Consider the following 113203-nt stretch of genomic DNA (forward strand, 5'->3'; position numbering starts at 1 on the left):
CAGACATGGAATAGATCGCGATGCTGCGCTGTTCTGGGTGCATGGGCGACGCGTCTGCAACGCGGCAAGTCGAGTGCAGGCTCGTGAGACGCATCGCCGGATTCACGAAACCCTACGGATACCAGAGGAAATCAGCGCATGGCAACGAGACAGAGCAGTCAGAAATTCATCGCGCGCAATCGCGCGCCACGCGTACAGATCGAGTACGACGTGGAGCTGTACGGCGCGCAGAAAAAAGTGCAGATCCCGTTCGTGATGGGTGTGATGTCGGATCTGTCAGGCGCCAATGCCGGCGATCTTCCGCCGCTCGAAGCGCGCAAGGCGGTGGAAGTGGACGTCGATAACTTCGACAGCCGCATGCAGTCGATGAGGCCGCGGGTGAACTTCAGCGTGCCCAACACGCTGACGGGCGAAGGCAATCTGGCGGTCGATATCACCTTCGAAGGCATGGACGATTTTTCGCCCGCCGAAGTGGCGCGCAAGGTCGACTCGCTCGCGAAGCTGCTCGAGGCGCGCACGCAGCTCGCCAACCTCGGCACTTATCTCGATGGCAAGTCGGGCGCGGAGAAGCTGATCGCGCAAGCGATCAAGGATCCCGCCTTGCTGCAATCGCTGGGCGCGGCGCCGAAAGCCGCCGACACCGAACCCGCACAGGAGTGAGCGCGATCATGGAAAGCCAGAATCAGATCGAGCAAGGCGTCGAGGACTCATTGAGCGGCGCCGATGATTTCGCCGCGCTGCTCAACAGGGAGTTCAAGCCGAAGAACGAGCGCGCGAAGCAGGAAGTCGAATCGGCCGTGCGTACGCTCGCTGCGCAGGTGCTGCAGGATTCGCACATCGTTTCGGATGACGTGACGCAAACCATCAACGCGTATGTCGCCGAGATCGACCGCAAGCTCAGCGAGCAGTTGAACCAGATCATGCACCACGCGGACTTTCAGAAGCTGGAAGGCGCGTGGCGAGGGCTGCACCATCTCGTTACCAACACCGAAACGGATCCGATGCTGAAGATCCGGGTGCTGAACATATCGAAGAAGGAACTCGCAAAAAATCTCAAGCGCTTCAAGGGCGTTGCATGGGACCAGAGCCCTGTGTTCAAGCGCATCTATGAAGAAGAATATGGTCAACTGGGCGGCGAACCGTATGGCTGCCTCATCGGCGATTACTACTTCGATCACGGTCCGCAGGATGTCGAACTGCTACGCGGCATTTCGCAGGTCGCCGCCGCCGCGCATGCGCCGTTCATCTCGGCGGCGGATTCGACGTTGCTCGGCATGGAAGGCTGGAACGAGCTGGCCAATCCGCGCGATCTGTCGATGATCTTCACGACGCCGGACTACGCGGGCTGGCGTTCGCTTCGCGAAATGGACGACGCGCGCTATCTCGCGCTGACGATGCCGCGCACGCTTGCACGCCTGCCGTACGGCGCGAAGACCGACCCAGTCGACGGGTTCGACTTCGAAGAAGACACCGAAGGCGCGGATTCATCGAAGTACACATGGCAGAACGCTGCGTATGCGATGGCGGTGAACATCAACCGTTCGTTCAAGTACTACGGATGGTGCACGCGGATTCGCGGCGTCGAGTCGGGAGGAGCAGTCGACAGTCTGCCGGTGCATACCTTCCCGAGCGACGACGGTGGCGTCGACATGAAGTGCCCGACCGAGATCGCGATCACCGATCGGCGCTCGGCCGAACTCGACAAGATGGGGTTGATGCCGCTCGTGCATCGCAAGAATTCGGACATCGCGGCATTCATCGGCGCGCAATCGGTCGCGAAGCCGGAAGAGTACGACGATCCGGCCGCCACGGCGAATTCGAATCTGTCGGCACGTTTGCCATACATGTTCGCGTGCTGCCGTTTCGCGCACTACCTCAAATGCATCGTGCGCGACAAGATCGGCTCATTCAGCACGCGCGAGCAGATGGAGAGCTGGCTGTCGAACTGGGTCATGAATTATGTCGATGGCGATCCGGTGAATTCCAGCGAGGAAACCAAGGCCCGCAAGCCGCTCGCTGCCGCGCAAGTCGTCGTCGAGGACGTCGAAGGCAATCCCGGCTACTACACGTCGAAGTTCTTCCTGAAGCCGCACTACCAGCTCGAAGGACTCACCGTATCGCTGCGGCTCGTATCGCGACTGCCTTCCGCGCAGGCGGCCTGAGGCTTCCGCTGCATCTCACCTTGCAGGTAATCGTCCGGAGCGGCAGCGTTCCGGTCCTGATCGTTCGTCGCTACGGCGAGCGCACTCTTTGGCTCACAAATAGAGGTCACTATGGCATTCGACATGCACCTGAAATTCGGCTCCGGAGCGGTCACGATCCAGGGCGCTTCCAATCACTCGAAGCACAAGAACCAGGTTCCGATCATCGCGTGGTCGTGGGGCGCCAGCAATACCGGCAATCTGCACACGGGTGCGGGCTATGCATCGGGCGGCAAGGCCAACATTCAGGACATCACCGTCACGAAGTACATCGACAGTTGCTCGAACGCGTTGCTAAACGCTTGCTGCACGGGCGCGCGCGTCGACAACGCCTATCTGTACGTCACCAACGCAACGGGTCAGCAGACCGACTTCCTGACCATCGAGCTGAGCGAAGGGGTGCTGGTCACGTCGGTATCCACGGGCGGCAGCGGTGGCGACGAACGACTCACCGAGAACATCACGTTGCATTTCGGGAAGTTCAAGTACTCGTTCCAGCCGCAGGACGATGAAGGCAAGGCAAACGGCGGCACCAAGGATTTCACATTCGATATCCAGCAGGTCACCAAGCAGTAAGCAGGCGGCGATACCGGTCTTTTCGCCCGCTTTCTTTGATTGAATGGAGCACATCCAGTGACACTTTCTTCAGTCGATGTCAAACCTGAAAAGCTGCTCGCGGACGGTCACTTGAACGACGCGTTGCAAGCGTTGGCCGCGAAAGTGAAAAACTCGCCGGCGGACGCGACGCTGCGCGTGTTTCTGTTTCAGTTGCTTGCGTTGCGGGGTGACTGGGAGCGTGCCGGAACCCAGTTGACCGTGGCGGGCGAACTGGAGCGACAAAACGCGTTGATGGTCGCCGCCTACCGCGCGGCACTGGTCGGCGAACGCGAACGCGAAGCCGTGCTGGCCGCCCTGCGTAACCCGGCAACGGTCGGCGAGCGGTCGGAATGGGAGCGCTTGCTGTTGCAGTCGCTGCAACAACTGTGCGGCGGACGGATCGCCGAAGCGCTCGCATTGCGCGCGCGAGCCTTCGACGAAGCGGAAACCGTGCGCGGCAGCATCGACGGCGTGCCGTTCAAATGGATCGCCGACGCAGACCCGCGTTTCGGGCCGTGCCTCGAAGTGATCCTGAAGGACAGCTATGCGTGGGTGCCGTTCTCGCGCGTCGCTGCGCTGTCTTTCGATGCGCCCACTGATCTGCGCGACAAGATCTGGGCGACAAGATCTGGGCGCCGGTGCGAATCACCTGGAAGAGCGGTGATGAGACGATCGGCTTCGTGCCTTGCCGCTATTGCGGCAGCGAGCGAGGTGAAGACGTCGCGCTCGCGCTGGCAAAGCGTACGGCGTGGACCGATCTCGGCGACGGCTGTTTCATCGGCGTTGGTCAGCGCATGCTGATCACCGACGTCGACGAATATCCTCTGCTCGACGTGCGCTCGATCACGTTCGAAACAGCTTGAGGGGCGCACGTCATGGCAGAACTGATGCCCCAGGAGCGTTTGCAGCCATCGCTGCTCGATCGTCTCACCGATTTCGATCCTGCGCAGCGCGAGGAGAGCCGGGAGCAGCGCGTCATTACGGCCGCGCGTTTGCGCGAATACGTGACACGCGATATCGCGTGGCTGCTCAACTGCACGCGGCACTGGAGCAGCGACGAGCTGACCGGATTCGCGCAGGTGGGTAATTCCGTATTGAATTTCGGTATCCCCGATCTTGCGGGTGCGGCGTTGTCGGGTATCGATGCCGAGCTGTTGCAGGACCGGATCCGTTCGGCGCTGCTCGACTTCGAACCACGTCTGATCGCCAGCACTGTTCAGGTGCGCGTCGAGGTCGACGAAGCGCGCATGGGCAGTCGTTCGCTGCGTTTCCTGATCGAAGCCGACATGTGGGCGAACCCGATGCCGCTTTCTCTCTATCTTCGCACCGACGTCGATCTCGAGACCGGCGAGTTTCACGTGTCGCAACGCTTCGGCTGATCGTCATGGACCCACGACACTTGCGCTACTACAACCGTGAGCTGCAACACGTCCGCGAGATGGGAGCGGAGTTTGCGAGCGAGTATCCGAAGATTGCCGGCCGTCTCGGGATGGAAGGTCTCGATTGCGCCGACCCGTACGTCGAACGGTTGCTCGAAGGCTTCGCGTTTCTGGCGGCGCGCGTGCAGATGAAGCTTGATGCGCAGTATCCGGTGTTCACGCAGCATCTTCTGGAGATGATCTACCCGCATTACCTGACGCCGATTCCGTCGATGGCGGTCGTGCAGTTGTATCCGGATCAAGCCGAAGACCTTCCTGCCACCGGACACGCGGTCGCGCGGCACACGGTGTTGCGCAGTCTCACCGGCTTCGGCGAGCGCACGGCGTGCGAATACCGCACCGCGCACGACGTGACGCTGTGGCCGCTCGCGATCACCGAGGCGAGATACCTGGACACACCCGCGGCGCTTGCCGCCGCTGACCTCGTGCCGCCGCCGTCGAAAGCCGGGCAGGTCCGCGCGGGTTTGCGCCTGAAGTTCGCAACGCTTTCCGGCGTGGCGGCGAACACGCTCGCGCTCGACAGCCTGCCGGTTTATCTCGCCGGCGCCGACGATCTGCCGCGATGGCTCTACGAGCAGCTGATGGCCAACCGCATCGGCTATACGGTGCGCGCAACCGCGCCGGATGGGCAAACCATCGAGACACAGCATGACGCGTCGGCGCTGCGCGCCAAAGGCTTCGACGAAGAGGACGCGATACTGCCCTACGGTGGCCGTTCGTTCAGCGGTTACCGGCTGTTGCAGGAGTATTTCGCGTGTCCGGAGCGTTTCCTGTTTGCCGAGTTCACGGAGCTGCGCTCGCTGCTCGCACGTTCGCGGGGCAACGAGTTCGAGATCGTGGTGTGGCTCGAGCGCAGCGTGACGCGCCTGCACAACGCGATCGATGCAGGCAACTTCCGCCTGTTCTGCACGCCGGCAATCAATCTGTTCGAGCGCCGCGCGGACCGTATTCATCTGCAGCAGGGCGACACCGAGTATCACGTGCTCGGCGACCACACCCGGCCGATGGATTTCGAAGTGCACAGCGTGCTGGAAGTGCAGGGCTACGGCGATCGCCAGGAGCCGGAGCAAAGCTTCCTGCCGTTCTATGACAGCACCGCTCGCACATGGCACGGCGGGCAGGCGGCCTTCTACACGCTGCGCCGCGAGCCGCGGCTGATCTCGAGCCGCCAGAAGCAACGTGGCGCACGCTCGAGCTACGTCGGCAGCGAAACGTTTATCGCACTCGTGGATGCCAACGACGCGCCCTATGCGACCACGCTGCGCCAGTTAGGACTGCGGCTGCTGTGCACGAATCGCGATTTGCCGCTGCATATGCCGGTGGGCAAGTCGTACACCGATTTCACGCTCGATACCGACGCGCCCGTGGCGTCGATCCGCTGCGTGGCTGGACCGACCCGGCCACGCGCGCCGACCGCGACCGGCGAATCCGCGTGGCGGCTCATCAGCCACCTGCAGTTGAACTATCTGTCACTGCTCGACGAGGAAGGCGAAACGGGCGCGGCGGCGCTGCGCGAAATGCTCGGCCTGTATCACGACGAGTTCGACGCCGCGACGCGACGGCAGATCGAAGGCATCAAGCATGTCGCGGCGAAGCCCATCACGCGTCGCGTGCCGGTGCCCGGGCCGATCACGTATGGCCGCGGGCTCGAGATCACGCTGAGCTGCGACGATGCCGCTTTTGAAGGCAGCGGCGCATTTCTGCTCGCGTCGGTATTGCAACATTTCTTTGCGCGCTATGTCTCGCTGAATTCGTTCGCCGAGACGGTGTTGCGCACGCTCGAACGAAACGAGGTGGCCCGATGGCCCGCGAATCCCGGCAAGCGCCCGATCCTGTAGTGCTCGAAGCCGCGTTGCGCGCGAGCCCGGAAGATTTCGAGTTCTTCGAGGCAATGCGCCGTCTCGAATGCGCGTATCCGGAACGGCCGCGGTTCGGTCATTCGACCAGGCCGGCCGAAGATCCTGTGCGTCTCGCCCATGCCGCGGCACTGGAATTTCCGTCGCGCAGCATCGCGCGCTTCGAGGCGGGAAAGGCCGGCCGGCCGGCGCGGCTGGTTGGGCTGTTTCTCGGTTTGTTCGGACCGAACGGGCCGCTGCCGTTGCACCTCACCGAATACGCCGTCGATCGGGAGCGGAACGCGAAAGACCCGACGTTCGTCGCGTTTGCCGACGTGTTTCATCACCGGATGCTGAGCCTCTTCTATCGCGCGTGGGCCGATGCGCAGCCCACCGTGCAGCTGGACCGTCCGGAACAGGATCGGTTTCGCACCTATGTCGGCGCGCTGATCGGCATCGCCACGCCGCACCTCGACGGACGCGACGCACTGCCCGATCAGTACAAGCGCTTTTTCGCCGGGCGTCTGGTGCCGCAAGCGCGCAATGCCGAAGGACTCAGGCGTTTTCTCGAGCACTTCTTCGGTGTGCCGGTGCGTGTGCTCGAGTTCGTCGCCGGGTGGATGCAATTGCCTCGGGACGCGCGTTTGCATATCGGCAAGAGCATGGCCTCGATGGGCCGCGACGCATTGCTCGGCACGCATGTGCGCGGCGCGCAGCAGCGCTTCCGGCTGCGTGTCGGGCCGCTGACCCGCAACGAGTTCAACCGTTTTTTGCCGGGCGGCGACACGCTCCTGCAACTGGTGGCGGCGGTCAAGTTGTATGTGGGCGAAGAGAAGGGCTGGGACGTGCAGCTCGTGCTGAAGAAAGAAGAAGTGCCGCTGACGCATCTGGGTCAGGCGGCCCGCATGGGCTTCAACACGTGGATGGGTCGCTATCCGCAGCACAACGATGCCGACCAGGTCGTGTTGAGCCCGGCCGAGTGAAGTCCGGCGTACGCATGTCCGGGCATCTTTCAACTGAACTGGCGACTGCTTCGCGGCCGCCTCTGGTCATACAGGATTGGAATCATGGCTGAAATAAGTCGTGGCGCCTTGTTCGGCAAGCTCAACGCGCTGGCCTATCGGGGTATCGAAAGCGCTACCGTGTTCTGCAGGCTGCGCGGCAACCCGTACGTCGAACTGGCGCACTGGATTCATCAGATCCTGCAGCTGCAGGATTCGGATCTGCATCGCATCGTCAGGCATTTCGGCCTGGATCCGTCGCACCTTGCACGCGACGTCACGGTCGCACTCGAACGTTTGCCGCGCGGCAGTACGAGCATCTCCGATCTGTCGGCCGAGGTGGAAGAAGCGGTCGAGCGCGGCTGGGTATTCGCTACGCTGCTGTTCGGCGAAGCCCAGGTGCGCACCGGCTATCTGATCGTCGGCCTGTTGCGTACGCGACACTTGCGTCACGCATTGCTCGATGTCTCAGGGGAATTCGACAAGCTACGCGCCGAGACGTTGGCCGACGACTTCGCCGGCATCGTCGAAGGCTCGCCGGAAGACGGCCAGCTTGCCACCGATGGATTTCGTGCCGGCGCGGTTGAGTCCGGCGAGAGCAGCGGTGCGATGGCGCCCGCGCAGATGGGCAGGCAACAGGCGTTGCAGCAGTTCACGGTCGATCTGACCGCGCAGGCGCGCGACGGCAAGATCGACCCGGTGGTGGGCCGCGACGCCGAGATTCGCCAATTGGTCGACGTACTGATGCGCCGGCGCCAGAACAACCCCATGCTGGTCGGCGAAGCGGGTGTCGGCAAGACGGCTGTGGTGGAGGGGTTCGCACTGCGCATTGCGCGTGCCGACGTGCCGCCGCCATTGCGCAACGTGCAGGTACGTGCGCTCGATATCGGCCTGTTGCAGGCCGGCGCGAGCATGAAGGGCGAGTTCGAAAACCGCCTGCGTCAGGTGATCGACGAAGTGCAGTCTTCGCGCAAGCCGATCGTCCTGTTCATCGACGAAGCGCATACGCTGGTGGGCGCGGGCGGTACGGCGGGCACCGGCGACGCGGCGAACCTGCTCAAGCCCGCGCTCGCGCGCGGCAATCTGCGCACGATCGGCGCGACCACCTGGGCCGAATACCGCAAGCACATCGAGAAGGATCCGGCGCTGACGCGACGTTTTCAGCCCGTGCAGGTGGACGAACCGAGCGAAGAGAAGACCATCCTGATGATGCGCGGTACCGCGAGCGTGATGGAGCAGCATCATCGTGTGCAGATTCTCGACGAAGCGCTCGAAGCAGCCGTCAAGTTGTCGCATCGCTATATTCCCGCGCGTCAGTTGCCGGACAAGGCCGTGAGCCTGCTCGATACGGCGTGCGCACGTGTCGCGATCAGCCAGCACGCGGTGCCGGCGAAAATCGACGACACACTCAAGCGGATCGAGGCGCTGCAGACCGAGCAGACGATCATCGCGCGCGAGAAAAGCGTCGGCATGGAGGTGGAGGCTCGCGAGTCGCTGGCTTCAGCGACGCTCGAAGCGGAACGGCTGCGGTTGCAGCAGTTCGAAGCCGCGTGGGACAACGAGAAATCGCTGGTCCAGCAGATTCTGGCGTTGCGCGCGCGGCTAGGAGGCGAGGCCGCGCCGGGCGAGAGCGCCGGCAGTGCGCGGGAACCGACCGCGCACGGCGACGCGAAGTCCGACGCATCGACCAACTCGTTCGCGCTGCCGGCGCTCGACGATGACACGAGGGCAGAGGTGCTTGCCGAGTTGAAACAACTGCAGGCGCAGCTCGCCGAGCGGCAGGGCGAAAACCCGCTGATCCTGGCGAATGTCGACTACCAGGCGGTCGCGTCGGTCGTCGCTGACTGGACCGGCATTCCGGTCGGGCGCATGGTTCGTAGCGAACTGCGGACCGTGATGAATCTCGCCGACCTGATGTGCGAGCGCGTCGTCGGTCAGGACCACGCGATGGAGATGATCGCCAGGCGCATCCAGACATCGCGCGCCGGTCTCGACAACCCCAACCGTCCGATCGGCGTGTTCATGCTCGCCGGCACGTCGGGCGTTGGCAAGACCGAGACCGCGCTGGCGCTCGCCGAGGCGCTGTACGGCGGCGAGCACAACCTGATCACGATCAACATGAGCGAGTTTCAGGAAGCGCACACGGTTTCGACGCTGAAGGGCGCGCCGCCAGGCTATGTCGGTTATGGCGAAGGCGGAGTGCTGACCGAGGCCGTGCGGCGTAAGCCGTATTCGGTGGTGCTGCTCGACGAAGTGGAGAAAGCGCATCCCGATGTCCACGAAATCTTCTTTCAGGTGTTCGACAAGGGCGTGATGGATGACGGTGAAGGCCGCTCGATCAATTTCAGGAACACCTTGATCCTGCTGACCACGAACGTCGGCACGGATCTGATCGCCGGCCTGTGCCTGGACCCGGAGCTGATGCCGGATGCGCAGGGCCTCGCCAAAGCGCTGCGCGAACCGTTGCTCGAGGTGTTTCCCCCCGCGCTGCTAGGCCGGCTCGTGCCGATTCCTTACTTCCCGCTCAGTGGCGCGATGCTCGCGAAGATCGTGAGACTGCAACTGGATCGCATCAAGCGGCGTATCGAGGATCGCTATCGCGTGCCGCTCGACTATGACGACGCCGTGGCGCAACTGGTCGTGAGTCGCTGCACGGAGAGCGAATCGGGTGGCCGGATGATCGATGCGATTCTGACCAACACGATGTTGCCTGCGATCAGCCGCGAGTTTCTCGCACGCATGATCGACGGCGTCGCGATCGAGCGGGTTGGCGTGAGCGTCGAGGACGGCGATTTTGCGTATCGCTTCGACGAGTGTGCGCCGCTCATCGCCGCGATTCCCAGCATTCCTGATTAGTGTGACCGGGGCGCCACGCGCTGAGGCGGTCGAAAGAAATTGACCTTTACGAGGAGTTCAAAACGTGAAAGCTATTCCAAAGATAATTCATATTATCTGGATTGGCGGCGATATCCCGCAACGAAACCGCGATTGCATCATAACGTTTCCAAGGTTGAACCCCGATTGGGAGGTGAATCTCTGGATCGACGCCAATCAGTTACTGACAGGCGAACGTCGCCGCCAGATCAGCGTACAACACAATGCCAGCACTACGCCGAACCAATGGGATGAGGTGGCTCAACGTTTGGGTCAGGACGGGGGCGATTCGGCAACGATGAGATATCTGAATCAGTATCTGAACATGCGCGGCGAGGATTTGCGTGGAATGCGGGGCCGGCAGGTCAACTCGATCATAAACTTCTGCGAGCAGAACAGGCTCAAGCTGCGCGAGGTGCAGCATGATTTAAAGATGGGTAAGAACTCTACGATTTACCGACGCGAATTGGTCAATCGCGGAGCCAACTTCGGTTCGGCCAGCGATATTCTGCGAATCGAGATTCTTCTTCAGCATGGCGGTCTCTATGTCGATACCGACGTCAGCTGCGTCAGTCCCTTGGGGGAGATCATCTGCCACCAGTCTTACCCGCGATTCTCCGCCGTGCATCCCGCCTGGTATCAGGGAATAAGCGAGAGCGACTGGGTGAATCCAAACTGGTGGGAACAGCACGTCAGAGGCGACCAGACGCCATCGATCAGCAACTCGATCATTGCGAGTCACGCTGGCAGCGGTGGCTTGAAGTCCTACAAATCGCTCATACACAGCAACTTCAGATCGATCAAGACCAGCGATGATCTGCGAACAGAATATATGAATGACGTCCGGACGAGCACGATCAGAATGACGGGACCAACGGCAGCAGCGCAGAGTTCAGGCTTCAAAAAGGTCCGGGACAAAATGTTCGAGGAGCAAGTCCGCACTCAGACCTCGGATCAGAAACTGCAGAACAATCTTTTCATGCGAGATAACTGGTACTTCCCCATGCACAAGGTCACGGACAGTTACTTTCACGATTGGCTTGGCGTATGAGTTCTTCGAGCGAATCCGGGATCACGTCAATATCGGGTTGATCCATAACACGCAGGACGACCGTCCCGTGGTCGCGAACGACCCGGTGGACAATTCGCGGCAACTGGTCAATAAGGGTTCGGATCCGCTCACTCAGGAGACCTATAAGGAGACCTATATCAAATTCATTTGCGCCATGGCGAAGGAATAGATCGCGTGGGCCGGGTGTTCTGTTTGCCAAAGGGCGTACTAATCGCGCCGGGAGATGGAGCGATGCCAGCAGGCAAAAACCGTCAACCTGGAGGCGTCCGGTTCGCAACAGCGGCGCCGATACCGGTTCGATCACCGCGCTGCGGCTTTCCGTCCAGTACGACTTACCCGCAACGTAAAGAAGGTTCGCAGATCACGTCATGGCCCACGCAATCACACTCACTTCCAGTCTCGGCAGCAGTCTCCTGTTCGCAAACATGACCGCGACCGAGTCGCTCGGTCGGCTGTTTTCATATCGGCTCGAAGCGATCAGCAAGAACGCGGAAGTCGATCTGCGTTCGCTGCTAGGCACGCCGATGACGGTGAAGCTTGTCACGCCGCAAGGCTATACGCGCTACTTCAACGCGATTGTCCGCGAAGGCGAGCAAGGCGGCTTCGTCAACATCGACAACGTGCGCTATGCGGTCTACACGTTCACGCTCGTGCCGAAACCGTGGTTGGCGACGCGCAGACGCGACTGCCGCATCTATCGAAGCATGAGTGTGCCGCAGATCGTCCAGTCGGTACTTGGCGACATCGGCTATAGCGATCTGAAGGTGAGCCTCAGCGGTAGCTATCCGCCGCGCGACTATTGCGTGCAGTACCGCGAAAGCGACTTCGACTTCGTCAGCCGGCTGATGGAGCAGGAAGGCATCTACTACTTCTTCACGCATACGCAGAGCACGCACACGATGGTGCTCGCCGATGCGCTCGGCGCGCACTCGAGCGTGGCTGGCTTCGAGCAGATTCCCTATGCGCCGCCGATCGGGCGGGGCAAGCGCATGAAGGCGTCGATCAGCGACTGGGCGACCTCTCGCGCGGTCAACGCGACGAAGGTGCAGCTCGACGACTACGACTATCTGAAGCCGAAAGCATCGCTGCTTGCCACCGAAGAGCTGACCGACATGGAGGACGCGCACAACGTGAGCGGCCTCGACATCTACGACTATGCGTACGACTACGTTGGCTACGACGAGCGTCTGTCGGACGGCCAGCGCTACGCGCAGGTGCGCGCGGATGCGTTGAATGTGCCGCTCGCGATGAGCGCCGGCCACACCGACGCCTGTGGTCTCGCCACGGGTGCGCTGTTCAGGCTCAAGGACTTTCCGCTTGCCGACGCGAATCACGAATACCTCGTGATCGACGCGGTGACGCGCCTCGTCGAGCCGGACTACTCGGCGGGCGGCGGGGGAGACGATGGCGAGGCGCCGTTCAGGTGCGGCTTCAAGGCGATCCGCAGCCGCCAGCTGTTTCGCACGATGCCGACGACGCCGCGTCCGGTGATCGCTGGCCTGCAGACGGCGGTGGTGTACGGCGATACGCCCGAAGACATCGCCGTCGACAAATACGGCCGCGTGCAGGTCACGTTCTTCTGGAATCGTCAGGGCAAACCGAACGCGCGGAACTCGTGCCCGGTGCGGGTCGCGCAGATGTGGGCCGGCAAGCGCTGGGGCGCGCAGTTCATCCCGCGCGTCGGACAGGAAGTGGTGGTCAGCTTTCTCGACGGCAATCCGGACCGGCCGCTGATCATCGGCAGTGTCTACAACGCCGACAACATGCCGCCGTACAACCTGCCGGACAACAAGACCCAAAGCGGTGTGAAAAGCCGCAGCCACGAAGGTGGCGGTAGTGACGACTACAACGAGATCCGCTTCGAAGACCGGGTGGGCCGCGAGCAGGTGCTGATTCACGCGCAAAAGGATCTGCGCGAAGAGTCGGAGCACGACCACGATGTACAGGTCGCGCGCAACTACACGCTGACGGCGGGCAACCAGATCAGGCTGGTCACCGGACTTGCCAGCATTACGATGAACAGCACCGGCGAGATCGCGATTCAAGGCACCAGCATCTCGCTTAACGGAGAGATGAACGTGACGATGGCATCGGGTCTTGCGATGGAGATCAACTCGAAAGCGAATCTGAACATGAGTTCGATCGCGGCGATGGAAATCCTGTCCGAGGCCGATTGCCTCGTGCAGTCCACCAACCTGCAGTTGATCGGGACCGCGACGGCGGTACTGGGCGGCGCGGCTCCGATGATCTTATGAGCACGCCGTCGATTGTCGAAGCAGCGCGCCAGATGCGGCTTTCCACGCGCGCGCAAGCGTGCCTGCGGCCGTCGATGGCGGCGCGTTCGGCGGTGCAGACATTGCTTGACGCCGGACACTCAGCCGATGCGTTGAGCCTGCTTGGTCGTCTGCTGCCGCGCCGTTATGCGGTGGCGTGGGCGTGCCAGTGCTGCCGCCGTCAGACGCTCGACGACCACGACCGCGCAGGTCTCGAACTCGCGGAAGCGTGGGTGCGCGATCCCATGGAAGCGCAACGCGCCGCGGCGCTAGCGTTCGCGAAGACGCATCGCTACCAGACGATCGGGGCATGGACGGCTGCCGCCGCAGGTTGGTCGGGCGGCAACCTGAATCCGGAGCACGAGCGGCCGACGCCGCCGCCGGAGCATCTGACGGCGATCGCGGCGACGGCCGCGGTGAGCTACATGGCCGCGCTGGTGCCCGCGCGGTTCGATGCACGCCGTGCCGCGTTCGTGCGCGATGCGCTGGGCCTGCTGAGTGTTCCTGAAGGTATCGATGGAGGTATGCAATGAGCGCCGCGCAGAGGCTGATTCTCTCGATAGAAGGCGAGGGGACCGGCGGCTTCGACGCAAGCCGCGAGCAGGTGTTCGACTGCCGCGATGGCAGCATCGGCCGTTCCGACGAGTGCGACTGGGTGCTGGGCACGGAAGGCGTGTCGCGTCTGCACGCGCTGGTGCGCTACCTGAACGGCATGTATTTCATCGAGGACCGCAGCACGAACGGCATGTCGCTGAACGGCGCGCCACTGCGAAAAGGCGATCCGGCCGCCCTGAAGCAAGGCGACCGCTTGCAGATCGACACGTTCGATGTCAGCGTGCGCTTGAGCGGCAACGGTGCGACCGAACCGGACCCGCGGGCCGGCGCGGTCGATCCGGGGCGCACCGCGTCGTTCGTTGCTGCCGCGCCGGCCCCTGCCTGCGCACCGGCGCCTGCGCCTGCGCAAAACAGGGGTCCGCTGGACCTGAGCCTGCTGCTCGCGCCACGGCGCGCCACCCCGGCGGTGGAGCATGCGGGCGAGGCCGAAGGCCTGATTCCGGGCGTCGCCGACGGATCGGCGCCGGGTGCGAGTCTCGATCCACTCGCGTTGTTCGATGTGCCATCGTCCTACGCCGACGAACCGCTGCCTCGCGTATCGTCCGCGCCCGGTTGGAACCACACGCCTGCGGCGGCCGACCGCTTCCGGCCGCCGCAGGCCGAGGCGGCACGGCTTGGCGGGCCCGTGCTCCCGGAAGACTGGGACGCGAGCGCGAGCCTGGTCGCCGCGCGTTCCGGGCAGGGGCGGCTCGAACCTTCTGAAGATGTGTCCATGACGACTGGCGGGATCCTGGCGCTTGTGCCCGCACCGTCGCCGACGCAGGTGCCGCCGCAAAATCAAACGCAGTCGGAAACGCCGATGCATTCGCACGCGTCGCCGGACACAACACCCGTCGTGATCGCTGCGGCAGTTGCAGCGCCGGCAGTGCCTGCGGTTCCGACCGCTCCGCTCGCCTCTGCCGCCCCGTCGCCCGCCGGCGAAGACGCTCCCGAATTGATGGAAATGTTCCACATCGCCGTCGACGCGATGATGGACGTGCTACGCGCGCGCGCCGAACTGAAGAACAGCTTCCGGCTGCCCGCGACGTTGATCCAGCGTTCTGAAAACAACCCGTTGAAGTTCGCGCCGACCGCGCAGGAAGCCGTCATGAGGCTGCTCGCGCCGCCCGATGGCGGCTTCCTCCGCGGCAACGCCGCGCTGAACGATGCCGCCGACGACATCCGCAATCACCAGATGGCGATGCTTGCTGGCGTGCGTTCCGCGTTTCAGTCGCTGCTCGCGCATTTCGATCCGGCGAAGATCGAACGGGAAGCCGAAGGGAGCGTGCGCCGTTTGCCGCTCGGTGGCCGGCCGCGTCACTGGGAGCGCTACAAGGAACAGTTTGAAGAAGTCACGAGCAATCCCGATGAATGCTTCAGGCGGCTTTTCGGCGATGAATTCGCGCGCGCCTACGAAGAACAGCTCGGACGCCTGAAAAGGCGGCGCAACGAGCCAACGTAACCAGCCAACGCGACCCGCCGGCGTAACGCGGTGCGGCGAGGCCCGAGGCCGTCGCGACCCGCACTCGTCGCGCGACGTGTGACAACCCCTATCCGGTTCACCGACATGACCCAGAGCAACAAGGTGGTATGGAGCGAAGGCCTGTTCCTCAGGCCGCAGCACATGCAGCAGCAGGAACGCTATTTCGAGCGTTACGTGGAGCTGCGCGCGGGCAATCTGCGTCCGCACGCATGGGGCTTTCACGAACTCGAACTGGAAAGCGATCTGCTCGCAATCGGCAAGCTCGGCATCAAGCGCGCACGCGGCGTGTTTCCCGACGGCACGCCGTTCGCAATGCCCGGCGATGATCCACTGCCGCCGCCGCTCGATATCGATGCGAACTGGCGCGACCAGATCGTTCATCTAACCTTGCCGCTGCGTTCGCCCACGCAGCCGGACAGCGCATGGCCCGGCGCCGGCAGCGATCAACTGTTCCGCTATCGCGTGCGCGAAGCCGAAGTGCGCGATGCGTCGGGCAGCATGGAAGGCGTCACCGCGCTCGAAGTCGCGGGCATGAGTACACGTCTTTTACCCGAATTGCAGCCGATGGAAGGCCTGATGCGGATTCCGTTGGCACGAGTCGTCGAATGCCGCGCCGATCGGCGGGTGATCCTCGACGATGGCTTCGTGCCGACCTCGCAGAGCACCGAAGCGGCCGGGCGGCTCGTCACCTTCCTGTCCGAGCTGCTCGGCCTGCTGCATCAGCGCGGCGAGGCGCTCGCAGGACGTGTGAGCGAGACCGATCGCGGCGGTGCCGCGGAAATCGCGGACTTTCTGCTGCTGCAGGTGATCAACCGCTATCAGCCGCTCGTCGCGCATCTTGCCGAGGCGCCGCTGCTGCACCCCGAAGCGCTTTACCGGCTGCTGCTCGAACTGGCCGGCGAGCTGGCTACATTCACGACGCCGGGCAAGCGCGCGCAGGCTTTTCCGCCGTATCGGCACGAACTGCTGCGCGAAAGCTTCGAGCCGGTGATCGCGGCGCTGCGCATCGCGTTGAGCGCGGTGCTCGAACAGAGTGCTGTCGCGATTCCGCTGCAGCAGCGCAAGTATGGCGTGTGGGTCGGCATGGTGGCCGATCTCACGCTGCTCGATACGGCGAGCTTCGTGCTCGCCGCGAAGGCCGACCTGAAGTCCGAAGACATGCGCCGGCAACTGCCGACTCAATCGAAGATCGGTCCTGTCGAAAAGATCCGCGATCTGGTGAACCTGCAACTGCCGGGCATCGGCGTATCGCCGATGGCGGTCGCGCCGCGCCAGTTGCCCTACATGTCGGGCTTCCTCTATTTCGAGTGCGACAGAAACTCGCCGATGTGGCGCATGTTGAAGACGTCCGGCGGCATCGCGATGCACTTCGGCAGCGGCTTCGCCGGTCTCGACCTGCAACTGTGGGCGGTACGCGCATGAATACCACCAACGACCGTTCCGCCGACGCAACCCGGCGCGGCGATGCGACGATGGTGCGCCCGCAGCGCGCCGTCAACACCGATCCCAACGCCGATCTCAACACCGACGCCGGCGAGCTCACGCGCATCGTGCGGCCGGCATCGCCCACTTCGCGCGTGATGCCGGCAAACCGGCCATCGCAGCCGCCTGGGCCGCCGCCGCTGCGCGCCGAGCTGGGCGACTTCCTGAGCGGTGTCGCCAATCCGCTCGTCCGTGCGGCCAATCCGCTGCTGCTGCTGACGGTGCAATTGCGGCACAGCGTTGCGCCGCCCACCGACGTCGGCCGTCTGCGCGATCAGGCGGTCGCACAGGTGCGCAGCTTCGAGCGCTACGCACAGGGCGCGGGCATCGACACGCAAACCATCGTGGCAGCGCGCTACGTCCTATGCACGATGCTCGACGAGTCGGTGAATAACGCGCCGTGGGGCGACCTGAGCGGCTGGGCGCAAAAGACGCTGCTCGTGACATTCCACGGCGAGGCCTACGGTGGCGCGAAGTTCTTCCAGATTCTCGATCGCCTGAGCGTCGACTTCTCGCGCCATCTCGATCTGATCGAGCTGATGTACATCTGTCTCGCGCTGGGCTTCGGCGGACGCTATCTCGTGGAACCAGGCGGCCTCGCGCGCCTGGCCGACATTCAGGATGATCTCTATCGACGCATTCGCGCGCTGCGCGAAGCGCCCGCCGCGGAACTGGCGCCGCATTGGCGCGGCGTCGAAGACCGCCGCAATCCGGTGATGCGGCATGTGCCGATGTGGGTCGCCGCGTCGGCTGCGGCCGTCGTGCTGCTGGGTGCGTTCCTGGTGTTTTTCACGAAGCTCAACGCGCTCGCTGCGCCAGTCGGCGCACAGCTTGCCGCGATCGGTCTCGAGAACACGCCGCCGCCGCAAACCGTCGCGACGCCCGCGCCCACGGCCGCGCGCGTGACGCTCAAGCAACTGCTCGCGCCACAGGAACAGGCCGGCCAGTTGAGCGTCGACGAACAAACCGATGGCCGCGCCACGGTGCGTCTCGCCGCCGCCGAACTGTTCCCGTCGGGCGGCGCCGACATCGCGCCCGACGTGGTGTCGCTCCTGCACCGGATCACGTCGGCGCTGAATCAGGTGAAGGGCAGGGTGATCGTCGTCGGCCACACCGACGACCAGCCCGTGCGTTCGCTGACTTTCAAGGACAACTTCGCGCTGTCGACGGCGCGCGCGCAGAACACGCAGCAGATTCTCGCGCAGGGGCTCGACGATCCGCATCGTCTCGAAGCGAGCGGCGCTGGCTCGTCGCAGCCGATCGCGACGCCGGCCGATCTGCCGGCGAACCGCACGCGCAACCGTCGCGTGGAAATCCTGTTTATCCCGGAGCACTGAACCCATGAACACGCTGAAAACCTGGGTGACGTCCCGGTGGTTCACCGTCGCGATCGGATTGCTATTGATCGCTGCGCTGATCTGGCTGGGCGCCCCCTATCTCGGGATCGGAGAACGGCAGCCGCTCGCGAGCGCCGCGGCCCGGCTGGCGCTGATCTTCGCGATTGTGCTCGGCTGGCTGCTGGTCGAACAGGTCATGCAATGGCGCGCGCGGCGCAAGACGTCGCAACTGTCCGGCGAGCTGGCTGGACAGGACGCGCAGCTTCCGCTCGACGAACCCGGCAGCGCCGAACGCGAGCAGTTGCAGCGTCGCTTTCGCGAAGCAATCGATATGTTGCGCAAGACCCGCAGCAATGGCAGCAATCTCTACGCGCTGCCGTGGTATGTGGTGATCGGTCCGCCGGGCTCGGGCAAGAGCACCCTGGTGCAGAATTCCGGGCTCGAGTTTCCGCTCTCGGAGCGCTTCGGCAAGGAGGCGCTGCGCGGCATCGGCGGCACGCGCAACTGCGACTGGTGGTTCACCGACGAAGCGGTGTTTCTCGACACCGCGGGCCGCTACACGACGCAGGACTCCGATGCGGCCGCCGACGCTTCCGCGTGGCAGGCGTTTCTGTCGCTGCTGCGCCGCTATCGGCGGCGCCGTCCGCTGAACGGCGTGATAGTGACCATGAGCGTGTCCGATCTGCTGACGTTCGACGAAGACACGCGTCAACAGCACATCCGCACCGTGCGCCGGCGCCTCGACGAACTCGCGCAGCACCTGAAGGTGGCGGTGCCCGTGTATCTCGTGTTCACCAAGTGCGATCTCGTGGCGGGCTTCACCGAGTTCTTCGACGATCTCGGGCCCGATCTGCGCAGTCAGGTCTGGGGCATGACGTTTCCCGTCGACGCGAGTATCGACGGCAGCGCCTGCGCGCGCTTCGCGGGCGAGTTCGACCTGTTGCTGGAGCGTCTGAATACGCGCGTGATCGAGCGTCTGCATGGGGAGCGCGATCGCAGCCGACGCGCCGCCGTGCTCAGCTTTCCGCAGCAGCTCGGCGCGTTTCGCGAAATTGCGCGGCAGTTCGTCGAAGGCGCGTTCGGGCGTCATCAGTACGGCGCAGCGCCGCTGTTGCGCGGCGCCTATCTGACCTCCGGCACCCAGCAGGGCGCGCCGATCGACCGCATGCTGAGCGTCGTCGCGCGCACCTTCGGCGTCGACGCGGCACGCGTGCAGGGCGGCGGCACGCAACGCCGGACCTTTTTCGTCGAACGGCTGCTGAAGGAAGTGCTGTTCCGCGAGTCGGGCCTCGCCGGCACCAATCCGCGGCTGGAACGGCAGAAGCTGCTGATGCAGGCCGGGATGTATATCGGCATCGCGCTCGTCACGGCGCTGCTGATCACCGGCTTCGCCACCAGTTACACGCGCAACCGTCTCTACGTCGCGCAGGTGCAGGACACCCTGGAAGACCTGCCGCCAGCCAGCAGCCTCGTCGGCGCACCGGATCTCAAGACGTATTTCGCGCGTGCGCTCGCGCGCCTCGAAGTCATCTCGGGCGCGCAGGGCGTCGCGGGCCAGTATCAGGGCCACGTGCCCTGGCTGATGCGCTTCGGCCTGTTCCAGGGCCACGCGTTGTTCGAGCAGGTGCATGCCGCGTATCTGCGCGAACTCGACGGCACCTTGCTGCCCGGCGTCGGCGTGCGCTTTCGGGAAGGACTCAACGCCAGTGCCAACGCTCCGCAGGCACTCTACGACTACCTGAAGGGCTATCTGATGCTCGGCCAGCCGCAGCATCTCGATCCCGGCGAGCTGGCCGCGCTCGCGCGCATCGAATGGCAACGCATGTTCCCGCAGGACCCGGCGATCCAGAACGCGCTCGACAAACACTTTTCCGCGCTGGTCGACGATCCGGCGAAGCCGCGCGCGCTGACGCTCGACAACGCGCTGATCGATCAGGCGCGCGCGACGCTGAAGACCGCCGATCTCGCGACGCTGATCTACGGCAGCGTCCAGCTCGACGCCGGGCGTTCGGGGGCGCCGCCGGTGCGGCTCGACCAGTCGCTCGGACTGCTTGGCAGCGTGTTTCGCCGCAAGAGTGGCGCGCCGCTTTCGCAACCGTTCCCCGCGCTGTTCACGAGGCCGGTTTTCGCCGCCGAGGTGAACGGCGGAATCGATCGATCGGTGGACGGCTTCGTGAAGGACTACTGGGTCTTCAACGCCAGCCGCATCGATCCGCTCGCGCGCTCGCGCTATGAACAGCAGGTGCTGGCGCTGTATGAGCAGGACTACATCAAGGCGTGGGACGCGCTGCTCGCCGATCTGCAACTTCAGCCGGTGTCTGACATCCAGGGCGCGAGTGCGCTGGCCGCGAAACTGTCGGGTCCGAGTTCGCCGCTGAAAGCGCTGCTGCATCTCGTGCGTGACAACACCAGCGACATGTTGCGCGGCGCCACGGCTGACGGTGCAACTTCGGCTTCATCGGTTTTGTCGGCTTCGGCGGTGGGCGCGCAGGCGGCGTCTGTAGGCGAGAGCCTGGTCGCGAGACGCGCTGCGAACACGCGCCTTGCCGGCGAATTGCGCGATGCGGGCGCAACGTTGCCGGACGGCACCACGACCAACGGCCCCGCAAGCACCAAACCGGGTTCGGGCGACGCGCCGGCCAGCCAGCCGGGCGCCGCCATCGAGGCGCATTTCGCGCAGTTGAACCAGATGAGCGTCGGCACGCCGGGTTCGACGCCGCTCGATCAGATGTCCACCGTGCTCGACCAGCTCGGCAAGAACCTGTTGACGATGACTGACCTGAGCGCGCCCGGCGCGCAGAACAATCCGGCCGTGCTCGCGGCGCGCCAGGAGAGCGACCAGTTGCCGCCGCAGGTGGCTTCGCTGATTTCCGGCCTCACCGGCAAGAGTGCGGATCTGGTCGCAAGCGGAAGCAGCGCCGCGCTCGCCAGCCAGTTTCGCGAGGCAGCGGGCAACGACTGCGCGAGCTTCGTCGATGGCCGCTATCCGTTTGCGTCGAACCGTGCATCGGACATCCCCGTGCAGAACTTCGCCGAGCTGTTCGGCAATGGCGGACGGTTCGACAGTTTCTTCAAGTCGACGCTCGCGAAATCAGTCGACACGAGTGGCCGCAACTGGCGCTGGAAGCCCGGCGCGCCAACCGGCCCCGACGCCGTGCTGAGCGAAGCGCAGAGTGCCGACGCGATCCGCCAGATCTATTTCCGCAACGGCGCGCAACTGCAGGTCGGTTTTACGCTGCTCGCGCCGCAGCTCGATCCGGCAATCGCGAAGCTGACCGTCGAAATCGACGGGCAGAAGTACGACTACGCGGCGAACGGCTCCGCGAGCATGATGATGACGTGGCCTGGACCGCAGCCCGGACACGTGGTCGTCAGTGCGTTCGATACGTCCGGCCAGCCGGTCGGCACGCCGCTGAAATTCAATGGCGACTGGGCGTTCTTCCACGCGCTCGATGCGGCCCGTCTGCAAAAGCAAAGCGACCTGCGCTATCTCGCGACCTTCGACTTCGGCGGCCATGCAGTGAAGCTGCCGATCGCGCCCGCGAGTCTGAAGAACCCGTTCCTCAACGACGAAGTCCGTCGTTTCAGGTGTCCGCGATGAACGGTGGAGTCGGCTTCTTCGGGAAGTTGCCCAGCGCGGGCGATTTTGTTCAGCGACGGCTGCCGTCCGTGTTCGTCGAAGGCTGGGACCGTGACTTCCAGCGCGCGGTCGAAACCGGGCGCCGCGAACTCGGAGCGCACTGGGACGCCGCATGGCGACAGGGCGCGGCGTGGCGCTTCGTGCTGCCCGCACCGGTGTGCGGCAACGTCGCGTGGTGCGGTCTGATCGGACCGGCCGTCGATCGGCTCGGCCGCGCCTTTCCGATGGTACTGGCTGCGCCCTGTGGCGGCGATGTCGCGACCGTGCTCGGCAATCACGCGTGGTTCGACGCGCTCGAGTGCGTCTATCGCAGTGCGCAGCACGAGGTCGTGAGCGTCGAAACCTTCGATGTGCGCGTGGCGGCGTTGCCCGGTCCGCTGACGCACGTGCGACCTGCGACCGACATGGCTGCGTTCTGGCGCGCGCTGCCGTGGGACGGCGGTCAATGGCGACTGGCGATGCCCGAAAGCGCGGCCGTTGGGATGGTGCTGGCCGAGGCATGGTCGCAACTCGGCAAGCGGCCGGGGCCGTGGTGCCTCTGGTGGACCGAACGTGCTGCGTGCCTGTTGGCGACGCGAGGTTTGCCGTTGAGCTACGCAGCGCTACTGGAGCCGGTGGTGTCGAGGGCGGGCGACGTGGGCGACATGGGTGACATGGGCGATGCGCTGCGCGAGTTCGGCTCGGCATCCGCTCGTCAGTGGGAGTCTGTTGCGTTGCTGGGCGATGAAGAGATCGCTGCCGGGCAATCCGCTCTGCACGCGCAGGATGGTCACGATGATCGAGTGTTGCCCGTCGGTTCATCGGCAGCCGGTCACGCTGCAGATGCCAGCGATGCGCTGCTGCTACTCGACGACGGCCGCACGCTGGTGCTGAGTGCCGATGACGGCCCGTCTCACTCGCACCAACGTGCAGCGCGCGCCATCCGCGAGACGGCGCAGCGCAGTGCGGCGGATCTGCCCAGTCTGCGGACCGGCCTGCTGGCGCTGCACGCGCAACTGCGCGGCGCCCGGCACGATGCGCACGATGCGCACGATGCGCACGATGCGCACGATGCGCGTTACGCAGCGGCAGCAAACGGCGCTGCCCTCGTCGCGCGCTTTGACGCAGCGCAGGTGCGACTGCTGCGGATCGGCGCCGCAGCAGCCTGGCACTGGCGGCGCGGCCAGTTGCAACCACTGTTCGTCGAGCGGGCGGCAGGCGCGGGCGGCGAATTTGACGATCTGCTGTTCGGCGATGCATGGCTCGCGATGCCCGGCATCGGCGCCTCGGAAGAGCCGGATTGCGACGAAGCGTGCATCACGCTCGAGGATGACGATCGCCTGCTGTTGCTCGTCAGCCGCGCGCTCATCCAGCTTCCGCACGCGTGTCTGCTCGAGGCGCTGGCATTGACCACGAACGAGGACGCCCGCCTGCATCTCGCGATGTGCGCGGGCCTCGGCACGCAGCCCGCGCAATGGCCGCTGGCCGTGATTGAAGTCGGCTCATGACGACGCATTGTTGCTCCGCCGGCCACACCGAGACAGGCAAGGTGCGCCGCCGCAATGAAGATGCGATTCTGGTTCGCGAGGACCTCGGACTGTGGGCTGTGGCCGACGGTCTGGGCGGCCATTCGGCCGGCGACTACGCGAGCACGCTGATCATCGAACGCCTTGGTGCGCTGACGCGCGAAGGCAGCGTATTCGACTTCATTGCTGCGATCGAAGACAGCCTGCAGCAGGTGAACACCGAACTGCGCGAGGCCGCCGTCGCGCGACAAACCGACGTGATCGGTTCGACCGTCGCGCTGCTGGTGCATGACCAGCAGTTCGTGCTGTGCGGCTGGGTCGGCGATAGCCGCGTGTACGTTCAGGAAAACGGCGCACTGACGCAACTCACTCGCGACCACGTGCATGGTCAACCGGTCGACATCACGCATTTCGGACCACGCGCGCCGGCAGGCGTGGGCACTGGCGTGCTGACCCGGGCGGTCGGCGTCGACGAGACGCTCTACGTCGACTGGGCCATGGCCGGCAGCCGTCCCGGCATGCAGTTCCTGCTGTGCTCGGATGGCGTCAACAAGGAGCTGAGTGATGGCGAATTGACCGCCGCCTCTCGCGAGCAGCACAGTCCACGCCGGCAGATCGAGCGCCTGTTCGAGCTCGCCCTTGCGCGTCGCGCGCGCGACAACATTTCCGCCGTCATCGTGCGGCTCGAAGCATCGTGAAATTTCCGCCATGAACCATCCGGACCCCATCCTTTCCGCTTATCACGGGCGCACGCCGAAGCTGACCGCGCTATCCGACGCTTTCAGGACACGTTGGGAGCGTCAGATCGACGTTCTTCGCAGCGGGTCGGCACCCGCGAGAACTGGCGTGCGTTCCACCACTTCATCGTCCGCACAGATGGCCGGTGCGTTATCGGCATCCGTGCGCCGCAACCACGGCATGACTATCGTGCCGCCCGCGCTGTCGGTCCGCAGCGATGTCGTGCAGTGCGAGTGGCTGCGACCGAGGAGGCAGCAGGCATGAGTGTGGACGAGCAGCAGGTCAACGACGCATTGCGCGCGCTCGACGAAGCCCATCGACTACAGCGGATTCAGCGCAACGAATACCGGTACCGCCGACGCATGTTGTTCGAATCGCTGGGGCGGGACACTGCGGGTACAGGCGACACCGTGCGGCGGGTCGTGCTGTCGGGCGTCATGCAACAGCCGGACGTGTCGGCGGAAGGTCACGATGCCGGAAGTGCGGCAAGTGCTGAAGGGGGGGCAGTGCGCACGGACCTCGACGCGCGACCGCTCGCCGCGTGGGACGCCGTGCTGCTCGGCATGGCCGCGGTGGGCGTCATGGTGTTTTGCTGGTTTGTCTTCGCATATTGAGCCGCGTTTTCGAAGCAGCCAGTCCGAGCGCAACAGCCGCTCAATGTTGCACCGATCTGCAGGGATTATTCTTCGTCCGGCCCGGATAGCGTCTGCAGTTCTGCGAGGCCGCCGGGCGCGATGTTTTTAAGGACCTCCGCGAAGCGCTTGCCGACCAGACGTCTGGCTCGCTTGAGCAGGATCGGCAGCGGACTGGACGGTTCGTGACGTTCGTAGTAGTCGCAGATTTCGTCGATGCACAGGACGACGTCATCGGGTCCCTGGATTCGTCCGTTATCGCGCCGAGGGGCAGCGTTCGTGGGCGCGTCTTCGCCGGTCGACACCAATCCGGCGGCAAGCGCGTTGCCGCGCTCTGGAAAGCGCCGCGCCAACTGTGCATCGACGAACTTCTTCAACTCTTCGATATCGTCGGTCAGGTGGCCCAGATCGGGTCCAGCGGTACCCAGCTTTTCGCTCGCAATTGCATCAATGGCGCGCGCGTGCTCTAGCGCTATCGCGAGTGCTGCGGCCGCATCGGGCAACTGGTGTTCGGGGCAATCCATGCAGCACGCTTCGAGATCGATCAGCGTGGGCGCAGGCATGCCCTCCGCAGAGGGGGGCCGGGTGATTGCGCCCGTCGCGATACGCAGATCGCGCAACGAAAAGCGGCCGAGTCGCGGTGAGCTCACGAAGGGCGCGTTGCGGAAATAGGCGAGTACGCTCCGGGGATCGCCGAGCGGCATGATCGCGTTGGTGCGCGCGGTAGCGTCGTTGTCGTCGGCGGCGTCCAATTGCGGGTGCGCCGCCTCCCAGTAACGTTCCAGCAGACCGCGAACCAGCCCCAGACCGGCGCTCCAGCCTGCAATGCCATGAATGCGGGTCGAGGCGGCGGTCAGATGGATGGCCACACGCAGGTCGTTGGTACGGTTGAACAAAGCCTCGGCGGCGGTTGCCACCTTATCCCAGTCCGGTTCTACGGCGGCCTTCAGGCTGTCGCCCATCGCCCGCTCGGATGTCGGTGTGGCGAGCCGCTCCAGCGCGATGAATTCTGGATCGTATTCGAGGTTCTCGCCTGTCGGCGTGCTGTCATCGATGGGGCGGAGCAGGTGATCTGGATCGAATGGCGTCATGATTGGCTGGCGAAAAAGGAAGGGCGCTGAGACTACAACGACAGGGCGCGTCCAACGAGCGCGCGGCATCAAACGGACAACAGCTAGTGCCCCGTCGTTATTCCGTCTCAACTGATCGTCAGCCTGGTACGCAGATCGAACGCTTTGCTACCGAGCGCCAGGCGCTTGCTCCCTTGCAAGACGTAGGACCTGGGTTCGAAAATCGCTGGCGCGCGTTTATTTGAGAGTTCCATAATTCATGACGTCACCACAGCGTAGCCTGCATCCAGCAAGCGGCAATGATCGAAGGCCGAGGAATTGGACGATCTCTTCCTTCTTGATGCTCCCCTCGTGCAGCCGGAACAAACAGTTGGTGCGCGTGAGCCCGGCGATGACAGAGACGTGATTCCAGTTGAAGTGAAACTGGATGATGGACGTCTGTCCCTTGGGCGCCCAGGTGCGGACTCTGGTCGGGCGCTCGCTGATGCCGGACTCGTGCACGAAGACAATCAGCCGCCCTTCTCGTCGGGCTTTTTTTTAAGGGCCGGCCAGGTGCGGCGCTTCCAGTTGCGCACGGCATCCTCGTTGCGCTCGATGGCCCGCTTCTCGGGTTTTTGCGGGCTAAAGCCCAGTGAGCCCAGGATGCGCCAAACCTGCGTCTGGCCAAAGCGAACGCCGTGCATGCGTTCGATGACCGCGCCCACACGCTTGAGAGTCCACAGTTCAGTGCCAAATCCATGCTCGACGGGGCTTTGCAGCAGGGCGGCGCGAACAGCCGCCAACTGTTGCTCATCGAGTTGGGCCGGGCGCCCTCGCTCGCGCACCTCTCGCAGCGCATCGATGCCGCCTTCATCGAGCAGCCGCTTCCATGTGTACACCGTCTGCCGAGCGACACCCACCGCCAACGCCACCTCGGCGCAGCCCTTGCCCGCCAGCAGCAGCCGACCCGCCTTCAATCGCTTCTTTGCTGCTTCGCTCATTCGCCGTTGCGCCATGCCAACTTGTCTCCAGGACCGTCCTGAAAATATAACGCTTGAGACGCTCAACGGTTGTCATGATTTACGGAAAAATCAATAGTCGATCAATGTAGTCGGCCCAATCCTGCATGACCCTGCGACGATCGTCGTCAGACGTTGTTCTGTCGTAGGCCTTTACTCCGGCTTACGCCGGAAGAACTTGTGGTGCCCAGGAGAGGACTCGCATTTGTCTTGTAGTGCATTGATTTTTAACGATTATTTTTAAAAGTCGCCCTTAAAGCGTACTTCTTTACGTACTCATTTTGCGGCTCGCTTGAAATTGTGACGCTTTTTGCGCAAACGCAATGCTGGGTCGACGATACAGTGATGGATGTTTCAGGTTACGGTTCCCCTGCGCCCACACGTGCCGCAGGGAAGTCAGGGGATGTTCAGATTTTTTATGCGTTCATAAAGTGTGAACCAGCTTATCAGCGACGCAACCCGGCGCAGCCGCGTTCCATTGAGTGTTATCGGCTTTCGTCCGGCTGGGCGAAGTGATGGTTTGACCAAGGAGGGGAAGCTGACGCTCGATGTGAGCGGCGCGGTCCAGCAATACACGCTCGCGGCCCGAGGCCGGATAAGATCGCGGGCGCAAGTGAGCGTCCTTGTGGCGAAGAACCGCACCGCGGCTTTTCCAGTCCTGCTGGCCACTGCCTATTTGACGCTTGCGTTGGCGGAGGAATGCGTCGAGCATGACCTGCAGCTCATCGATCTGGCCGGTAATCTGTACGTGCACGCGCCTGGCCAGTACAGACTTGTAACAGGCAGGCCCGCGAACTCCGAGATCAGGCGTTTGACATCGAAATCGGGGAAGCCCGCCATCTCCGCGAGCGCCTCTGCGCTCAGAATGATTTTTGTGCTGTTATCTGCTCCAGAGTTGCTTAACCGTCCATACCGGGAAATTGCGGCAGCGGCTGGTGTGGCGCTTGGCACAGTTGGCAGTGTGCTGGACGACCTGCGTGAGGGCGGCTTGCTGGCGGGCACGGACGACCGGCGATTGCTCGATCCTGCGGCGCTCAGGGAAGAGTGGGCGATCAACCATCTGCTTCGCCTGCTGCCGAAGCTCAACGTGCAACGGTTCGCAGTAGGCGATCCATCGTGGTGGCAGCATACCGAGCTTCCTGCAGGGCAGGCGTGGTGGGGCGGGGAGGTTGCTGCCGCAAAACTGACAGGGCAGCTTCGGCCGGCCGCGCAAACGCTTTATGTCGAACCGTCGGCAAGACCGGATGTGACGATGGCACTCGCGAAGCGTTACCGCTTGCGTGCGGATCCCGCCCTACCAGCGCACCACGCAACTGATAACCGTTACCGGAAAGCGGTGACCACCATAAAGCGCCTCTTCGTTCTTTATCACGCGTTCTTACTCGGCCATCTCGCCAACGTGACACGCCTCGACCTGCGGCCTGCGCGTTGTGAGGAAAAGCTGCTGCGCCCGTCCAAGGGGCAGCCGGATGGGCTTGTTGGCCAGGCCGTCGCACCGGCAGCCCTGCATCGGACGCCGGCCGGTCAGACGAACGTCTGACATGCCGCCGGATAGCTCGATGCGAAGTTACTGAACGATGCTGACCGGTCCGTGATCGTCGCAGTGGTTGCCGTGCGGGTGGTGCAGATGTCCGTTGACGAGATAGTCGACATGATCGCCGTGCGGCACGGCCGGGTGGCCGCAGCCTGGGCCATGCACGTGGCCCGGCTCATGTCCGCCGCACTGATGATCGGGCGTGCAACTATCAGGGTTGGTGGTGTTCACCTCGAGGCGGTGTTCGTCAACGTGGTCGCCATGCGGGTGATGCAGATGACCGTCGTGCAGATAGTCGACGTGATCGCCATGCCGGATCGCCGTATGTCCGCAGTGCGGACCGTGCTGGTGGTCGTGGTGAGCGTGGTGCGGTTCGTTGCAGGTGGCCATGGTGTTTGCTCCGTCAGGATGATGCAGCTTCGGGGTGCTCGGCGGCGTGGGTCAGAACGCTCTGAAGAAGCGTCAGGACGTGCTCGTCCGCGAGGGCGTAGAAAACATGCTTAGCCTCCCGGCGGCGCTTCACCAGCCGGGCGGCATGCAGCACTTTCAGTCGGGCTGAAATGCTGCCCAGCTTGGCCTGCTCAAACCCTACAAGTTCGGTGACGCAACGCTCGCCCTGCGACAGCAGGACAAGCAGCCGCAAGCGTGCGGGATCGCGCAGCGCGTGAAACATCGCACCGGCCGCTTCGAGCTGGGCGGGCGAAGCGGCAACGGGTGGCCGGTCCGAACAGTTGTGAGTACAGGCAGGCGTCATATTTATCAATCTATAGTTCGTTAGAATGATAAAGGCTTCTGCGGGACTGTCAAGTGCTTTCGCCGGAAGTAGGGGCGCAACAGGTCCCGTTGCCAATGCGGGCTGGATGGCATGGCCGCAGTGGATCTGCGGGATTTGGCGGTTATGCACCAGTTCAAGGCAGTACGCCGGGCGCCACCATTGTGGCGGCAGCTGGCGTCTTGCCCCCAGATTTTCGCGAGCGCCCGAACTGTGTCGAATCAGCGGGCTTCCGGATGAACAGTCCTGTGGATCCCATGGTTGGCGTACCGATATCGACCTGAATATGTCCCTCGCGTGCATGTAGCACGCAGCCGGTCGCGCGGGCGCATGCCGGGCCCCAGTAGTCAGGCGGACGCCTGGGTGGCTTTGCCAACGCGACGGCTGCGTTGACAGTTCTAGCCTGGCCGCCGGACATGCATCGGCAGTAGGGGGCGGCGCATGTCACCCCCGTTTCAGGGCAACGTCGCCGCGGCCCCGGTCGGCACGGGATGTGCCACATGCCGTCATCCAGCCGGTGGCCATTCTGTTACGCGACGCGACGGATCGGTTCCTGCTGTCACCTCTCAATACGTGCGCATACGCGCAATCCGCACGATCCCGTCAACCTTCGCAAATGCAACATAGTTGCGTTTGTGTATAATTCGGGCGATGTGCCGGAGCGCATCGCAAGCCCGCTCCCTATGCAGTACCCGATTAAGGAAGCTGTGATGCATGCGCAAGAAGCCGACGTCTGCGATCAGGCGTACGAAAACCTGGCGGGCGAACTGTCGGCGATCCACGATCCGCTGCGTGAGATCGCGTGGGCAGCGCGTTTACGCGACGCGCGCGTGAGCGGCTATCTGGATGCCGTCGTTCGTTCAGGTATTGATTCCGCACGCTGGATGGCGCAGTGGAAGAAGGGTGAGCCGGTGGTCGATGGCCCGTGGCCACGGCTGCAGGGGTGCGCGGCGTTCGGGCGCGAGCTGTCAACGCTTGCGGCGACGCTCTGCATACTGCTCGACAGTCGCAGTGCAAGGCTACGCATTGAGGTAACAAGGCAGACGACGTGCCCGCGCTTTCACGTGGACAACGTGCCGGCGCGGTTGCTATGCACGTGGCGGGGCCCCGGCACCGAATATCTTGAGCGCCGGTGCGCCGATCGCAGCCGGCTCGGGCCGGACAGCGGCGGCCTGCCGGACGGACGCTCGGGCCTGATTCCCGACAGTGCGTGCGTTCACGAGATTCCCACCTTCACCGTTGCCGTCCTCAAGGGCGAGCGGTGGCCCGATGCGCGCTCGCACGGGGCGATTCACCGTTCGCCGGCAATGCCGCCCGACGCCAGCCCCCGCGTCATGGTTGCGATCGATATCCCCGGATACAGAAATACAAGGAGTCATTTCATGGATGCACGACTGCCGGTTACGGTCCTTTCAGGCTTTCTCGGCGCGGGCAAGACGACGCTGCTCAATCACATTCTGAACAACCGGGAAGGGCGGCGCGTCGCCGTCATTGTCAACGACATGAGCGAGGTGAACATCGATGCCGCGCTCGTACGTGACGGTGACGCGCAGCTCTCGCGCACCGACGAGAAGCTGATCGAGATGAGCAATGGCTGCATCTGCTGCACGCTGCGCGAGGACCTGCTGCTCGAAGTCAACCGCCTGGCGAAAGAGGGACGATTTGACCAGCTCGTGATCGAATCGACCGGGATCTCCGAGCCGCTGCCTGTGGCCGAGACCTTCACGTTTGCCGACGAGAGCGGTCAGAGCCTGTCCGATGTCGCACGCCTCGATACGATGGTCACCGTAGTCGACGCGTTCAACTTCCTGCGCGACTACAGCTCACAGGACAGTTTGCAGTCGCGCGGAGAATCGCTCGGCGATGAAGACGAGCGTACGGTCGTTGACCTGCTGATCGAGCAGATCGAGTTCTGTGATGTCATCGTGCTGAACAAGGCCGACCTGATCGGCGATGCTGACCGTGAGCGACTGATGGCGATCCTGCACAGTCTGAATCCCCGGGCCCGCATCGAGATCTCGGAATTCGGTCGCGTGCCGCTCGCCCGCGTACTGGATACGAAGCTGTTCGACTTCGAGGAAGCGTCGAAGGCGCCGGGGTGGCTCAAGGAACTGCGCGGGGAGCACACGCCCGAGACGGAAGAATATGGCATCCGCAGCTTCGTGTGGCGCGCACGGCGTCCGCTGCATCCTGAGCGCTTCGGGGCGCTGGTCAACAGCGAATGGCCGGGCGTCGTGCGCTCAAAGGGGTTCTTCTGGCTCGCGAGCCGTCCCACGCACGCGGGCTCGTGGTCGCAGGCGGGCGCGGTGTGCCGCCACGGCATGGCGGGCCTCTGGTGGGCGGCAGTGCCGAAATCGCACTGGCCGACCGATCCCGAATCCCTCGAATTCATCAACCGCAACTGGGAGCCGGACGTCGGCGATGCGCGCCAGGAACTGGTACTGATCGGTGTCGACATGAACGAGCCGGCACTGCGCCAACGCCTGGATGCGTGCCTGCTGACCGACGCTGAAATGGCTGAAGGCCCGCAGGCATGGACGCAGTATGACGACCCGTTCCCTGCGTGGGGCGGCCGCGTGCCCGAGGAAGAAGGCGCGGTATGACCCCGCGAGCCGGCGCGACGACACGTCGTTCGCAGCGTGGTGGGCAACGCCCGACGCGGCGGGGGCGCGGGTCCCGTACGGGCACCCAGGCACAACCGCTAGATCTTGGAAAGCTGGACATACCACACGGGGAGTGCGCGATGGACCTTATTCCGGTAACGCTGCTGACGGGTTTTCTTGGCAGTGGCAAGACGACGGTACTGAACCGGCTGGTGCAGCAGCCGGAAATGGCCGATGCGCTGGTGCTCATCAACGAGTTTGGTGAGATCGGGCTCGATCACATGCTCATCGCCCACAGCCGTGAGGACATCGTGGTCGAGATGAGCAGCGGCTGCCTGTGCTGCACGATCCGGGGCGACCTGGTCCGCACGCTCAAGGATATCCACTGGCGGTTCTCGCGCGACGGTCGGCGGCAGTTCAGCCGGGTAGTGATCGAGACGACCGGGCTCGCGGACCCGGCGCCGATTGTGCATACACTGGCCACGCATCGCGACCTGCGCGAGCGCTACCGGCTCGATGGGCTGGTGACGACGATCGATGCGCGAAACGCGGAGGCGACGCTCGACGCGCACGCCGAGGCGGTCAAACAGGCCGCGATGGCAGACAGGCTGCTGCTGACCAAGACGGATCTCGTGGACGTGGAGACGCTGGAACGGCTCACCGATCGGCTGCATGCGATCAATCCGGCCGCGGGCATTATCCGCGTCAGTCACGGTGAGCTGGCGGCAAGCCGGATACTGGACCTGGGTCTTTTCACGGCAGACGGCAAGATTGCGGACGTCGAACGGTGGCTCGCCGAAGAGCAGTATGGTTCAGGTGACGATGGACATCACCACGGCCGGGCCCATCACGACCACCATCATGTGGATCACCTTGCGCATGCGCAAGGTGACGGGCCCGGACACGGCGATCACGAAGCGCAGGAAGCTCATGCCGATGAGCCGCACGAGCATGGTGAACACCCGCATCATGACCATGCACATGACGTCAACCGGCACGACGACCAGATCCGCGCGTTCTGCTTCACGGTCGAGGAGCCCATTCCCGAGCAGGTACTGACCGACTGGCTCGACGTGCTGCTGTCGCTGATGGGGCCGTCGATGCTGCGGATCAAGGGCATTCTGAACGTCGAAGGCGAGGACAGGCCGATCGTCATCCATGGCGTACAGCACGTCTTTCACCCGCCGGTGCCGCTCGACGCCTGGCCGGGTGAGGACCGGCGTTCGCGGATCGTGTTCATTACCCGCGCGGTCGAACGTGAAACGGTCGAATCGACTTTCCGGCTGTTCAGCGAGGTGGGCGCCATCCGCGCGCAGGAGACGCATTCCGGATGACGAGGCTCCCCATTGCGCTCTACAACACGCTGACCCGCCGTAGGGAACCGCTGCAGACCGGCATGCCCGATGCGGTCACGTTGTACGTGTGCGGTCCCACCGTGTACAACTACGCGCACATCGGCAACGCACGGCCGGCAGTCGTGTTCGACGTGCTCGTGCGGCTGCTGCGCAGGCGCTACCGCTCCGTGCTCTATGCGCGCAACCTCACGGACGTCGATGACCGGATCAATGAGACGGCGCGCCGCGACGGCGTGCCGATCGGCAACATCACGTCGCGGTATATCGACGCGTACCACGAGGACATGCAGGCGCTCGGCGTCCTTCCACCGGATATCGAGCCGCGCGTGACAGAGCATATCCCCGACATCGTCGGGCTCATTGAAACCCTGATCGAACGGAAACACGCCTATGTGGCGGAAGGGCACGTACTGTTCCATGTCCCGTCCTTTACGGAGTACGGCCGGCTGTCGGGGCGCCGCACCCGGGACATGATTGCCGGGGCGCGGGTGGAAGTGGCGCCATACAAGCGCGATCCGCTCGACTTCGTGCTCTGGAAACCTTCGAGCGACGACATCTCGGGCTGGGACAGTCCATGGGGGCGCGGCCGCCCGGGATGGCACATCGAATGTTCAGCGATGATCGGGCGACATCTGGGACGTACCATCGACATCCACGGTGGCGGCCAGGACCTGATCTTTCCGCATCACGAGAACGAGATCGCGCAGGGCGTCTGCGCGCACGATGGTGAGCCGTACTGCCGGATGTGGGTACATAACAGCTTCGTCACCGTGGACGGCCAGAAGATGTCGAAGTCGCTCGGCAACGTGCTGCTGGTGCGCGATCTGCTCGCGCACGCGCCCGGCGAGGCGCTCAGGCTGGCGCTGCTTTCGACCCACTACCGTCATCCGCTCGACTGGAGCGTGCAGCGGCTACAGGCGGCATGCCGGACGCTGCAGCGGGCCTATATGGCGCTCGATGCCGTCTCGGGACTTCCGCATCTTGGGACCGGACCCGACAGCGAGGTGGAGGCGGCCCTCTCGAATGACCTGAACGTACCGCGCGCGCTCGCCCGTCTGTATCGGCTGCTGGAGGATCTTGAGCAGGCTTCCCAGGGATCGGCGCAGCAATGGGCGAAGGCGCGCCTGCTGGCGTCCGCACAACTGCTCGGCCTGTTGCAGCACGAACCGGCTCAGGCACTGGTGGCACTGCGCGGCCGTATCGACGCGACATCCGTCACGGAAGACGCGTGGGTGGAATCAATCGTGGCCCGCCGCGCCGAGGCACGCCGGCAGTACGCGTTTGGGGAGGCCGATGCGCTGCGCGACGAGCTGCTGCGCGCCGGTATCCAGATCGAGGACACGCTGGAAGGGACAGTCTGGCACCGAAGTCACGGAGTCCTGGCATGATCCGCAAAAATCCACGTGGGGACCTGCCTGTGGTCCACGAAAGCGCGTTTGTTGATCCGACCGCCATCCTGTGCGGACGGGTCATCGTCGGCGCGAATGTATTCATCGGCCCGTACGCGGTGATCCGTGCCGACGAGACGGATGCGCAGGGCGGCATTGAACCGATCCATATCGGCGCGCACTCGAACATCCAGGATGGCGTTGTGATCCACTCGAAGTCGGGCGCTGCGGTAACGGTCGGCAGCCATACATCGATCGCTCACCGCGCGATTGTGCATGGTCCCTGCGAAGTCGGCGACCGTGTGTTTATCGGCTTTAACAGCGTGCTGTTCAACTGCACCGTCGGTGAAGGCTGTGTGGTCCGCCACAATGCCGTAGTTGACGGCTGCAACCTTCCCGCAGGCTTTTACGTGCCGTCGACCCAGCGCATCGGGCCGGGCACCGACCTGTCGACGATTCCGAAGGTGACTGCCAGTGCGTCGGAGTTCTCCGAGGACGTCGCCCAGACCAATGTGAGGCTCGTTCAGGGATACCGCCGCATCGCGAACGAATTGTGACCGTAGGGGATGACTGATGTTGATCCGCAAGCTGTTTTCGTTTGAAGGTGCGCATGTCGTGCGGCATGCGTCATCGCATCGTTGTGCATGGTCGATCCACGGCCATTCCTATCGCGTGGAGATCATTCTCGAGGCCGATGCGCTCGATCACGGCCAGATGGTCTATGACTTCGGCCTCCTCAAGGGGGAGGTCCGGGAGATCGTGGACGCGTTCGACCATACGCTCGTGTTCTGGAACTGCGACGACCCGGCGTACATGGAGATGTGCCGTAGCCATTCGCAGCGCTGGATTGCCCTGCCGGTGTCGCCCAGCGCGGAGCAGCTCTCGCGCGTGTTCTTCGTGCTGGTCGATGTGGTGATGCGTGCGATGCCGATGCGTAACGGCGAGGCGGATGTCACCGTCCAGTCGGTGATCGTGCATGAGACGGCGACCGGCTACGCACAGTGCTTCCGGCGCGATGCCTACAATCCGCGCATGGGGCTGGTCAGTCCCGCCCTGATCGGATTCTCGGATGCCGTGCGCCGGGAGGCGACGACCGGTATCCTGGATGAACTGACCAGCGCTATTGCGTGCGCACCGGCATGCTGACGTCGATGGGCGCAGCGAGCCGTCATGCCGACCTGCTCGTGCGCGGCGGTACCGTGGTCAGATTGGAAGGAAGTGGGCAGGCGGACATTGCCTGCGTTGACGGCCGGATCGTTTCGATCGAGGCGCGCGGCTGGAGCGCTGACCAGGTCGTGGATGCACACGGCCTGCACGTGCTGCCTGGCGTGATCGACTCACAGGTCCATTTCCGCGAACCGGGCCTCGAGCACAAGGAGAATCTCGAAGCGGGCACGCGAGGCGCGGTGCTCGGTGGCGTGACGGCCGTTTTCGAAATGCCCAACACCAGTCCGTTGACGCTGCGCCGCGACGACCTCGAACGGAAGATCGCGGCAGCGTCAGGACGCGCGTGGTGTGATATCGCGTTCTACATCGGTGGCTCGTCCGTCAACGCTGGTGAGCTGGGCCACCTGGAAGCGTTGCCGGGCTGCGCCGGCATCAAGGTTTTTATGGGCAGCTCGTTCGGCGATCTGCTCGCGGATGACGACGTTGTACTACGGCGCATCCTCGAGCACGGCCGGCGGCGGGTGGCCGTGCATGCGGAGGACGAGGCGAGACTGCGCGCGCGCCGGTCAATCGCAGAAGCATCGGGCGACGTGCGCGACCATCCGCGCTGGCGTGACGTGGATAGCGCGCTCGATGCGACGCGCAGGATCGTCGGCATGGCGCGCGAAACAGGACGGCCGCTGCATATCCTGCACGTTTCGACGGCGGAAGAAATCGCGCTGCTGGCGTCGCACCGGAGCCGGGTGACAGTCGAGGTATTGCCGCACCACCTGACCCTGTGTGCGCCCGAATGTTATGAGCGGTTGCGCACGCTTGCGCAGATGAACCCGCCGGTCCGCGAGGCCCGGCACCGGGAGGCGCTATGGCGCGCGCTTCGGGAGGGACGAGTGGACACGCTGGGCAGTGATCACGCTCCGCATACGCTGGAAGAGAAGGGCCGCCCGTACCCGCAGTCGCCCAGCGGCATGCCGGGCGTGCAGACGTTATTGCCGGTCATGCTCGATCACGTCAGCGAGGGACGGCTGTCGCTGCAGCGTCTGGTGGAACTGACGAGCGCGGGTCCGGCGCGGGTGTTCGGGATAGCGGAAAAGGGACGCATCAACGTGGGCTACGACGCCGACCTGACGCTCGTCGATCTCAAGGCAAAGCGCGAAATCACGAACCGCTGGATCGCAAGCGTCTGTGGCTGGACGCCCTACGATGGCATGCGGGTGACGGGGTGGCCGGTCGCCACCATCATTCGTGGCCGTGTGGTGATGCGCGATGACGCCGTGCAGGGATACCCAGTGGGACAGCCGGTCCGCTTCGACAGGGCGATGGCGATCACGCCGGCATGACGCCCGGAAGCTGTCAGAGCTGCGTGGGATTGGGCGCGTCGCCGTACACGGCGACGGGGTCAAACGTCTTCGCACCTTCCGTGAACCGCAAGGTTGCTTCGGGCAGGTCAACCGCGCGGTAAAAACAGCTGCGATAACCGACGTGGCAACTCGCGCCCCTGCCCGCCACCTCGACGCGAATCCACAGCGCGTCCTGGTCGTCGTCGATGCGCATCTCGACTACGCGCTGGGTCAGTCCGCTCGTCGCACCCTTGGACCAGAGCGTCTGGCGGCTGCGGCTCCAGTAGTGGGCGATACCGGTCTCGATCGTCCGCGCAAGGGCTTCCCGGTTCATATAGCCGACCATCAGGACGTCGTCCCGGCCCGCATCACTGACGACGCAGGGAATCAGTCCATCAGGGCCAAATCTGGGCGAGAGCGAGCGACCTTCCTCGACTTCGGTGACGGATGTTTATGTCACACCCGATGCATCATGCCCGAAGTGACGTGTTTTCCAGCGCGGCAGCAAACCAGCCCAGCACCCTTTGCAGGTGCACTTCGCCGTAGAGCCGCGCAAACCGCTGTGTCTCGGCATTGTCGGGGTCGCCGAGTACGGCCAGCCGTGCCTGGATGAACGCCGGCGTCAGCGTGATGCCGCACTCGTGCTCAATGCAGTGCTGCCAGTCATCGAAGCTCTGGGGAATCGGCGAGGTCATGGGTACGGCGGGCGCCAGCGGAAAATCCCATGGTAGCAGGGTTGGTTATTAATGCAACAAAGTGGCGTTAATAACCTGATTTCGGACCCGCCGAATCAGGTGCAATGATCTTGCGTGCTCACACGCCGTGGGTCGAGCAGTCGCGGCAGGTACCGTGAATCGTGACGGCAGAGTTCGTGCTATGAACGCCGCGGCGGCTAAGCTTGCGCTCTATCCGGGCGAGCACACCGGCCAGTTCCGGATCTTCCGGAAGCGCAGAAATGTTGTGGCAATGATCGCACTCGAAATAACCAGTGGAGGTCTCGTGCTCTGCGATTGCATGGCGCCAGGCCCGGTCAGATCCCTGGATTCGGGTGAGCAGGCCAACGGCAGTTAGCCGGTCGAGGATCCGGTAGAGGGTCACGCGATCCACTTTTCCCGCGCCTGTAGCGGCGCCCAGATCGCGGGCGAGTTCTTCGTGCGAACGGGGCTGTTCGGCGCCCTCCAGGCGCTCGAGCACGGCAACGGTAAGCGCGGTGGAGCGCAGCCCCGCCTCGCGCAGGCGCGATGGCCAGTCGGTAGGAGCGTGTGGTGGATGTTTGCGCGGAGAGTGGCGGGTAGGCATGGATGACCGTGGATGCAACTGTCCAATGATGGAATGATACATCGTCCCGCGCGGGCAAGGCCACGCGTGTCGTATGGTCGTCGTCATGGACCTGGCGGCATGCCCTGGTCGAACAGCGGTTGCAGGCCATCCTCCGCAGCGATGGCCATCGGACGCCCGACTGCCGTCTGCCGGCCGCCTGCCGAGCGCTCGAGCCGGTACAACGCGCCGAAGGCGAAGGACGGCGGTTGCATTCCGGCACCGAACACAGCCTCGCCACCGCGTCGCACGCTGTCCGCGAGCCATGACATCAGGCGCAGGTGATAGGGGTTGCGGGCAATTTCACCATGGTGACAGGTCAACGCCTCGATCATGGTCGCGACGATCGAGCTGTCGAGTTCGACGAGCGTGTTGGGCTGCTCAAGCGTGCCCCAGAATTCTGTCTGCGCAAGCCAGACGGCGTGGGTATGGTGCTGCAGGGCGTCACATACGAGCCAGTGGACACCGATGTGCGTCGCAGAGCCATCACGCTCGTGCGGGCAGAAGACGATGCGCGGCCGATAGTCGTCGAACAGCGCGGCGAGGCGGTCGACGTCACGGGCCCAGCCTGCCGGGTCGGCGCGGCGACGCGCTGGCGTGACCGGCTGGCGACCATCGAAGGCTGGATCGAGCAGCGCAAAATCAAGCCGGGTACAGCCATGACACAGCTCGTTCCATCGTTCACTGCGGCGGCATGGAGGTACACGCGCAGGATCCCCTGGCGGTCGTAGTCTTCAACCGCCTCGCAGTTCGGTGCGCAACGATGATTGATCCAGCGGGCGGCGTTCCCGCCGGTGCCCGCATCAATGCAGTAGCGGCCGTCACCCAGCGCAAACAGAAAGGTGTGGAACGGGTCTTCGGCGTTGACGGGATGCTGGCGTCGTGCTGCGGGGTGGGTAATGCGCGCCCCCCTGTATTCGATGATGCGCATGCCGCGCGGCATGTCGGCAACGGCAAAGACACCCTTGCCATGGATGGGACTGCGTCGGATCTGGATCAGGCGGGGCATGAATGCAGGAATGTATGCGGTGAAGCAGACTCAAGTATAGCGTTCCCTTTTCTAATTATCGCAACTGTGTTGCGTTTACGATGCGGGTTAGATATCGTTCTGCCGAAATCGCGGGCGATCCGACCGCTGGCGCGATGACCCGGACGTGAAGCGGGCAGCCTGCACGGGCAGGCATGCGCTAGCCAGGCCGCGGCGCGGGGGAATTGAGTGTGCGATCGATTAGAATTGCGCACGCAAAGCCCGGAAGCTGGTGCAAATCCAGCGCGGTCGCGCCACTGTGACCGGTTTCCTGAAACCGGGAGTCAGACCTGGGCCTTGTCTTCCTTCACCTGTCATGGGGCGCGAAACCCCAGGAGAACCGCCATGACCTGCATCGTCAGTGTCCACCGGGCATCGGCTGCCCGTTGCTTCCTCTTTTTCTCCCGTCGTTTGTGTTGACCCGGTAAGTGTCGCCGGTCAGCACGGCATGCCTGGTTCGTGTTTCCGGCAATCGTGCGGTGTTTCACTGCGTCGATGACATGGTGGATAGGCACGTGTGTCGAGCGCATAAAAAACAGGCGCACCGCATACGGTAGCGCCAGAGAAAAAAGAAAAGAGAGCAGGACAATGAAGAAAATCTCGATCCTTTCGCCGTCGCGAACGCAGCGACGCCGCAGCCGTCAGCTCACAGCAGGGATGCTCGGCTGCGCGTGGCTGATCGGCTCGTCGTCCGCGTTTGCTGATGACGGCAGCGGCCCGGCGGCAGACAGCACGCAATCTGCGCAGGAGCCGGCACAGACGCTGCCGGCTGTTAAGGTCCAGGCATCGGGCCATACGGATACACCGGACCTGAGCACGCCGATCCGTACCGGCAGCCGGCTTGGACTGTCGAGCCTCGATACGCCGGCGAGCGTCGAGACGCTCACCGGTGAGCAGATTCAGGTGCGCGGCGACACCACGGTCAACGAGGCCATTACGCGTGCGGCCGGATTTGCCACCGACGCGGCACCCGGCAATGGCGGCACGTCGGTCTCGGTGCGCGGCTTCAGCGGGCCGGAGTCGATCACGACGCTCTATGACGGCACGCGCATGTATCCTGGCGCAGGCACGGTGACCTTTCCGTTCGATACGTGGTCGGTCGACCGGATCGAGGTGCTGCGCGGTCCGGCGTCGGTGCTCTACGGTGAGGGTGGCATCGGCGGCGTGATCAACGTCGTGCCGAAGGCGCCGCAGCGCGACTACGCGACCACGGTCCAGATCGGCGCGGGCGCCTATGGCGAGAAGCGCGTGGCGCTCGATACGACGGGCGCGCTCGGGCCCATGCTGTCATACCGCTTTTACGTGAGCGATGACCGCTCGAACGGCTGGGTACCGCGCGGCGATTCGCATACCACGGCGCTCGGCGGCGCATTGCGGCTCGACGTCGATCCGACCTTGTCATTCACACTCGACTACGACTACGGCCGCCAGAAGCCGGCGCGCTATTTCGGGATTCCGGTGCTCGACGGTGCGCTCAATCCGGCGTTCCGCTACCAGAACTACAACGTCGCCGATTCCGCGATCTCCTATTACGACCAGTGGACGCGGCTGAACGCGAAGTGGCACGCCATGCCTGGCATCACGGTGCGCAACCAGCTCTATTATTTGCTGACCAACCGCCACTGGCACGATAGCGAGAGCTACGCCCTGCAGCCGGATGGCGATGTGTTGCGCAGCGATTACATCGAGATCCTCCATCATCAGCGGCAGATCGGCGACCAGCTCGACACGACGATCGACGGGCGTGCATGGGGCCATCAGAACCGGCTGGTCGTCGGCGCGGACTTCAATGTGATCTCGTTTGTCGATACAAGCAATTCACCATACGGCGGCTCGTCGATCGTGCCGGCATTCGGTTTCGATCCGGGCGTGTTCGACAGTCCCGATTCGACCGTGCCCGCGTTTCGCACCGTCACGCATCAGGCGTCCCTTTTTGCAGAGGACCGGTTCGAGCTGACCGAGCGGCTCGCGTGGGTGAGTGGCCTGCGTTACGACCATATCGACTTGCATCGCGACACGTTCGCGACTGCCACGACTGCGGCGTCGTCGTTCGACAGGACGTTCGCCCATACAGGATGGCGCACGGGCCTTGTGTTCTCGCTCACGCCGACACTGTCCGTGTACGGTCAGTACACGACCGGCACCGACGGCGTCAGTTCGCTGATTACGCTGTCGCAATCGAACAGTCAGTTCACGCTGTCGACCGGTCAGCAGTGGGAGGCGGGTGTCAAGCAGGAAGTGCTCGGCGGCCGCGGATCGTGGACCTTCGCGGTGTACCAGATCGTGAAGCGTAACCTCGTGAGCACCGATCCGCTGAACCCGGACCTGAGCGAGCAGGTCGGCCGGCAGTCGTCGCGCGGCGTCGAATGGTCGGGCGCGCTGCGGCTGGGCGGCGGCTGGTCGGTCGAGGCGAACGCGGCGCTGCTGCGCGCGCGGTACGACGATTTCGACGAGGCGGTCGATGGCCAGAGCGTGTCGCGCGCGGGCAACGTGCCCTACAACATCCCCGAGCAGACCGCGAACGTGTGGCTCGACTGGGCGTTCGCGCCTGGCTGGCGCGCGGGAGCCGGGGTGCAGTATGTCGGACGGCGCTTCGGCGACAACGCGAACAGCGTGTCGATTCCGTCGTACACACTGGTCGATGCGTCCGCGTCGTGGCGCGCAACGCGCAACCTGACGCTCGCGCTCTATCTGCGCAACCTGACCAACCGGACCTATGCGGTCTCCACGCAGAACGACGGCACCGAATGGCTGCTCGGCGCGCCGCGCTCGGGGTGGGTCACCGCGACGATGACTTTCTAGCCTCATTGATCGGCAAAGCCATGACCTCACTGCATATCGAAGAGCTAGGCTGGTCGCCGCCGTCGCGGGACGCGAGACGCCCGGACGACGGCGAGAGCCTGTTGCGGCGGATCGTGCTCGAAGTGCAGCCGGGCGAATTCGTCGGCCTGATCGGACCCAACGGCAGCGGCAAGACGAGCCTGCTGCGGTGTGCGTTCCGTTACGCAAGGCCGCACAGCGGCGCCGTCAGGCTGGACGGCGACGACGTCTGGGTCAAGTCCGGGCGCTGGGCGGCGCAACGCATCGCGGTGGTACAGCAGGACCCGCCCGACGACTTCGGCCTGACGGTGGAAGAGGTCGTCGCGATGGGCCGTACGCCGCACAAGGGGCTGCTCGACGGCGACACCGCCGTGGACACCGCGCTCGTCGACGCCGCGCTGCACGATGTCGAACTCGATGCGCACCGGCAGCGGCCGTTCGCTTCGCTGTCGGGCGGCGAACGGCAACGCGCGCTGCTGGCCCGTGCACTGGTGCAGCAGCCGCGTGTGCTGATGCTCGACGAGCCGACCAATCATCTCGATCCGCGGCATCAGATCGAGCTGCTCGGCCTCGTGCGGCGGCAGCGGATCACCACGTTGGCCACGATTCATGACCTGAATCTCGCCGCTGCGTTCTGCGACCGGCTGTACGTGATTGCCTCGGGTGAGATCGTCGCGTGCGGCGCGCCGCAGGCGGTACTAACCGAGCCCTTGCTGAAGACGGTGTATGGCGTCGATGCGCTTGTCGACCGGCACCCGGTGACGGGACGTCCGCGCATCACGCTGATTACAGGACCGGAGTCCGGGACATGACGAAAAGGAAGACTTCCCTCTGGCGCGCGACGGCGGCCACCATTTTTTGCGTAGCCGCATCGTACGCACAGGCTGACCGTTATCCGGTTACCGTGCGCAGCTGCAACCGCGATGTGACGTTCGCGCGTGCGCCGGCCAGGGCGGTCAGCAACGATTCGAATCTGACGGAGATGATGCTTGCACTGGGGCTCAGGACACGGATGGCGGGGTTCACGGGAATCGGCGGCTGGATCGAGAAGGTGAAGGACGCAATTGAGAAGTTCGTCGCTGGATCCGAAACCTGAAAAACTCTATATCCTGATGCTCCGCGGGCGGCAAAACAGTAACAGCAGCGCAAGCCGAGTCTTTCTCTATTAAAGGCCGTTGAAGCGGAAAGCCGTCGGCGAAACCTTCTCTCATGTGCGTAACGGACGCCCAGGTCTCGCGCTGCTAAACAGGTGTGAGGCAGCCTGACGAAGTTCAGCGTTGAATGCGGGCGGTGTGGGTCGTGAGCGGCCCATTCGACCTCGCGATGCACGTCGTGCCCAAAGCCGGCGCGAGCCTCTAACAAGGCGTTTCTGTAGGCCAACGCACGCGCCTGGAACCGCGATCCATCTGAAGGCTGAGGGGCCGTCACTGTTGCGTTCCAGCAGGCCGATGCCGGCGCTGCCCGCCTCGCACAGATCGAGCGCCATGTCTGGAGAGCGTCTGCAGCATGGCGCCGTCCGAGGCGGGCAGCGCCCGTGCCAGACGACGCATCGATTCGTTTTCAGCGGCGAAATCGTGTGGTCGATGCGCTCGCGTGCCAAGGGCCGGTGTGACCAGGCTGCCCGCGGGCCGTGCGCGGTCCGCTGCGGATTCGAACATGGTCGGCCTGGTGTGCCTCGCAACCGAGAACCTGCCAGGCAGCCACAACCCTCAGGTTCCCTACGCTCGCTTGCTGCCAAAGGAGCCCTGTCGGTGAACGGGGGCGACCACGCAGAAGAATTTGTGCTGAACTCAAATTTACGATCGCGACGAGATTAAGGCGCATATTGTCGGGATCGCCAGGCCGGCGCAGTAACTCGTCAGCGATCTTTTGTGACGCACGGTGTGGGCCATGCGGCATAGAGCGGCAAAGTGGTGAAGGACAAACTTTGCCTCATGTGTGGTGCCCGGTTATCGGGGAGGGAAAGATGCCAGGCGTGCGGTGAGTACGTTTTCCGGAGCTCGAACTTTCGTGTACTCGAAAACGTACTCATTCGACATTGCCTTCTAGTGGAACGCATATACCTTCCAGGCGCTTTCAAAAACAAAAAGCCCGCAAAGCGGGCTTTTTCACAAACGTCATCAACTAATTGATCTGGATCTATTTTTATGGTGCCCAGGAGAGGACTCGAACCTCCACGGTGTTGCCACCGCTAGGACCTGAACCTAGTGCGTCTACCAATTCCGCCACCTGGGCACGTCTTCAAGCTAGACGGCTATTTTAGCAAGATGATTAAGTTTGTCAATTCCTGCTTCAAACAAACTTGCTTTTCTCATCCGCTCGGTTGAACGCGCAGCGAAGTAATGCAATCGCTACTGAACCACCGTCCTGCTGATCCGGCAATCGAAACACAAACAACGATTTCGACTACCAGGCCTTACAAAAAAAGAGAGCCGCCAAAAGGCGGCTCTACTTTTGAATCTGGTGCCCAAGAGAGGACTCGAACCTCCACAGTGTTGCCACCGCTAGGACCTGAACCTAGTGCGTCTACCAATTTCGCCACCTGGGCAGGTGATGAACAGCAAAGACCGCAATTATAGCGACAGATTCCGACCTGTCAAGCGATTTGCCGAACGCGATTCAACCTCGCGGCGAGCCCGGCGCACTATGCGTCCCAACCACCGCCGCAGGCCCGCGTGGCGCCCGACACGGGTGTTAGAATGCCTCGCAGTAGTTCGTTGGCACGATGCACATCCGGCGTCCCGACGCGAGTGTCACTTGCGATCAGGCAGACGCGCGTCGGCTGGCGTCGAACGAGCCGGACCCAGGCAGTTTCCGGTGCAAATCGCAGTGGAGCAGAAGAGCAGAAAGCAGCAGGTGCAATGACCGAGCCAGCGCAGCCGCCGTGCAGATGCAGCCGAGCGCGACTGCGCGCATTACGCAAACGCCTTGCAGGCCGGATCACATCGCCGACCGACGTCCATGCAACGAGAAAAAATCATCGACAAGCCCTTGAGCAAATTTCCGTATCCGATTCCAAGCCGCGAAGAAATCCTCGGCGTGCTGCGCACGAGCGAAATGCCGCTTGCCGCGAACGACATCGCCGAAGCCCTGTCGATCAAGCGCCAGGAGCGCGAAGGATTTTTCAAGCGTCTCGGCGCAATGGAGCGCGACGGCCAGATCCGGCTCGATCAGCGCAATCTCTATCAACTGACCCATCCGTCGAACTTCGTCGCGGGCCGCGTCCAGGGCCATCGCGACGGCTACGGTTTCCTGATTCGCGACGACGGCCAGGACGACCTGTTCCTGCCCAACGGCGAGATGCAGAAGGTCATGCACAACGACCGCGTGCTCGCGCGCATCGTCGGCTATGACCGGCGTGGGCGGCCCGAAGGGCACATCGTCGAAGTCACTGACCGCGCGAACAAGCGCGTGATCGGCCGTCTGCTCAACGAGAACGGCGCGCTGATCGTCGCGCCCGAAGACAAGCGCATCGGCCACGACATCCTGATCACGCAGAACACCCGCAAGGCGAAAGTTGGCCAGGTCGTGGTGGTCGAGCTGACCGATTTTCCGAGCCGTCATTCGCAGCCGCTCGGCCGTGTGGTCGAAGTGCTGGGCGATATCGACGACCCCGGCATGGAAATCGAAATCGCGGTGCGCAAGTACGGCGTGCCGCACGAGTTCGGCGAGGCCGCGCTGGCCGAAGCGGCGAAGCTGCCCGACGAAGTGCGCCCGGCCGACATTCGCCATCGCGTCGATCTGCGCGACGTGCCGCTCGTCACGATCGACGGCGAGGACGCGCGCGACTTCGACGACGCCGTCTATTGCGAGCCGGTGCAAGTGGGCCGCGGCGACGGCTTCCGCCTGATCGTCGCGATCGCGGACGTGTCGCATTACGTGCTTGCGCAAAGCGGGCTCGATACCGACGCGATCGAGCGCAGCACGTCGGTGTATTTCCCGCGCCGCGTGATCCCGATGCTGCCGGAGAAGCTGTCGAACGGACTGTGCTCGCTGAATCCGCAAGTCGACCGCTGCGTGCTCGTGTGCGACATGATCGTCACCGCGCGTGGCGACGTGAAGGCGTATCAGTTCTATCCGGGCGTCATGCATTCGGCCGCGCGGCTCACCTACACCGAAGTCGCCGCGGTGCTGAAAAACACCAAAGGCCCGGAAGCGACCCGCCGCGCCGCGTTGCTGCCGCAACTGCAGAATCTGTATGGCGTCTACAAGGCGCTGTTCGCGGCGCGTCAGAAGCGCGGCGCGATCGACTTCGATACGACGGAGACGTACATCGTCTGCAACGCGCAGGGCAAGATCGAGCAGATCGTGCCGCGCACGCGCAACGATGCGCACAAGCTGATCGAGGAATGCATGCTGGCCGCGAACGTGTGCGCGGCGGACTTCCTCAAGCGCAACAAGCATCCGGGCCTGTTCCGCGTGCATGCGGGCCCGAGCGCGGAAAAGCTCGAGAACCTGCGTACCTTCCTGCGCGGCATGGGCCTGACGCTCGGCGGCGGCGACACGCCGCACGCGAGCGACTACGCCGCACTGATGGCGCAGATCCGCGACCGGCCCGATGCCTCGATGCTGCAGACGATGCTGCTGCGCTCGATGCAGCAGGCGGTCTACAGCCCCGACAACATCGGCCACTTTGGCCTCGCCTACGAGGCCTACGCGCACTTCACGAGCCCGATCCGCCGTTACCCCGACCTGCTCACGCATCGCGCGATCTACGCGATCCTGCAGGGCCGCAAGTATCAGCCGCAGCCGCCGCACGGCGTCGAGCTCAATACCGCACTGTCGCCGCGCGCCCGCGCGATGCAACAGGCCGACGAGGAAAAGCGGGGCGCCCGCGGGCGCGCGAACAACGTGGCGATCTGGGAAGAACTTGGGCTGCACTGCTCGGCGAACGAGCGCCGCGCGGACGAAGCATCGCGCGATGTCGAAGCGTGGCTCAAGTGCTATTTCATGCGCGACAAGCTCGGCGAAGAGTATGGCGGCATGGTCAACGGCGTCACGTCGTTTGGTATTTTCGTGCAGCTCGATTCGCTGTTCATCGAAGGCCTCGTGCATGTGACCGAACTCGGCTCCGACTACTTCCAGTACGACGAGATCAAGAACGAACTGCGCGGCGAGCGCACCGGCATTCGCTACCGGCTGTCGGATCGCGTGCGCGTGCAGGTGAGCCGCGTCGATCTCGACGCGCGCAAGATCGACTTCCGCCTTGTGCGCGATACGCCGATCAAGCCGCCTTTGGCACGCGGTATCGCGGCGGACAAGGGAGAAGGCGCTGGCCCGCGCGTGCGCGTGATGCCGCCGGTGGAAAGTGGCGCGTCGGTGCCGGGTCCGCGGCGCAAGAGGGCCGCGCCCGCGCAGAGCGCGGCGGTCAAGGAAGCGCGCGTGGCGAGGAAGCACGGTGTCGCGACCAAGGCGGCGTCGAAGCAGGCACGCAAGAAGCGCTGAGGCTTTCACAGCGCCAGGACCGCGCGCAGCGGGCACGTGAGTACGTGCCGGTTGCGCGCGGTCTGCCTTTTGGTTTCATATTCATCACAGTGGCGCGCGTTGAATGCGCGCCCCATCAAAGGTTGTTCAGTCATGGCACGTCATAAGGTCTTATACGGTTTCCACGCAGTGACCGCGCGTATCCGGCACGATGCGTCGACGGTCGAGGATGTCTATTACGACGCGACGCGCAAGGACCGTCGTATGACCGAATTCCTGCAGGCCGCGAAGGACGCGGGCGTGCGTCTGATCGCCGCCGACGAAACGCGTCTGTGGGGCCTCGCGCGCACGGAACGTCATCAGGGCGTGGTCGCGCGCGCGGGCGATCTGCCGCTTGCGCAGAATCTCGCCGAACTGCTCGACGGCATCAGCGGCTCGCCGCTGATCCTCGTGCTCGACGGCGTGACCGATCCGCACAATCTCGGCGCCTGCCTGCGCGTCGCCGACGCGGCCGGCGCCCACGCGGTGATCGCGCCGCGCGATCGCGCGGTGGGACTGAACGCGACCGCCGCGAAAGTCGCGAGCGGCGCGGCCGACACGGTCCCGTACATCACGGTCACGAATCTGGCGCGCGCGCTGCGCGAACTGAAGGACGCGGGTGTCTGGGTGGTCGGCACGGCCGACGACGCCCAGAAGAGCGTTTACGAAACGGAACTCGACGGGCCGGTGGCGCTCGTGATGGGGGCCGAAGGCGAGGGCATGCGACGCCTGACGCGTGAAACCTGCGATGTCGTCATGAACATTCCGATGGCGGGGACGGTGGAGAGTTTGAATGTATCCGTGGCTAGCGGAGTGTGTCTGTTCGAGGCTGTGCGGCAGCGGGCGGTGAAGAAGTAGTTTTTCTGTCGTCGTTCTTGTTGTTGGCCGATTGTGGGCGCCCGGAACGCGGTGATGGTTCCGGGCGTTTTGCTTTGAGTGCGGAAAATACAGCTATTTGCGCAGGAGGCGCTTTAGTGTAGCCCCACAATTTGGCGCAAAAGCCAGTGTCGTATTCCCTTTCGAAAGCGGGATCAAGGTCCATCGGGTGCGCATTCATGAATAGATCAATTTCGCCGATCAATTCGTGATGGCGATGGATGATTCCTGTGTCTCAATGTGTCCAATCGTGTCCGGCAAACAAGCGTGGTCCGCGGCACAAAGCCACCCAAACCGGGCCTTCTCCGCGCCACTCCGGTAAACTACGGGTTTTTCACGCTTTCCCCGCCTCTCCCATGACTCAAGACGAACTCAAGCAACTGGTCGGCCAGGCCGCCGCCGATTACGTGAATGCCAACGTGCCGCAAGGCTCGGTGATCGGCGTCGGCACGGGCTCCACCGCGAACTGCTTCATCGACGCGCTGGCCGCCACCAAATCCCGCTATCGCGGCGCGGTGTCGAGTTCGCTCGCCACCACCGCGCGTCTGCAATCGCACGGCTTCAAGGTGCTCGACCTGAATGAGATCGACTCGCTGCCGGTGTACGTCGACGGCGCCGACGAAATCGATCACAGCGGCGCGATGATCAAGGGCGGCGGCGGCGCGCTCACGCGCGAGAAGATCGTCGCGTCGGTGTCGGAAGTATTCGTCTGCATCGCGGATGCGAGCAAGATCGTCGAGACGCTGGGCCATTTCCCGCTGCCAATCGAAGTCGTGCCGATGGCGCGCACCGCGATCGGCCGGCGCGTGACGGCGCTCGGCGGCGTGCCCGTCGTGCGTGTGACGAAAGAGGGTGTGCCGTTCATCACCGACAACGGCAACGAGATCATCGACGTGAAGGGCTTGAGCATCAGCGACCCGCGCACGCTCGAGGCGCATATCAACGCATGGCCCGGCGTCGTCACGGTCGGCCTGTTCGCGGGCCGCGGCGCGAACCTGTGCCTGCTCGGCACGGACACCGGCGTGCAAACGATCACGTACGGCCAGAATTAAGCGAATGCATTTCTGTTCGCTCTGACGCGTGTGAGCCGCTCCAACGGTTCACACGCGTTTTTTGTTGCGGTCGTGCCGCACGATCCCGCTTATACCGCCCGCCGCGGCGGCAATCGCGCGCACCTGGCGGAAAACGCACGGCACCGTGCGCAGACAATTAGCCGCCGATGCCCGCCGCGCGATGCCCGACACGCGCGCGTCGCCGATCATCCGCGCGCCAGGCGCTTTGAAGCGCACGCGCAACGAACCGTCCGACAGCAGCACCACTGCGTCGCGCGCCGTGCAGCGCACGGCGAATTCCCCCAGGGCCGAACCCGGCCCTCCCAACTGACTGCTCCGATCGCCAAACGGCACGCGAGGCACTGCGGCCGTCGAGGTCGCTCGCCCGTCGCTCGCGCAGCGCTCCGATCGTAAAGGTGTGGGCTGGACTGGCGAGCAGGCGTGGGGCGATATGTCAGGCGTAGTGCACATACGAAAGCGCGGGAATGAAGCCGTGTTTTTGCAGACGCGAACGGACTCTCCGAATTACCCGCGTACTGTCGCATGTCGAATGTGGGCACGCGCACGCACAGTCAGGAACGTGGCACATACACTCTTCTCTGAGGCCAGGTGGCGATTCGTGACAGACAGGACGGAATATGAAAGTGGCGATCGTGCACGATTGGCTGGTCGCTCCCGGCGGCGCCGAGAAAGTGCTCGGGCAGATCATCGAGTGCTTTCCCGACGCCGACGTTTTCAGCGTCGTCGATTTTCTCGAGGATCGCACGCCGCTTGCCGGTAAGCCGGTCACCACGTCGTTCATTCAAGGCCTGCCGTTTGCGCGCAGCCGTTATCGCGCCTATTTGCCCTTGATGCCGCTCGCCGTCGAACGGTTCGATCTGTCGAGCTATGACCTGATCATCACCAGTTCTTGCGCAGTCGCGAAGGGCGTATTGGTCGGCCCTCATCAGACGCACATCAGTTACGTGCACTCGCTGATGCGATATGCGTGGGATCTGCAGCATCAGTATCTGCGCGAAGCGAATCTGCTGCGCGGGCCGAAGTCGTGGGCCGCGCGGGTATTGCTGCATTACCTGCGCGGCTGGGACGCGCAGTCGACGAATGGTGTCGATCGTCTGATCGCGAATTCGCAATCGGTCGCGCGGCGCATGATGAAAACCTATCGGCGCGATGCCGCGGTGATTCCGCCGCCCGTCGACGTGAACGAATTCGAACTGCGCTCCGAAAAAGACGATTTCTATCTGACTGTGTCGCGGATGGTGCCGCACCAACGCATCGATCTGATCGTCGAGACGTTCAACGCCACGCCGCAGCGCAAGCTGATCGCGATCGGCGACGGGCCGCAGATGGCGTCGATCCGCGCGAAGGCAGGACCGAACGTGACGGTCCTCGGCTATCAGCCATTCGGCGTACTGAAGGAGTATCTGGCGCGTGCGCGAGCCTTCGTGTGCGCCGCCGAGGAAGATTTCGGCATCGTGCCGCTCGAAGCGCAGGCCTGCGGCACGCCGGTCATTGCGTTCGCCAGGGGCGGGGCGCTCGAAACGGTAGTGCCGGTCGGCGACCCGCACCCGACCGGCGTTTTCTTCGCGCGTCAGACGGCGGTGTCAATGCTCGACGCGATCGACCGCTTCGAGCGGCTGAGCGCGTACATCACGCCGGCGGCCTGTCGCGCGAATGCCGAGCGGTTTTCGGCTCAGGTGTTCCGGCGGGCGTTCATGGCCGAGGTCACGCGCACGATTGCGGCGGTCGCTCAGGGTCTGCCGGCGATGGAGCCGGGGGAGCAGGTGAGGTGGGCGCAGCCCGATCTCGCGACTAGGGAACTCGGCATCGCCAGAGACACGGCGCCGAAAAGCGGGTGGAGGCAATGAGGTGAGGGTCTTTCGCTGTTCTCGCCTCGTGGAGTTTTCGATAGGAGAGAAAGAGGTTTTCGTCGTCATGCAGTGATTTCGCAACGGGCAGTAACGAGCCGTTCTGACCAACGCGTCCGGGCGGCTCTTGGTGTGGGCGCGTCCGTTTCGCGCTTTGTGTCGGCAGCGCATATCGCGTATCGCGCGATACGCGCCGCGCGTGCAAGGCCAGCCGCGGCGGGTCATTGTCAAGCAAGCAGTATTGGACTTCAAAAAACGACATCGGGGTGCGCGCCACGCGCTATGGGCGAGATATTCGCTGGCGCGGCATGCCTCGCGTGGCCATAACGACCTGAAGCAGACGTTCGCTATCGTGATCGCTGAATTTCCTCACTGCGAAGTTCGCCGTGCCGGCAATTCGGCGTGTCACGGCGATTCACTACAACAGGCAGTCGTCATTCGCGCGTCACCGATTAACGCGCCGACGGCTTTTGGACGAGGACGAATTTAAACTCATGAATGCCGATCGCCTTCCGGGACCCTTTCCCGACATCTCCGCAACGTGGGCTGCGCTGAAAAGCCAGTTGCCGATCACGCCGATTCGCACCGAAGAGGATTATCACCAGATGGTGCGAGTCGCCAATTCGCTGTCCGATCATCTAAGCGGCAACGACAACGATCCGCTCGCAGATCTGCACGCGATCGTGACGGAACTGGTCGGTCATTGGCAAGCGCGCAACCTGACGATTCCAAAAGCGGAGCCGCGCGAGGTCCTGCGCCATCTGCTGATCACGCATGGTCTCAAGCAGAAGGATCTGGCCGGCATCGCGTCGCCGACCGTGGTCAGCGATATTCTCGCGGGGCGCCGCGCGATCAGCAAGAAAGTCGCCAAGGCGCTCGCGGTACGGTTTCAGACCGATGTCAGCGCGTTCCTGTAGAGGCGGTGTCGCGCGGCGGACCCGTCCATGACGTGGTCCGTCGCGGCTGCTCATCTTGCGTCAACCACGGCGGCTGTCGAGCGGGCCGCCGGCGTTGGCGCTTCTATTCGCAGCGGCGTGTACGCGTTGTTGCCCGGTTGGGTATTTTTCTCGAATGGAACGCAGGCGCATTCCGGCGATCCTTCAGCGCACCGCCTTCAGTACCCGCACTTCGCATGCGCCGCAGTGCCGGCACGATGACCGACACTCCCGGATGCGATTCCCTCGATGGCATGGTCAGAACGCGTTGCGGCCAACAAAGCCCTTGAAAATCGTGATGAAGACGATCTTCATGTCGAACCAGAACGACCAGTTCTGGATATAGAAGAGATCGAACTTCACGCGCGCTTCCATCTTCTCGACCTTGGTGGTCGCGCCGCGATAGCCGTTGACCTGGGCCCAGCCGGTGATGCCGGGCTTGATGCGGTAACGGTGCATATAGCCGTATACCTGGTCCTTGTACAGATCATCGTGTTCGACCGCATGCGGACGCGGACCCACCACCGACATCTGACCGAGCAGCACGTTCAGAAACTGCGGCAGCTCGTCGAGACTCGTGCGGCGCATGAAGCTGCCGAGCTTGGTCACGCGCAAGTCGTTGCGGATCGCCTGCGTGATCTGGCCGTGCTCTTCCTGGTGCACGGTCATCGAGCGGAACTTGTAGATGCCGAACGGCTGGCCGTCGACGCCCTTGCGGATCTGCCGGAAAAACACCGGTCCCGGCGACGTGAGCTTGATGCCGATCGCGAGCACGGCGAACACCGGCGCGAGCACGATGAGCGCGAGCACGGCGAACAGGCGGTCGAACATCAGCTTGGGCCACATCTGCGGCGACGAGAATGGCGTCGCGCTCAGATTCAGCGTCGGCAAACCGACGACATCGACGATCGCATGATTGAACAGCGACAGACTGCGCACGTCGGGAATGAAGCGCAGATTCACGAAGTCGTGTCTGAAGGTGCGCGTGAAGCGGTAGATCGTGTGTTCCTCGGAAAGCGGCAACGCGAGCCACACTTCGTTCACGCGTTCATTGCGCACCTTCGTCGCGAACGCTTCCAGATCCGTCAGCACGGGTAGGCGGGTCAGACGCGCGCCATACGCGTCGTGGCCTTGCACGCTGGTGTCGAACACGCACACCGGTTTGAAGCCCGCTTGCGGCGCATGCTCGAGATGCGCGAGCAGCGTGCGTGCAAACCCCGGTGCGCCGACGATCGCGACGGTGCGCGTGTTCATGCCGCGGCGACGAACGAAGCGCAGCACCACGTGCATGATGCAGCGTGTCGCGATGATCAACGCGCCGGAGATCAGCGTCGAGTAGCCGAGCCACAGGCGCGACACCGCATCCGTGCGATGCAGCGTGAACGCGAGCAGGAGCGCGGTCGCGACCACCGTGAGCCACGCGGCGGCGATTCGCGCGAGCACCGGCGCGAGCGCCTTGCCGCGCCACGTCTCGTAGACCCCGAAGCCCGGAAACAGCAACAGAACCAGCACACACTTGAACGCGATCAGAAGACGCTCGGTATCGGCCAACGCGATCGGTGCGGAAAAGCGCATCCAGTGGGCGAGCAGACCGCCTGCAATCACGAACAGTGCGTCGAGACATCGAGCAGTAATCCTGAACATAGGCAAATCGACCCCGGTCATCGAGCCGCGTGCCGCTTATTCGACGGTCTCGGCCTGGCGCAGTCGCGGCAGCAGACGATCGAATTCGCGTTTCACGAGGCCGTAGCATTCGCACGCGCGGGCTTCGAGGCCTTTGCGGTCGAGCACCTTGATATGACCGCGGCTATGATGAATCAGGCCTTCGTCGTGCAGCTTGCCGGCCGCTTCGGTGATGCCTTCGCGGCGCACGCCGAGCATGTCGGCAATCAGCTGCTGGGTGACGTTCAGATCGTTCGACGCCACGCGGTCCACCTCGATCAGCAGCCAGCGGCACAGTTGCTTGTTGAGCGCGTGATGGCGATTGCACGCGGCGGTCTGCGCGACCTGGGTCAGAAGAGCGTGCATATACAGCAGCATCAGGCGGCGCAGAAAGTCGGACCGCGCGAACTGCTGCTTGAGCGCCTGTGCGCTCATCCGGTAGGCGAAGCCCGCGCATTGCACCTGTACGCGGTTGGGCATGGTTTCGCCGCCCGTGAGGACCGGCACGCCGGTCATGCCTTCGCGGCCGACCGCGGCGATCTCGACGGAGCTGCCGTCTTCCATCGTCGAGAGCATCGAGATGATCGCGGTGGTGGGGAAGTACACATGATGGATCCGTTGACCCGAGTCGCATAGCAGTTGCTCGGTGCGCAGATGAACCAGTTCGAGGTGGGGAGCTAGTGCCTGCCATTCGTGCGACGGCATTGCGCCCAGCAGATGGTTACCGTGCAAATCGGATTGAAGCGTCAACATGATCGGTCCTCGCATGAAAGTCGCGCCTCGCGCGACTCTCTCCGTTTATTTGATCCGATGCCCGCATCCTCGGCAGTGGGCTGCCCGGCGAGCAGCTTGGATGGCCAGCATCGGCCCCGTTTTAGGCCTGTCTGCCACCGCCTCTGTTGTTGCGCTCGTGTGCGGTGACACTCTGTTGCGTGGAGGTAGTAGCGAGGACCGTGCCAACGTTAGGGAAAACGCCTGCTGGTGCGGCGCAGCGAAGAAACCCGGAGCGCGTCGGGAGAGTAAAGGCAGCTTTTTGTTTCAGTTCTGTACACCTCTGCCGGATGGGGAATGCATCGTATGAAAGCTTTGGGTTTGGGCGAATCCCTTGATATCAAAGGCTTCACGGCCAAAAACTGGGTGCTGTCGAAGCTGTCTCAGATTTGAACCTGGCGCCGCATGCGCGTTTTGAAGCGCTCCTCGTGAAGTGCCGGAAATGATTCAGAAGTGGTAAATGGAGTGCGTGCGCTGTCGCACGTAAGGCCTTTCAGAACAGGCATCAGTCGCGTTCGAGCCAACAGTGAGCGAGCCGGGCAGACAGTTCGAGACCTGCGAAGCGAGCTTTGGGGCGCTTCGCGTACGTGCGACTAGTTCGGAATGACCACTAGCCGTAGAAGATGGCGGATAGCGCATTGATCGCGCGGACTTCCCCCTGGGGTGCCCCGCATGTTTCATCCACTTTAAAGGCCGCGTTTGATGCAGGTGCAACGAGTTCTTGCGGCGACGCCGCGAAGGTGGTCGGCAGCAGCGGTTCGAGCGCATGCAGCGGCACGATACAGCGCCGGTTCGGCGCGAGATGGAACCAGTCGCGCATCGCGCGATAACGAGGGTCAATGATATGAACGAAGCGCGCAAAGCGCTTAGTTTCGATCGCAAGCTGCCAGCCGCTGCCGTCGCCACGACGTTCGACCTCGACGGTCATACCGAGGTCATCACGCGCGGGCACGCTACGCTCGGGCAGATGAAACGCTTCGGACACGATCTCGCCACTCGCGGCATCGTAGAGCGTTGCAATCGTGACATCGTGCGCGCGTGGGCCGAAGCGGTACACATGCGTGAAATCGAAGAACTGGCCCAGATGCGCGGCCGCACTGATGCGTTGCAGGCTGCGCGAGGCAAGCGTCAGCGCGCGTCGCGCGGACGTGACCTTCACGCTGCCGTCGCGCAGACAGACCAGTTCGAGTTCGCCGCAAAACGTTTGCGCGCGCTCGTTGATCAGATGAATATCGAGGCCGTTCAGGCCTTCGTCGGTGAGCGTGATCTGCAATGGCTGCAGTGTCTGCGCGAAGCCGTGCAGCGCGCTTTTCGGCCGTCCCGTGGCGTCGATCACGCCCCAGCCCGCGCCCGCGCGCAGATCCTGCAACTGCCACACGAGGCCGCCGCCGCACGACGAGCCCGCGCGCCGCCACTCGGCGAACACGTCGCCGATCAGCTCGGCAACCACCGCGCGCGACAGATCGAGATAACGCGCCGCATCTTCATAGCGCAAGCGCGCCGGCTCGACGCCGTAAAGCGCCTGCAAATAATGATCGCGCACGTCGTCGAAATCCCAGCCTGCGCCAGGATCGCGCGGCACGGCGGCTTTCCAGCGCGGATCGTGCGTGTGGATCGTGCCGAGCGCGTCGTGCAGCGTCGCCTCGTCGGGGACGTTGGCGAATGCCAGGCATTCGGCCGCGAAGCGCACCTGCGCGCGGCGCACGTCGGCGAGCGGGCGCTGATACGCGCCGACGCCGTAGTAGTGCGTGACACCCTCGTTAGTCGAGAACGGCCACGCGCCGCCCGATGGCGAATTGCTGACATAGGGCACGTCCTCACGTTCGCGCGCGACGAGCGCGGGCAGCAGCTCGGTAAACAACGCTTGCGCGCGCTGCGCCGCGGGCAGTCCGAACATCGCCGCCTGCTGGTCGACCTCGCTGCCGCCGCACAGCACCGCGAGCGAGGCAAAGCGACGCGTGCGGCTCAGGAACTGGCTCGCTTCGCGCTCGATCAATGCGCTGAACGCGGCATCGTTCGGGTAGTCGAAATTCGCCAGCGCGAAGTCCTGCCAGATCAGCAGGCCGTACTCGTCGGCGAGCGCATAAAACAGATCGGACTCATAGAGCATCGTGCCGCCGACGCGCAGCATGTTCATGCCAGCGGCGCGCGCGAGCTCGAACGTGTGGCGCAATTGCGTTTCGGTGCCTGCTAGCGTGACGAGATCGGCGCTGGTCCAGCACGCGCCGCGACAGAATACGGGCACTTCATTCACGCGCAGGGCGAAACCCGCAGCATCGGCGCCGCGGTCCACTTCGATACGACGAAAGCCGATCGAGCCCAGAGACTGAGAGATCACGTTGCCGTCGACGAGCTGCAACGTCAGAGGATATAAAGTGGGCTCTCCATGCGTATGCGGCCACCAGCGTTTCGCGTGGGGCACGCGCACGTCGCCGGTGAGTGTATATGCATCGTGCCATTGCAAAGACGAAACATGGTCGGCGCAAGAAAGTGTCGCGCGGCAGGCCGCGATGTCGTGGGGGCGTACGAAACGTAAAGTCAACGAAACTACCCCATCCTCTTGCTCGAGCCGGCTGGTCAGATCAATCGTGTCGAATGCGTGCGGCGCGTCGCCGAGCATTTCGATCGGACGCCACGGGCCGACCGTCTGAATCGACGGACACCAGCCGGGCATATGGCCGAGCAGCGTGGTGCGCACGCTGCGAAGCGTCGGCGGCGACACGAGCCGCGGCCGCCAGCGCGCACGCGAGCGTTTGGCCGCCAACGCTGGCGTCAGTGAGCGAAAGCACAGCACGAGCGTCGCGCGGCCCTCCAGTTCGATATCCAGATCATGGGCGATGAACATCGATGCGGAATCGAGCCGCTTCACATCGTCGAGCCACACTTGCGCGAGCGTCGCGAGTCCATGAAAACGCAAGCGGCGCCGCCCCGTACCGATCAGCGTGACGCGATACCAGTGATCGTCGAATGCGAGCGGTGGCGGGCGATCGACATCGAGCAGACCGGCGGCGAGCCGCGCGCTCGCGACGGTGCCGGGCACCTGTGCGGCGAGCCAGCCTTGCGCGGGCAGATCGGCCGGCGACGCATAGGCGTGCGGCGGGGTGCTCAGACAGGCCCAGCCGGTGTCGAGCCGTTGCGGCCATAGCGAGGGCGCGGCGCGGGCAGTGCCTGCATCATGCGCTTGCGCGATCGCGCCGGTCGCGCGCGCACGGCCAGCATCGCCCTCGTCAGCGGGCGGATCGAGTGTCGATACATCCACGGTCAATTCCCGGAAAAACCGCGCGGCACGAAGTGCGCGCAACCACGCATCACCGTATTAGCGCACCAGAGCGGCCAGCGGTGGCAGCGTTTTTTCATAAGCGCTTTCAAGCACGTCGAAGCAGTCTTCGCAGGTATCGCGACGGCCGCGCGCGATCGCGCGAATGAGCCGGAACTGCATCACCATCGACTCCGACGCGATGCGTTGCGCAGCGGCCGGTATCGTCGGCGGGATCTCGAAGCCTTGCGCGGACAGCCACTGCAGATACTTCGACAGGAACTCGAAGTTCGCGCCGAGCTGCCGCATCAGATTGAACGAGTACAGATGGAAATACGCCTCGTCGCGCTCGAACAGCGTATCGAGATGCGCGGGAAACGCGGCACGCCATTGCGAAATCGGATTGGTCAACGGACGCCGTTCCAGATGCGCGCACAGCAGTTCCGCCGACGCCTCCGCGAGCGCGGTGCCTTCGAGCGCGGGCCGCGCCTGCTTGGCGAACTCGACGTAGGGAAACAGCAGATCGGGCTGCGCGGCGAAATGCGGCAGCTTGCGAAACACGCCGTCGTAGTCGTCGCCCTCGAGCCGGTGGTAGCCGGTGTTGTGGAAATAGCCGAGGCGGCGCGCGGCGGTGTCGACGAAGTCGATGCCGATCGTGGTCTTCGGATGCTCGCGGCGATACGAGGTCGCGCGCGTATCGGGGAGGTAGTAGCCGTCGACCTCGACGAGCACGGTGTGGCCGCGCAGCGTCTGCGCGAGCACGCGTTCTTCGAGCGAGTCGTAGATCGCGAGCTCCTGCACCTGGGTGCCATACAGACGTTCGAGATCGTCGAGCGGAAACTTGAAGAACGTGAACTGATCGCCTTCGAAATCCTGCGTGACCGTGAACGCGAGCGCCGCGCGCGGATCGAGCCCGAAGCCGTGCAGCAGCTCGATCCACAGATCGACATAGCAGTTGGTCTCCTGCCACACGCGTTCGCCCTGATGCAGCGCGTGCGCTACGTGCTCGCGCAACTGCGTGCCGGCACCGGGCACCGCGTGGGTCTGCTGATGCGTCGGCGGATCGCCTGCGCGTCGCGGCAACGACGAGTTGGCGAGCGCGCCGGCAAGCGCCGAAGTCGGCGATGGATTCATGCGAGCTCCCCGGCGACGGTCGCCGTTGGCGTCGCCTGCGCCGCCTGCAGCGCATCCGCGACGCGGGTCTCGGTATCGCCCCACAGCAGCGCGCGCACGTCGTCGGGCCACGCGTCGACGTCGAGCCCATGATGACGGAACAGCGCGAGCGTGATGCGTTCCATGCCGAAGCCGACACAGCCCGTATGCGCGGTCGCGCCGTCTTCGCAGGCGATCTTCCAGATCGCGCCGAAGTGGTCCATGTGATAGTTGAACGACAGGCAGGCCGTCTTGCCGCGCGGATCGGCGAGCGCGATCAGCAACTCGAACTTGAGCGCTTGCGCGCGCTGACTATCGGCGACGATCTTGCCGCCGCGGCCGAAGAACGGATCGTTCGCGAGATCGACTTCGACCGGCAAGCCTAGCAGCTTCACAAGCAGCGAGCCGCGCTCGATCCACATCTGCCGGAACGCCATCACCTGCTCGGGGTTGCCGAGACGCACGTATTCCCGTTGACGGAACATCTGCATGCGGCCCGGATCGAGCGACGGCTCATGACGGAAGCAGTACGACAGCACGTCGACGGTGCGGCCGTCGGCGGGCAGTGCGCCGCGCCGCGCCATCACCGGATAGATCGGATAGCAGGCGGCCGGCGTCAGCACGACGCGCGTCGGTTTCTGTTGCGCGAGCCACGCGTCGCCGCGGTCGTCGTCGCTGTCGGCCTTCGCATCGTCGAGCGCGCGCAGCAGACGGTGGTGGCCCATGTCGTCGCCGCAAAACGAATGGATGGTGCCCGCGAGATTCGGAAAGCTCTTCAGGTATTCGCTATCCTCGAAGTCGGTGCGGCGCATCGCGGGCGGAAAACGCAATACTTCGGCTTGCTGATCTTTACCCAGCTGCGTAATCGCGAGGTTCAGTCGCTCGATCACGTCCTCGAAAACCTGGCTGCGGCCATACAGTCCGTTTTCACCGGTGTCGATCAGCAGGCCGGCGGCCAGCATCTCGTCGCGCAGCGTGAGCGAAGGCCCCACGGCCGCCGCGGCGATAGCGGCGGTATCGGTCATCAGCTTCATTCAGGGTCTCCCCGGCGCGGCAGGACGTTGCGCGAGCAGCAGACTCGCGGTGTTCTGCGCGATACGGTCGTTATTGATCATCAAGGGCGCCGAGTGCAGGTCGCGCAGATGGCGGCCGACGCTATAGGGCGTGCCGTTCTTGTAGCCCGCCATGCCGCAGATCATCAGCACTTCCTGTACGACCTGCAGCGCGGTGGTCGAAATGCTGGTCTTCAGCGTGTTCATGTCCGACGCGAAACCGAGCATCGCCGCGAGCGGGGCGTCCGCCTGGGTCGCGCCCTCGCGTGCCTGATGCGCGGCGCGCGCGGCCTCCAGCGCGACCGATAGACGCGCCTGCATCATCTGCAGCAGCCCGACCGCTTCGGCGAGCCGCAGGCCCGCCGGCGGCATCGTGCCGGGCTTCGCGCGCGCCTGCGCGCGGAAGAACGCTTTCGCGCGATTGACCGCGTCGACGGCGATGCCGGTCCATACCGACGCCCACAGCGTGTGCGACACGGGCAGCATGGTCTGATCGGCGATGTCGGCGAACGGCGTCGCGAGGATCTGTTCGGCCAGTCCCGTCGCGACGAGCCGGAAGCCCTCGCTGCAGGTGCCGCGCATGCCCATCGCGTCCCAGCCGCCGCGCCGCTCGAGCTGCGTATCGGCGCGCAGCGCGACGATCAGCACCTGGTCGGACGCGGCCGCGTCGGCGATGCGCCGCGCGGTCACGAGGATGCCGTCGGCGTGCGCGCCGTACGAGATCGTCGGGGCGAGCTTTTCGATCCGAAAACGCGCGCCATCGAGCTCCACCGAGCACGCGCTCGTGCGCATGTTGCCGCCGATCGTCTCTTCCGACGTCGCCGACGCGAGCAGCCATTGCTGCTCGGCCAGTTGTGCAAGCAGGCTCGCTTGCCAGGCGGAGGCGCCGCGATGAGAGTCGATGCACGCGACCTGGATCTGATGCATCGCATAGATCATGGCGGTCGATGCGCAGCCCTGCGCGAGCGTTTCGCAGATCGCACCGATATCGGCAAGCGACAGGCCCGCGCCGCCGAAAGCGGTCGGCACCATCGCCGACAGCAAACGCTCGGCCTTGAGCGCGTCGAACGCCTCGACCGGAAAGCGCGCCTCGCGGTCCACGGCGTCCGCGTACTGCGCGGCGATCGCCGCGCAACGATGCGCTGCAGCACGCCATTCGGGACCGGTATCGAGCGCGCTCAGCGCCCCGGTGGCAGCGCCCTGGCCAGCGCCGGTCCGGGCGTCGGTAGTCGAGTTCGAGGCCGCCCCGCAGGCCGCTGCGGCGGCCTGACCCAGCAGCGGCGCACTCATGCTGCCGCCTTGGCCTGCTGCAACTCCGTCATCGCGGCGGCCATCGAGTCGATGCTCGAGAACAGACGGCGCGTCAGCATACGGTCAGGAATTTCGACGTTGAATTCGTCTTCCATGGCAAGCATCAGATGCACGGTCGCGAGCGATGAGAGTCCGGCAGCATAGAGGTCGGCGTCGTCGGCGAGGCTTTCCAGCGGGACATCCAGGCGTGCGGATTCGGACAGGATGCGTCTCAATGCAGTTTTCATGCAGTGCTCCCTTATGGTCAAAGGTCTGCCGATGGGTACCGAGGTCGAATGACGTCGGCACCTGATTTTCGTGTGTAGTTTCGTGCGGTGCGAAGACCGCGGCGTGCGTTCGCGGTGGTGCAGTGCAGTGTTGCAGGCGGGCCTGCATGAAGCCATCTGCGCTACCGGGCGAACGTGGCAAGGCTGCGCTTCGTTGGCTCGTATTTAAGGATCGTCAACCCCGAGCGTCAGTGCGATGGCGCACGGAAGCACATCTTTAGCGCACGTTACCGTGTAGTCGATGATGAGGGACCGTCATGGATCGGCCTGCCGTCGCGCACGGCAGGCATCGCCGGACCCGCCGAAAATTTTGACAGCCGGGGGCGTGATGAATTGGAAAACGCTGGAGTTCGATCAGCTATCTGCACGTGAGTTGTATGTCGTGCTGCGTGCGCGCAGTGCGGTATTCGTCGTCGAGCAGTCGCATGTGTGCCTCGACGCGGACGGTCGCGACGAGCAGGCCTTGCATGTGTTCGCGGTCGAAGACATGGCGCGGCCGATGCCGGTGCTCGCCTATGCGCGGGTGCAGCCCGGCGACTCCGAAGATCCGGAAGTGACGATCGACAAGGTGCTGACGAGTCCGCTGCGGCGCGGCGACGGCACCGCCGAGATGCTGATCGAGCGTGTGCTCGAAGCGGTCGCCCAACGCTGGCCGGGCCGCGCCACGCGCGTGAGCGCACCGCTTGGCTTGCGCGGGTTCTACGAGCAGTTCGGCTTTCGCAAGACGGAGGGACCGTACCTCGAACACGGTATGCCGTTCATCGGTCTCACGCGTCAGGTGCGCGGCGCTCAGGCGCGCTTCGGTCCGAGGCGCCGCGAGCGCGACGGCGCATCGTTCGTCAATACGTTCGAACTGTTGTGATGCCGCGTCGGCTGGGTACGTGTTTTCAGCCTTGGCATTCAGGTCCACCGACCGTGAACGAGCGGTGGACCGGCGTCATTGATTGCGCGCGCCGGGACTCAGCCTCGTGCCCGTCCGGACGACGGCGCGCAACGCAGCCAGAGCCTGTACAGCGCGTCGCGCAACTCGCTCGACCCGCGCAGCGACATACCGAAGTTCGCCGCGCTCAACGCGAGCGCGACGACGATCGCCAACAGCAACGCGCTGATCGAATCCGCGAGCGCGAGCGCGACGAGCAGAAACGCGAGATGCGCGAGCATGTTGCGCACGATCGTCCATGCATGCAGCCGTGAGAACGCAAGCAACACCGAGTAATCGAGCAGCACCTTCAGCACGACGACGACCGCCGCGCCCATGATGCCGAACCAGTGGATGCCGCACCATAACGCGCCGGTAAAGAACGGCAACTGAAGCCAACTGACGCTCGCCACTGCCACGGGATGGGTCTGCGCCTGCAACAGGCTGCCGAGGATGCTCGACTGGCCGCTCAGCCACACGCCGAGGATCAGCACGCTCGCGACCGGCGCCGCGGCGGCGAGCTGCGGTCCGAGCCACAGCAGCAAAAACGGCTTCAGCGCGAACAGCGCGATGATCACGCATGGCGTAAATGCTCCATTGAGAAACGCGAGCGCGTTGTGCGCGAGCGCATCCGCATCCTCGCGCGACGCCGCCGACAGTCGCGGAAACAGGGTGCGCACCATCGCGAGCGGCAGCAGGTTCAATCGATTGATCAGGTTTTGCGGCGTCGCGTAGTAAGTGACGAAGCGCGCGCCGAGCAGTCCGCCGATGAACACGCGGTCGAGCGTCGACGCGATCATGTTGGCGCCGGAAAACATCAGCAGCCAGCGGCCGTTGCGGAACAGCCCGATCATCAGGCGCCATTGCGGCATCTGCATACGGCGAATGCCGAGCGCGCGAATGGCGGCCACGCCCAGCATCAGGCCGCCGACGAAACGCGCGATCACGGCGGCTGGAATCGCGATCGCCAGTGACGGCGAAAAGCAGAGGACCGCCGCGATCGGCAGCAACTGGAACAGCGCGGTGCCGAGCGTCTGGTTGATGTTGTAGCTCGTGAAGCACTCGACGCCGGTAATCGCGCCCGCGAACACCCAGGTCACGTTCGCGATCGGCACAGCGACCGCGATCCACGGCAGGCTCGCCATCACTTCATGCTGGAACGTCGGCTCGATTTTCACGCCGTAGGTGATGTAGACAATGGCTCCGGCATAAATCAGCGCGCCGCCGATGATGCCGGTACCGAGATTCATGAACCACGCACTCCAGAAGATCGGTTCGATCGAATCGTCGCTGGCCGCGCGAGCCTTGGCGATCTGGTTTTCGGTCGCCAGACTGGTGCCCAGATCGAGGACGCTGAAGTAGCCGATCAGCGCCCACACCAGATTGATCACCCCGTAACGCTCGGCGCCCAGCAGATGAATGTAGGTGGGCACGGTCACGAGGGAAACGAAGGTCGGCGCGACGGCGCCGGCAAGGTTGATGAAGATGTTCCTGACGATGCTTCGTTCCATGTTCCATTGCCGGGCCGGTGAGAAGGGCCGCGCGGACATACGCGGCGGCATCAACGCGTCGCAGGTCTTGCATCTTGCCCCCGGGCGCCGCGTGACTGTGTGGGTGGCCGTACAGATAGCCGCGATCGGGAGGGGGTTAAATGGCAAAGCTCATAGGGTAGCGCAGTGGTTGGCCACGAGCCGGCCGCGCGCACCGCATTGCGGAGCATTCCTAAGCGCGCCCGCGCCGTCTCCATCACGTAATGCTCGCGGCACGCTGCACGCAGCCGCCGGCATCGACCACAGCGCATGACCGACGCGATCCGCCGCGCGTCGGTCCACACGCGGGGCATGCTGCACTGCACTGCACAGCACGCTCATCGACACACGCCAGCGCAGCGCGATTCGGAACCCAAACTTAATGTGGCGCGACGCACATATGCGCGAGAGCACCTTTGTTGTAATCATTTGAAAAGGAAGAGTAAGGAGCGGACCGTGAGACCCATCGTCTTCGACGGCAAATTCGGCTGGTTGCATCCAGCCAACGGCCCGGATGGCGTTGTGATGTGTTCCCCGTTTGGCTACGACACGCTGTGCACGTATCGCGGCATGCGCCGGCTCGCCGAGCGCCTCGCCGCGCGCGGCATGCCGGTGCTGCGCTTCGACTACCCGGCGACCGGCGATTCAGCCGGCGACCCGACCGACGCCGGCCTGTGGCGCGCATGGATCGACAGCGTGAAGCAGGCGGTCGCGCAACTGCGCGAGGCGACCGGCGTCGAGCGTGTCAGCGTGTGCGGTCTGCGTCTCGGCGGCATGCTGGCCGCGCTTGCCGCGCAGGAACTTGGGGATGTGCACGGTCTCGTGCTGATGTCGCCGGTGCTGTCGGGCAAGACTTACCAGCGCGAATTGCGCGCGCATTACCGGCAGTGGTTGAACGATCCGGCCGCGATGGATTGCGTGGTCGAGCCCGATACCGACGAGTTCGTCGAAGCGTATGGCTTTCGCATGTATCGCGACACGCTGCAAAGCCTGCACGCGGCGGATCTGTATCGCGCGACGAGCCGGCCGGCCGCGCGCGTGCTGCTGCTCGATTCACTGAACCCGGCTCGCGCCGGTGCGCTCGCCGCGCATTACAGCGAACATGGCGTCGAGCTCGAGCGTCACCCGTTCGACGAATACAGCCGCTTCATGATGGAACCGCTCGAAAGCGAAATACCGCACGCCGCGTTCGAGACCATCGAGAACTGGCTGCTGGCGGGGAGCGCGCAAACGGCCCAAACGACCCAAACGGTGGCGCGCGTGCCCGAGCGAGGCGAAGAGCCGGCGGGCGGCCACTATGTCGCGCCGAGGCTGCACGAGACGCCGGTGTGGCTGAACGAGGGCAAGGTGTTCGGCATCTACTGCCGGCCCGACGGCGCCGCGGCGGCGCGCGCCCCGGCGGTGCTGCTGCTCAATACCGGCGCGGTGTCGCGGATCGGCAATGGGCGTTTCGGCGTACATTTCGCGCGGCGTCTCGCACGCCAGGGGATCGCGTCGCTGCGCATCGACGTCCGTGGTGTCGGCGACAGCATGCCGTCGTGCGACACGTTGAGCCTCGACGCGCTGTACTCTCAGTCGAGTGTCGGCGACGCCGCGTACGCGTCGCGCTGGCTTGCCGCGCGCGGTCATGCGGGCGCGCTGCTGCTCGGCATCTGCTCGGGAGCCTACGCCGGCCTGCATGCGGCGATGCGCGAAGCGGCGGTGGTGGGCGCGGTGATCGTCAACGTGCAGAAGTTCAGATGGCGTAACGTCTGCGACGAACACGGCAAGCCGATGATCCCGGTGTCCGCGTTCGGCTCGACGCGCAACTACCTGCGCTCGATGAAGCAGCCGGGCAAATGGCTGCGCGTGCTCAAGGGCGAGACGGGCGGCTGGGGCCTCGTGCGCGAGCTGGTGGTACGCCAGCTCGCGCGGACCGGCGAAACGCTGGCCGACCGGATCGAGCAACTGTGTGGCCTCGAATTCGGCGCGCGTGACGAGCGGCATCTGTTCGCGAACCTAGAGGCACGGGGCGTCGACACGCACCTGGTGTTCGGTGTGCTGGACGAAGGCGTCGAGGAGCTCGAGCGCTACTTCGGCGTGCGCGGCACGCGGCTCGCGCGCTTCACGCGCATTCACGTGGCCTTCTGCAAGCACACCGATCACGCGATCCTGTCGTCGGTGGCGCAGGAAAACATCATGTCGTACGTCGAGAACGTCTATCGCGGCGGCTTCACGAAGCTGCGTCAGCCCGACAGCGCGGCGCTCGACGGCGAGCTGCACAGGCAGCACCCGGAGCACGATGAACATCGCGCCGCGGGGGCGTTGCGTCCGTTCGGAGAAGCATAGGGAGCACGCGGACAGACAGGGGCGCCCAGGCCGCACTGTGTGTCGCGCGCATACGACTGAACGCGCGTGCGACCACGAGGCACTTGCTGGCGTCATGCCGGCCCGTGAACAGGATCTGGATTCGACAGGATCGCAAATGAATCGAATGGTAGAACCAGGTAATTGGCCCGCGAATCCGCCCGCGCCGCAGGCTGGGACCGCCGCCGCGCTGCGCGAACTGACCGTGCAACCGGTGATTCTAGCGAGCGGCTCCGGTACGAGGCTGTGGCCGCTGTCGCGCGAACGCAATCCGAAGCAGCGGATCGGGCTGATGGGCGACCAGTCGCTGCTCGAAGCGACGCTGCGCCGGCTCGACGATGCGTTCGACCCGGCCGCGCCCGACGCGGCCCGCACCACGCCGCCCGCCGCGCCGCTGGTGGTCTGTTGCGAGGAACTGCGGCTGCCGACGCTCGAGCGCGTCGAGCAGTACCGCAAGCCGGTGCGCATACTGCTCGAACCGATGGCGCGCAACACCGCGCCGGCGCTGACCGTCGCGGCGCTCGCCGCGCGCGCGTCGGCCGCGGCCGGCGACGATCCGATGCTGGTCGCGCTGCCCGCCGATCATCCGATCGTCGATCAAGCGGCGTTCGGCGCGGCGCTCAAGGAAGCGCTCGCGTATGCTTCGCGGGGCGCGATCGTCACGCTCGGCGTGCCGCCGCAGCGCGCGGCGACCGGCTACAGCTATATCCGCACCGCCGCGGCCTTGGGAAACCGGGGCGCGCGGACGATCGAGCGCTTCGTCGAGAAGCCCGATGCCGAGCTGGCCGAGCGCTACTTCGCGTCGGGCGAGTACTGGTGGAACAGCGGCATGTTCGTGGTGCGCGCGTCGGTGTGGCTCGACGCGATCGGCCTGTGCCGTCCGCTGATCGCGGCGGCCTGCAAGGACGCATTCGCAGGCGCGAGCATCGACGAGGCCGGCGCGCTGCATCTCGGGCGCGACGCGTTCGCCGCGTGTCCGTCCGACTCAGTCGACTATGCGGTGATGGAGCGCATGGGCACCGACGCGCGTCTCGTCGGCGTGACGGTGCCGCTCGACGCGGGCTGGTCGGACCGCGGCGCCTGGGACTCGGTGTGGGACGCGTCGAGCAAGGACGGCGACGAGCGCTTCCTGCTGTCGGAGAATCAGTCGACGTTGATTCCGCTGGGCGTCAGGCATCGGCTCGAAAATGCTGGCAAGACGCCGCTGGAAATCATCGAGGTGCATTCGGACGGCGATCCCGGCGAAGACGACATCGTGCGCTTGCACGGCTGATGGACGCCGAGCTGTTCGGCGTCAGCGTGCTGTCGGAGGCGCAGGAGCCGCACAGCCGGCATTTCGCAGGCGAGGCGCAGAGCCGCTTCGCGCCGCCTTGCGCGCCCGCGCTGCGCGGCGGTCGACGGCGAGCGCGTCGCACGAAGTCTCGGCGTGATGCGGCGTCCGCACGCCGCGGACCAGCTGCGCCGCTTGCGCTTCGCACGACATCTTTGTTCGCCGGAACACGCAGGCGTCCGGCCACGTCCGTGCAAATCAGACAATTTCATCACGCCAACGTGCGAATGCGCACAATTCAAACCCCACAACGCAGGCACGCTTTGACGAGCGAGCTTTGTGCCTGGCGAAACAGATGGCGTTACACGAACGAAACAAATCTTCAGAGGGATAACCCTGTCAGGAAGTGTCCCACTGGCGCATCCGTTTCGAAGCTTGCAACGTATCGAAAAACGATTCTATTGGCATAACAGATACGTACGGGCCCTTCAATCAACAGGCCACGCGGGGTCAACACCGCTTCGGGGATATGTCATGGAACACGCAAACAAGGATCGCTCGTTGGTGAGCAAAGTCATGGACGGGCTCGTCAGCGGCATCGTCGAGGAAAAATACGGCGCGATTCTGCCGCCGCAGGATGTGCTGTCGAAGGAATTCGATGTGAGCCGCACCGTGATGCGCGAGGCGCTATCGATGCTGCTCGCGCGCGACATGCTCGACGTGCGGCCGAAGATCGGCACGCGCATCCGGCCGATGAGCGACTGGCGCATGATCGACGAGGACGTCGTCAATTGGCGTTTCCGCGCAAAGCCCGATCCGATGTTTCTGCGTGACGTGATCGAGTTTCGCATGCTGATCGAACCGCGCGCGTCGGCGCAGGCGGCCGCGCGCGGCAGTGCCGCGGAAGTCGCGGCGATTCGCGAGGCGTTCGAGGCGTTTCGCATGATCCGTCCGGGCGAGGCCGGCTATCAGGAAGCCGACGAGCTGTTCCATACGCGCATCGTGATCGCGAGCGGCAACCAGTTCTTTAAGCAGATGGCGGCGATCATTCGCGGCGCGCTGTCGACCCTCAATCCGGTCGTGCACGACCGGGAAGGGCTGTGGGAGAGTGCGATCGCATCGCATCAACGCGTCATCGAAGCGATCGAGCGGCGCGATCCGAAGGAGGCCGAGATCGCTGCGCTCGCGATGATCGATTACGCGGCCGAGGAGGTCGGCGGGCGGTTTTCCGCGGAGCCGCCAGCGCGGGTTTGAGCGTGATTGCGAGCGCGGGCTGAGCGTATCTGTCAATGTCCGGCGGGAGCGGCGGGGTGGGGTGTCGAAGGTCGGTGCGCGGCAGTGATGCCGGATGGTTCGATCGGCCGGGTTCGCCGCGTTCGCAAGCGGCATCGGTGACAATAGCGGCTGTTCCGAACCGCATGGACCTTTGCACACACGATGACAGATACGACAGCGGCACTGCACGCAGCCAGCACCCAACCGACCGATCGGGCAGCGCGGGACACCACTTCATCGCGCGAGATCCGCTGGGGGATCGTCGGCACCGGCCGGATTGCGCGCCGCTTCGCGCAAGGGCTCGCGTTCGTGCCGCGGACGCGGCTCGCGGCGCTGTGGTCGCGTCGCGTGGAACCGGCCCAGGCGTTCGCCGATGAATTCGGCGCCGCCGTCTGCGCCAGTTTCGACACTCTGCTCGCGAGCGGCATCGACGCGCTCTATATCGCGACGCTGCAGGACAGTCACGCCGACTATGCGATCGCCGCGTTGCAAGCGGGGCTGCACGTGCTGTGCGAGAAACCCGCGTGTATCAATCGTCCGCAGCTCGAGCGCGTGCTCGACTCCGCGCGCGCATCGCAACGGCTCTTCATGGAAGCGATGAAGCCGCCGTTCTATCCGCTCTACAGAAGGTTGCGCGAGCACCTCGCGGCCGAGCCGATCGGCGAGGTCGGGCTCGTGCGCGCGGGCTGCTCGGTGCCGGGCGTGCCGGCCGATCATCCGTCGCTGTCGTTCGAGCACGCGGGCGGCGCGCTGCTCGATATCGGCATCTACGAGATGTTTCTGGCGGTCGACTGGCTCGGCGCGCCACGCGACGTGCAGAGCTTCGGCCGGCTTGGCGCGACCGGCGTCGATACGTTCGCGAGTCTGAACAGCCAGCACGAGCGCGGTGGTATCGCGCAGCTATTCTGCGGGCTCGATCTGCATGGCAAGGGCGATGCGCTGCTGATGGCCCAAGGCGGTCACGTGACGCTGCACGAGCCGTGGTGGAACCCGTCGCGCGCGACGATCCGTTATGCGGATGGCGGCGTCGTCGAACTCGACGAACCGTTCGAAGGCGGCGGCTTGAACTACGAGACCGCGCACTTTTGCGAGCTAATTCGCGCGGGTGTGCTGGAGAGTCCGCTGATGCCGCACGACACGTCGCGACAGATGATCGCGATGGCCGACGCGGCGCGCGCGGCGTTGGGGCTCAAGTTCGCTGGGGAATGAGCCGCTGGGGGCAACGAAAAGGAGTGGGCGGCGCTCAGTGCCGCGTCGGCAGCGACAGCCGCCGCTCGTACCAGCGCTGCGCCCACTCGAGCACCTGACACAGCACCCAGTACACGGCCGCGGCCGCAAGATAAAGCGGCAGCGGCTGGTAGGTCGACGCGATGATTTCCTGCGCGCTGCGCAGCAACTCGGTCACCGTGATGACGGACACGAGCGAGGTGTCCTTGATCAGGCTGATCAGGCTGTTCGACAGACTCGGCACCGCGATGCGCAGCGCCTGCGGCGCGATCACGTAGCGCAGCGTCTGACGCCGCGACAGCCCGAGGCTGTACGAGGCGAGCCACTGGCCCTGGTGGATGCCCAGAATCGCGCCGCGCATGCTCTCGGACAGATACGCGGCGACGTTCGCCGACAGCGCGATCACGCCGGCCGGCGTCGGATCGAGCGAAATGCCGAAGCTCGGCAGACCGTAGTAAATCACGAAGATCTGCACGAGCAGCGGCGTGCCGCGCATCACGCTCACATAGACGCGCGCGATCCAGTTCAGCGGACGGCTGTGGCTGATGCCCATCAGCGCGAGCATGGCGCCGCCGATCAGGCCGAAGATCATCGACAGGATCGCGAACTTGATCGTCAGCAGCGCGCCTTGTGCGAGCACCGGCACTGATTGGAGCAGCAGGGATGTGATGGACATGGGCAGTGTTCTTATTGACGCACAAAGCGCACATCATAAACTTTGGCGCGCGCTCAGGCGCGGGCCGCGCGATGCGGCTCGGGGTATACGCGGCGCGCGGTTTGGCTCCCGCGGCTCCCGCAGCTCGCGTGGGCCGCAAAAAGCGCGAAGGGCGGCATCGTCATCGATGCCGCCCTTCGTTCGACTCCACGCGTGTTACTTGATCGGCTTGCTGACGTCGATGCCGAACCACTTGTCCGAGATCTTCGTGAAGGTGCCGTCCGCTTCGAGCTGGGTCATTGCGTCGTCGATCGCCTGCGCGAACTTCGGGTTGCCCTTTCTGAACGGAATGCCCGACGGGTTGCCCGGGCCGACGTTCGCGCCGGTGCGCAGCGGCAGGTTCGAGTTCTTCAGCAGGTACGCGAGCATCAGACGGTCGTTCAACGCCGCGTCGAGCCGGCCGGCGGCCAGATCACGCAGGTATTCGGGTGCGCCCGGGTAGGTCTTCACGTCGATGCCCGGCACTGCCTTCGCCATGTCCATGTAGTTCGTGCCGAGACCGACGCCGAGCTTCTTGCCCTTCAGGTCTTCGAGCGAGGTGAACTGGCGCGTGTCGTTCTTGCGCTGGATCAGTTGCGCCGCCGAGTACGTGTACGCCGGCGAGAAGTCGAGCGTCTGCTTGCGCGCGTCGGTGATGCCGACCTGGTTGACGATCACATCGAACTTGCCCGCCTGCAGACCGGCGATGATGCCGCTCCACTCGGTCGTGACGAACTCGGGCTTCACGCCGAGCTTGGCCGCGACCGCCTTGGCGATGTCGACGTCATAGCCGACCAGTTCGCCCGACGGCGCTTTCGAGTTGAACGGCGGGAAGGTGCCTTCGAGACCGATGCGCAGCGTGCCGCGCTGCTTGACCTGGTCGAGCAGGTCTTCCGCATGCGCGGTAACGGCGGTCAGTGACATGCCGATCAGCGCGGTGGCGAGGAGCTTCTTCAATAGGCCGAATTTCATTGTGTTCCTTGTACGTCTGATGTTTTGACGGTCGAGAGCATAGCAAACGAGCCTATCGCAACCTAAATACCGTTTGTTTATGTCTATATGCGGCGGCGCGGATGCCTAGCGCAACGCCTGCGCGCATTCGGCGACGAGCGCCGGACCGCGGTAGATGAAACCAGTATAAAGCTGCACCAGCGACGCGCCGGCCGCGAGCTTCGCGCGCGCATCGTCGCCCGAGAAAATGCCGCCGACGCCGATGATCGGCACCGCCTCGCCGACTTCGGCGCGCAGCTTGCGGATCACCTCGTTCGACGCGTCGAACACCGGCTTGCCCGACAGGCCGCCGGCTTCGTCAGCATGCCGCATGCCGGCGACGGCGGTGCGCGACAGCGTAGTGTTGGTCGCGATGACGCCTTCGAATTTGTGGCGCAGCAAGGTGTCGGCGATCGACTTGATCTGCTCGTCGTCGAGGTCGGGCGCGATCTTCAGTGCGAGCGGCACGAGCTTGCCGTGCATGTCGGCGAGTCTTTGCTGCTTGTCCTTCAGCGCGGCGAGCAGCGCGTCGAGTTCGTCGGCGCCCTGCAGCTGGCGCAGGTTCTTCGTATTCGGCGACGAGATGTTGACCGTCACGTAGCTCGCGAACGGGTACACGCGCTCGAGGCAGTACAGATAGTCTTCAGCGGCGCGCTCGATCGGCGTGTCGGCGTTCTTGCCGATATTAAGACCGAGGATGCCGCGATAGCGCGCGGCCTGGACGTTCTTCACGAACTGGTCGACGCCGGCGTTGTTAAAGCCCATCCGGTTGATCACCGCGTTCGCCTGCGGCAGCCGGAACATGCGCGGACGCGGATTGCCCGGCTGCGCGCGCGGCGTCACGGTGCCCACTTCGATGAAGCCGAAGCCGAGCGCCGCCAGACCGTCGATGCACGCGCCGTCTTTGTCGAGGCCCGCCGCGAGTCCGACCGGGTTTCGGAACGTCAGGCCCATCAGGGTGCGCGGCGAATCCGGCACGCGCGACGCGAGCGCGCCGGCGAGGCCGGTGCGACCGGCGGCGCCGAGCATGCGCAAAGTCAGATGGTGAGCGTCTTCCGCGTCCATGCGAAAGAGTTGGGCGCGAACGAGCGGATAAAGGGAGCTGAGCACGGGATGAAGCCGGACGGCCGGAAAATGGGAACCCGCTATTTTACCGGCTTTGGGCTTTGATGAGACTGGTGGGGCGTTGCCGGCGACGAGCGGGACCCGGCAACGACTCGACGGACGGCGCCTCGACTACGGCCTGAGCGGCCCGCGTCGTCCATGCATCGCGAAATCGACCGGCGGCAGGTCGATGCTGGCCGGATCGAGCACGCGCCACGCGCCGTCGATCAAGCCTTCGAGCGGCCGGAAATTCGCCTTGTACGCCATTTTCGGGCTTTCGCGAATCCAGTAGCCGAGATACACGTACGGCAGGTTCAGGCTGCGCGCCTGCTCGATCTGCCAGAAGATGTTGTAGGTGCCGAAGCTCGCGTGCGGCAGGCTCGGCTCGAAGAACGTGTACACCGACGACAACCCGTCGCCGAGGATATCGATCATGCTGATCATGCGCAGCGCGCCCCGCGCGTCAGGTCGCCCATCGGGCTGCAACGGCGCTGGCTCACGAAACTCGACGAGCCGCGAGTTGATCCGGCTTTGCAGCAGGAACTGCTCGTACTGGTCGCGGCTGTCGCGATCCATGCCGCCGCCCGCGTGGCGCGCCGACTGGTAGCGCATATACAGCGCGTAATGCTCCTCGTCGTAGTGCAGCGGCGCGACGGTCGCAATCAGGTCGCCGTGCTTTCTCCATACACGCCGCTGCGTGCGGTTCGGCTGAAAACGCTCGACCGGCACGCGCACCGGCACGCACGCGCGGCAGCCGTCGCAATACGGGCGATACGTGAACACGCCCGAGCGCCGGAAGCCTGCCTTGACGAGGTCGGTGTAGACGTCCGAATTGATCAGGTGACTGGGTGTGGCGACCTGCGAGCGCGCGATGCGGCCGTCCAGGTAACTGCAGGGATAGGGCGCCGTTGCATAAAATTGCAGCGCGGAAAGCGGAGAAAGAGGCAGCTCGTTGGGATGAGTCACGTTGGCAGCTCTCGATGCGTCTCTGGTAATGCAAACCCGGCACGCCCGGCGGTTGATGCCGCTATTCGATGGGCGGCGGACCGGATTCGGCCTGATTTTTCCTACGCCGCCCGCGCGAGGATGTCGAGCAGGGCGGTCTTGTCGAAGCGCCACGGGATGGCCGGCGCGCCGACAGACGCGCGAACATGCGCGACAAACGCCTTGCGCGCTATCTCGCGGCCGCCGAGCGACGCCAGATGCGACGTGTTCTGCTGGCAGTCTATCATTTCTATTTCGTGACGTCGCAAGTGGCCGACCAGCGCGGCCAGCGCCATTTTCGAGCCGTCGGTGACGTCGGTGTACATCGATTCGCCGAAGAACATCCGCCCGAGCGACACGCCATACAATCCCGCTACACGCTTGCCCTCGAGCCAGGTTTCGATGCTGTGCGCGTCGCCCAGGCGGTGCAGCGACGAATAGGCTTCGACGACGTCGGCGGTGATCCACGTGCCGCGCTGACCGTGGCGCGGCGCCTGCGCGCAGGCGCGCATCACGGCGGCGAAATCGTGATCGACGCGGATTTCCCACGCGTCGTCGCGCAACACGCGCTTGAGCGTCTTGCGCAGCGATGGCGACACCTTGAACTCGGCGGGGCGCAGGATCATGCGCGGATCGGGGCTCCACCACAACACCGGCTGGCCGTCCGAATACCACGGGAAGATGCCGCGCCGATACGCGTCGATGAGGCGCGACGGCAGCAGATCGCCGCTTGCCGCCAGCAGACCGGGCGCGCCGCTCGCGGCGCCGAGCGCGCGCTCGACGGGCGGAAACGGGTCGTCAGCTCCGAGCCAGGGAACCATGCGCGCCGCTCAGCCTTCGCGCAGGGAGCGGAAGATGTCGCCGGTATGCAGGCCGAAACTGCCGGCCGCGCGGTCGGCGAAAAAAAAGCGCAGCGTCTGGCCGACGGTCGGAAACGCGATCTCGTCCCACGGAATCTCGTGCTCCTCGAACAGCTTCACTTCGAGGCTTTCCTCGCCGGCGACGACGTCGAGATCGAGCAGCCGCGCCATGTAGAACAGATGTACCTGATGCACGTGCGGCACATTCAGCAGCGAAAACAGGTTCTGCACCTCGACGCGGGCGCCGGCTTCCTCGAGCGTTTCGCGCGAGGCGGCTTCGGCCGTCGTTTCTCCCATTTCCATGAAGCCGGCGGGCAGTGTCCAGTAACCGTAGCGCGGCTCGATCGCGCGACGGCACAGCAGCACCTTGTCGTCCCACACGGGAACGGTGCCGACCACGTTACGCGGATTCTGATAATGCACGGTGCCGCAACTGCCGCATACGAAGCGCTCGCGATTGTCGCCCGGCGGAATGCTCAGACTGACGCCGTGGCCGCAGACAGAACAGAATTTCATTGGAAAGGGGACGAGAAAGGGTGATAGGAGTTTATCACCGGGGCGGGGGATTACTGAGGCGCCGACAGGGGCTGCGCGAGACGACGTCCAAGGCGGCGAGCGCCGTCGTGTCTGACATTGATTGACAGTCGATTTTTGGATGCGCTGATGGCATCGGTCCTGATGGTTGCGATGGAGGCCACCGCGTCCACCGCAGTCGTCTTTTCTCTCTTGGACATTGCCCCGTGGCTTGGCGCGTCATTCAGTTGACGCGCTTTTTTTCGCCTGAGGGTGGGGCGGTCAAGGGGATCGCCAGACCAAGGCCACAAAAACAAAAAAGGGTTACACGCCAATGCGTTGTAACCCTTCAATGATTTCGGTTGGTTGCGGGGGTAGGATTTGAACCTACGACCTTCGGGTTATGAGCCCGACGAGCTGCCAGACTGCTCCACCCCGCGTCCGTCGAAGAAAAGATTATAGACCAGCCATACGACCAGCGCAATAGCCATGTAAGAATTGGCTTCATTGCGCTTCGCTCTGCCCGCACGACGTCGCCTATCGGAAAGGCTCTGGAAAGCCGTGCGCGGACGCTGCGCTAGAATTCAGATTCTCCACGCGGCTCGCCGGATCTTCACGACGGCGGCCCCTTTGACTCTGATGCCCCGACCCGTTCTGAACCCCATGGATATCGCTCACGACCTGCAGGTCATCGCCATTCAGGAAAAGACCCTCGTGTTTCCCCGCTTCGATGCCGACCGCGCGTGGCAAGTCGGCGCGTATCTGCACGAAGTCGCGAAAGCGCGCGGCATTGCCGCTGCGATCGACGTGCGCACGTTCGGCCAGCCGCTGTTCTTCAGCCTGCTCGACGGCGCGACGCCCGACAACGTCGACTGGGCGCGCCGCAAGGGCAACACGGTCGCGCAATTTCGCCGTAGCTCGTACGCGATCGGTCTGAAAATGCAGCTCGCGGGCGCGACGCTCGCCGACAAGCACGGACTGCCGGCCACCGAGTACGCATCGCACGGCGGCGCGTTTCCGCTGGCGGTGGAAGGGGCGGGCGTGATCGGTTCGATCACGGTGTCCGGTCTGCCGCAGCGCGCCGATCATGAACTCGTGGTCGAAGCGTTGTGCGCGCATCTCGGTCACGACTACGGCAAGCTCGCGCTCGCGAAAAACTGACGCGATGCGCATACCCCCGTATGCGCTGCTCGCGATCGCGATCGTCGCCGAAGTGATTGCGACTTCCGCGATGCGGGCCTCGGACGGCTTTTCACGGCTGCTGCCGTCGATGGTCGTCGTGCTCGGCTACGGCATCGCGTTCTATTGCCTGTCGTTGACGCTCCGAAGCATTCCAGTTGGCATCGTCTACGCGATCTGGTCCGGCGCGGGCATCGTGCTGATCACGCTGGTCGCGCTAGTGCTGTACCGGCAGGTACCCGACGTGCCGGCGATCATCGGGCTGGGATTGATCGTCGCTGGCGTCGCGGTGTTGAATCTCTTCTCGAAGATGCAGGCGCATTGAGCCCCGCGCCAGCCGCCGCGATTGCCGCCAGGCACGTAAATCGGCTTACTTGCAGCGCACGATCATCGAGCGGCCCTTCACGTTCGCCGACGCCACGTTCGTGACGCTGCCGCCGGCGGTGCCGCCTTCGTCGTTGTCCTTCGACACGATGTCGTAGCCGGTCGCGCCGCAGGCCTTACCTGCTTGCACGTAGCACGAGGCCCAACTCGAGCCGGCGTCGGCGCCGCTGCAGTTGACCGCGAAGCCGGTCTGGCCGTTGGGCAGATTGATCAGCGTGGTCGTGTTCGACGACGCGCAGCCGCCCAGTCCCGCGGCAAGCAGCAGCGCGGCGGGCAAGGCGGCCGACAGCGACGCGCGACGCACGAGGGCAAGCGCGGCGCTGGATCGGAGGCGGTGGAATCGGCCGGCGCGTCGCGGTTGCGTCGTGAATTGCATCGTGTTGTGTCCTTTCATTCAGATAGAGGGGGGCTGCCGGGTCGGGTCGGCCGCTGTGGAGCGCGAGGGCGCGCGTCACGGCTCAGGTCATTTCGACCGTGATGCCCGCCGCGTTGAGGAGCCGCCGAGCTTCCGCGCCTTCTTCAGTGGCTGCGTCTTCCCAGATGCCGATCGCTTTCGGGATGTCGATGCCGTGACTTTCGGCGTACTCGAACCAGCGGTTCGCCGCATCCGGCTCGGGCAGTTCATGATCGTGCAGAAAATATTTTCCCATATTGCGCTCGCTGGCCTCGAAATGGCGTCGTAACAGGTACCGTGCGACAGCATGGAGCATGCCGGTATGGACCGTTCGACCAGCGCGCGCGGCTGAAGTGCGGCGCGGTTCTTTGGCGCGGCTCTTTTGGCGCGGCGCGGGGGGCGCGTCTCGCGAGCAGAACTTATCGCGCTGCAACGCGCCTTATCGTTATGGGACGGGCCGCCCGCACACACCCAGTGCAGCGGCGCGCCGCATGCTGAAGCATCAGGGCGGCGCCGTTGCGACTGGCGCCAGCTTTGCAACCGCAACAGGAGGACGAAGATGGCTGAACGGGTCAGTGGCCCTTATCGCGGCTATTTCATCAGCGCCGCCGCGCGCCTCGTGCCAGGGGGCAGCACGTCGGACACGTCAGGCGACGCGCACACCAAAGTGGACGGTACTTACGTCGGCACGGTCAGCCTCGCTGAGCTCGGCCCGTACGATCCGCACCGGATGGAAACGCTGCTCGAGCTCGGCGACCGGCAACGCTTCGACAGTGAAGAAGAGGCGCTCGCGTTCGTCGAACGGGCGGCCCGCGAGTATGTCGACCGATTGCTGGATGGGCCGTGAGCGTGTCGGCGATTTCCGTGCAAAGGGCCCGCCGATGGGCTCGCCAAGGCAGCGCGCGATGCCCTGAATCTGGCCCTCGCGCGCGCTGGACCGTGATCCGGCGGCGCGAGTACCATGGCGGGACTTGCGAGGATCGGCGGCGCGCAGCGGCCTTGCCCGCAAGCTACGTTCCCGCCGCCAACTTCTGACGAGGCGACCATGAAAATCCGTTTTCCCGAAGACGCGCCTGCTTACCGCGACTCCAACCTGACCGTCGTGTTTTCCGCGCTGGTGGACGGTGAGCCGGTGCCGTGCGCGATCTCGGTGGAAGCGCTCGAGGATCATTTCGGCGCTTACAGCGAGAACCTCGACGGCTGGCTGCGCGCGTTCGATGCGGGCCGGCCGCGCATCGAGGCCGTTGCGCGTGAGCATCTGCAGATCAGTAACGGCACACCCGTGCTGCTCAAGAGTGGCCACTTTCCGCCGGGGCAGATGGCAGGCTAAGCGGACCTGCCTACGGACCGTCGGCGCCGGAGGCCGGGTGCAGGTCCATCTCTGCGGTTTTCATTTCACCTACGCATCGCCAACGCCTTGCCGCTAATTCATGTCGCGTGCCGGCACTACCTCGCGCGCCGCTTCGAAGCACCGCCTGATCCCTTCCTGATACGACGTCTTCCTGAGCGGCCCGATCAACGTCGCCAGCGCCGAATCATCGAGCACGACCGGCTCGGTCATCAGATAGTTCATCTCGACCAACTCGCGCATCAGCGGATTGAATAGCCCGAGCACGCGCAGCATGCCCTTGCCGGCCACCGTCAGCTTCGGCCTGGAGCCCGCGAGCGCGTAGGCCTCGCGAGCCACCTCGCGCTGCGTGATCGTGCCGGCGCCCGCGAGATGCCACCAGCGGCCGTAGGCTTCGGGCGTGCGCGTGAGTCGTTCGACCACGGGACCGACGTCCGGCAGATAGATGAATTCGTGCGGTACGTCGACGGGACCGAGCACCTGCGCGCGCTTGCCGGTAGCGGCGCCAACGAAGACACCGTGCAACAGGCTGCGCTCGACCCCCGGTCCATAGAAATCGGGCAGTCGCAATACCAGCGTTTCGAGACCTTTCTGGCCATGCGCGGCCAGCACGAGCTTTTCCTGTTCAAGCCGCATGCGGCCCTTGAACGTGTGCGGCTCGCGCGGATGATCTTCGCGGACCGGGTTGCCGCGCGCGCGGCCATACGGATACACGGTGCCGATCAGAATCAAGCGCTCGACACCGGCGGCCGTCACGCCAGCCAGCGTTTTCTCCATCAACGGCGGGTGCTGCGCGAACTGGTCGTAGGGCACGCCGACGAGGTAGATCACGGTCTGCAGACCGGCGGCCGCGGCGCGGATCGAGGCGGGGTCGTCGGGGTTCCAGGTGACGATCTCCGCGTGCGGGTCGTCACCGAAAGTCCGTTGCAATACCTCGCGCGAGCGGCCGACCACCCGGTAATCGCGGCCCGCCGCGCCAAGCGCCGTCGCGATGCTTTGACCCGCAGCGCCCGCTGCACCGAATAAACCGACCTTTCCCGTGGTTTGCATGACGACTCCCTCAGATCGCGGCGCGACATCGTCGCGCGCTCGTGGCTGCTCGATTTGACAGATGAAAATTTACTGAACATTGTTCAGTAAACGATGTTCAGTTTAAATTGACTTTTCAGTTTGTCAATCTGAAAATTGCGAGTCATGGGAATCGCCGAACGAAAAAACCGCCAGAAGCAGGCACTGCGCGAACGCATCCTCGATGCCGCGCGGCGCATCGTCGTGGGCGAGGGCTTTGCCGCGCTGTCGATGCGCAAGATCGCTGACGCGATCGAATATTCGCCCGCCACGTTGTATCTGCATTTCGCGAGTCGCGACGACATCGCGCGGGCCTTGTGCGCCGAAGGCTACGCGCAGTTGCTCGCGACCTTCGTGCCGCTCGTGCAGATCGCGGACCCCGCCGAACGGCTGAAGGCGCTCGGGCACGCGTACGTTGCGTTTGGCGTCGAGCATCCTGAAACGTACCGGCTGATTTTCATGGAGGACCCGAGCTATACCGGCGCGGCGCTCAGGGGCGGGGTTGGCACTGGCAAACACGACGGCAACACGGGCGACACAAGCGCGAACGCCGGGACCGGTGGTTCGACCGCCTCCCTGGGCAACGCCGCCGGCGGCGTTGCCGACGACGATCCCGGCGACGCCGCGCTGCACATCATGATCGACGCGCTCGACGAATTGCGAGCAGCGGGGCGTCTGTCGGCGTCGGTCGCATCGATGGAGCCGGCCATCTGGGCCGAGGCGTTGTGGGCGAGTCTGCATGGCATCGTCGCGCTGAATCTCACGTGCCCGGTGTTTCCGAGCGCGCCGCTCGAGACGCTCGTCGGCGTGACGCTCGACGCATGGCTCGGTGTGCCGCAGGCCGTGGCGGCGGGCGCATCGAACAGCGCCGCAGTCCGCGGCAAAAAAACCGTCGCGCGGCGCCACGCCAAGTCGGCCGGCTCCACGGACCCGGCCCCCGAGCTCCCCACCAAACGCAAAGCGGCAGGCCCGTGATAACGTTCGGTTCCACCTCATGCCGCGCCGCCGCGCCCAGTTCTCCATGTCCACGTCCGCCTTGCCCGCCACTAGCGACGAAATCGCGACCCACGTAGCCAACCGCATCGGTCTCATCGAACTGGAGCGGCCGAAAGCGCTGAACGCGCTGTCGACCGGCATGATCCGCGCGATCCACGCGGCGCTCGACCAGTGGCGCGAGGACCCCGAGGTGCTGGCCGTCGTCGTGCGCAGCCGGCACGAGCGGGCGTTCTGCGCGGGCGGCGACATCCGCTTCATGTACGAAGCGGCGCAAACCGGCGACCAGGAGGCGCGCGATACATTCTTCAGCGAGGAATACCGGCTCAATCACGCGATCTTCGTGTATCCGAAGCCGTATATCGCGTTGATGAACGGCATCGTGATGGGCGGCGGCGTGGGCATTTCGCAGGGCGCACATCGCACCGGCGGCCTGCGCGTCGTCACGCAATCGACGAAGATGGCGATGCCCGAAACCCGTATCGGCCTCTTTCCGGATGTCGGCGCGAGCTGGTATCTCGCGCGCACGCCCGGCGCGATCGGCCGCTATCTGGCGGTGACCGGCGAGACGATCGGCGCGGCCGACGCGCTGTACGCGGGCCTCGCCGATGCCTACATCGACGACGCGGCGTTGCCCGCGCTCGTCGATAGGTTGAGCCGCGAACCGTTCGAGCGCGGTGCTGATGTGGTTGCGTGCGTCGAGCGCGAGACGCTCGCGTATCAGGTCGCGCCGCGGCCCGAGGAGAGCGCGCTCGCGAAGGCGCGGACGTTGATCGACCGGCATTTCGCGCTGCCCGACGTCGCGCGGATACTCAAGTCGCTCGAACAGGAACGCGAGCGCGGTGGCGACGCGGCGGAGTGGGCCGAGCAGACGATCGCGGTGCTGCGCGAGCGCTCGCCGCTGTCGATGGCGGTCTCGCTCGAAGTGGTCACGCGCGCGGAAGGGTCGATGGCCGACGTGCTGCGCACTGATCTCGATCTGACGCGCTCGAGCTTTCTGCGCGGCGATACGGTGGAAGGCATTCGCGCACGCATCATCGATAAGGACAACGCGCCGCGCTGGCGTTTCGCGCGCATCGAGGACGTCAACCGGGCCGATGTGGAGCAGATGTTCGACAGCCCGTGGCCGGCGAACGAGCACCCGCTGGGCGCTCTGCGCGGCTGAACGCGCGGCCTCGCGAACCCGTCCGCGCGAATCTACGCGTTGCGCGAATTCATGTTCGCCGCGCTTATTCCTCTGCCTCGCTCGCCATGAACGCGCGCATGAACACGAGCGCACCCCAGCCCCACATCGCGTTCGCCGTGAAGCCCACCGCGAGGCGCGGCAGCATGTTGCCGCTCGGCCAGATGCCGCGCAGCGGATCGACGACGAACACGCTCGCCGCCGTCAGCACGATGCCGCCGAACACGAACGCGGGTACCCACGGCGCGCGCCGATGCGGCGCGACGCGCAGCAGCCAGGCCATCAGCACGGCCCAGCACGCGCTCCAGATTGCGTTCGCGATGAACTCAGGCAGGCCGAGCGGCAAAAACGGCGCGGTCGAAAAACCGCTGGGGTCGATCATGCCGGCAGCGTGCATCAGCGCCAGCGTCGATTCGCGAAAGAACAAAGAAGCCAGAAAACCGGCGACGAACGGCAGAATAATTTTTTGCATGCATTGCACCGGCAACGTACAGGCGACTCGCAAGACCTGTACCGGGTGATTGGAAACGAGCGCCATTATATCGACCGGGGTTGGGCGGCCGGGGCCGCGTGTATAAAGCGCAACAACCGTATGCGGTAGAACCGGGCTAATCACGAAAGCGGAAATCCTAAGCTCAATAAAATCGTTCAAAAGCCGCGGACCGCTCCATAGACTGTTTCCTCATGCAGACGGCTCGGGTGTCGCCGTCGTCTGATAAATCGAGCGCATCACGCGCACGTTGGTCGAGGAAAGCCGTCGCAATGTCGAGCCTCACACCGAATCTCCGTTGTCGCAGGGCTCACGCGCGGTCGTGTTCGCGGTGTCGTCCGCCCGGCGCATAGCCTTCATCGATTTGACGCAGTTGCCGATGGCCTGAGTCCATCGTCCGTTTCTCAATCCTTCAACGCGTCGCAGCGCTTTGCCGGTTGCCGGCTCGATGCGCGCGGCCGGCGCTCGCGCTCACCGTTTTCATTACGTCAGGAACAGGCAGGAGTAACAACATGAATGTGTTCTGGTTCATTCCGACTCACGGCGACAGCCGCTATCTCGGTACGTCCCAAGGTGCACGCGCAGCCGACTACGACTACTTCCGGCAGATCGCCGTCGCCGCCGACACGCTCGGCTACGAGGGCGTGCTGCTGCCGACCGGCCGTTCGTGCGAGGACGCCTGGGTCGTCGCGTCGAGCCTGATTGCCGCGACGCAGCGGCTGAAGTTCCTCGTCGCGATTCGCCCGGGGCTGTCGTCGCCGGGACTCGCCGCGCGTATGGCGGCGACGTTCGACCGGCTGTCGAACGGGCGTCTGTTGATCAACGTGGTGACGGGCGGCGACGCGGCCGAACTGGCCGGCGACGGCGTGTTCGTCGATCACGACACGCGCTACGAAATCACCGACGAATTCCTGCATATCTGGCGCAAGCTGCTCGCCGCGTCGCACAGCAACGAAGCGATCGATTTCGACGGCAAGCATTTGCGGTCGAAGGGCGGCAAGGCGCTATATTCGCCGGTGCAAAACCCGCATCCGCCGCTGTGGTTCGGCGGCTCGTCGGCGGCCGCGCACGATATCGCGGCCGAGCACATCGACACCTATCTGACGTGGGGCGAGCCGCCCGAAGCGGTCGCGAAGAAGATCGCCGACATTCGCGCACGCGCCGCGGCGCGCGGCCGGCGAATCCGCTTCGGCATCCGTCTGCACGTGATCGTGCGCGAGACCGAGGAGGAAGCGTGGGCCGCGGCCGACAAGCTGATCAGCAAGCTCGACGACGACACGGTCGCGCGTGCGCAGGCGTCGTTCGCGAAGATGGATTCGGAAGGGCAGCGCCGTATGGCCGCGCTGCACGGCGGCAGGCGCGGCGGGCGCGAGCAGCTCGAGATCTATCCGAACCTGTGGGCGGGCGTGGGGCTCGTACGCGGCGGCGCGGGCACCGCGCTGGTCGGCAGTCCGGAGCAGGTGGCCGCGCGTATGAAGGAGTACGCGGCGCTCGGCATCGAGACGTTCATCCTGTCGGGCTATCCGCATCTCGAGGAATCCTACCGCTTCGCCGAACTCGTGTTTCCGCTGCTGCCGCAACGCTTCAGCAAGGTTGCGAACGGGCCGTTGTCGGGGCCGTTCGGCGAAATCGTCGGCACCAGCTATCTGCCGAAGGCGGCGAGCGCGAGTTGAGCGCGCGCATAGCATGGGTCGCCCGGCTTGCGCGACACGCGCACGACGATCGACAGGCAAGGAGAAAAGCCAACATGAGTGACACCACTTTGAGCGCGGGAACGGCGGTAACCCCGCATCCCGCGTCCACGGCGCGCGCTGCCGCGCTGCGCCGTTTCGGCGCGCACCTGCTGCCGTGGCTCGCGCCGATCGCGATCCTGCTCGCGTGGGAAATCGCCGCGCGCAGCGGCGCGCTGTCGACGCGCGTGCTGCCCGAGCCGCTCGCGGTCGTGAAGGCCGCATGGTCGCTGATCCAGTCCGGCGAAATGTGGGCCGACGTGAAGGTCAGCACCTGGCGCGCGGTGTCGGGCTTCGCGATCGGCGGCGGCATCGGTTTCGTGCTCGGACTGGCGACGGGTCTCTTCAAACCCGCGGAAATCGTGCTCGATTCGACCGTACAGATGATCCGCAACATTCCCGCGCTCGCGATGATTCCGCTCGTGATCCTGTGGTTCGGCATCGAGGAACAAGCGAAGGTGTTCCTCGTCGCGCTCGGCGTGTTCTTCCCGGTCTATGTGAACACGTTTCACGGCATCCGTTCGGTCGACGCGAACCTGACCGAGATGGCGCGCAGCTATGGCGTCAAAGGTTTCGCGCTGTACCGCCACGTGATTCTGCCGGGTGCGCTGCCGTCGATCCTGGTCGGCGTGCGTTTCGCGTTCGGTCTGATGTGGGTCACGCTGATCGTCGCCGAGACCATTTCCGCGCAATCGGGCATCGGCTACATGACGATGAACGCGCGCGAATTCCTGCAAACCGATGTGGTGGTGGTCGGCATTCTGCTGTACGCGGCGCTCGGCAAACTCGCGGACATGCTCGCGAAGAGCCTCGAGCGCGTGTCGCTGCGCTGGCATCCGGCCTATCAGCGAGGAGCAAAAGTATGAGCGCAACGACGCTATCGACGACGTTCGGCGGTATCGCGGGCAGCGATCTCGAGACCGAACTCGCGCAGCCGCGGCTCGCGGATCACGACGCGAACGAGGCTGCGGGGGTCGAGCGGGACGGGGCGGCCGGGACTCATCACGGCTCGCAAGCCGGCTTGCAAGCCGCTCCCGCGCTGGCCCGCAGCGACGCGCGCCCGGCGAGCGACTACGCGGTGCAATTGCGCGGCGTCGGCAAGCGCTATGGCGAGCGCGAGGTGCTGTCGGGCTTCGATCTGTCGATCGAGCGGGGCAGCTTCGTCGCGATCGTCGGCCGCAGCGGTTGCGGCAAGTCGACCTTGCTGCGGCTCGTCGCGGGTCTCGAGGAAGCCAGCTCGGGCGTGCTCGAAAAGCGCGCCGGGAACGGCGGTCCGCTCGACACCCGCATCATGTTTCAGGATGCGCGTCTGCTGCCGTGGAAAAGCGTGCTGCAAAACGTGATGCTCGGCCTCGGCCGCGGCGCGCGCGACGATGCGCGCGCGGTGCTCGCCGAAGTCGGCTTGCTCGAACGCGCGAACGACTGGCCCGCGCAACTATCGGGCGGTCAGCGGCAGCGCGTCGCGCTCGCGCGGGCGCTCGTGCATCGTCCGCAATTGCTGCTGCTCGACGAGCCGCTCGGCGCGCTCGATGCGTTGACGCGCATCGAAATGCACGCGCTGATCGAAAGGCTGTGGCGCGAGCATCGCTTCACCGCGCTGCTCGTCACGCATGACGTGCACGAAGCCGTCGCGCTCGGCGAGCGGATTCTGCTGATCGAGGAAGGCCGCATCGCGCTCGATCAGCCGGTCGCGCTCGCACGTCCGCGCGCGCGGGCGTCGGCGGGCTTCGCCGCACTCGAAGACCACGTGCTGCAACGCGTGCTGAACAACGCGCCGAACAACGACACGCTGGCGCATCGCGCGTATCAGCCCTATGACCCGTATGGCTTGCCCGAACCCTGCCGTCTCACGCGGCCGACCGAAGTGCGCTGGGCCGTCTGAGTTTTCCTGGCAAATCGATCCGATCTGTTACCAACTGCTTCTATGGAGTGATCTGAAATGAGCATTTCCGCCATCAACGTGCGCAATCAGTTCAAAGGCAAGGTCAAGGAAATCATCCGCGGCTCGGTGGTGTCCGAGGTTGACGTAGAGACGCCGTTCGGTATCGTCACGTCGGTGATCACGACGCGCTCGGTCGACGAACTCGAACTGAAAGTCGGCTCGGAGGTGGTCGCGCTCGTGAAGTCGACCGAGGTGTCGATCGCGCGGCTTTGATGACGCTCCGCCAATGCGAGCGGCGTGCGCAGCGGCTATTTCGCGTTTGCGCCGCTTGCGGGCGGCTCGTGCGACATGTGGTCGTTGGTTGGCTTCGCCGGCCGCTTGATCGGCATGTTGTCCGGGTTGCTCGAACTGCCGGCGCCCGAGGCGGCCTCGGGCGGTTTGGCCATCGGCGCATGGCTGTCCGGCGGCGCGCTGGGCGCCGTCTGCGCGACGGCGCTCGCGCCGCTCGCGAAGAGCGCTGCGAGCGCGGCGGCGGTGGCCGTCAACGTGGCCCAATTGCCTCGCTTCATGTCGTTCTCCTTCGATGTCGCGTGCCGTCTGCAGACACGCGGCTGTGTGCACGAGTAGCTAGTAGCAGGCCGCGTTCCGGGGCCGCTGCTGGCGCGTTGAGGCGTGCTCCTAACGGTCACGCCGGTTTCAGACGCCAATTGCCAGGCTCGACGCTCCGGGGAGCGGCCTCGTCAGGCGCACACCTGCATCCGCCGATGAAACTTGCTACGATGAATTGAGCATTCCGACGGAGACGGCCATGTCGAAGTCCTTGAGTCCTGAAGCGGTCGAAGCGTTGCGGCGTCTGAACGACGTCGGCGTCGGACAGACGGCGCCCGAAGTCGCGCAGTCCGTTGCGGCGGAGTTGCTGGCATGCGACCTGGTTGCCGAAGCGGGCAGCGGTGGGGTCGAAATCAACTGCAACGGCCGGCAGTATCTTTCCGGCGATTGCAACTGATCCGCTGATCGGCGGCCGGCCGCACGGCCGGTGTGTAGAGCGAGGCGGCGCGTCGCGGGTGAGCCGCGAGCAGGTGATTGGCCAGCGCGACGCCAGCTGGACGCGCGTGTCCGGCTACCGGCGATCAGCGAAACCACGGAGACGAGCATGGAGCCGAAGGGCGTCGACATGGGCGACTATCAGGCGCGCTATGGCGACTACGACGTCGAGGTGGCGGTGGAACAGATACTGACCGGCGTCAAGGCGCATTTCCGGGTGCTGCGCGACGATTCGACGGTGGTCGACTGGCAGCTCGTGCATATCGATAGCTTGTGGTCCACCGAGCATGCGGCCGCCGAGGCGACTTTTCGCGCGTCGCGCGAATTGATCGATGCGGGGCTGGCGAGTTAGACGCGGATAGCCGCGTCGCGACGGAAGGGGACGTCGTGTTCGGATGAGGCAAGGAAGCGGCAGGCGCACGAGACAACGGTTGCAAACCGAACGCTACCCGGGCAACGTACCGGATACCACGGCTGCCGTAAATGCAACTAGGCGCCGGCATCGATACTGCATGCGCGGCGCCCAGTTTGATCGCTGCCTTCAGAGGCAGCGGATCTGACGGTACTGCTGGCGGCTTAGTGGCCGAAGAACACCGATTGCGGACCCGACGTGGGTTCGCTGCGCGTGCCCGATTGCGTCGACACGCTATTCACGCCGCCGTATGCATTCGATTGCGCGTTGGCGCGTTCAGCAGCGACGGTCTGCGCGTTCTGGCCTTGTTGCGAAGCCGGCGCGCCAACCGACGGACGGTAGTACGGTGCCGGACCATAGCCGCTGGCGAAAGCGGGAGCGGCGATAGAGGCAGAAGCGGCAACCAGCAGGGCGGCGATAAACTTGGTCTTCATGGTAGGACTCCGATAACGTTTCGTCTGCATTTCAGGAAGATGTTGCAGGAGCCAGTGAACCAGGTGTCTGCAACGTCGATGGAAGCCAGTGTATACCCCTACTATTGAAAATTTGTGCCGATAATCTGAAATTACTATTCCCGACGAAGAAACAATCGTTCAGACGTGCGCGCCGCAAGGCGGACCGGTGAACCGGCCCTATTGGCCAAGCGGTTTTTGAGAGGCGGAAGAAGGCGGGAAGGGGTGATTGCAGTGCGGAAAACCGCACAGAAATCATGGAAAACGCAGAAGGCCGTCAGCAAAACAAAAACGGCGTTGTGATTGCTCACAACGCCGTTTGCTTGAATTCTTTGGGGTGGCTGATGGGACTCGAACCCACGACGACAGGAATCACAATCCAGCCGTCAAAATGCCTCGCAGCCGCGTCAGATAAGGTTCTCACAAACTAAATTCGGAACAGACGGGCGCTTTCATACACGGTGGCATGCGGGTTCGCGGTGAGTCGTTCCGAAAATTTGGACCATGCATTGCGCCTCTCGGGCTGTCTGCGCGTGTAGTGTTGTCGGTCATGGCCTGCTCGTCGCGAATTGCAACCGACTAGGACAGGCTCAAAATCGACCCACTGCGGACCACCAGTTCTCTCGAAAGCGGACGCTTAAGTTCGTGTCGTATCTGACCGCATCAGAACAGGCAGCCACAGATTTGCGATCCGACTGAGGCGAGCGTTTATTTATAGCTGATGAACGCCGAGATAGCTTCCACGTACGCAATTAAGCTTGTATAGCCTCGTCCGACCGCCTAACGTTCACCGATGTGGAACTGATGGCCTGCATATCTATATGCTGAGCGGTGGTATGGCGTGAACTTTCAACCATATTACGTGAATGGGTGCGCAATGTATGCTTCTCGCGCTTCGTTAAGGCACATGTATTTCATAGGCACGAGCTTGTGCTCGGCAGCGTTACTTATAGTTAATTTCAGCGGGTGTGCGTCGACATCTCAGACCTCGGACACTCAGAAGCCTAAGCAATGTTTGACGCAGCTTTGCTATGGGCAATGCAGACCTGTTGGCACTAACGGTGATCGATCGTGCAATGTGTTCTGCAAGGACGACAATGGCAAGGTCGGTATTTGTCTTTTAAACTTGGACTGTCCCGCGGTAGCGTGCCAGTAGATTCCAGTCAGGCGGAGAGCAGCTATGGATGAAGACGCAGACTTTGCGCGCGAGATCCAAGTTCTTGTCGAAGAAGCTAAACGCAAACGTGAGCATAAGCCCGGGCAGCGGGCGGGCGGGGCGTGCTACCTTCAAAAGGGGGTATTCAAAACCTGCTTTGATGACGTCACGCCGGAGCAATGTGATGAAATCGCCAGAACGTCGAATTCGATCGTCCTTTCTTATGTACCCGGTGAAACATGTCCACCTAACTCACGTGCCAGAGAAACGCCGAACGCTGACTAACTGCTCTGGTCATTTTCCGATCCTGAGTAAAATCTCGAATGGAATTTAAGCCAAATCATAGCGGTGGCTTTAATTAAGGCCGCGATGTTCTAGGTTTGCGAAACCAGACGCGGCGTTCTAAAACGAAGGGTCATTTAGACTCGGTAACTGTTTAAATACGCTTGCAGAGGAGGTAAGGAAATGGACTATGCCAAGATGACGCTATTATACGAGGGAGTCGGTGCGGCTAATAACGGTGTGATATCGACACTTGAAAATCATTGCAACGATACAACGCAACGGTTCGGATTTACGATCGATTATGCATCCGCAGTCCCGGAAGACAAGTTTGTCGAGGTATTCGTCGGGGTTGGCGCGAGAAATATGGGCGTTGTTTCGCCGAATGCAAATCATCTAAACGATGCAACGCAGAGCATAGGCATGCTGTCATTGGAGCCGGCATTCACTGGAGCAAGGAAGCTCTATGTTGGAATCGGCCAAAAGAATAACGGAGTTGTGACGCCTAACGAGATGCACTTAGACGACACCACGAAATTCCTTGGGTACGCACTACCCGTCTAAACGGATGGCAACGACGGTGATGCCAGATCGGGCGTCCGTTGTAGCGCTCTGATGTGCGAACGCCGAGAGTCGGGAATGGCCGATTCGCGTGAGTGGTGTCTGCAAATCCGGCCAGTCCACGCGCGCTTGATCGGATGCGTCAAATTTTCCTGACCTGACGCGGGCGACCGTTTGATCGCTGCTGGTGAAGATTGCGCACATCGTGGAGACGGATCGATGCAGCGGGTTGATCGAGACCGGGTTGCGGGGAAAAAGTAGGCAGCCAGCTCCTCACGATGTACTTATTCTGTGGCCCTTGCGACCTTGACGCGACGTCTGTCGTAGTGCCGGTGTGTCGTGCCCGGATTCGCGTGAGCGGCGAAGTCGTACGCATCCGCGTCGTGCTGCTCGAGCTTTGCGCTAATTGCAGTCGGCCGAACGTCCGAGAGTGCGAAATACTCCGGATGCTTGGTGATCTGCAGTTCCATAATGCCGCCGCGGAATGGCGCGTTGATCCGGTTCGCGATGCGCTGCGCAGCCTCATGCATGCGCTTCGCCTCGGCCTCGAGCGCGATGTTCTTGTCGAAGGAGCCGATGTAGGCATACATGGCGTCCTGCCAGACAGCATTCCAACCGCTTTTCGAATATGGCTGTCCGGTCCGCGTTGGAAAGAGGAAGAGGCTGTCGATTGCTCGATCGCGCTTGGCACGCTCGGTGACAGCGCGTAGCCGCCACGACCACTGCCGCAGCTTGTGCACTTCAGCCTCGCCTTTTTTCCGCTTCGCGCCGACGACGCGCACGCCCGCATCGGTCAGGCCGGACATATGGAACGGACGGATCTCCGCCGCACGAAAGCCGGTGAGGTAGCAGAACATCGCGGCTAGACCCATGGTGCGATACGACTGCTTCTGGCGCAGTGCCCATACGTAGAACGCGAGCACTTGATGTCGCTCGATCGTGCGCACATCCGGGTCGCCAGTGTTCAGCATCATCCCGACGAACGGGTTGTGCTTGATGACGCCCCAGCGCACAGCGTAGTTGCAGATCGTCTGCATCAGGGCCATGTCTTTATTGGCGCCGATCGGCGCGCCCGCGTTCGCTCGCGCGTCGAGAAACTGATAGCCGTGGAACGTTTCGAGAGCCATCGGCGCCATGCGGCCGAAAAACTTGATTAGGCGCTCGTACGCACCTTTGCGCACGGCCAAGCCATCTTTCGACTGATCCCGAAAGTGCGTCGGCGCAACCTCGTCGCGAAAGCGCTCGACCATGGCGGCAACGGAGCCGGCGACGATCTGGCCAGCCTGAATGTCGAGCGCTTTGCGCATAGCATTGCGCTCGGCGGTGGCGAGCGCGACCCGATCGCCACGCGGTGCAGTGGTGAACGTTTCGCTGCGGCCGTCCGGATACTTGTACCAGAACGAGACCTTACGAACGCCGGTGCGCTTGTACAGCCGGTCTATGCCAGTCGTTTCGTTGACTGCGGCCCGCTTTTCAGACGAAGGCTTGGAGGTTTGGCGCGGCATCGAATTTCGAGTTGTTGTGATCCGTCGGCGTGAGGCCGAGTTTCATGTCGCGGTACGCGCGTGAGACTTTCGGAAGGCCGTTTCGGTCGACGACGAATTTCCAGTGGTTGTCCTTCAACCAGCGTTGCATCGCGATGCGCTGATTGGGCTTGCAGTCGATCAGATCGGCCATTTCTTGAGCCGTGAGATAGTCGCTCATGACTCGCTCCTTGTGTGGATTTGGTTCACCGATTTACCCCCAAGACCATCTGGCGCAGTTGCGCGGCAACGTCGTGCGGCACGTCGAAGAAGCCAAGCGCGCCTTTGCATTCGACGAAGGGCAGCGGCCTGGCGTCGACAAGATGAAATTCGTACGAGCCGCCGAAATGCCAGAGCGACGAGCGGTTCGCAGGCTGGATGCATGCGTCGATCGTCGCGACACCGATGATTCCGCCACGTTGTAGGTGTTCGAACGACGGCAGTTCGATCGTTGGACCGCCGACTGGCCACAAGGGATCCTGTGCGGCTTCGTACTCCGCGCGCGTCATACCCTTGGAAGCGTGAATCAGCACGCGCCCGCGAACCTTGGTCGGCCAGCTGCGGTTCTCGATGTCCTTCAGGATGTCGGCCGCGCGAGCCGCCGCGCGAGCGAGCCCCGTGAGGTCGGGCCGAACGATAAGCCATGCCCATGGTTGGCGGATGGAAAGCGCTCTCATGCTAGGATTCCTAAAGCGAAAAACCGGAGCTGAACATGTCGGACCGACATCGCGAAATTGAATACGATCCGTATCGCATCATTGTCAACGCTGACCGGGAATATCTTGCCGGCGCTGCCGATCCGAATGGCCGCTTTTCGGCGCGAGCCGTAATTACGAGGCTGGACGGTCAACCTGTGTACAAGAATTTCCTCAACTACCAGCTCGAAGAAGGTCCGTGGTTCGACGAGCTTCAGGATGCACTCAGAGACGCAGAAGTGCGCGCTCGTACGGCGATCAATGACGGTTTCCCCGATCTCTGACATCACCGCTTCTCCGGAAATGCGTCATGCGTGCGGCCATCAAGTTCGCGGCCAGCTGCTTTCTTGCCCACTCGTCTGATCGTGATGCAGTCAGCGTCCTCATCGCTAGGAGGCGCGGCCCAAAGGGTGCCGTCGGCGCGCATGAAACGCACCTCGCCGGGTGTGCGGCCGAAGGCGGCAACCGAGGCATCGGCCCATTCGCCGTGCTGCTTGAATAGAAAAGGCACACCGGCCTCGCTGCATTGTTCGCGGAGTGTGCGGACCCAATCCGTATTTATCGGTCGCGCGCCACGTCCGCTTTCGCCGCCGGCGATGACCCAATCGAGCAGATCGATCATCCTCGTACGGTGCTCTGACTCCAGTTTCGGGAATGGATATTCGCCGCCGCACCGATGCGCGAGGTATTCCTTCGAGAGATCGACTTCGCCGAGGAGCGGCTCCATCGAGAGGAAACGTACGCGCGCCGGTACCTCGAGCAGCTTCGGAATGTCGCGGTCAGCTTCGGACTGGTTGACGATCGTTGCGCCGAGCCAGACGTTGTCGCGCCCCGCAAGCCAGTCATGCGAGCGTGCGCGCGCGACCATCTCGAACACATTGCCGATGCGCTTCGTGAGGAGCAACCAGTTCAGGTTAGGTGTGAGTTCGATGAGGTCGAACAGATCGCGGCGCCATGCCGGATCGACCGCGTTGTCGAATACATCGGCGAGCGAGGCGCAGAAAACGCGCTGACGCCGCTCGTGCGCGGCGAAGAACTCGCGGTGCGCGGCGTTCCACGCGAGCGGCTTTCGCCAGTTCGCCGCCGACGTACGGCGGCGCGGTGCGCCCGGGCCCCAGTTGATCGCGGTGCCACCCCCGAAGCGCGCATTGCGCGTCTCTGCATAGCAGTGGTCGCAGCCGGGGCCGACCTTCTGACAGCCTTCCCACGGATTAAACGTATGGTCAGTCCACTCGATTTTGCTGTTCGTGCTCATGCTACGATTACCCCGTCGATTAGGAGGCTGATATGGCGTTCAAGCAGACGAAGGGAAACAAAACAGTCGAAGCGTGCGTAATGCCGGCGCCGGGTGGCATGTTTAAGGGCTATATTCGTGTCCAGACGGAGCGACATGGGACTCTCTACTTTGAGACCACGGGACGTGGTTGCGGTCGTCCAGTACCCACGGAGGCGGCAGCGATGGCCCTTGCCGAGGCCGAAGCGAAACGAGTCCTCGGGGCCTAAGTTGAAAGTATCGACAGCGCTCACGCCTTATCTCCCTTCTCTGCGGATGCCGCGACAATTGCGCCCCCGGCTTTGTCAACGCGATGGCTGAGAAGCGCGCGCACCATGGAGCCTTCGATCCAGAACGTCTCGATGGTCTCCGGAAGTCCCTTTGGTGGTTCCTTCAGGCTCATGAAAATGAGCGCCGTGTCGATCTCGTTCGCGTAAGCCAGATCGTCGAGCCAGTAAAATAGGCGATCGCGCTCGGGTCCGATCAATACGTCGGCGCGGTCCAGCACCAGCAAACGCAGACCGCTGATCAGGCTGATAGCGCAGGCTAGGTGCGCGTCGGCGCGCCAACGCTCGGATTCAGACAGCAGTTGATACGGGCGCCCGTCGGCCAGAATTTCCATTTCAGGCGTGACCGTCACGTCTGCCCACTCGGACATCTCCGCGAGCGCGGTCAACTGCTCGTTGAGCGGCTGCAACGCCTCGCGCATCAGGTCTGCTGGAATGCCATCTGGCGCGAGCGCGTCGGCGATCGCTTCCCACGCCTGCACATCGGCGTGATGCGAGGCCGCGTCGCGCTCTTTTTCCCCGGCTGCTGCTGCGGCGCGCTGCTGGTCGCGGTGCTTCTCGACCTCCGCGGTGATAGTTCGGCGCCGCGCCTGCAAGTCCGCGAGTTCCTGTCGAAGGCCGTCAACGTCGATGACCGGAGCGTCGGTGTCTTCTTCTCCCTCGATGGCCAGCAACTGCTTCGCCGCGGTGTCGGCCGCCTCTAGCTCGCGGCGGCGATTGGCTGCTGCGTTCTGCAGCATAGTCAGGCTGGCTTCGTATTCGGGCAGCTTGGCAATTGCCTCGTCGTCGCGCGTCGCGGCAGTTTCGGCGTTCAGCACGCCGTGCAGATAGCGGAGCAGGGCTCCGCATTCGGGGCACGCGCATTCGATACCCGCCGGCGTGCCGTCCGCGCGCTCGCGAAGGCTGTCGACTTTCGGCTTGAATTCCGCGACCGCATCATCTGCCCGTTGCACGAGATCGGTCAGGCGGGCGAACTGGGAGGCGGTGGTGCGCAGGGAAGCGACCTGTTCTGCCCGTTCGCGGGCCGTGTTCTGGGCGACCTCGGCCGCGCCGATTTCCTGCTGCACGTCGCCGATCTCGCCGTCGAGCGATTCGCGATCGGCCTCGAGCTTGAGTAAGCCGGCTTCGTCGAACGTCACCGCGGCGGGCGCCCAGCCGTCAGCCTTTGAACTGCCGTAGGTCTCACCGGTCACGACGCGCCACGCGGTTTTTGCGGCTCGCGCCTTGTCGCCCGCTTCCTTGTGGGCGGCGTCGATACCGGCGCGCACCATCGGAATCACCGACTCGATCCGCTTTTTGTCCGCAACGGCCATAGGTGTTTGGTCGAACAGCCGGGCGACGAGCCGACGGCGAATGTCGTCCGAGCCGACCTTGACGCCCATCAATTCGTACAGGAACGCGCGTCGTGCCTTATCATCAAGATGCGCGAAACGCTGCGCATCGAGCACCATCGGCAGGCGCGGATCGTCCGTCAGCCCGCGCGCGAGCTTGCCGCCCGGCAGCGTGATGCTGTTCGCAGTGTCGTCAGACGTGACAATGATCTGGCCGTCCTTCGCGTCGTCGTGCAGCAGCTGACCGTATGCCTTCTTCAACGACACCCGCACGGTGTCGCCAGTCAGCGCCATGCGGACGGCTTCCTGAATGCTGCTTTTACCGGCGCCGTTGGCGCCGGCGAACAGTGCGACGGGCTTGGTCAGGTAGACGTCGGCCTCGGCGATGCCGAGAACGTCACGCACGAGGATATGAGTCAACTTCATGCTTCGTCCCCGCCAAGGTCGTCGCCGTCGTTGGCATCGGTCACTGTTCGACGGCCCGTTTCGTCGGCCGTGCTCACGACGCCGCGCTTTTCGAGCTGCTCGATGATGATCGCTGCGCGGTTGTAGCCGATCTTCAGGTGGCGCTGAAGGAAGCTGATCGTCGCGCGCTTGTGCTCGCGCACAAGGGCCACCGCATGCTCGAACAGTTCGTCGACGGGGTCATGACTCTCGGCTGCGTCGACCTGTTCCTCGTGCCACGACTTCCAACCCTTTATCCACGCGATGCACAGATCTCCGCGCATGAGCGGGCACTCGCTTTCGGGCAGTCCGTCGGCAGCAGCTTTGCGACCCGCTTCGTGCTGCTCGTCGATCTCGGATTGCAGAGGGCCGTCGCCGAGCGCGGCGACCGGGCGGAATTCGGCGTCTACAACGTCGTCGTCATCGTTGTGCGGGCCGCCCATTCCATCGCCATCCTCGGCGGTGTACTCGCCGCCCAGGTCGAGTCCCCGCTGATCGTTTTCGCCGCGGACCTCGTCCATGCCGCCCGTATGCTCCCCGGCGTCGGACACGACGATCAGCACCTGCTTTCCCTGTGCGTCGTAGAGCTCGTGCAGCGAGGGCGCCGCTCTGCCCACCTTGATGACGGCCTTCGCGCCGTCCTTGATGGTGATCTGCTCGAGGTCGCCGGCAACGACCATGCGTCCGTCGCTGGCGATCAGGTGCACGGCCATCGGCGCACTGCGAAAGGACAAGCAGCCATGAAAATCGCTTTGGTGCTTGTCTCAATGATGTTAGCGGGCTGCACGGTGCTGCAGCCCGCTCAGCAACCGTCGGCGTCGATCGCTCAAACGAAGATCGTCGACAAGGGCTGCCAATGGGTGAAGTTCATCACGGCCAGCCCGGACGATACGGATGAAACGAAGCGCCAGATCATCGCTCACGACAAGGCGTTCATTTCGAACTGTCCTGATGCACCTCGTTGAAGGCAGGAGCAACCCTTCAGCACGGCTCTGCCGCCTGTTCCGGACCAGGAGGCGATGGCTGCGGTGGTGCAATCAAAGACGCCGCGCCAACGCTTGCTGTCGGTCGGTCAGGCATTCCGCAGGTACATAATGGCCGTCAACTGCAGAAGGAGGCGTTGTGAGGCGCGGAAGCTGGTCGCTGGTCCGTGCGCCAGTGGGCGCGATCATGCCAACGATGTCTCCTGATTCCAGGAGAGCCCATCCGGCCACCTTGAAAATGAGCTTGCTATCGCGCTCGACAAAATACCAACCATCACATGCAGTAAAGTTTTTGATTTCCATATTTCCTCTTTTTTTGGTAGGACGCGCTCGGGTCGCGACCCCTGTATGCGACCACAGGATCGGGAATCGATGTGCAATAAAAAACGCCGCCCGAACAGGGGCGGCTGGAAAGATGCCAATCTGACAAACCGGACCCAGGGAAGCGGCCCGCCAATGAAGTCTCTTAGATTTGCCCGTGGCGGGCAGTCGGACAACTCCGAAATCTGCGCGCGGCCCTTCTCGCAGGGCAGCGATCCCACGCTCAGCTACCGTCGACGTGGACGCTCCTCGAGGTCATCATCTGACCAGATCGCCCTTATCTGGCCAGGCTATACAAGCGTCTGGCTGGAGGAGCCGTTCATTACTGTCGGCTTCTGTCTCGGCTTTCTCGGGCTCGTGTTTTTCAAGCAGCCGCTTGTGACGAGGAGGCATGCCGGTTCAGGCGGGACGGCGGATAGCAGCAGCCGATAAAGAACGGTTGGTTGCGCATTTCTGGGGTCGATGGCCAATGCGGTGGCCGATGCCGGGTCGTGTGCTGCCGGCCGCCGTCAGGCAGGGATCGGGGCATGAGCGGTCGTTCGTCTGAGCGGCGACTCGGACAGTCAGACGGCGGTTGCCCCACGAAACGGCCATTCGACAACATTACTTCATCGAGCTTTCCGATTGTTCCACGTCTCGATACGCGGGGCGGTCCTCGAATGACCAATTCAGATAATCAAGAAGGTGCTGCAAACTGAAGAAGTTTTTTGGCCTCACAGCGCGATAAAGAATGGCTGCTGATCGAATGGTCTCAAGGCGATAATGAACTGGTTAAACGTTGGCTCTCAACGCTTCAAGTTGTGACGCCCCTATAACGCTCAGTGAATGTCACGAAGATGCGTTGGCGCATTAAGCGCGACCATCAGTATATGGAGCAAGGGTTCGGTTTGGATCACGTCGAAGGCCGCAGTTGGAAGGGGTTCCACGATCATACGTCGCTCTGCATCGCGGCCTACGGCGTTCTGGTCGCGCAGCGCCTGATTTAAGGCGTTGGAAAAAATTTCTCCATCGGCGACCGCTTCACATCACTTGGCGCCTAGGTATTTACGGAGGCTTTTCGGCATATCCCGGACCGCAAGCGCGCGATAAAGTCTGAGGGAAGTATAATGTATTGCTTGCACCGCTCGACGACCATATACTTTTTCGATTTCCTCCTCGCTCCATCCCATCTGACTTATGACAAGATACCAGAGCGCAATCGCCCTGCCTATGCCGGAGAGTTCTAAAGCAAAGTTGATAAGCGCGGCAAACATAAACAATACGAACAATGGCACTTCAAACCGCACAATCATGGTAGGAAGTAAGCTAAGGCTGCCAAACTCAATAAGATCACCAAGATCTATTTTATAGAAAAATAAAAAACACAAAAAACCTAATGAGAAAATTAATATTGACGGCCTCGCATAGAAATGAAAAATTCTAGCATAAACATTTTCAGGAGCCGAAAATTCCAAAGATAGAAATTTTACGATAAACGGAGACGTTCTTATCTTATTCCGAAACACGATCGCGTCAAATATAGATTGCATTACCCGCCCCGGATCTTGATCGACGCGCGACTGGCTTCCAATGATTTCCCCGAGGAAACCCAATGATACTGGCATTTCGGCGATCACTTGAACGCTAGCATTCGTTGCAGCAACGATTGCCGCGCATAATTCCTTCTCAAGCCCGAGCAAACGATCCGCAACTAATCGAGCGAATATAAATTCAAAAAAAGATTTGTGAGCAAATCGAAGCGCTCCCGTTTTGCCATAATCGACGACCAACAGGCCGTAAGTACGCACGTCTGTCTCGATTTCGATTATCGGATCTTTGCGTCCCGCCAATCGCTCCTTCAATGGTCTTATTGGCCCCGTTTGAGTCCCCAAGCGCTTTAGATTGATGTTTTCGGGTATAAGATCGTATAGTTTCAACACAGCATCGTGAAACTGATCGCGAAAAATCTGATTGGGGAGATTTCGCGCTGCCATATATGAAGCAATTCCGGTCATAAAGTATTCCCTTTCATTTGGTGATAAACGCATAAATTCTTTCCCAGACGCAGATTTTTGTTCTTGTCGACGGTAACTGTGAAGGGTAAATAGTTCCATAACCCCCGCCGAATTTAGGTTGGGGCGCTGGGAAAGTCCCGCGCTTTTCCACAAAATGGCTACGATATACAGGAGAGACGGTCTAGATACAATGTCAAAAAATCTGCTATCGTTAGCAGCTAACGCGACGATCTGCTCGCGAGTGCTTTGCTCGGAGAAGGATAAACTCGCAGCAATTTGGCCAACGTCGAAAAACTTGAGGTAGAACGCTTCACAATGCGGCGCGGCACCGGACGCGCGTTCTATGCCGAGCGCCGCCTGCAGTTCTTTTTCGTCAAGAAAAAAATTAGGACGACCAGTTATAATCATTTTATTGCGAGGATAAGCGAACCCTTTCCATAGGGCGCCAAAGTGATTGCGCCGGGCCTCCACATCGCCTGCCTCCGCCATCTCGTCGAAACCTTCAAAGATCACGATGGCGCGACCGGCCATAATCAATTTCATCAGCGACCGTGGCTCGATCCGGTATGCACTGCACCACGCGCCGAGCAATTGGATTGGAAGTAACGTCGACGGACTCGCGCCACGCAGTTCTATCAAAAGGGGAATTCGTTTGTTATTTTCAATAGCATGCTGAATTTGGCGATAAGTGAACATCAGAGCTGCCGTGCTCTTACCTTGGCCATATTCGCCTAACAGCGCAATGTGCCGTTGACTATGCTCGGCAAGCCACCTTGAAAGAAGATCGTTCAAATCCTCACCTGACCCTTCCACCGCACGTTGTGCTTCCATGTCATGGTGTAGGGTCAGCGGCGGAACATAGACGTCTTGGATTGTAAGATTCGAGTCGGGAAGGGTTTCTTTAGTCGCGCGCCTTTCGATTTCTCGGAAATAATCAGAAAAGTCTACTAATTCATCTAGGAGAGAGGTTTCGTTTTCCAGTCGAAATTCAGTATTTCCAACTCGTTTGATTCCAGTCGTCGAATTATCTTGAGTAGCCACGAGCAGTTCTATGTTACGAACCTCCGAAGAAAAGAGTCGTTCCACATATTCTGAAAACTGAGTCAGGCGTGCATCTGTTGGTGCGGTGTGGACACACAACAGGCCAACTTGAGCCCCGGTTTTTTTATTGCTTCCGAACCATGCCGACTGCATATCATGCCATCCATCAAGCGGAAATAGGTAGTCGCGCCATCGCAGTTCGACAAGCTCTCTCGCATTCTCGGCCCATGAGAGGGTTTCAGACGGAGGTGGAACTGGAGTTCCAAATAAGGTAGGAAGTACTGTATAAAGAGTGTGCGGCCCCTCTCTCCGAATGATTCGCAACATTTCGAGGAAACCTTCCACGACCCATGCCCTCTGCTCGTGAATATCCAGTCGCATCTTATCCTCTATAGATAAGCTGCCCTTCCAATTGCTAAAGTTTCGGTGAATAAGATAAATTACGAACGCGATAAAGATTAGGATGAGGAGCTGATCCGAGAAACCTAGCGGTTGCGAATCCGACTTATGTGAGCCAAACAGCGTAGTGCGTAATTCTCCAACAACTGACTGGGGTGTTTTTCCTAATACGGTAGCGACGCCGAGGCCAACCAAGTTAACCGTGGCTATCAAAGCCGCAAAAGCATATCGCTCGCGCGTATATGGCTCGGACTTTCGTTTAAGATAGACTATATAGCCAACAGCAGACACAAGCGCGATTATCAAAACGATTACGATTATTGTGCCGGGCGCCATTTTACTGATCCGCTTTTTGAAGTTTGCTTTGATGTCGGAAACAAGACTTCGAGATTCTGTTGCGTACTGCACCGTAATCTCGCATGTTCCCAGGTCAACCCGGATGGCTCTCCCAGTCGAGAGCGATAGATCCCACTTGTTGGCCTATTCGGAAGACTAGACCATCATTACAGGATAGCAATCAAAAAATTTAGGCTGGCTGATAAAAATGCGTCGAAGGTACAATGCTGAGCGTAGAGCGGAGTGCTAACTCGATTCGTCGCGCTTTTATTAAGTACTGCCTCATACACCCCTTCGACCGTCAGACTTAGAAGCGTTAGTCCAATGCATAGGTGGACAGTGCGGCTCAGGGATTTCAGCAAGGACTCGGATCAAAATGCACGTGCCGGCGAGGGGTCCCCTTTCTTACGATGCCTCCACGACTTGAATACAAGGGCTTGGCTTGGCTAGGCTGATGAAAACGAAGACGCGTGGGCCGATTGAGCGAAAAGTCGACAACGCGGATGGACGATTCGCTCGCACCCGCTGAACAAGGGTTTCCACTGCTAGGCATACGTGGAAGTGGCGACTGCTGCGGCGGCAACGTCGCGTTCTCCACCGGCAGTCCGACATGAGCACGGGCAACCCCTGACCGTTTAGCGTTTGAGCAGGCTGCCGCATCAAACAGGCATGCTGCCAATCTTAGCGAGTGTCGGCGCTAAAAGCTGAAGCTCGCTGATGTCGCTTTGCTGCGTCATCAGTTAAACGAGCGCGCCGCGCGAACAGGCACTGCCGGTAATCCCTGCAAGAACGCTGGAGAATTAAATGAACCGTATTGATCGCCGCGCGCGCGGGTTCGGACCCATCCACGGCGACGGTATATGTCCTCAGCATTTGGTTTTGGCCAAGCCGGCTTAGCTTACAGGCCTGTAAGGATACGGTGTAGGTCATCTGAGGAATGCGCCGCGGTCTACCGGCGCGCTGGTTGACCCGGCGTCTGTTGTGCGCTGAATGTGACACTGCCTTTTGAAATATGGCTTCTTATTTGACAGACCAGCTCCCGGTGAGCCAGCGCCCCAAACGACTCTTCCACTCCGGTAGCTGCGTATCCGTCAGCGCATCCCGTCTTGAACGCACGTAAGTGCGGTGCCAAGGTGTTGCCATCGTAACGACGGAGCCATGCGATGGACGACACATCGGGAGAAACGGCTGTACCAACAGGTGCGCGACGCCCCCGGCAAGGCGAGGCATTCTGGCGCGAAATGGTCGTGGCATGGACCGCAAGCGGACTCGGCACGCGACGTTTCTGTCGTGAGCGCGGGCTGGCCCTCAGTACCTTCGGCGTATCCGTCAGCGTAACCCGTCAGAAGTTGGAATTTAGTACGGGACCAACAACACTGCGAGAGATCAGGACGAGGTGAGCGAGATCCCACTGCGACAGTGCGACGGCTTTCTGAATGTCAGAACGCGTAACCTTGATCATGCCAGTAGTGCCAGTCAGCGACGGCTACTTGTGTCGGTTCATCGCAGCTCACCGGAACGATCTGGGCCAGGGGTGCCACCACGTCACGTTGGCCCCACTGAACCCAGACGAAGATGCCAACCCGACACAGGTCTTCATGAGCGAGTCCTGTGACCGAGACGTGTTCACCCGGGCGCAGCGGTGAAGAGGCCATTGCTTTGCGAATGCCGGCCTCGAATGGAAACGAGAGCTGTTCTTCCAGATAGCAGTGCCACGACGTCGCCCGCTCTTCCTCGGTATAGGCGTCGACGACCACCTCCATCTCGATGCGATGTTCACGTTCCGCGTTGATTTTGGTCCTGACCATGATGTTGCACGGGTGATCGGCATAGATGGGGTTATAGGTCGACGATACGCCGCAGCAGGCCGTAGGAAACGCGCCAGTGTCCTTCGGAGTCTGTCACGGCAATCGAGGCAGTTTTCGAGTTCAGCCTGACGATGGTGCCGACCCGCTCGCTTAGGTGTTTGTCGGTGAAACCAACGGTGTCGCCGACGAAGAACTCTTCGCGTTGTGCGCGCGGTGGCGGTGCCGGTTCGGGATGAATCGGGGCGGCCGCGCTATCGGCAACGATCGCCGCATACGGTAGCGCCCAGCGCCGCCGGCTCACACTGTCCTGAACGATCGCCTGTGCGTGTCGAAGCTCGACGACGGTGCCCTGCGACGGAGGTCCCAGCGGATTGTCGCCGATATAACTGACGGCCATTCCGAGGTGCAGGCGCTGACGTACTTCCAGAATGCGTCGCGGGTCATGGAGCATTTTTCCGATGGCGAGATAAAGGCGATACAGCTCGGCGCTGGGGGCCTGCCGAAGCGAGTCGAGAATGTCCATGAACGTGAAGGCGTTTAACGGGAGAGCGGCAATAGTTCGTGCGCGCGATTGACAGGATACGACGGCAGCTTCTCGAGCGTGTCCTTGAGCCACGCATACGGTTCGAAACCGTTCAGGCGAGCCGTGCCGAGCAGAGAGTACATCGTGGCGGCGGCCTTGGCGCCACGCGGCGAGCCCGCGAATGTCCAATTGGCTCTCCCCAGGGCGATAGGGCGAATTTGACGCTCGAGAGCATTGTTATCAGGCAGCAGGATACCGCTTTCGGTGTAGCGAATGAGTGCCTGCCAGTGACGTAACGCATAGCCGAACGCCTTTGCGAGCGGCGCCTGAACTGGCAAACCGATGACGTTGCCTTCCAGCCATTGCCGGAACCGCACAAGTATCGGCAACGCCTCGGCTTGGCGCGCAGCATATTTGAGATCAGGTGTTTGGTCCCGGATGCGCGACTCGATCGCGTACAGGTTGGCAATCCACTGCAGCGCCTGCGCCGCAAGTCCCGGTTTGCTCTGCGCCTTCGCGATCTCGAAGAAGCGTCGGCGGCAATGAGCCCAGCATCCGACCTCGACGATGTCGCCGGTATCGTAGAGTGCGCCATGCCCACTGTACGCGTCCGCCTGCAGATAGCCTTTGTACTTCTGCAGGTAACGTAGCGGATGCGAACCGGAGCGCGACTCAGCGAACTCGAACACGACCGCCGGCGGGTGGTCAACCCAGACGCCGTTCTCCTCGCGCTGGCCCGCGCCCAGGTATCCCCATAATCGTGCTGTGCGCGTCGCCGTGCGACCCTTCTCGAGTAACGGCAGCGTCGTGTCGTCCACGTGCATGCGGGGTGCCTGCAACTGGTGAGCCCGTAGCGGTGGCAGCAGCACTTCGAGCAGTTCGGCTGCCGCCAGCTTCCATTCGCACAGCGTTGCCCGGGGCAGATGTACGCCACGTCGTGCATAGCGCATCTCCTGCCGGTTCAAGGGCAGATGATCGACGTAGGTGTTGACCAGAATGTTAGCCAGCAGACTCGCGCTTGCGTTGCTCTTCGGTAGCGGCGAAGGTTGGGCGCTTGCGGCCACGATGGTCGACTCACCATCCTTCTTCGCTGCGTACTTGAAGCGGATGTGCTCGATAACGGTGAGCCTCGATGGCTCGTAGTGCAGTGTCTCGCTGCGCTCCTCGCCGATCCGCTCGAGCGAATCAAATGCGGCTTTCTGTTCGTCGTTCAGATCGTATTCAATACGCGTGCGCGGCAAGTCCTTCGGCAATGCCGGACGCCCTTTGCGGGTGTGGCCCGCGACCGGAACCTCGGCGTGCTCGGGCGGAACGGGTAACTCCGTGGCGGCATCGAACAGTTCCGCCTGGCCCGCCAGCCGCTCGGAACTGACGCCGAAGCGGGCGCGGTTCGCCTGGGCAATCTGGTGCTGCAGCGCTTCCAGCTGCTCCCACAGCAGGCACGCCAGCCGGTTCTGCTCGAGCGCGAAGGCTTGCAGCGCATCGGGCTCGACCGGCAATTCCGCGACAGTGATGGCGGTGGGCGGCATGGCTATCATGATGCCCAACTCGCGCGACGTTTACAAGACCGGGGAGCCTTGTATCTGCGCAGGCGGGCGCAAAGTCAACTCACACGCGTCACCGCGACGGCGCGATGCGGCTCGCGTGCCGGAATCTCAATGCCCTCGAGCCAGGCGTTGAGTTCGGCAAGCGTGAAGCCGCGTTGCGCGAGCGCCAACGGTGACGGAAAGCGGCGCCGTTCAAGGCGCTTGTACCAGAGTGCGAAGCCGGTGCGATCCCAGTATAGACATTTGACTTTCGAGCGATCCCGGCCGACGAACACGAACAGATTGCCCGAGACAGGGTTCTGGGCAAGCAGCGGTTCGACCAGATATGACAGCCCATCAATCGATTTGCGCATATCGACCGGTTCACGACAGATATACGCACGGACATCGGCTGCGATCAGCACCGTGCACCTCCAAGCTGTCCGAGCACGAAACGCACGATGCGCTCGGCATGAACGCCCGTCAGCTCGACGCGAACACCGGCGAGCGACAACGTCACCCGATCACCTGAAGACGACGAAGCGTCCAATGCCGGTGGCGGCGCCTGAATGGCTGGTGTGGTGTCCGGATGGGAAACGATAAATGCCGCGTCTGGCGTGAGCTCGAGCGGACGCACCTCCGCCCGAGCCTCGCCCGAGAGCTTCTTGCGCCACAGGCCGAAGGTACTGAGGGCCAGCCCGCGCTCACGACAGAAACGTCGCGTGCCGAGTCCGCTTGCGGTCCATGCCACGACCATTTCGCGCCAGAATGCCTCGCCTTGCCGGGGGCGTCGCGCACCTGTTGGTACAGCCGTTTCTCCCGATGTGTCGTCCATCGCATGGCTCCGTCGTTACGATGGCAACACCTTGGCACCGCACTTACGTGCGTTCAAGACGGGATGCGCTGACGGATACGTAGCTGCCGTTGAACGTCAGAACGTTGAACGGCCGTAACGGGGCGGAAGGTTGGCAACTGGAAATCCGGGTCGCAGGGGAGGCAATCCATCATCATTAAAGTCCCCTATCTTGTCCGTGGTCAACGGTCGGACAATTCTGAAATCGTCGCGCGGCCTTGGGTCGCTGGGCAGACATTCCGCACCGCGCTAGCGTCGACGTGGACGCTCCTCGAGATCATCATCTGCCCCGATCGCCCGTAGCCAATGGACGCATCCGGCTCTGACTGAGCCTGCGCCTGCTTCCTGTCGCCGCGAATGCAGAGGGCATGCCGGCGGAAGGCTATTGGTGATCTGAGCCTCCTGCCGGCGACGTGATCACTTCGTGGTGTTAGTTACTGGCTTTAGGTCTTTCGCTGCGGCAAGGGTGGGGCCAGCGGCCGAAGATGCATCGCTCGCGGCAGCCTTCTGATCGTCGGCCTTCTTCGGCGGCTCAATAATCGTGGTCAACCCCATGCTTACGGTAATGAGCGCTGGGTAGTCGTATGCGGCGCCGGTGCTCATGTCAACGCCAGCGCCGATCAACCCACCGAAAAGGATGTTGCCGAAGGCCATGCCCTTCGTGCTCGACTTCACGGTTGCGATGCCCGGATCAACGCCATCCTTTTCGCATTTCACACTCAGATCTCCGTAGGCTCGGTGAATGGTCACCGATCCGGGCGTCTTGATGAACCACGTCCCCTTGTCGTTTTCCAGTTTGCAAGCAGCGCCGGTGAATTCGTCTGCCCCCTTTATTGTCTGCACGGAGACGACTTGATTCGTTCCGCCGACGATAGATGCGCAGCCGCTGAGTGCGGCGACGCATGCGAGAGTGCCCAATGTCGCTTTTTTCATTTTGCTTCCCGTATTGTGGATTTATGGTTGTTACAATTTGTAACGGGAAACGATTCTATCGACGGAAAAAGCTATTCGCAAGCTGGCGGTGCATCTGAAAGCCGGCTGCCCCGAAGTGGGCTAGCGCCATGCCTTTTTCCTGCTCGCTTGATCATCTTGAGTCGAGTCGTCATTGGCGCCGACGGCTCTGACCCAATAGACGCAGCCGCTGTCTGGGCTCGCTTGGACTTGCCGGCCGCGCCGCCGCGCACGTACAACGCGTGCGATCCGCCAGCAACCTCACCGCCCCAGTGCTCGCAGAAACGGCAGGGGCGGTCAGTGGCGCCGTCAGGGTAGCGGATGTGAGACATGGGGTGCGTAATACTGTATGAATGTACAGTATATCTGGGGCCGGCAGCAGTATCATTGGGTTATCCCAAAAATTCGAGGTGGCGCTATGTGCTACTCGGCACAAATAGAAGCGGACTATCGCAACTATGTGAAGGAGTTCGGCGCGGACATAGGTCTCCGGGAGTTCGCCCAGCTGTACTTCGAGCGCTCACAGAAAAAGAAGGTGAAGATTCCCAAGGCCGTCGACGCGGCGTTTGCCGACCCGAACAACGAAATCGAGCGCGAGATCAAGGCGCTGATCGACGAATTCAACCTGGAGCAGACCGCAGCACTTGAGCAGGAAATGTTCAAGCAGCGCGCGCGGCTCGCAGACGCCGAGCGTATTCTCCAGTCCAAAACCACCAAGGCGGCCACGGAAAGCAGGCGCATCGCAACGGACAAGATCGACGCGGCCCGGCGACGCCTGGACGACATCCGGCGGGTCGAATTAAAGGATCGTGATTCCCGGATTTTCCCTGGCGGCTATGCGCCCGTCATGGTCATCGAGGACGGGCATCGGGTCATCAAGCCGATGCGGTACCAGTGTCGGCCAGCGGGCAAGCCGCCGTTCTACGTCACGAAGTACCCGGGCACCTACAACGCGCGTCGCGACAATCTCGAAGGCTTCTGGAAGCAGCTATTCGGCTACTCGCACGGGGTGATGATCGTGTCCACGTTCTATGAGAACGTCAGCCGGGCAAAGATGGAGGGGCGCGAGCTGGAGGAGGGCGAGCAAGACGAGAGCGTCGTTCTTGAATTCCGACCGAATACGGGCGGCCAGATGCTGGTCGCCTGTCTGTGGTCACATTGGAAAGCGCCGGGGGAGCCCGATCTGTTGTCGTTTGCGGCAATAACCGACGAGCCGCCGCCCGAGGTGGCCGCAGCGGGACATGATCGCTGTATCGTGCCGATCAAACCAGAAAATATCGACGCGTGGTTGTCGCCGGATCCGGCGAATCTGGCGGCGCTGCACGCAATCTTGGATGATCGATATCGACCGTACTATGAGCATCGATTGGCGGCGTGACGGGACACCGGTTCGACCGTGCGCCTAGGGTGGAAGGCGATCCAGCGGCAGGAGGGTCCCTTCCGCTGACGCCCAGCATCAGTGAATAGGAAGACCTGTCGCCGCACCACAGCGAGACTTTTCATCGCCGCGACCGCTCTTCCTTCGGCGCAGCCTTGTATCTCCGAGGTTCTTCCACTTAACTGTGAATTGCCCGTCAACAAACAGGGGCCTAGACCCAGCGAGAGTCTTCTTGTGAGGTGGCTAAAATGGCAGATATACCTGGTGCCGCACGAGCCGAAAAGTCACGCCGAAAGATGATCGGCGGTTCTCGTCTTTCGGAAGACGAAGTCGCCATAAAGGCGCTTTACGCATACAACAAACAAGCGAACGACCCGCGTATCTACAATCGCATCAAGGACTACGCAGGCGGAACGCTTTATCTGGTGGAATTCGTGACGCCTCCGTCTCAGGAGCAGGAATACTGGTCAGTGCTGATTCGTGATGGTGAGGCACAGGTCTTTTACGATCACGAGATGGCACTTCGGGAAGCCGTTATGTGGACCCGGAGAGTCACATCCATTAATTTTGGCACGATCGTAATCTCGGTAATCAGCATCATCATCGTGGGAGCAGTGGTCTACTTGTTGTGGCGCGACGGAAACACGGAGTCGATAAAGCCTTTGGATTACGCGCTGACCTCGGTGCTTGGTTTCTGGTTTGGAAAGTCGGTGAACAAATCCAAGAGTTGAGGCCGCCTCGTGGAACTTAGTGATTCAACGAGGGAGGTACAGCAAGTTCAGTAGTGGCACTCGCGTAGCCAGCAAGGGTTACGGCCCCAAGCATGCTGCCATGTCTCTTGCGACTCGAAAGCCGCTGGACTACGAAACGCCCGCCGAACGATTCCAGCAAACTATTGCATCCACCGGTTGAATCCGCCGTCGTGAGCGGTCGCCGACGAGCCGCCGTCCAGAAGTCTCGGCAACTGGTTATGACCGATGCATCGTTCCGAACTAGCCCGAGAACATCGACGCGTGGTTGAGTCCGGAACCGGCAAATGTGGCAATGTTGCACGCCATCCTGGACGATCGCTAGCGGCCATTCTACGAGCATCGAATGGCCGCCTGATCGGGTGTCAGTTCGCGAGGCGAAATGCGGGTGTACTTCGGTCGAGCCAACTAACTAATCGACTAGAGCAGACGGCGGTCGATTTTCTTGGAACCATATGTAGCCGCGCCGTTGACTGAAGAGCATCTTGGTCTAGCCATCGTTCCATGATTCGACGCAAACTGCCCCAATGGGAATGGGAGAGCAACCCCGCTCGCAGCGGAGCCTCAGGCCGCGCTTCGAGAGTCAGAGGGCGAGGTGCCCTTGATTTCCGTCAGAGAACCATCCTTCCCAAAATGGGTCGTGCAAGCTTATCGCATGAGGCAGCCCTGTAATCGAGGCTTGCCCGCGGAATTTCGATATGCGCTGAGCACACGGTGCGTCGTCAGTCACAAAATGGGTAATGCCACCAGCGACGCACTGGCCAAGCAGTTTTGCGTCATCTTTCACTGCATCCCGCTCGTCTCCGGTTTCCCGCTGAGCATGCATGACGGAGAAAACCTTGGCCGCGGTAATTGCCTCATCGATATTGAATGGCATCACGATGAAATTTCGCAAGCCTAAATCGTTGATCCGCTGCCTAACCTCATATTCACTGATCACGATCGTGGAAAGATGCATTGTGACTCCCGACGCGATGAATCGCTGGAAGTACTGTTTTGCAAGTTCGTGGTGAGGTCGACTTGGACTGCTGAGGCAGATTAAAAAGCTCGTATCCAACAGCACAGAATTCAATCGGAAGACCCCCGGATATGTCGCACCCATGCGGCCGGATCTTCCACATCCTTCCAGGCTTCCTCGCCATTGGCTGTGAGCTTGGCGAACGCATCCGGATCAAAACGCGGCGAATAGTGAATGAACTCGACCAGTTTGGCGTCGGTGAGGTCGCCAGTTTCGAGATTCAGCTTCGCACGGATACGCAGATGCACTTGCTTGTAAAGATGATTTTCGGTCTCTGACCGAATCAACTCTCGGTCCGTGCGCACGACCAATGTTTTCCCATCAGGAAGCTTTATGTGCGCATTTGGCTGGGTCGCCCCGCCAAGATCCACAACTTCGCCGCGGATGTAACGTTCGACATTTACAAGACGCTGATCGCTCTCGGCCCGAAAATTTGTTTGGTTCGATATGGCAATGACGCCTACGCGATCGGCCTGAATTTTAATTTTTAGCGATGCTCTTTTGTGAGCCGAGGACTGCCAGCGCTGGACTATCGTACGCCGTTTGGAATCGATCCGGCCTAGATCAGCGTTAGTGGCCAACATACCCAGGTCATGAACGAGGCTCGGCGACATAAAATCCAGCGACTGGACGGCCAACGATCCCTGCACTACTGCTACTTCCGCAGCGTCTGCATCGCCATCTTTTCCGCTTCCTTTCAGAAATTCCCGGACCTCGCCGGCAAAAATTGCCAGCGTTGCCAAGGGAACGCGCGCGGGACTAATTTCGTAGCCCGGCGAGTCATCCTCTAGTGAAATGGTGATCCGGTTCGTTTCCATGACATGATTCTCGCCGGTCGTCAGGCGCCCGTCTACTATTCAATGTGATATTAGCCCGCTGGAGAGTCCATTTATGGACTTTCCAGCGCCGCCGCGGTTCGCTCGGAAGTGAGCGCTGACGAGGTGCAACCTTCCTGAGCCTCCCTGTACTGAAGAATGGCAGCGATCCGGGCGCGAAAGGCCACATCGAAGTGTTCGAGTCCCTCCCTGACATCACTAATCGAAAGGCGAGAAAAACTCGGTCAAGACTCGGGCGCCAGCCAAACTCCAGTGCGAGAGCGTGTCGCTCTTCGCCCAAATCGGGACGCAAAAAAGCCCGCTCGATGGCGGGCTTATTCCGAAATCCTCGTTTTCGTTCCGAATTTCACGTTATGAAATCCACGAACTTCGATAAACGATTGATTCTAGTGAATTCTTTGGGGTGGCTGATGGGACTCGAACCCACGACGACAGGAATCACAATCCTGGACTCTACCAACTGAGCTACAGCCACCACTAACATCCGCTTGACTTGCTCTAAAAACCTGTCTCGCCGACGAAGAAACGAGATTATAGGGACTAGGTGGTGGTTTGCCTAGTCCTTTATTCAAAAATTTCGATGGGCTCGCGCAGATGCTGTCTTGCTTCGTCGAAGATGGTCAGATCACGGGCCGCAAGTCGCTTGCTGTCGGACAAAACTCGACGCCAACCACGCGCACCCGCTTCGCCGCGATACAGCCCAAGCGCATGGCGCATGATCGCGCCGAGATAGGTGCCGCGCGCCATTTCGGTCGCGCAATACTCGATCAGTTTCGCTTCGACCTGCTCGCGGGTCAGCGGCGCCTGCGCGGAGTCGTAGAAGCGCGCGTCGACATCGGCGAGCAGGTAGGGGTTGTGATACGCCTCGCGCCCGAGCATCACGCCGTCGACGTGCTGAAGATGCGCGTCGACTTCGTCGAGCGTCTTGATACCGCCATTGATGACGATTTCCAGCTGCGGAAAATCGCGCTTCAACTGATACGCGTAGTCGTACTTGAGCGGCGGAATCTCGCGATTTTCCTTCGGGCTCAGGCCCTTCAGTATCGCGTTGCGCGCATGAACGATAAAGACCTCACAGCCGGCTTGCGCGATCGTGCCGACAAAATCGCGGACGAAGCCGTATTCCTCGACCGTATCGACGCCGATGCGGTGCTTGACCGTGACTGGCACCGATACGACGTCGCGCATCGCCTTCACGCAATCGGCGACGAGTTGCGGCTCGTTCATCAGGCATGCGCCGAACGCGCCGCGTTGCACGCGCTCGGATGGGCAGCCGCAATTCAAATTGATTTCGTCATAGCCCCATTGCTCGCCGAGCTTGGCCGAACGCGCGAGATCGTCGGGCTCGCTGCCGCCGAGTTGCAGCGCGACTGGCGCTTCGTCGGGCGTGAATGCGAGATGACGCGGCACGTCACCATGCAACAGCGCGCCGGTCGTCACCATCTCCGTGTAAAGCCAGGTATGGCGCGAAATCATTCGATGCAGCGAGCGGCAATGACGATCCGTCCAATCCATCATCGGGGCAACGGACACGCGGCGGGGGCTGGGAGTGCGAGGTAAAGACATGGAGCGGCCAGGCGGCTTGAATCAAAACAATAATTTTACCGCAAGGCCAGAAACCGCCGGGCGCTGGAGCCATATCACTGTCGCGACAGAGGCGGGCACCGGTTCGTCAATGAGTCAATGCCTTAGTGTCCATGTCCCCCCGTCCCGCCGCCACTGCTCCACGAGCTGCTGCCGCCGTGCATGCCGCCGTATCCGCCACCGTGCCATCCGCCGTCCCCGCCATGCCATCCGCCGTGCCCGCCGTGCCCGCCACCGCCATGCCATCCGCCGCGCCCGTGCCAATACCCATGTCCGTAATAGCAGCACGACCCTCCGAAACCGCCATAGATACCAACCGAGCCGTACGCCGGTCCGTAGTAAGGCGGTCCATACGCGTAGGGATAGTAGGGTTGCGCATAGCCGTAGTCCGCTGGCGGCGCGACGACGCATCCAGTGATGCTCGCTGCCGCGGCCGCTAGCAGCGTCATCGATGCAATGAGCCTGGTCACGATTTTCTCCTTCACGTAAACCTCAGAAAAACCGCGCGCAACGGAGTTCAGCCGCGTTTGTGTCCGAGCGTTACCCGCGCCGGCGCGGCGGTGCGCGCTCGGGGCTTCGACCACGCGAGCCGTTGCCGCGACGCTCGACCGTTTCGCCAATCTTCTCGCGTATTACCGAGCGGCGTTGCGGTAACACTTCGTTAACGATCTGATACGTTACTGACGGGCGTGGCTGCTAACTTCCATCGGACGATTCGTCGTTTAAGTCGGAAGCGATTCGCTTGCCCGCCCCGTTCGATCATCTGCTCAAAGGCGACGTGCTGTATCGCCAGGGCATGCGCGACAACGAGGCGGAATCGCTTGGCCCGCTCGCGCGCTTTGCCGACCAATACCCGTTCAACTTCATCAACGTCGCCTCATTCATCTCGCGCTGCCGAACGCGCGCACCAATCATGGCCGCCGCTCGCGATTACAGCCCTGTCTATCGATTTTCTCGCGCATTTTTCGCGACGTGGCGTTCGGCTGCCACCTCGGCGAGCCGGGCCGCTGTCAGCGCGCGTACGATGCGTTGATAACGCACTGGCGGCGCGTTCTACACGCGGGCGTGATGATCGAGATCGAGCACGAGGAGCTGGTCGACGCTTGCGAGGCGAACGTGCGTCGCATGCTCGCGCATTGCGGGCTCGAGTGAGACGAACGTTGCCTCGCATTTCGCGAGACGATGCGGAGTGTCAGTACCGCGAGTTCCGCACAGATGCGCCGACCGTTGTATCGAACGTCGATGCGGCGCTGGCAGCCGCGAGGCGAATTGCGTGAACCGCTATGGGAAGGTCTCGGTCCCGACCTGACGGCGGCCGACGCTCAA

106 protein-coding genes, 5 tRNA genes, 7 pseudogenes and 1 riboswitch (2 of these 119 running past the window's edge) are annotated in these 113203 nt (G+C 63.1%); of the genes and pseudogenes, 63 read left to right on the plus strand and 55 right to left on the minus strand.

Translation table 11 applies throughout. The features are described 5' to 3' along the window. Positions 1-43 carry the 5' end (the start) of a hypothetical protein gene (locus OKW27_RS36290; RefSeq protein ID WP_429336285.1) on the minus strand. Its footprint begins 185 nt before the window's first position, so 43 of the gene's 228 nt are visible here — the first part of the coding sequence; the start codon lies at positions 41-43; its stop codon lies off the left edge, out of view. 95 nt (positions 44-138) lie between these two features. On the opposite strand from OKW27_RS36290, the gene tssB reads away from it, so the two are divergent. The 20 genes and pseudogenes from tssB (at position 139) to OKW27_RS36390 (ending at position 24685) form a co-directional block, all read left to right on the plus strand. Further along, positions 139-660 carry a type VI secretion system contractile sheath small subunit gene (tssB, locus tag OKW27_RS36295; RefSeq protein ID WP_090804246.1) on the plus strand — a complete coding sequence of 174 codons (522 nt, stop codon included), beginning with the start codon at positions 139-141 and terminating at the stop codon, positions 658-660. An 8-nt stretch (positions 661-668) separates the two neighbouring features. After that, positions 669-2162 (plus strand): type VI secretion system contractile sheath large subunit, encoded by a 1494-nt coding sequence (gene tssC / locus OKW27_RS36300; RefSeq protein WP_187610345.1) that lies wholly within the window; start codon positions 669-671, stop codon positions 2160-2162. A 111-nt stretch (positions 2163-2273) separates the two neighbouring features. Then, on the plus strand, positions 2274-2777 hold the full coding sequence (locus tag OKW27_RS36305) for an Hcp family type VI secretion system effector (RefSeq protein ID WP_090804249.1): 504 nt from the start codon (positions 2274-2276) through the stop codon (positions 2775-2777). A 273-nt stretch (positions 2778-3050) separates the two neighbouring features. After that, a pseudogene (locus OKW27_RS36310) lies at positions 3051-3332 on the plus strand (type VI secretion system accessory protein TagJ); the annotation flags it as partial. 104 nt (positions 3333-3436) lie between these two features. Further along, a complete protein-coding gene (locus tag OKW27_RS36315) occupies positions 3437-3661 on the plus strand; it encodes a type VI secretion system accessory protein TagJ (protein ID WP_429336286.1) in 225 nt (74 codons plus the stop codon). 12 nt (positions 3662-3673) lie between these two features. Further along, the gene (gene tssE / locus OKW27_RS36320; RefSeq protein WP_429336287.1) at positions 3674-4177 is read left to right on the plus strand and encodes a type VI secretion system baseplate subunit TssE; all 504 of its coding nucleotides are present in this window, start codon (positions 3674-3676) and stop codon (positions 4175-4177) included. Between the two features lie 5 nt (positions 4178-4182). Then, a complete protein-coding gene (gene tssF / locus OKW27_RS36325) occupies positions 4183-6075 on the plus strand; it encodes a type VI secretion system baseplate subunit TssF (protein WP_429336288.1) in 1893 nt (630 codons plus the stop codon). Continuing rightward, complete coding sequence (gene tssG, locus OKW27_RS36330) at positions 6039-7055, plus strand: type VI secretion system baseplate subunit TssG (RefSeq protein WP_090804258.1); 1017 nt, start codon at positions 6039-6041, stop codon at positions 7053-7055. Before tssF ends, tssG begins: the two co-directional genes overlap by 37 nt. A gap of 84 nt (positions 7056-7139) precedes the next feature. Then, complete coding sequence (tssH, locus tag OKW27_RS36335; RefSeq protein WP_429336289.1) at positions 7140-9929, plus strand: type VI secretion system ATPase TssH; 2790 nt, start codon at positions 7140-7142, stop codon at positions 9927-9929. Between the two features lie 64 nt (positions 9930-9993). Beyond that, positions 9994-10998 carry a TcdA/TcdB catalytic glycosyltransferase domain-containing protein gene (locus OKW27_RS36340; protein WP_429336290.1) on the plus strand — a complete coding sequence of 335 codons (1005 nt, stop codon included), beginning with the start codon at positions 9994-9996 and terminating at the stop codon, positions 10996-10998. 389 nt (positions 10999-11387) lie between these two features. Continuing rightward, the gene (tssI, locus tag OKW27_RS36345) at positions 11388-13274 is read left to right on the plus strand and encodes a type VI secretion system tip protein TssI/VgrG (RefSeq protein WP_429336291.1); all 1887 of its coding nucleotides are present in this window, start codon (positions 11388-11390) and stop codon (positions 13272-13274) included. Then, positions 13271-13825, plus strand: a complete 555-nt coding sequence (locus OKW27_RS36350; RefSeq protein ID WP_429336292.1) for a DUF6931 family protein — start codon at positions 13271-13273, stop codon at positions 13823-13825. Before tssI ends, OKW27_RS36350 begins: the two co-directional genes overlap by 4 nt. Beyond that, positions 13822-15348 (plus strand): type VI secretion system-associated FHA domain protein TagH, encoded by a 1527-nt coding sequence (tagH, locus tag OKW27_RS36355; protein WP_429336293.1) that lies wholly within the window; start codon positions 13822-13824, stop codon positions 15346-15348. Before OKW27_RS36350 ends, tagH begins: the two co-directional genes overlap by 4 nt. 105 nt (positions 15349-15453) lie before the next feature. Next, a complete protein-coding gene (gene tssK, locus OKW27_RS36360; RefSeq protein ID WP_429336294.1) occupies positions 15454-16791 on the plus strand; it encodes a type VI secretion system baseplate subunit TssK in 1338 nt (445 codons plus the stop codon). Next, the gene (gene icmH, locus OKW27_RS36365) at positions 16788-18188 is read left to right on the plus strand and encodes a type IVB secretion system protein IcmH/DotU (protein ID WP_429336295.1); all 1401 of its coding nucleotides are present in this window, start codon (positions 16788-16790) and stop codon (positions 18186-18188) included. Before tssK ends, icmH begins: the two co-directional genes overlap by 4 nt. 4 nt (positions 18189-18192) lie before the next feature. Next, complete coding sequence (gene tssM, locus OKW27_RS36370; RefSeq protein WP_429336296.1) at positions 18193-21789, plus strand: type VI secretion system membrane subunit TssM; 3597 nt, start codon at positions 18193-18195, stop codon at positions 21787-21789. Continuing rightward, entirely contained in the window at positions 21786-23315 is a 1530-nt protein-coding gene (gene tagF, locus OKW27_RS36375) for a type VI secretion system-associated protein TagF (protein ID WP_429336297.1), read from the plus strand. The genes tssM and tagF overlap by 4 nt, the downstream gene beginning before the upstream one ends. Further along, positions 23312-24031, plus strand: coding sequence for a PP2C family protein-serine/threonine phosphatase (locus OKW27_RS36380; RefSeq protein ID WP_429336298.1), 720 nt, complete (start codon positions 23312-23314; stop codon positions 24029-24031). The genes tagF and OKW27_RS36380 overlap by 4 nt, the downstream gene beginning before the upstream one ends. A gap of 10 nt (positions 24032-24041) precedes the next feature. Further along, positions 24042-24335: a hypothetical protein gene (locus OKW27_RS36385; protein ID WP_429336299.1), complete on the plus strand. Its 294-nt coding sequence runs from the start codon at positions 24042-24044 to the stop codon at positions 24333-24335. 2 nt (positions 24336-24337) lie between these two features. After that, entirely contained in the window at positions 24338-24685 is a 348-nt protein-coding gene (locus OKW27_RS36390) for a hypothetical protein (RefSeq protein ID WP_429336300.1), read from the plus strand. Positions 24686-24750: 65 nt separating this feature from the next. Here the strand turns inward: OKW27_RS36390 and tssA are convergent, their stop codons facing one another. Then, on the minus strand, positions 24751-25794 hold the full coding sequence (gene tssA / locus OKW27_RS36395) for a type VI secretion system protein TssA (RefSeq protein ID WP_429336301.1): 1044 nt from the start codon (positions 25792-25794) through the stop codon (positions 24751-24753). A 291-nt stretch (positions 25795-26085) separates the two neighbouring features. Next, a pseudogene (locus tag OKW27_RS36400) lies at positions 26086-26768 on the minus strand (IS630 family transposase); the annotation flags it as partial. Positions 26769-27204: 436 nt separating this feature from the next. On the opposite strand from OKW27_RS36400, the gene OKW27_RS36405 reads away from it, so the two are divergent. Further along, positions 27205-28311 (plus strand): type IV toxin-antitoxin system AbiEi family antitoxin, encoded by a 1107-nt coding sequence (locus OKW27_RS36405; protein WP_429336302.1) that lies wholly within the window; start codon positions 27205-27207, stop codon positions 28309-28311. A 27-nt stretch (positions 28312-28338) separates the two neighbouring features. Here the strand turns inward: OKW27_RS36405 and OKW27_RS36410 are convergent, their stop codons facing one another. Together OKW27_RS36410 and OKW27_RS36415 are read right to left on the minus strand one after the other, a co-directional pair. Continuing rightward, positions 28339-28695, minus strand: a complete 357-nt coding sequence (locus tag OKW27_RS36410) for a hypothetical protein (RefSeq protein ID WP_429336303.1) — start codon at positions 28693-28695, stop codon at positions 28339-28341. A 13-nt stretch (positions 28696-28708) separates the two neighbouring features. Beyond that, complete coding sequence (locus OKW27_RS36415; RefSeq protein ID WP_176078880.1) at positions 28709-28978, minus strand: ArsR/SmtB family transcription factor; 270 nt, start codon at positions 28976-28978, stop codon at positions 28709-28711. Between the two features lie 809 nt (positions 28979-29787). Between OKW27_RS36415 and OKW27_RS36420 the strand changes: the two are divergent. From OKW27_RS36420 to OKW27_RS36450, 7 genes and pseudogenes are all read left to right on the plus strand, one after another. Further along, a pseudogene (locus tag OKW27_RS36420) lies at positions 29788-30414 on the plus strand (DUF1826 domain-containing protein); the annotation flags it as partial. Positions 30415-30459: 45 nt separating this feature from the next. Then, positions 30460-31680 carry a zinc metallochaperone GTPase ZigA gene (zigA, locus tag OKW27_RS36425; RefSeq protein WP_429336636.1) on the plus strand — a complete coding sequence of 407 codons (1221 nt, stop codon included), beginning with the start codon at positions 30460-30462 and terminating at the stop codon, positions 31678-31680. Positions 31681-31820: 140 nt separating this feature from the next. Continuing rightward, positions 31821-33014, plus strand: a complete 1194-nt coding sequence (locus tag OKW27_RS36430; RefSeq protein ID WP_429336304.1) for a CobW family GTP-binding protein — start codon at positions 31821-31823, stop codon at positions 33012-33014. Then, complete coding sequence (gene cysS, locus OKW27_RS36435; RefSeq protein ID WP_429336305.1) at positions 33011-34423, plus strand: cysteine--tRNA ligase; 1413 nt, start codon at positions 33011-33013, stop codon at positions 34421-34423. The genes OKW27_RS36430 and cysS overlap by 4 nt, the downstream gene beginning before the upstream one ends. Then, a complete protein-coding gene (locus OKW27_RS36440) occupies positions 34420-34980 on the plus strand; it encodes a carbonate dehydratase (protein ID WP_090804292.1) in 561 nt (186 codons plus the stop codon). Before cysS ends, OKW27_RS36440 begins: the two co-directional genes overlap by 4 nt. Before the next feature lie 16 nt (positions 34981-34996). Continuing rightward, complete coding sequence (locus OKW27_RS36445) at positions 34997-35569, plus strand: 6-pyruvoyl trahydropterin synthase family protein (RefSeq protein ID WP_429336306.1); 573 nt, start codon at positions 34997-34999, stop codon at positions 35567-35569. Further along, positions 35563-36927, plus strand: a complete 1365-nt coding sequence (locus tag OKW27_RS36450; protein WP_429336637.1) for a dihydroorotase — start codon at positions 35563-35565, stop codon at positions 36925-36927. Before OKW27_RS36445 ends, OKW27_RS36450 begins: the two co-directional genes overlap by 7 nt. A gap of 13 nt (positions 36928-36940) precedes the next feature. On the opposite strand, the pseudogene hisI reads toward OKW27_RS36450, so the two are convergent. The 4 genes and pseudogenes from hisI to OKW27_RS36470 all read right to left on the minus strand — a co-directional run. After that, positions 36941-37351, minus strand: a pseudogene (gene hisI / locus OKW27_RS36455) (phosphoribosyl-AMP cyclohydrolase); the annotation flags it as partial. Positions 37352-37397: 46 nt separating this feature from the next. Then, positions 37398-37622, minus strand: a complete 225-nt coding sequence (locus OKW27_RS36460) for a hypothetical protein (protein WP_090804297.1) — start codon at positions 37620-37622, stop codon at positions 37398-37400. A 118-nt stretch (positions 37623-37740) separates the two neighbouring features. Beyond that, entirely contained in the window at positions 37741-38268 is a 528-nt protein-coding gene (locus OKW27_RS36465; RefSeq protein WP_143037154.1) for a Fur family transcriptional regulator, read from the minus strand. A gap of 41 nt (positions 38269-38309) precedes the next feature. Beyond that, positions 38310-38579 carry a hypothetical protein gene (locus tag OKW27_RS36470; protein ID WP_429336307.1) on the minus strand — a complete coding sequence of 90 codons (270 nt, stop codon included), beginning with the start codon at positions 38577-38579 and terminating at the stop codon, positions 38310-38312. Between OKW27_RS36470 and OKW27_RS36475 the strand changes: the two genes are divergently transcribed. After that, positions 38553-38975, plus strand: a complete 423-nt coding sequence (locus OKW27_RS36475) for a hypothetical protein (RefSeq protein ID WP_429336652.1) — start codon at positions 38553-38555, stop codon at positions 38973-38975. The two genes, OKW27_RS36470 and OKW27_RS36475, sit on opposite strands and share 27 nt — an antisense overlap. A 47-nt stretch (positions 38976-39022) precedes the next feature. On the opposite strand, the pseudogene OKW27_RS36480 reads toward OKW27_RS36475, so the two are convergent. Next, a pseudogene (locus tag OKW27_RS36480) lies at positions 39023-39253 on the minus strand (SET domain-containing protein); the annotation flags it as partial. Between the two features lie 188 nt (positions 39254-39441). Continuing rightward, positions 39442-39585, plus strand: a riboswitch (cobalamin riboswitch). Between the two features lie 274 nt (positions 39586-39859). On the opposite strand from OKW27_RS36480, the gene OKW27_RS36485 reads away from it, so the two are divergent. From OKW27_RS36485 to OKW27_RS36495, 3 genes and pseudogenes are all read left to right on the plus strand, one after another. Then, positions 39860-42073, plus strand: a complete 2214-nt coding sequence (locus OKW27_RS36485) for a TonB-dependent receptor (protein WP_429336308.1) — start codon at positions 39860-39862, stop codon at positions 42071-42073. A gap of 20 nt (positions 42074-42093) precedes the next feature. Beyond that, positions 42094-42903, plus strand: a complete 810-nt coding sequence (locus tag OKW27_RS36490) for an ABC transporter ATP-binding protein (RefSeq protein ID WP_429336309.1) — start codon at positions 42094-42096, stop codon at positions 42901-42903. A gap of 71 nt (positions 42904-42974) precedes the next feature. After that, positions 42975-43133, plus strand: a pseudogene (locus tag OKW27_RS36495) (ABC transporter substrate-binding protein); the annotation flags it as partial. A gap of 1106 nt (positions 43134-44239) precedes the next feature. On the opposite strand, the gene OKW27_RS36500 reads toward OKW27_RS36495, so the two are convergent. Further along, a tRNA-Leu gene (locus OKW27_RS36500) sits at positions 44240-44326 on the minus strand. A gap of 226 nt (positions 44327-44552) precedes the next feature. Then, a tRNA-Leu gene (locus OKW27_RS36505) sits at positions 44553-44639 on the minus strand. Between the two features lie 413 nt (positions 44640-45052). Here OKW27_RS36505 and rnr point away from each other — a divergent pair. From rnr to rpiA, 3 genes are all read left to right on the plus strand, one after another. Next, positions 45053-47536 (plus strand): ribonuclease R, encoded by a 2484-nt coding sequence (gene rnr, locus OKW27_RS36510; RefSeq protein ID WP_167368643.1) that lies wholly within the window; start codon positions 45053-45055, stop codon positions 47534-47536. 132 nt (positions 47537-47668) lie between these two features. Beyond that, the gene (rlmB, locus tag OKW27_RS36515; protein ID WP_026225426.1) at positions 47669-48412 is read left to right on the plus strand and encodes a 23S rRNA (guanosine(2251)-2'-O)-methyltransferase RlmB; all 744 of its coding nucleotides are present in this window, start codon (positions 47669-47671) and stop codon (positions 48410-48412) included. A gap of 374 nt (positions 48413-48786) precedes the next feature. After that, positions 48787-49482 (plus strand): ribose-5-phosphate isomerase RpiA, encoded by a 696-nt coding sequence (gene rpiA, locus OKW27_RS36520; protein ID WP_429336310.1) that lies wholly within the window; start codon positions 48787-48789, stop codon positions 49480-49482. Between the two features lie 48 nt (positions 49483-49530). Here the strand turns inward: rpiA and OKW27_RS36525 are convergent, their stop codons facing one another. Continuing rightward, complete coding sequence (locus tag OKW27_RS36525) at positions 49531-49836, minus strand: hypothetical protein (RefSeq protein WP_429336311.1); 306 nt, start codon at positions 49834-49836, stop codon at positions 49531-49533. A gap of 284 nt (positions 49837-50120) precedes the next feature. Here OKW27_RS36525 and OKW27_RS36530 point away from each other — a divergent pair, with 284 nt between their 5' ends. Together OKW27_RS36530 and OKW27_RS36535 are read left to right on the plus strand one after the other, a co-directional pair. Beyond that, positions 50121-51350 (plus strand): glycosyltransferase family 4 protein, encoded by a 1230-nt coding sequence (locus tag OKW27_RS36530; RefSeq protein WP_429336312.1) that lies wholly within the window; start codon positions 50121-50123, stop codon positions 51348-51350. Between the two features lie 494 nt (positions 51351-51844). Continuing rightward, positions 51845-52267, plus strand: a complete 423-nt coding sequence (locus tag OKW27_RS36535; RefSeq protein ID WP_026225425.1) for a helix-turn-helix domain-containing protein — start codon at positions 51845-51847, stop codon at positions 52265-52267. 276 nt (positions 52268-52543) lie between these two features. Here OKW27_RS36535 and OKW27_RS36540 read toward each other — a convergent pair whose 3' ends face one another. The 7 genes from OKW27_RS36540 to OKW27_RS36570 all read right to left on the minus strand — a co-directional run bounded on the left by OKW27_RS36540 (position 52544) and on the right by OKW27_RS36570 (position 61716). Then, positions 52544-53929: an undecaprenyl-phosphate glucose phosphotransferase gene (locus OKW27_RS36540; protein WP_429336313.1), complete on the minus strand. Its 1386-nt coding sequence runs from the start codon at positions 53927-53929 to the stop codon at positions 52544-52546. A 36-nt stretch (positions 53930-53965) separates the two neighbouring features. Continuing rightward, positions 53966-54700, minus strand: a complete 735-nt coding sequence (locus tag OKW27_RS36545) for a Crp/Fnr family transcriptional regulator (RefSeq protein WP_090804319.1) — start codon at positions 54698-54700, stop codon at positions 53966-53968. A gap of 628 nt (positions 54701-55328) precedes the next feature. After that, complete coding sequence (locus OKW27_RS36550; RefSeq protein WP_429336314.1) at positions 55329-58019, minus strand: glycosyl hydrolase 2 galactose-binding domain-containing protein; 2691 nt, start codon at positions 58017-58019, stop codon at positions 55329-55331. 15 nt (positions 58020-58034) lie between these two features. Next, positions 58035-59108: a DUF1839 family protein gene (locus OKW27_RS36555; protein ID WP_429336315.1), complete on the minus strand. Its 1074-nt coding sequence runs from the start codon at positions 59106-59108 to the stop codon at positions 58035-58037. After that, positions 59105-60160, minus strand: coding sequence for an amino acid--[acyl-carrier-protein] ligase (locus OKW27_RS36560; protein WP_429336316.1), 1056 nt, complete (start codon positions 60158-60160; stop codon positions 59105-59107). Before OKW27_RS36560 ends, OKW27_RS36555 begins: the two co-directional genes overlap by 4 nt. Beyond that, positions 60161-61468: an acyl-CoA dehydrogenase family protein gene (locus tag OKW27_RS36565; protein WP_429336317.1), complete on the minus strand. Its 1308-nt coding sequence runs from the start codon at positions 61466-61468 to the stop codon at positions 60161-60163. It lies immediately after the preceding gene. Then, positions 61465-61716, minus strand: a complete 252-nt coding sequence (locus OKW27_RS36570) for an acyl carrier protein (protein WP_090804328.1) — start codon at positions 61714-61716, stop codon at positions 61465-61467. The genes OKW27_RS36565 and OKW27_RS36570 overlap by 4 nt, the downstream gene beginning before the upstream one ends. A 367-nt stretch (positions 61717-62083) precedes the next feature. Here OKW27_RS36570 and OKW27_RS36575 point away from each other — a divergent pair, with 367 nt between their 5' ends. After that, positions 62084-62617 carry a GNAT family N-acetyltransferase gene (locus tag OKW27_RS36575; RefSeq protein WP_429336318.1) on the plus strand — a complete coding sequence of 178 codons (534 nt, stop codon included), beginning with the start codon at positions 62084-62086 and terminating at the stop codon, positions 62615-62617. A 98-nt stretch (positions 62618-62715) separates the two neighbouring features. On the opposite strand, the gene OKW27_RS36580 is transcribed toward OKW27_RS36575, so the two are convergent. After that, complete coding sequence (locus OKW27_RS36580) at positions 62716-64185, minus strand: oligosaccharide flippase family protein (RefSeq protein ID WP_429336319.1); 1470 nt, start codon at positions 64183-64185, stop codon at positions 62716-62718. 474 nt (positions 64186-64659) lie between these two features. Between OKW27_RS36580 and OKW27_RS36585 the strand changes: the two genes are divergently transcribed. The 4 genes from OKW27_RS36585 to OKW27_RS36600 all read left to right on the plus strand — a co-directional run bounded on the left by OKW27_RS36585 (position 64660) and on the right by OKW27_RS36600 (position 70303). After that, the gene (locus OKW27_RS36585; protein ID WP_429336320.1) at positions 64660-66531 is read left to right on the plus strand and encodes an alpha/beta fold hydrolase; all 1872 of its coding nucleotides are present in this window, start codon (positions 64660-64662) and stop codon (positions 66529-66531) included. 136 nt (positions 66532-66667) lie between these two features. Then, positions 66668-67822 (plus strand): mannose-1-phosphate guanylyltransferase, encoded by a 1155-nt coding sequence (locus OKW27_RS36590; protein ID WP_429336321.1) that lies wholly within the window; start codon positions 66668-66670, stop codon positions 67820-67822. A 531-nt stretch (positions 67823-68353) separates the two neighbouring features. Continuing rightward, positions 68354-69073, plus strand: a complete 720-nt coding sequence (locus OKW27_RS36595) for a FadR/GntR family transcriptional regulator (protein ID WP_090804340.1) — start codon at positions 68354-68356, stop codon at positions 69071-69073. A gap of 183 nt (positions 69074-69256) precedes the next feature. Beyond that, entirely contained in the window at positions 69257-70303 is a 1047-nt protein-coding gene (locus OKW27_RS36600; protein WP_429336322.1) for a Gfo/Idh/MocA family protein, read from the plus strand. A gap of 34 nt (positions 70304-70337) precedes the next feature. On the opposite strand, the gene OKW27_RS36605 is transcribed toward OKW27_RS36600, so the two are convergent. The 7 genes from OKW27_RS36605 to OKW27_RS36635 form a co-directional block, all read right to left on the minus strand. After that, positions 70338-70997, minus strand: a complete 660-nt coding sequence (locus OKW27_RS36605; RefSeq protein WP_090804344.1) for an amino acid ABC transporter permease — start codon at positions 70995-70997, stop codon at positions 70338-70340. Between the two features lie 195 nt (positions 70998-71192). Next, entirely contained in the window at positions 71193-71987 is a 795-nt protein-coding gene (locus OKW27_RS36610; protein ID WP_429336323.1) for a cystine ABC transporter substrate-binding protein, read from the minus strand. Positions 71988-72092: 105 nt separating this feature from the next. Further along, positions 72093-73115, minus strand: coding sequence for a quinone-dependent dihydroorotate dehydrogenase (locus OKW27_RS36615; protein ID WP_090804346.1), 1023 nt, complete (start codon positions 73113-73115; stop codon positions 72093-72095). A 126-nt stretch (positions 73116-73241) separates the two neighbouring features. Continuing rightward, positions 73242-74075, minus strand: a complete 834-nt coding sequence (locus OKW27_RS36620) for an arginyltransferase (protein ID WP_429336324.1) — start codon at positions 74073-74075, stop codon at positions 73242-73244. A 101-nt stretch (positions 74076-74176) separates the two neighbouring features. Beyond that, complete coding sequence (aat, locus tag OKW27_RS36625; RefSeq protein WP_184068639.1) at positions 74177-74914, minus strand: leucyl/phenylalanyl-tRNA--protein transferase; 738 nt, start codon at positions 74912-74914, stop codon at positions 74177-74179. 9 nt (positions 74915-74923) lie between these two features. Continuing rightward, positions 74924-75469, minus strand: coding sequence for an NUDIX hydrolase (locus OKW27_RS36630; RefSeq protein ID WP_090804352.1), 546 nt, complete (start codon positions 75467-75469; stop codon positions 74924-74926). 360 nt (positions 75470-75829) lie between these two features. Then, a tRNA-Met gene (locus tag OKW27_RS36635) sits at positions 75830-75906 on the minus strand. A 223-nt stretch (positions 75907-76129) separates the two neighbouring features. On the opposite strand from OKW27_RS36635, the gene OKW27_RS36640 reads away from it, so the two are divergent. Together OKW27_RS36640 and OKW27_RS36645 are read left to right on the plus strand one after the other, a co-directional pair. Next, positions 76130-76627: a heme-degrading domain-containing protein gene (locus OKW27_RS36640; protein WP_184043993.1), complete on the plus strand. Its 498-nt coding sequence runs from the start codon at positions 76130-76132 to the stop codon at positions 76625-76627. Between the two features lie 10 nt (positions 76628-76637). Beyond that, a complete protein-coding gene (locus OKW27_RS36645) occupies positions 76638-76970 on the plus strand; it encodes a DMT family transporter (RefSeq protein ID WP_373685677.1) in 333 nt (110 codons plus the stop codon). A 45-nt stretch (positions 76971-77015) separates the two neighbouring features. Here OKW27_RS36645 and OKW27_RS36650 read toward each other — a convergent pair whose 3' ends face one another. Both OKW27_RS36650 and OKW27_RS36655 read right to left on the minus strand, forming a co-directional pair. After that, positions 77016-77405, minus strand: a complete 390-nt coding sequence (locus OKW27_RS36650; RefSeq protein WP_090805720.1) for a hypothetical protein — start codon at positions 77403-77405, stop codon at positions 77016-77018. Positions 77406-77487: 82 nt separating this feature from the next. After that, the gene (locus tag OKW27_RS36655; protein WP_090804358.1) at positions 77488-77679 is read right to left on the minus strand and encodes a hypothetical protein; all 192 of its coding nucleotides are present in this window, start codon (positions 77677-77679) and stop codon (positions 77488-77490) included. A gap of 303 nt (positions 77680-77982) precedes the next feature. On the opposite strand from OKW27_RS36655, the gene OKW27_RS36660 reads away from it, so the two are divergent. Continuing rightward, the gene (locus tag OKW27_RS36660) at positions 77983-78270 is read left to right on the plus strand and encodes a hypothetical protein (protein ID WP_429336325.1); all 288 of its coding nucleotides are present in this window, start codon (positions 77983-77985) and stop codon (positions 78268-78270) included. 198 nt (positions 78271-78468) lie between these two features. Then, positions 78469-78753: a DUF1488 domain-containing protein gene (locus tag OKW27_RS36665; RefSeq protein ID WP_090804362.1), complete on the plus strand. Its 285-nt coding sequence runs from the start codon at positions 78469-78471 to the stop codon at positions 78751-78753. Between the two features lie 93 nt (positions 78754-78846). Here the strand turns inward: OKW27_RS36665 and OKW27_RS36670 are convergent, their stop codons facing one another. Then, entirely contained in the window at positions 78847-79821 is a 975-nt protein-coding gene (locus tag OKW27_RS36670) for an NAD-dependent epimerase/dehydratase family protein (RefSeq protein WP_429336326.1), read from the minus strand. 144 nt (positions 79822-79965) lie between these two features. On the opposite strand from OKW27_RS36670, the gene OKW27_RS36675 reads away from it, so the two are divergent. Together OKW27_RS36675 and OKW27_RS36680 are read left to right on the plus strand one after the other, a co-directional pair. Continuing rightward, positions 79966-80814 (plus strand): TetR/AcrR family transcriptional regulator, encoded by an 849-nt coding sequence (locus tag OKW27_RS36675; RefSeq protein WP_429336327.1) that lies wholly within the window; start codon positions 79966-79968, stop codon positions 80812-80814. Positions 80815-80860: 46 nt separating this feature from the next. Then, complete coding sequence (locus OKW27_RS36680; RefSeq protein ID WP_429336328.1) at positions 80861-81997, plus strand: enoyl-CoA hydratase/isomerase family protein; 1137 nt, start codon at positions 80861-80863, stop codon at positions 81995-81997. Positions 81998-82061: 64 nt separating this feature from the next. Here the strand turns inward: OKW27_RS36680 and OKW27_RS36685 are convergent, their stop codons facing one another. Next, the gene (locus OKW27_RS36685; RefSeq protein WP_090805723.1) at positions 82062-82487 is read right to left on the minus strand and encodes a hypothetical protein; all 426 of its coding nucleotides are present in this window, start codon (positions 82485-82487) and stop codon (positions 82062-82064) included. A 530-nt stretch (positions 82488-83017) separates the two neighbouring features. Here OKW27_RS36685 and ssuD point away from each other — a divergent pair. The 4 genes from ssuD (at position 83018) to OKW27_RS36705 (ending at position 86390) form a co-directional block, all read left to right on the plus strand. Beyond that, on the plus strand, positions 83018-84178 hold the full coding sequence (ssuD, locus tag OKW27_RS36690) for an FMNH2-dependent alkanesulfonate monooxygenase (protein WP_429336329.1): 1161 nt from the start codon (positions 83018-83020) through the stop codon (positions 84176-84178). A gap of 74 nt (positions 84179-84252) precedes the next feature. After that, positions 84253-85101, plus strand: a complete 849-nt coding sequence (gene ssuC / locus OKW27_RS36695; protein ID WP_429336330.1) for an aliphatic sulfonate ABC transporter permease SsuC — start codon at positions 84253-84255, stop codon at positions 85099-85101. Then, positions 85098-86117, plus strand: coding sequence for an ATP-binding cassette domain-containing protein (locus tag OKW27_RS36700; RefSeq protein ID WP_429336331.1), 1020 nt, complete (start codon positions 85098-85100; stop codon positions 86115-86117). The genes ssuC and OKW27_RS36700 overlap by 4 nt, the downstream gene beginning before the upstream one ends. A gap of 57 nt (positions 86118-86174) precedes the next feature. Beyond that, entirely contained in the window at positions 86175-86390 is a 216-nt protein-coding gene (locus tag OKW27_RS36705) for a TOBE domain-containing protein (RefSeq protein WP_008922916.1), read from the plus strand. Positions 86391-86425: 35 nt separating this feature from the next. On the opposite strand, the gene OKW27_RS36710 is transcribed toward OKW27_RS36705, so the two are convergent. Further along, positions 86426-86686: a hypothetical protein gene (locus tag OKW27_RS36710; RefSeq protein ID WP_090804375.1), complete on the minus strand. Its 261-nt coding sequence runs from the start codon at positions 86684-86686 to the stop codon at positions 86426-86428. Positions 86687-86925: 239 nt separating this feature from the next. Between OKW27_RS36710 and OKW27_RS36715 the strand changes: the two genes are divergently transcribed. Beyond that, positions 86926-87123, plus strand: coding sequence for a hypothetical protein (locus OKW27_RS36715; RefSeq protein WP_013089281.1), 198 nt, complete (start codon positions 86926-86928; stop codon positions 87121-87123). 147 nt (positions 87124-87270) lie between these two features. Beyond that, positions 87271-87513, plus strand: a complete 243-nt coding sequence (locus tag OKW27_RS36720; protein WP_429336332.1) for a DUF6566 family protein — start codon at positions 87271-87273, stop codon at positions 87511-87513. A 224-nt stretch (positions 87514-87737) separates the two neighbouring features. On the opposite strand, the gene OKW27_RS36725 is transcribed toward OKW27_RS36720, so the two are convergent. Together OKW27_RS36725 and OKW27_RS36730 are read right to left on the minus strand one after the other, a co-directional pair. Next, the gene (locus tag OKW27_RS36725; protein ID WP_018418204.1) at positions 87738-88007 is read right to left on the minus strand and encodes a hypothetical protein; all 270 of its coding nucleotides are present in this window, start codon (positions 88005-88007) and stop codon (positions 87738-87740) included. Positions 88008-88358: 351 nt separating this feature from the next. Next, positions 88359-88431: transfer RNA gene (locus OKW27_RS36730), tRNA-His, on the minus strand. A 774-nt stretch (positions 88432-89205) separates the two neighbouring features. Between OKW27_RS36730 and OKW27_RS36735 the strand changes: the two genes are divergently transcribed. Both OKW27_RS36735 and OKW27_RS36740 read left to right on the plus strand, forming a co-directional pair. Next, positions 89206-89466 carry a hypothetical protein gene (locus OKW27_RS36735; protein ID WP_429336333.1) on the plus strand — a complete coding sequence of 87 codons (261 nt, stop codon included), beginning with the start codon at positions 89206-89208 and terminating at the stop codon, positions 89464-89466. Between the two features lie 180 nt (positions 89467-89646). Further along, positions 89647-90027 (plus strand): hypothetical protein, encoded by a 381-nt coding sequence (locus tag OKW27_RS36740; RefSeq protein WP_429336334.1) that lies wholly within the window; start codon positions 89647-89649, stop codon positions 90025-90027. Between the two features lie 281 nt (positions 90028-90308). Here OKW27_RS36740 and OKW27_RS36745 read toward each other — a convergent pair whose 3' ends face one another. The 3 genes from OKW27_RS36745 to OKW27_RS36755 are packed head-to-tail and all read right to left on the minus strand — an operon-like array spanning position 90309 to position 92224. Continuing rightward, the gene (locus tag OKW27_RS36745) at positions 90309-91529 is read right to left on the minus strand and encodes a hypothetical protein (protein WP_429336335.1); all 1221 of its coding nucleotides are present in this window, start codon (positions 91527-91529) and stop codon (positions 90309-90311) included. After that, positions 91498-91728: a DUF4224 domain-containing protein gene (locus tag OKW27_RS36750; protein WP_429336336.1), complete on the minus strand. Its 231-nt coding sequence runs from the start codon at positions 91726-91728 to the stop codon at positions 91498-91500. Before OKW27_RS36750 ends, OKW27_RS36745 begins: the two co-directional genes overlap by 32 nt. 25 nt (positions 91729-91753) lie before the next feature. Beyond that, the gene (locus OKW27_RS36755) at positions 91754-92224 is read right to left on the minus strand and encodes an ASCH domain-containing protein (protein WP_429336337.1); all 471 of its coding nucleotides are present in this window, start codon (positions 92222-92224) and stop codon (positions 91754-91756) included. Positions 92225-92259: 35 nt separating this feature from the next. On the opposite strand from OKW27_RS36755, the gene OKW27_RS36760 reads away from it, so the two are divergent. Continuing rightward, positions 92260-92526: a hypothetical protein gene (locus OKW27_RS36760; RefSeq protein ID WP_184068586.1), complete on the plus strand. Its 267-nt coding sequence runs from the start codon at positions 92260-92262 to the stop codon at positions 92524-92526. 2 nt (positions 92527-92528) lie between these two features. On the opposite strand, the gene OKW27_RS36765 is transcribed toward OKW27_RS36760, so the two are convergent. The 3 genes from OKW27_RS36765 to OKW27_RS36775 form a co-directional block, all read right to left on the minus strand. Beyond that, positions 92529-93497 carry a phage Gp37/Gp68 family protein gene (locus OKW27_RS36765; RefSeq protein ID WP_429336338.1) on the minus strand — a complete coding sequence of 323 codons (969 nt, stop codon included), beginning with the start codon at positions 93495-93497 and terminating at the stop codon, positions 92529-92531. Positions 93498-93765: 268 nt separating this feature from the next. Further along, the gene (locus tag OKW27_RS36770; RefSeq protein WP_429336339.1) at positions 93766-95559 is read right to left on the minus strand and encodes an AAA family ATPase; all 1794 of its coding nucleotides are present in this window, start codon (positions 95557-95559) and stop codon (positions 93766-93768) included. After that, positions 95556-96290, minus strand: coding sequence for a DNA translocase FtsK (locus OKW27_RS36775; RefSeq protein WP_429336340.1), 735 nt, complete (start codon positions 96288-96290; stop codon positions 95556-95558). Before OKW27_RS36775 ends, OKW27_RS36770 begins: the two co-directional genes overlap by 4 nt. 27 nt (positions 96291-96317) lie before the next feature. Here OKW27_RS36775 and OKW27_RS36780 point away from each other — a divergent pair, with 27 nt between their 5' ends. Further along, positions 96318-96542 (plus strand): hypothetical protein, encoded by a 225-nt coding sequence (locus tag OKW27_RS36780; RefSeq protein ID WP_429336341.1) that lies wholly within the window; start codon positions 96318-96320, stop codon positions 96540-96542. A gap of 72 nt (positions 96543-96614) precedes the next feature. Here the strand turns inward: OKW27_RS36780 and OKW27_RS36785 are convergent, their stop codons facing one another. After that, positions 96615-96863 (minus strand): hypothetical protein, encoded by a 249-nt coding sequence (locus OKW27_RS36785; RefSeq protein WP_184064771.1) that lies wholly within the window; start codon positions 96861-96863, stop codon positions 96615-96617. A 728-nt stretch (positions 96864-97591) separates the two neighbouring features. Between OKW27_RS36785 and OKW27_RS36790 the strand changes: the two are divergent. Then, positions 97592-97864: pseudogene (locus OKW27_RS36790) on the plus strand (IS701 family transposase); the annotation flags it as partial. A gap of 42 nt (positions 97865-97906) precedes the next feature. Here OKW27_RS36790 and OKW27_RS36795 read toward each other — a convergent pair. Further along, complete coding sequence (locus OKW27_RS36795) at positions 97907-100723, minus strand: NACHT domain-containing protein (RefSeq protein WP_429336342.1); 2817 nt, start codon at positions 100721-100723, stop codon at positions 97907-97909. Positions 100724-101892: 1169 nt separating this feature from the next. On the opposite strand from OKW27_RS36795, the gene OKW27_RS36800 reads away from it, so the two are divergent. Next, entirely contained in the window at positions 101893-102051 is a 159-nt protein-coding gene (locus OKW27_RS36800) for a hypothetical protein (protein WP_429336638.1), read from the plus strand. 39 nt (positions 102052-102090) lie between these two features. Here the strand turns inward: OKW27_RS36800 and OKW27_RS36805 are convergent, their stop codons facing one another. The 6 genes from OKW27_RS36805 to OKW27_RS36830 form a co-directional block, all read right to left on the minus strand. Next, on the minus strand, positions 102091-102459 hold the full coding sequence (locus OKW27_RS36805; RefSeq protein ID WP_429336343.1) for a calcium-binding protein: 369 nt from the start codon (positions 102457-102459) through the stop codon (positions 102091-102093). A gap of 31 nt (positions 102460-102490) precedes the next feature. Then, positions 102491-102982: a hypothetical protein gene (locus OKW27_RS36810; RefSeq protein ID WP_429336344.1), complete on the minus strand. Its 492-nt coding sequence runs from the start codon at positions 102980-102982 to the stop codon at positions 102491-102493. 14 nt (positions 102983-102996) lie between these two features. Beyond that, positions 102997-104520: an IS66 family transposase gene (tnpC, locus tag OKW27_RS36815; protein WP_429336345.1), complete on the minus strand. Its 1524-nt coding sequence runs from the start codon at positions 104518-104520 to the stop codon at positions 102997-102999. Between the two features lie 65 nt (positions 104521-104585). Further along, complete coding sequence (tnpB, locus tag OKW27_RS36820) at positions 104586-104933, minus strand: IS66 family insertion sequence element accessory protein TnpB (protein WP_133667121.1); 348 nt, start codon at positions 104931-104933, stop codon at positions 104586-104588. Further along, positions 104927-105343 carry an IS66 family insertion sequence element accessory protein TnpA gene (gene tnpA / locus OKW27_RS36825; RefSeq protein WP_429336346.1) on the minus strand — a complete coding sequence of 139 codons (417 nt, stop codon included), beginning with the start codon at positions 105341-105343 and terminating at the stop codon, positions 104927-104929. The genes tnpB and tnpA overlap by 7 nt, the downstream gene beginning before the upstream one ends. Before the next feature lie 435 nt (positions 105344-105778). Further along, complete coding sequence (locus OKW27_RS36830; protein ID WP_429336347.1) at positions 105779-106294, minus strand: hypothetical protein; 516 nt, start codon at positions 106292-106294, stop codon at positions 105779-105781. 436 nt (positions 106295-106730) lie between these two features. On the opposite strand from OKW27_RS36830, the gene OKW27_RS36835 reads away from it, so the two are divergent. Together OKW27_RS36835 and OKW27_RS36840 are read left to right on the plus strand one after the other, a co-directional pair. Beyond that, positions 106731-107690: an SOS response-associated peptidase family protein gene (locus tag OKW27_RS36835; protein ID WP_429336348.1), complete on the plus strand. Its 960-nt coding sequence runs from the start codon at positions 106731-106733 to the stop codon at positions 107688-107690. Positions 107691-107938: 248 nt separating this feature from the next. After that, positions 107939-108421 carry a hypothetical protein gene (locus tag OKW27_RS36840; RefSeq protein WP_429336349.1) on the plus strand — a complete coding sequence of 161 codons (483 nt, stop codon included), beginning with the start codon at positions 107939-107941 and terminating at the stop codon, positions 108419-108421. A gap of 601 nt (positions 108422-109022) precedes the next feature. On the opposite strand, the gene OKW27_RS36845 is transcribed toward OKW27_RS36840, so the two are convergent. From OKW27_RS36845 to OKW27_RS36865, 5 genes are all read right to left on the minus strand, one after another. Continuing rightward, positions 109023-109397: a hypothetical protein gene (locus tag OKW27_RS36845; RefSeq protein ID WP_429336350.1), complete on the minus strand. Its 375-nt coding sequence runs from the start codon at positions 109395-109397 to the stop codon at positions 109023-109025. A gap of 110 nt (positions 109398-109507) precedes the next feature. Beyond that, positions 109508-110275 carry a hypothetical protein gene (locus tag OKW27_RS36850; protein ID WP_429336351.1) on the minus strand — a complete coding sequence of 256 codons (768 nt, stop codon included), beginning with the start codon at positions 110273-110275 and terminating at the stop codon, positions 109508-109510. A gap of 417 nt (positions 110276-110692) precedes the next feature. Beyond that, positions 110693-110768: transfer RNA gene (locus OKW27_RS36855), tRNA-His, on the minus strand. An 89-nt stretch (positions 110769-110857) separates the two neighbouring features. After that, the gene (gene dusA, locus OKW27_RS36860) at positions 110858-111859 is read right to left on the minus strand and encodes a tRNA dihydrouridine(20/20a) synthase DusA (RefSeq protein WP_429336352.1); all 1002 of its coding nucleotides are present in this window, start codon (positions 111857-111859) and stop codon (positions 110858-110860) included. Between the two features lie 122 nt (positions 111860-111981). After that, positions 111982-112347, minus strand: a complete 366-nt coding sequence (locus tag OKW27_RS36865; protein WP_429336353.1) for a hypothetical protein — start codon at positions 112345-112347, stop codon at positions 111982-111984. A gap of 409 nt (positions 112348-112756) precedes the next feature. Between OKW27_RS36865 and OKW27_RS36870 the strand changes: the two genes are divergently transcribed. Continuing rightward, positions 112757-113029 (plus strand): sulfotransferase, encoded by a 273-nt coding sequence (locus OKW27_RS36870; RefSeq protein WP_429336639.1) that lies wholly within the window; start codon positions 112757-112759, stop codon positions 113027-113029. 170 nt (positions 113030-113199) lie between these two features. Here OKW27_RS36870 and OKW27_RS36875 read toward each other — a convergent pair whose 3' ends face one another. Next, positions 113200-113203, minus strand: the 3' end of a protein-coding gene (locus tag OKW27_RS36875) for a hypothetical protein (RefSeq protein WP_018418199.1). It continues 242 nt past the right edge of the window; the window shows 4 of its 246 coding nt (coding positions 243-246); the start codon falls outside the window, past its right edge; it ends in the stop codon at positions 113200-113202.

It is taken from the genome of Paraburkholderia sp. 35.1, from assembly GCF_050436525.1.
GTDB classification, from domain to species: domain Bacteria; phylum Pseudomonadota; class Gammaproteobacteria; order Burkholderiales; family Burkholderiaceae; genus Paraburkholderia; species Paraburkholderia tuberum.

Bases quoted from the DNA above. Each gene is read 5' to 3' on its own strand.
- tssB (WP_090804246.1), top strand. From the start codon at position 139: ATGGCAACGAGACAGAGCAGTCAGAAATTCATCGCGCGCAATCGCGCG.
- tssC (WP_187610345.1), top strand. From the start codon at position 669: ATGGAAAGCCAGAATCAGATCGAGCAAGGCGTCGAGGACTCATTGAGC.
- OKW27_RS36305 (WP_090804249.1), top strand. From the start codon at position 2,274: ATGGCATTCGACATGCACCTGAAATTCGGCTCCGGAGCGGTCACGATC.
- tssE (WP_429336287.1), top strand. From the start codon at position 3,674: ATGGCAGAACTGATGCCCCAGGAGCGTTTGCAGCCATCGCTGCTCGAT.
- tssF (WP_429336288.1), top strand. From the start codon at position 4,183: ATGGACCCACGACACTTGCGCTACTACAACCGTGAGCTGCAACACGTC.
- tssG (WP_090804258.1), top strand. From the start codon at position 6,039: ATGGCCCGCGAATCCCGGCAAGCGCCCGATCCTGTAGTGCTCGAAGCC.
- tssH (WP_429336289.1), top strand. From the start codon at position 7,140: ATGGCTGAAATAAGTCGTGGCGCCTTGTTCGGCAAGCTCAACGCGCTG.
- tssI (WP_429336291.1), top strand. From the start codon at position 11,388: ATGGCCCACGCAATCACACTCACTTCCAGTCTCGGCAGCAGTCTCCTG.
- OKW27_RS36350 (WP_429336292.1), top strand. From the start codon at position 13,271: ATGAGCACGCCGTCGATTGTCGAAGCAGCGCGCCAGATGCGGCTTTCC.
- tagH (WP_429336293.1), top strand. From the start codon at position 13,822: ATGAGCGCCGCGCAGAGGCTGATTCTCTCGATAGAAGGCGAGGGGACC.
- tssK (WP_429336294.1), top strand. From the start codon at position 15,454: ATGACCCAGAGCAACAAGGTGGTATGGAGCGAAGGCCTGTTCCTCAGG.
- icmH (WP_429336295.1), top strand. From the start codon at position 16,788: ATGAATACCACCAACGACCGTTCCGCCGACGCAACCCGGCGCGGCGAT.
- tssM (WP_429336296.1), top strand. From the start codon at position 18,193: ATGAACACGCTGAAAACCTGGGTGACGTCCCGGTGGTTCACCGTCGCG.
- tagF (WP_429336297.1), top strand. From the start codon at position 21,786: ATGAACGGTGGAGTCGGCTTCTTCGGGAAGTTGCCCAGCGCGGGCGAT.
- OKW27_RS36380 (WP_429336298.1), top strand. From the start codon at position 23,312: ATGACGACGCATTGTTGCTCCGCCGGCCACACCGAGACAGGCAAGGTG.
- OKW27_RS36385 (WP_429336299.1), top strand. From the start codon at position 24,042: ATGAACCATCCGGACCCCATCCTTTCCGCTTATCACGGGCGCACGCCG.
- tssA (WP_429336301.1), bottom strand. From the start codon at position 25,794: ATGACGCCATTCGATCCAGATCACCTGCTCCGCCCCATCGATGACAGC.
- OKW27_RS36410 (WP_429336303.1), bottom strand. From the start codon at position 28,695: ATGGCCACCTGCAACGAACCGCACCACGCTCACCACGACCACCAGCAC.
- OKW27_RS36415 (WP_176078880.1), bottom strand. From the start codon at position 28,978: ATGTTTCACGCGCTGCGCGATCCCGCACGCTTGCGGCTGCTTGTCCTG.
- zigA (WP_429336636.1), top strand. From the start codon at position 30,460: ATGGATGCACGACTGCCGGTTACGGTCCTTTCAGGCTTTCTCGGCGCG.
- OKW27_RS36430 (WP_429336304.1), top strand. From the start codon at position 31,821: ATGGACCTTATTCCGGTAACGCTGCTGACGGGTTTTCTTGGCAGTGGC.
- cysS (WP_429336305.1), top strand. From the start codon at position 33,011: ATGACGAGGCTCCCCATTGCGCTCTACAACACGCTGACCCGCCGTAGG.
- OKW27_RS36440 (WP_090804292.1), top strand. From the start codon at position 34,420: ATGATCCGCAAAAATCCACGTGGGGACCTGCCTGTGGTCCACGAAAGC.
- OKW27_RS36445 (WP_429336306.1), top strand. From the start codon at position 34,997: ATGTTGATCCGCAAGCTGTTTTCGTTTGAAGGTGCGCATGTCGTGCGG.
- OKW27_RS36450 (WP_429336637.1), top strand. From the start codon at position 35,563: ATGCTGACGTCGATGGGCGCAGCGAGCCGTCATGCCGACCTGCTCGTG.
- OKW27_RS36460 (WP_090804297.1), bottom strand. From the start codon at position 37,622: ATGACCTCGCCGATTCCCCAGAGCTTCGATGACTGGCAGCACTGCATT.
- OKW27_RS36465 (WP_143037154.1), bottom strand. From the start codon at position 38,268: ATGTATCATTCCATCATTGGACAGTTGCATCCACGGTCATCCATGCCT.
- OKW27_RS36475 (WP_429336652.1), top strand. From the start codon at position 38,553: ATGGTGACAGGTCAACGCCTCGATCATGGTCGCGACGATCGAGCTGTC.
- OKW27_RS36470 (WP_429336307.1), bottom strand. From the start codon at position 38,579: ATGATCGAGGCGTTGACCTGTCACCATGGTGAAATTGCCCGCAACCCC.
- OKW27_RS36485 (WP_429336308.1), top strand. From the start codon at position 39,860: ATGAAGAAAATCTCGATCCTTTCGCCGTCGCGAACGCAGCGACGCCGC.
- OKW27_RS36490 (WP_429336309.1), top strand. From the start codon at position 42,094: ATGACCTCACTGCATATCGAAGAGCTAGGCTGGTCGCCGCCGTCGCGG.
- rnr (WP_167368643.1), top strand. From the start codon at position 45,053: ATGCAACGAGAAAAAATCATCGACAAGCCCTTGAGCAAATTTCCGTAT.
- rlmB (WP_026225426.1), top strand. From the start codon at position 47,669: ATGGCACGTCATAAGGTCTTATACGGTTTCCACGCAGTGACCGCGCGT.
- rpiA (WP_429336310.1), top strand. From the start codon at position 48,787: ATGACTCAAGACGAACTCAAGCAACTGGTCGGCCAGGCCGCCGCCGAT.
- OKW27_RS36530 (WP_429336312.1), top strand. From the start codon at position 50,121: ATGAAAGTGGCGATCGTGCACGATTGGCTGGTCGCTCCCGGCGGCGCC.
- OKW27_RS36535 (WP_026225425.1), top strand. From the start codon at position 51,845: ATGAATGCCGATCGCCTTCCGGGACCCTTTCCCGACATCTCCGCAACG.
- OKW27_RS36540 (WP_429336313.1), bottom strand. From the start codon at position 53,929: ATGTTCAGGATTACTGCTCGATGTCTCGACGCACTGTTCGTGATTGCA.
- OKW27_RS36545 (WP_090804319.1), bottom strand. From the start codon at position 54,700: ATGTTGACGCTTCAATCCGATTTGCACGGTAACCATCTGCTGGGCGCA.
- OKW27_RS36555 (WP_429336315.1), bottom strand. From the start codon at position 59,108: ATGAATCCATCGCCGACTTCGGCGCTTGCCGGCGCGCTCGCCAACTCG.
- OKW27_RS36560 (WP_429336316.1), bottom strand. From the start codon at position 60,160: ATGAAGCTGATGACCGATACCGCCGCTATCGCCGCGGCGGCCGTGGGG.
- OKW27_RS36565 (WP_429336317.1), bottom strand. From the start codon at position 61,468: ATGAGTGCGCCGCTGCTGGGTCAGGCCGCCGCAGCGGCCTGCGGGGCG.
- OKW27_RS36570 (WP_090804328.1), bottom strand. From the start codon at position 61,716: ATGAAAACTGCATTGAGACGCATCCTGTCCGAATCCGCACGCCTGGAT.
- OKW27_RS36575 (WP_429336318.1), top strand. From the start codon at position 62,084: ATGAATTGGAAAACGCTGGAGTTCGATCAGCTATCTGCACGTGAGTTG.
- OKW27_RS36580 (WP_429336319.1), bottom strand. From the start codon at position 64,185: ATGGAACGAAGCATCGTCAGGAACATCTTCATCAACCTTGCCGGCGCC.
- OKW27_RS36590 (WP_429336321.1), top strand. From the start codon at position 66,668: ATGAATCGAATGGTAGAACCAGGTAATTGGCCCGCGAATCCGCCCGCG.
- OKW27_RS36595 (WP_090804340.1), top strand. From the start codon at position 68,354: ATGGAACACGCAAACAAGGATCGCTCGTTGGTGAGCAAAGTCATGGAC.
- OKW27_RS36600 (WP_429336322.1), top strand. From the start codon at position 69,257: ATGACAGATACGACAGCGGCACTGCACGCAGCCAGCACCCAACCGACC.
- OKW27_RS36605 (WP_090804344.1), bottom strand. From the start codon at position 70,997: ATGTCCATCACATCCCTGCTGCTCCAATCAGTGCCGGTGCTCGCACAA.
- OKW27_RS36610 (WP_429336323.1), bottom strand. From the start codon at position 71,987: ATGAAATTCGGCCTATTGAAGAAGCTCCTCGCCACCGCGCTGATCGGC.
- aat (WP_184068639.1), bottom strand. From the start codon at position 74,914: ATGGTTCCCTGGCTCGGAGCTGACGACCCGTTTCCGCCCGTCGAGCGC.
- OKW27_RS36630 (WP_090804352.1), bottom strand. From the start codon at position 75,469: ATGAAATTCTGTTCTGTCTGCGGCCACGGCGTCAGTCTGAGCATTCCG.
- OKW27_RS36640 (WP_184043993.1), top strand. From the start codon at position 76,130: ATGGATATCGCTCACGACCTGCAGGTCATCGCCATTCAGGAAAAGACC.
- OKW27_RS36650 (WP_090805720.1), bottom strand. From the start codon at position 77,405: ATGCAATTCACGACGCAACCGCGACGCGCCGGCCGATTCCACCGCCTC.
- OKW27_RS36655 (WP_090804358.1), bottom strand. From the start codon at position 77,679: ATGGGAAAATATTTTCTGCACGATCATGAACTGCCCGAGCCGGATGCG.
- OKW27_RS36660 (WP_429336325.1), top strand. From the start codon at position 77,983: ATGGCTGAACGGGTCAGTGGCCCTTATCGCGGCTATTTCATCAGCGCC.
- OKW27_RS36665 (WP_090804362.1), top strand. From the start codon at position 78,469: ATGAAAATCCGTTTTCCCGAAGACGCGCCTGCTTACCGCGACTCCAAC.
- OKW27_RS36670 (WP_429336326.1), bottom strand. From the start codon at position 79,821: ATGCAAACCACGGGAAAGGTCGGTTTATTCGGTGCAGCGGGCGCTGCG.
- OKW27_RS36675 (WP_429336327.1), top strand. From the start codon at position 79,966: ATGGGAATCGCCGAACGAAAAAACCGCCAGAAGCAGGCACTGCGCGAA.
- OKW27_RS36680 (WP_429336328.1), top strand. From the start codon at position 80,861: ATGTCCACGTCCGCCTTGCCCGCCACTAGCGACGAAATCGCGACCCAC.
- OKW27_RS36685 (WP_090805723.1), bottom strand. From the start codon at position 82,487: ATGCAAAAAATTATTCTGCCGTTCGTCGCCGGTTTTCTGGCTTCTTTG.
- ssuD (WP_429336329.1), top strand. From the start codon at position 83,018: ATGAATGTGTTCTGGTTCATTCCGACTCACGGCGACAGCCGCTATCTC.
- ssuC (WP_429336330.1), top strand. From the start codon at position 84,253: ATGAGTGACACCACTTTGAGCGCGGGAACGGCGGTAACCCCGCATCCC.
- OKW27_RS36700 (WP_429336331.1), top strand. From the start codon at position 85,098: ATGAGCGCAACGACGCTATCGACGACGTTCGGCGGTATCGCGGGCAGC.
- OKW27_RS36705 (WP_008922916.1), top strand. From the start codon at position 86,175: ATGAGCATTTCCGCCATCAACGTGCGCAATCAGTTCAAAGGCAAGGTC.
- OKW27_RS36710 (WP_090804375.1), bottom strand. From the start codon at position 86,686: ATGAAGCGAGGCAATTGGGCCACGTTGACGGCCACCGCCGCCGCGCTC.
- OKW27_RS36715 (WP_013089281.1), top strand. From the start codon at position 86,926: ATGTCGAAGTCCTTGAGTCCTGAAGCGGTCGAAGCGTTGCGGCGTCTG.
- OKW27_RS36720 (WP_429336332.1), top strand. From the start codon at position 87,271: ATGGAGCCGAAGGGCGTCGACATGGGCGACTATCAGGCGCGCTATGGC.
- OKW27_RS36725 (WP_018418204.1), bottom strand. From the start codon at position 88,007: ATGAAGACCAAGTTTATCGCCGCCCTGCTGGTTGCCGCTTCTGCCTCT.
- OKW27_RS36735 (WP_429336333.1), top strand. From the start codon at position 89,206: ATGGATGAAGACGCAGACTTTGCGCGCGAGATCCAAGTTCTTGTCGAA.
- OKW27_RS36740 (WP_429336334.1), top strand. From the start codon at position 89,647: ATGGACTATGCCAAGATGACGCTATTATACGAGGGAGTCGGTGCGGCT.
- OKW27_RS36745 (WP_429336335.1), bottom strand. From the start codon at position 91,529: ATGCCGCGCCAAACCTCCAAGCCTTCGTCTGAAAAGCGGGCCGCAGTC.
- OKW27_RS36750 (WP_429336336.1), bottom strand. From the start codon at position 91,728: ATGAGCGACTATCTCACGGCTCAAGAAATGGCCGATCTGATCGACTGC.
- OKW27_RS36755 (WP_429336337.1), bottom strand. From the start codon at position 92,224: ATGAGAGCGCTTTCCATCCGCCAACCATGGGCATGGCTTATCGTTCGG.
- OKW27_RS36760 (WP_184068586.1), top strand. From the start codon at position 92,260: ATGTCGGACCGACATCGCGAAATTGAATACGATCCGTATCGCATCATT.
- OKW27_RS36765 (WP_429336338.1), bottom strand. From the start codon at position 93,497: ATGAGCACGAACAGCAAAATCGAGTGGACTGACCATACGTTTAATCCG.
- OKW27_RS36770 (WP_429336339.1), bottom strand. From the start codon at position 95,559: ATGAAGTTGACTCATATCCTCGTGCGTGACGTTCTCGGCATCGCCGAG.
- OKW27_RS36775 (WP_429336340.1), bottom strand. From the start codon at position 96,290: ATGGCCGTGCACCTGATCGCCAGCGACGGACGCATGGTCGTTGCCGGC.
- OKW27_RS36780 (WP_429336341.1), top strand. From the start codon at position 96,318: ATGAAAATCGCTTTGGTGCTTGTCTCAATGATGTTAGCGGGCTGCACG.
- OKW27_RS36785 (WP_184064771.1), bottom strand. From the start codon at position 96,863: ATGGAAATCAAAAACTTTACTGCATGTGATGGTTGGTATTTTGTCGAG.
- OKW27_RS36800 (WP_429336638.1), top strand. From the start codon at position 101,893: ATGGTCGTGGCATGGACCGCAAGCGGACTCGGCACGCGACGTTTCTGT.
- OKW27_RS36805 (WP_429336343.1), bottom strand. From the start codon at position 102,459: ATGGTCAGGACCAAAATCAACGCGGAACGTGAACATCGCATCGAGATG.
- OKW27_RS36810 (WP_429336344.1), bottom strand. From the start codon at position 102,982: ATGGACATTCTCGACTCGCTTCGGCAGGCCCCCAGCGCCGAGCTGTAT.
- tnpC (WP_429336345.1), bottom strand. From the start codon at position 104,520: ATGATAGCCATGCCGCCCACCGCCATCACTGTCGCGGAATTGCCGGTC.
- tnpA (WP_429336346.1), bottom strand. From the start codon at position 105,343: ATGGACGACACATCGGGAGAAACGGCTGTACCAACAGGTGCGCGACGC.
- OKW27_RS36830 (WP_429336347.1), bottom strand. From the start codon at position 106,294: ATGAAAAAAGCGACATTGGGCACTCTCGCATGCGTCGCCGCACTCAGC.
- OKW27_RS36835 (WP_429336348.1), top strand. From the start codon at position 106,731: ATGTGCTACTCGGCACAAATAGAAGCGGACTATCGCAACTATGTGAAG.
- OKW27_RS36840 (WP_429336349.1), top strand. From the start codon at position 107,939: ATGGCAGATATACCTGGTGCCGCACGAGCCGAAAAGTCACGCCGAAAG.
- OKW27_RS36845 (WP_429336350.1), bottom strand. From the start codon at position 109,397: ATGCATCTTTCCACGATCGTGATCAGTGAATATGAGGTTAGGCAGCGG.
- OKW27_RS36850 (WP_429336351.1), bottom strand. From the start codon at position 110,275: ATGGAAACGAACCGGATCACCATTTCACTAGAGGATGACTCGCCGGGC.
- dusA (WP_429336352.1), bottom strand. From the start codon at position 111,859: ATGTCTTTACCTCGCACTCCCAGCCCCCGCCGCGTGTCCGTTGCCCCG.